This is a genomic window from Bacteroides celer (genome assembly GCF_002632415.2).
Lineage (GTDB): Bacteria > Bacteroidota > Bacteroidia > Bacteroidales > Bacteroidaceae > Bacteroides.
This window is the reverse complement of sequence record NZ_CP178209.1, coordinates 3,633,304-3,748,646: the sequence shown is the minus strand read 5'-3', so window position 1 is coordinate 3,748,646 and position 115,343 is coordinate 3,633,304. Positions and strand designations below refer to the sequence as shown.

Annotated in this window: 93 protein-coding genes, 1 other RNA gene and 3 pseudogenes; 70 read left to right on the top strand and 27 right to left on the bottom strand. The window is 41.3% G+C overall.

Going from position 1 to position 115,343, the window contains the following annotated elements:
* Positions 1-118: 118 nt before the first annotated feature.
* Positions 119-2,383 (top strand): sensor histidine kinase, encoded by a 2,265-nt coding sequence (locus tag CJF29_RS15275; protein WP_099146810.1) that lies wholly within the window; start codon positions 119-121, stop codon positions 2,381-2,383.
* A gap of 31 nt (positions 2,384-2,414) precedes the next feature.
* On the opposite strand, the gene CJF29_RS15270 is transcribed toward CJF29_RS15275, so the two are convergent.
* Entirely contained in the window at positions 2,415-2,822 is a 408-nt protein-coding gene (locus CJF29_RS15270; protein ID WP_004304023.1) for a DUF2721 domain-containing protein, read from the bottom strand.
* A 202-nt stretch (positions 2,823-3,024) separates the two neighbouring features.
* Entirely contained in the window at positions 3,025-4,218 is a 1,194-nt protein-coding gene (gene kbl / locus CJF29_RS15265; RefSeq protein ID WP_008777173.1) for a glycine C-acetyltransferase, read from the bottom strand.
* A 136-nt stretch (positions 4,219-4,354) separates the two neighbouring features.
* Between kbl and CJF29_RS15260 the strand changes: the two genes are divergently transcribed.
* The 5 genes from CJF29_RS15260 to CJF29_RS15240 all read left to right on the top strand — a co-directional run bounded on the left by CJF29_RS15260 (position 4,355) and on the right by CJF29_RS15240 (position 9,623).
* Entirely contained in the window at positions 4,355-5,308 is a 954-nt protein-coding gene (locus CJF29_RS15260) for an NAD-dependent epimerase/dehydratase family protein (RefSeq protein WP_004311497.1), read from the top strand.
* Positions 5,308-6,156: a DUF4348 domain-containing protein gene (locus CJF29_RS15255; protein ID WP_004297036.1), complete on the top strand. Its 849-nt coding sequence runs from the start codon at positions 5,308-5,310 to the stop codon at positions 6,154-6,156. The genes CJF29_RS15260 and CJF29_RS15255 overlap by 1 nt, the downstream gene beginning before the upstream one ends.
* A 47-nt stretch (positions 6,157-6,203) precedes the next feature.
* Positions 6,204-7,196 (top strand): UDP-N-acetylmuramate dehydrogenase, encoded by a 993-nt coding sequence (murB, locus tag CJF29_RS15250; RefSeq protein WP_004297035.1) that lies wholly within the window; start codon positions 6,204-6,206, stop codon positions 7,194-7,196.
* Positions 7,197-7,206: 10 nt separating this feature from the next.
* Positions 7,207-7,965, top strand: coding sequence for an MBL fold metallo-hydrolase (locus tag CJF29_RS15245; RefSeq protein ID WP_004311496.1), 759 nt, complete (start codon positions 7,207-7,209; stop codon positions 7,963-7,965).
* Positions 7,966-8,048: 83 nt separating this feature from the next.
* The gene (locus CJF29_RS15240; protein ID WP_099146811.1) at positions 8,049-9,623 is read left to right on the top strand and encodes a DUF3352 domain-containing protein; all 1,575 of its coding nucleotides are present in this window, start codon (positions 8,049-8,051) and stop codon (positions 9,621-9,623) included.
* A 104-nt stretch (positions 9,624-9,727) separates the two neighbouring features.
* On the opposite strand, the gene CJF29_RS15235 is transcribed toward CJF29_RS15240, so the two are convergent.
* The gene (locus CJF29_RS15235; RefSeq protein WP_009000038.1) at positions 9,728-10,102 is read right to left on the bottom strand and encodes a DUF3127 domain-containing protein; all 375 of its coding nucleotides are present in this window, start codon (positions 10,100-10,102) and stop codon (positions 9,728-9,730) included.
* 153 nt (positions 10,103-10,255) lie between these two features.
* On the opposite strand from CJF29_RS15235, the gene dnaN reads away from it, so the two are divergent.
* The 4 genes from dnaN to recN all read left to right on the top strand — a co-directional run bounded on the left by dnaN (position 10,256) and on the right by recN (position 15,157).
* Positions 10,256-11,380 (top strand): DNA polymerase III subunit beta, encoded by a 1,125-nt coding sequence (gene dnaN / locus CJF29_RS15230; RefSeq protein ID WP_004297029.1) that lies wholly within the window; start codon positions 10,256-10,258, stop codon positions 11,378-11,380.
* Between the two features lie 101 nt (positions 11,381-11,481).
* The gene (locus tag CJF29_RS15225; RefSeq protein WP_004297028.1) at positions 11,482-12,261 is read left to right on the top strand and encodes a 3'-5' exonuclease; all 780 of its coding nucleotides are present in this window, start codon (positions 11,482-11,484) and stop codon (positions 12,259-12,261) included.
* Positions 12,261-13,469 (top strand): bifunctional phosphopantothenoylcysteine decarboxylase/phosphopantothenate--cysteine ligase CoaBC, encoded by a 1,209-nt coding sequence (gene coaBC, locus CJF29_RS15220; RefSeq protein ID WP_004297027.1) that lies wholly within the window; start codon positions 12,261-12,263, stop codon positions 13,467-13,469. Before CJF29_RS15225 ends, coaBC begins: the two co-directional genes overlap by 1 nt.
* Before the next feature lie 26 nt (positions 13,470-13,495).
* Entirely contained in the window at positions 13,496-15,157 is a 1,662-nt protein-coding gene (recN, locus tag CJF29_RS15215; protein WP_099146812.1) for a DNA repair protein RecN, read from the top strand.
* 42 nt (positions 15,158-15,199) lie between these two features.
* Here the strand turns inward: recN and CJF29_RS15210 are convergent, their stop codons facing one another.
* Positions 15,200-16,069, bottom strand: coding sequence for a transposase (locus tag CJF29_RS15210; protein ID WP_154289602.1), 870 nt, complete (start codon positions 16,067-16,069; stop codon positions 15,200-15,202).
* Between the two features lie 207 nt (positions 16,070-16,276).
* On the opposite strand from CJF29_RS15210, the gene rlmB reads away from it, so the two are divergent.
* From rlmB to CJF29_RS15110, 20 genes and pseudogenes are all read left to right on the top strand, one after another.
* Complete coding sequence (rlmB, locus tag CJF29_RS15205) at positions 16,277-17,020, top strand: 23S rRNA (guanosine(2251)-2'-O)-methyltransferase RlmB (protein WP_004297025.1); 744 nt, start codon at positions 16,277-16,279, stop codon at positions 17,018-17,020.
* A 1-nt stretch (position 17,021) separates the two neighbouring features.
* A complete protein-coding gene (locus tag CJF29_RS15200; RefSeq protein ID WP_099147369.1) occupies positions 17,022-18,728 on the top strand; it encodes a serine protease in 1,707 nt (568 codons plus the stop codon).
* Between the two features lie 361 nt (positions 18,729-19,089).
* Entirely contained in the window at positions 19,090-20,034 is a 945-nt protein-coding gene (locus CJF29_RS15195; protein WP_074638464.1) for a tyrosine-type recombinase/integrase, read from the top strand.
* A gap of 357 nt (positions 20,035-20,391) precedes the next feature.
* Positions 20,392-20,988 (top strand): UpxY family transcription antiterminator, encoded by a 597-nt coding sequence (locus tag CJF29_RS15190; RefSeq protein ID WP_004297022.1) that lies wholly within the window; start codon positions 20,392-20,394, stop codon positions 20,986-20,988.
* Positions 20,966-23,380, top strand: a complete 2,415-nt coding sequence (locus CJF29_RS15185) for an SLBB domain-containing protein (protein ID WP_176553178.1) — start codon at positions 20,966-20,968, stop codon at positions 23,378-23,380. Before CJF29_RS15190 ends, CJF29_RS15185 begins: the two co-directional genes overlap by 23 nt.
* Positions 23,381-23,402: 22 nt before the next feature.
* Positions 23,403-24,527: pseudogene (locus tag CJF29_RS15180) on the top strand (chain-length determining protein).
* 20 nt (positions 24,528-24,547) lie between these two features.
* Positions 24,548-25,954 carry an undecaprenyl-phosphate glucose phosphotransferase gene (locus CJF29_RS15175; RefSeq protein WP_099147366.1) on the top strand — a complete coding sequence of 469 codons (1,407 nt, stop codon included), beginning with the start codon at positions 24,548-24,550 and terminating at the stop codon, positions 25,952-25,954.
* A gap of 95 nt (positions 25,955-26,049) precedes the next feature.
* Positions 26,050-26,826, top strand: coding sequence for a glucose-1-phosphate cytidylyltransferase (rfbF, locus tag CJF29_RS15170; protein WP_099147365.1), 777 nt, complete (start codon positions 26,050-26,052; stop codon positions 26,824-26,826).
* A gap of 6 nt (positions 26,827-26,832) precedes the next feature.
* On the top strand, positions 26,833-27,231 hold the full coding sequence (locus CJF29_RS15165; protein ID WP_099147364.1) for a WxcM-like domain-containing protein: 399 nt from the start codon (positions 26,833-26,835) through the stop codon (positions 27,229-27,231).
* The gene (gene rfbG, locus CJF29_RS15160; RefSeq protein WP_099147363.1) at positions 27,228-28,331 is read left to right on the top strand and encodes a CDP-glucose 4,6-dehydratase; all 1,104 of its coding nucleotides are present in this window, start codon (positions 27,228-27,230) and stop codon (positions 28,329-28,331) included. Before CJF29_RS15165 ends, rfbG begins: the two co-directional genes overlap by 4 nt.
* Position 28,332: 1 nt before the next feature.
* Positions 28,333-29,223, top strand: coding sequence for an NAD-dependent epimerase/dehydratase family protein (locus CJF29_RS15155; RefSeq protein WP_099147362.1), 891 nt, complete (start codon positions 28,333-28,335; stop codon positions 29,221-29,223).
* Between the two features lie 9 nt (positions 29,224-29,232).
* Complete coding sequence (locus tag CJF29_RS15150; protein WP_099147361.1) at positions 29,233-30,216, top strand: glycosyltransferase family 2 protein; 984 nt, start codon at positions 29,233-29,235, stop codon at positions 30,214-30,216.
* A gap of 225 nt (positions 30,217-30,441) precedes the next feature.
* Positions 30,442-31,347 (top strand): glycosyltransferase family 2 protein, encoded by a 906-nt coding sequence (locus CJF29_RS15145; protein ID WP_413544497.1) that lies wholly within the window; start codon positions 30,442-30,444, stop codon positions 31,345-31,347.
* The gene (locus CJF29_RS15140; protein ID WP_099147360.1) at positions 31,344-32,348 is read left to right on the top strand and encodes a glycosyltransferase family 10 domain-containing protein; all 1,005 of its coding nucleotides are present in this window, start codon (positions 31,344-31,346) and stop codon (positions 32,346-32,348) included. Before CJF29_RS15145 ends, CJF29_RS15140 begins: the two co-directional genes overlap by 4 nt.
* 213 nt (positions 32,349-32,561) lie before the next feature.
* The gene (locus CJF29_RS15135) at positions 32,562-33,872 is read left to right on the top strand and encodes a lipopolysaccharide biosynthesis protein (RefSeq protein ID WP_176553177.1); all 1,311 of its coding nucleotides are present in this window, start codon (positions 32,562-32,564) and stop codon (positions 33,870-33,872) included.
* A 119-nt stretch (positions 33,873-33,991) separates the two neighbouring features.
* A complete protein-coding gene (locus CJF29_RS15130) occupies positions 33,992-34,876 on the top strand; it encodes a hypothetical protein (protein ID WP_099147358.1) in 885 nt (294 codons plus the stop codon).
* A gap of 3 nt (positions 34,877-34,879) precedes the next feature.
* Positions 34,880-36,112 carry an O-antigen ligase family protein gene (locus tag CJF29_RS15125; RefSeq protein WP_099147357.1) on the top strand — a complete coding sequence of 411 codons (1,233 nt, stop codon included), beginning with the start codon at positions 34,880-34,882 and terminating at the stop codon, positions 36,110-36,112.
* Positions 36,113-36,116: 4 nt separating this feature from the next.
* A complete protein-coding gene (locus tag CJF29_RS15120; protein WP_099147356.1) occupies positions 36,117-36,953 on the top strand; it encodes a glycosyltransferase family 4 protein in 837 nt (278 codons plus the stop codon).
* 711 nt (positions 36,954-37,664) lie between these two features.
* Positions 37,665-38,396 (top strand): WecB/TagA/CpsF family glycosyltransferase, encoded by a 732-nt coding sequence (locus CJF29_RS15115; protein WP_099147355.1) that lies wholly within the window; start codon positions 37,665-37,667, stop codon positions 38,394-38,396.
* Between the two features lie 411 nt (positions 38,397-38,807).
* On the top strand, positions 38,808-39,041 hold the full coding sequence (locus CJF29_RS15110; protein ID WP_004296628.1) for a DUF4248 domain-containing protein: 234 nt from the start codon (positions 38,808-38,810) through the stop codon (positions 39,039-39,041).
* Positions 39,042-39,103: 62 nt separating this feature from the next.
* Here the strand turns inward: CJF29_RS15110 and CJF29_RS15105 are convergent, their stop codons facing one another.
* The 4 genes from CJF29_RS15105 to CJF29_RS15090 form a co-directional block, all read right to left on the bottom strand.
* The gene (locus CJF29_RS15105; protein WP_004303902.1) at positions 39,104-39,547 is read right to left on the bottom strand and encodes an N-acetylmuramoyl-L-alanine amidase; all 444 of its coding nucleotides are present in this window, start codon (positions 39,545-39,547) and stop codon (positions 39,104-39,106) included.
* A 16-nt stretch (positions 39,548-39,563) separates the two neighbouring features.
* Complete coding sequence (locus CJF29_RS15100; protein ID WP_004303901.1) at positions 39,564-39,662, bottom strand: smalltalk protein; 99 nt, start codon at positions 39,660-39,662, stop codon at positions 39,564-39,566.
* Between the two features lie 70 nt (positions 39,663-39,732).
* Complete coding sequence (locus CJF29_RS15095; RefSeq protein WP_004303900.1) at positions 39,733-40,221, bottom strand: HU family DNA-binding protein; 489 nt, start codon at positions 40,219-40,221, stop codon at positions 39,733-39,735.
* A 256-nt stretch (positions 40,222-40,477) separates the two neighbouring features.
* Entirely contained in the window at positions 40,478-42,805 is a 2,328-nt protein-coding gene (locus tag CJF29_RS15090) for a DUF3987 domain-containing protein (protein ID WP_099147354.1), read from the bottom strand.
* Between the two features lie 154 nt (positions 42,806-42,959).
* Here CJF29_RS15090 and CJF29_RS15085 point away from each other — a divergent pair, with 154 nt between their 5' ends.
* From CJF29_RS15085 to CJF29_RS15055, 7 genes are all read left to right on the top strand, one after another.
* Entirely contained in the window at positions 42,960-43,319 is a 360-nt protein-coding gene (locus tag CJF29_RS15085; RefSeq protein ID WP_032843698.1) for a hypothetical protein, read from the top strand.
* 136 nt (positions 43,320-43,455) lie between these two features.
* Positions 43,456-43,962, top strand: coding sequence for a DUF805 domain-containing protein (locus CJF29_RS15080; protein WP_004296635.1), 507 nt, complete (start codon positions 43,456-43,458; stop codon positions 43,960-43,962).
* A 126-nt stretch (positions 43,963-44,088) separates the two neighbouring features.
* Positions 44,089-46,347, top strand: coding sequence for a hypothetical protein (locus CJF29_RS15075; protein ID WP_074638585.1), 2,259 nt, complete (start codon positions 44,089-44,091; stop codon positions 46,345-46,347).
* A 4-nt stretch (positions 46,348-46,351) separates the two neighbouring features.
* Positions 46,352-46,474, top strand: coding sequence for a hypothetical protein (locus CJF29_RS15070; RefSeq protein WP_255299427.1), 123 nt, complete (start codon positions 46,352-46,354; stop codon positions 46,472-46,474).
* A 42-nt stretch (positions 46,475-46,516) separates the two neighbouring features.
* Positions 46,517-46,924, top strand: coding sequence for a sigma-70 family RNA polymerase sigma factor (locus CJF29_RS15065; RefSeq protein ID WP_229092132.1), 408 nt, complete (start codon positions 46,517-46,519; stop codon positions 46,922-46,924).
* A gap of 4 nt (positions 46,925-46,928) precedes the next feature.
* A complete protein-coding gene (locus CJF29_RS15060) occupies positions 46,929-47,996 on the top strand; it encodes a RyR domain-containing protein (RefSeq protein WP_074559006.1) in 1,068 nt (355 codons plus the stop codon).
* A 21-nt stretch (positions 47,997-48,017) separates the two neighbouring features.
* Positions 48,018-48,311 carry a RyR domain-containing protein gene (locus tag CJF29_RS15055; protein WP_074558986.1) on the top strand — a complete coding sequence of 98 codons (294 nt, stop codon included), beginning with the start codon at positions 48,018-48,020 and terminating at the stop codon, positions 48,309-48,311.
* Here the strand turns inward: CJF29_RS15055 and CJF29_RS15050 are convergent.
* Positions 48,286-48,768 (bottom strand): annotated as a pseudogene (locus CJF29_RS15050) (CHAT domain-containing protein); the annotation flags it as partial. The gene CJF29_RS15055 and the pseudogene CJF29_RS15050 overlap by 26 nt on opposite strands.
* Before the next feature lie 73 nt (positions 48,769-48,841).
* Between CJF29_RS15050 and CJF29_RS15045 the strand changes: the two are divergent.
* The 6 genes from CJF29_RS15045 (at position 48,842) to CJF29_RS15020 (ending at position 53,331) form a co-directional block, all read left to right on the top strand.
* A complete protein-coding gene (locus CJF29_RS15045; protein ID WP_099147353.1) occupies positions 48,842-49,216 on the top strand; it encodes a hypothetical protein in 375 nt (124 codons plus the stop codon).
* Positions 49,210-49,539, top strand: coding sequence for an IS66 family insertion sequence element accessory protein TnpB (gene tnpB / locus CJF29_RS15040; protein WP_074560118.1), 330 nt, complete (start codon positions 49,210-49,212; stop codon positions 49,537-49,539). The genes CJF29_RS15045 and tnpB overlap by 7 nt, the downstream gene beginning before the upstream one ends.
* Before the next feature lie 110 nt (positions 49,540-49,649).
* On the top strand, positions 49,650-51,401 hold the full coding sequence (locus CJF29_RS15035; protein ID WP_081353413.1) for an IS66 family transposase: 1,752 nt from the start codon (positions 49,650-49,652) through the stop codon (positions 51,399-51,401).
* Positions 51,401-51,754, top strand: a complete 354-nt coding sequence (locus CJF29_RS15030; RefSeq protein WP_141561043.1) for a hypothetical protein — start codon at positions 51,401-51,403, stop codon at positions 51,752-51,754. Before CJF29_RS15035 ends, CJF29_RS15030 begins: the two co-directional genes overlap by 1 nt.
* A 10-nt stretch (positions 51,755-51,764) precedes the next feature.
* Positions 51,765-53,030, top strand: coding sequence for a group II intron reverse transcriptase/maturase (gene ltrA, locus CJF29_RS15025; protein ID WP_099147667.1), 1,266 nt, complete (start codon positions 51,765-51,767; stop codon positions 53,028-53,030).
* Entirely contained in the window at positions 53,011-53,331 is a 321-nt protein-coding gene (locus tag CJF29_RS15020; RefSeq protein ID WP_255299453.1) for a transposase domain-containing protein, read from the top strand. The genes ltrA and CJF29_RS15020 overlap by 20 nt, the downstream gene beginning before the upstream one ends.
* A gap of 78 nt (positions 53,332-53,409) precedes the next feature.
* Here the strand turns inward: CJF29_RS15020 and CJF29_RS15015 are convergent.
* From CJF29_RS15015 to CJF29_RS15005, 3 genes and pseudogenes are all read right to left on the bottom strand, one after another.
* Positions 53,410-56,223, bottom strand: a pseudogene (locus tag CJF29_RS15015) (tetratricopeptide repeat protein); the annotation flags it as partial.
* A 20-nt stretch (positions 56,224-56,243) separates the two neighbouring features.
* On the bottom strand, positions 56,244-56,912 hold the full coding sequence (locus CJF29_RS15010) for a hypothetical protein (protein WP_099147577.1): 669 nt from the start codon (positions 56,910-56,912) through the stop codon (positions 56,244-56,246).
* A gap of 21 nt (positions 56,913-56,933) precedes the next feature.
* Positions 56,934-58,550: a formylglycine-generating enzyme family protein gene (locus CJF29_RS15005; protein ID WP_099147578.1), complete on the bottom strand. Its 1,617-nt coding sequence runs from the start codon at positions 58,548-58,550 to the stop codon at positions 56,934-56,936.
* A gap of 95 nt (positions 58,551-58,645) precedes the next feature.
* Between CJF29_RS15005 and CJF29_RS15000 the strand changes: the two genes are divergently transcribed.
* Entirely contained in the window at positions 58,646-59,020 is a 375-nt protein-coding gene (locus tag CJF29_RS15000) for a RidA family protein (protein ID WP_074558990.1), read from the top strand.
* On the opposite strand, the gene CJF29_RS14995 is transcribed toward CJF29_RS15000, so the two are convergent.
* A complete protein-coding gene (locus tag CJF29_RS14995) occupies positions 58,988-60,478 on the bottom strand; it encodes a bifunctional folylpolyglutamate synthase/dihydrofolate synthase (RefSeq protein ID WP_074558991.1) in 1,491 nt (496 codons plus the stop codon). The two genes, CJF29_RS15000 and CJF29_RS14995, sit on opposite strands and share 33 nt — an antisense overlap.
* Before the next feature lie 131 nt (positions 60,479-60,609).
* On the opposite strand from CJF29_RS14995, the gene CJF29_RS14990 reads away from it, so the two are divergent.
* Complete coding sequence (locus CJF29_RS14990; RefSeq protein ID WP_074558992.1) at positions 60,610-61,935, top strand: PhoH family protein; 1,326 nt, start codon at positions 60,610-60,612, stop codon at positions 61,933-61,935.
* 113 nt (positions 61,936-62,048) lie between these two features.
* Here the strand turns inward: CJF29_RS14990 and CJF29_RS14985 are convergent, their stop codons facing one another.
* From CJF29_RS14985 to CJF29_RS14970, 4 genes are all read right to left on the bottom strand, one after another.
* Entirely contained in the window at positions 62,049-63,026 is a 978-nt protein-coding gene (locus CJF29_RS14985; protein ID WP_074558993.1) for a dihydroorotate dehydrogenase-like protein, read from the bottom strand.
* A gap of 26 nt (positions 63,027-63,052) precedes the next feature.
* Complete coding sequence (locus tag CJF29_RS14980; RefSeq protein WP_074558994.1) at positions 63,053-63,721, bottom strand: YggS family pyridoxal phosphate-dependent enzyme; 669 nt, start codon at positions 63,719-63,721, stop codon at positions 63,053-63,055.
* A 6-nt stretch (positions 63,722-63,727) separates the two neighbouring features.
* Complete coding sequence (locus CJF29_RS14975; protein ID WP_004296648.1) at positions 63,728-64,207, bottom strand: DUF4494 domain-containing protein; 480 nt, start codon at positions 64,205-64,207, stop codon at positions 63,728-63,730.
* A gap of 83 nt (positions 64,208-64,290) precedes the next feature.
* Positions 64,291-64,854, bottom strand: a complete 564-nt coding sequence (locus tag CJF29_RS14970; RefSeq protein WP_004296649.1) for an HdeD family acid-resistance protein — start codon at positions 64,852-64,854, stop codon at positions 64,291-64,293.
* 137 nt (positions 64,855-64,991) lie between these two features.
* Between CJF29_RS14970 and tpx the strand changes: the two genes are divergently transcribed.
* Complete coding sequence (gene tpx, locus CJF29_RS14965) at positions 64,992-65,492, top strand: thiol peroxidase (protein WP_074559007.1); 501 nt, start codon at positions 64,992-64,994, stop codon at positions 65,490-65,492.
* Between the two features lie 31 nt (positions 65,493-65,523).
* Here the strand turns inward: tpx and CJF29_RS14960 are convergent, their stop codons facing one another.
* The gene (locus CJF29_RS14960; protein ID WP_004310694.1) at positions 65,524-66,498 is read right to left on the bottom strand and encodes an IS982 family transposase; all 975 of its coding nucleotides are present in this window, start codon (positions 66,496-66,498) and stop codon (positions 65,524-65,526) included.
* Between the two features lie 211 nt (positions 66,499-66,709).
* On the opposite strand from CJF29_RS14960, the gene CJF29_RS14955 reads away from it, so the two are divergent.
* A complete protein-coding gene (locus CJF29_RS14955) occupies positions 66,710-67,594 on the top strand; it encodes a DUF3078 domain-containing protein (protein WP_099147585.1) in 885 nt (294 codons plus the stop codon).
* Between the two features lie 104 nt (positions 67,595-67,698).
* Here CJF29_RS14955 and CJF29_RS14950 read toward each other — a convergent pair whose 3' ends face one another.
* The 4 genes from CJF29_RS14950 to CJF29_RS14935 form a co-directional block, all read right to left on the bottom strand.
* Positions 67,699-68,343, bottom strand: coding sequence for a DedA family protein (locus CJF29_RS14950; RefSeq protein WP_074558997.1), 645 nt, complete (start codon positions 68,341-68,343; stop codon positions 67,699-67,701).
* A gap of 30 nt (positions 68,344-68,373) precedes the next feature.
* Positions 68,374-69,825, bottom strand: a complete 1,452-nt coding sequence (locus CJF29_RS14945; RefSeq protein ID WP_074638587.1) for a tetratricopeptide repeat protein — start codon at positions 69,823-69,825, stop codon at positions 68,374-68,376.
* A 101-nt stretch (positions 69,826-69,926) separates the two neighbouring features.
* Positions 69,927-71,666, bottom strand: a complete 1,740-nt coding sequence (locus tag CJF29_RS14940; protein WP_074638588.1) for a glutamine--tRNA ligase/YqeY domain fusion protein — start codon at positions 71,664-71,666, stop codon at positions 69,927-69,929.
* Between the two features lie 48 nt (positions 71,667-71,714).
* Positions 71,715-72,527 carry a PstS family phosphate ABC transporter substrate-binding protein gene (locus tag CJF29_RS14935; RefSeq protein ID WP_099147584.1) on the bottom strand — a complete coding sequence of 271 codons (813 nt, stop codon included), beginning with the start codon at positions 72,525-72,527 and terminating at the stop codon, positions 71,715-71,717.
* Positions 72,528-72,704: 177 nt separating this feature from the next.
* Here CJF29_RS14935 and pstC point away from each other — a divergent pair, with 177 nt between their 5' ends.
* The 6 genes from pstC to CJF29_RS14905 all read left to right on the top strand — a co-directional run bounded on the left by pstC (position 72,705) and on the right by CJF29_RS14905 (position 77,969).
* Positions 72,705-73,901, top strand: a complete 1,197-nt coding sequence (pstC, locus tag CJF29_RS14930) for a phosphate ABC transporter permease subunit PstC (RefSeq protein ID WP_099147583.1) — start codon at positions 72,705-72,707, stop codon at positions 73,899-73,901.
* A 1-nt stretch (position 73,902) separates the two neighbouring features.
* Positions 73,903-74,778, top strand: a complete 876-nt coding sequence (gene pstA, locus CJF29_RS14925) for a phosphate ABC transporter permease PstA (protein WP_074638591.1) — start codon at positions 73,903-73,905, stop codon at positions 74,776-74,778.
* An 8-nt stretch (positions 74,779-74,786) separates the two neighbouring features.
* Positions 74,787-75,545, top strand: a complete 759-nt coding sequence (gene pstB / locus CJF29_RS14920; protein WP_099147582.1) for a phosphate ABC transporter ATP-binding protein PstB — start codon at positions 74,787-74,789, stop codon at positions 75,543-75,545.
* Positions 75,546-75,688: 143 nt separating this feature from the next.
* Complete coding sequence (gene phoU / locus CJF29_RS14915) at positions 75,689-76,378, top strand: phosphate signaling complex protein PhoU (protein WP_004296659.1); 690 nt, start codon at positions 75,689-75,691, stop codon at positions 76,376-76,378.
* Between the two features lie 410 nt (positions 76,379-76,788).
* On the top strand, positions 76,789-77,391 hold the full coding sequence (locus CJF29_RS14910; RefSeq protein ID WP_004303876.1) for a riboflavin synthase: 603 nt from the start codon (positions 76,789-76,791) through the stop codon (positions 77,389-77,391).
* 32 nt (positions 77,392-77,423) lie between these two features.
* Positions 77,424-77,969 carry a nitroreductase family protein gene (locus tag CJF29_RS14905; RefSeq protein WP_099147586.1) on the top strand — a complete coding sequence of 182 codons (546 nt, stop codon included), beginning with the start codon at positions 77,424-77,426 and terminating at the stop codon, positions 77,967-77,969.
* Positions 77,970-78,355: 386 nt separating this feature from the next.
* Here CJF29_RS14905 and CJF29_RS14900 read toward each other — a convergent pair whose 3' ends face one another.
* The 5 genes from CJF29_RS14900 to rnpB all read right to left on the bottom strand — a co-directional run bounded on the left by CJF29_RS14900 (position 78,356) and on the right by rnpB (position 85,776).
* Positions 78,356-79,504 carry an IS91 family transposase gene (locus CJF29_RS14900; RefSeq protein WP_413544494.1) on the bottom strand — a complete coding sequence of 383 codons (1,149 nt, stop codon included), beginning with the start codon at positions 79,502-79,504 and terminating at the stop codon, positions 78,356-78,358.
* Positions 79,501-80,403, bottom strand: coding sequence for a tyrosine-type recombinase/integrase (locus CJF29_RS14895; protein WP_413544496.1), 903 nt, complete (start codon positions 80,401-80,403; stop codon positions 79,501-79,503). Before CJF29_RS14895 ends, CJF29_RS14900 begins: the two co-directional genes overlap by 4 nt.
* A gap of 215 nt (positions 80,404-80,618) precedes the next feature.
* Positions 80,619-83,903, bottom strand: coding sequence for a S41 family peptidase (locus tag CJF29_RS14890; protein WP_099147405.1), 3,285 nt, complete (start codon positions 83,901-83,903; stop codon positions 80,619-80,621).
* 54 nt (positions 83,904-83,957) lie between these two features.
* Positions 83,958-85,277: a YihY/virulence factor BrkB family protein gene (locus tag CJF29_RS14885; protein WP_099147404.1), complete on the bottom strand. Its 1,320-nt coding sequence runs from the start codon at positions 85,275-85,277 to the stop codon at positions 83,958-83,960.
* Positions 85,278-85,389: 112 nt separating this feature from the next.
* An RNA gene (gene rnpB, locus CJF29_RS14880) (RNase P RNA component class A) lies at positions 85,390-85,776 on the bottom strand.
* Positions 85,777-85,874: 98 nt separating this feature from the next.
* Here rnpB and CJF29_RS14875 point away from each other — a divergent pair.
* From CJF29_RS14875 to CJF29_RS14795, 17 genes are all read left to right on the top strand, one after another.
* Positions 85,875-86,855, top strand: coding sequence for an NlpC/P60 family protein (locus CJF29_RS14875; protein WP_004303867.1), 981 nt, complete (start codon positions 85,875-85,877; stop codon positions 86,853-86,855).
* A gap of 4 nt (positions 86,856-86,859) precedes the next feature.
* Complete coding sequence (locus tag CJF29_RS14870; protein WP_074560320.1) at positions 86,860-88,011, top strand: dipeptide epimerase; 1,152 nt, start codon at positions 86,860-86,862, stop codon at positions 88,009-88,011.
* Between the two features lie 219 nt (positions 88,012-88,230).
* Positions 88,231-89,766: a trypsin-like peptidase domain-containing protein gene (locus CJF29_RS14865; protein WP_099147403.1), complete on the top strand. Its 1,536-nt coding sequence runs from the start codon at positions 88,231-88,233 to the stop codon at positions 89,764-89,766.
* 183 nt (positions 89,767-89,949) lie between these two features.
* Entirely contained in the window at positions 89,950-90,810 is an 861-nt protein-coding gene (locus CJF29_RS14860) for an RNA polymerase sigma factor RpoD/SigA (RefSeq protein ID WP_002561589.1), read from the top strand.
* A 134-nt stretch (positions 90,811-90,944) separates the two neighbouring features.
* Entirely contained in the window at positions 90,945-91,568 is a 624-nt protein-coding gene (locus CJF29_RS14855) for a murein L,D-transpeptidase catalytic domain-containing protein (protein WP_099147402.1), read from the top strand.
* Positions 91,569-91,645: 77 nt separating this feature from the next.
* Positions 91,646-92,047, top strand: a complete 402-nt coding sequence (locus CJF29_RS14850; RefSeq protein WP_004296669.1) for a hypothetical protein — start codon at positions 91,646-91,648, stop codon at positions 92,045-92,047.
* A gap of 90 nt (positions 92,048-92,137) precedes the next feature.
* Positions 92,138-93,331: a clostripain-related cysteine peptidase gene (locus CJF29_RS14845; RefSeq protein ID WP_004310275.1), complete on the top strand. Its 1,194-nt coding sequence runs from the start codon at positions 92,138-92,140 to the stop codon at positions 93,329-93,331.
* Between the two features lie 57 nt (positions 93,332-93,388).
* Entirely contained in the window at positions 93,389-93,934 is a 546-nt protein-coding gene (locus tag CJF29_RS14840; protein WP_004296671.1) for an RNA polymerase sigma factor, read from the top strand.
* A gap of 62 nt (positions 93,935-93,996) precedes the next feature.
* Positions 93,997-95,169, top strand: coding sequence for a FecR family protein (locus CJF29_RS14835; RefSeq protein ID WP_004310276.1), 1,173 nt, complete (start codon positions 93,997-93,999; stop codon positions 95,167-95,169).
* Between the two features lie 148 nt (positions 95,170-95,317).
* Entirely contained in the window at positions 95,318-98,743 is a 3,426-nt protein-coding gene (locus CJF29_RS14830; protein ID WP_008025355.1) for a TonB-dependent receptor, read from the top strand.
* Between the two features lie 5 nt (positions 98,744-98,748).
* Positions 98,749-100,506, top strand: a complete 1,758-nt coding sequence (locus CJF29_RS14825) for a RagB/SusD family nutrient uptake outer membrane protein (protein WP_022199540.1) — start codon at positions 98,749-98,751, stop codon at positions 100,504-100,506.
* A 29-nt stretch (positions 100,507-100,535) separates the two neighbouring features.
* A complete protein-coding gene (locus CJF29_RS14820; RefSeq protein ID WP_099147406.1) occupies positions 100,536-103,364 on the top strand; it encodes a SusC/RagA family TonB-linked outer membrane protein in 2,829 nt (942 codons plus the stop codon).
* Positions 103,365-103,390: 26 nt separating this feature from the next.
* The gene (locus tag CJF29_RS14815; RefSeq protein ID WP_008025349.1) at positions 103,391-106,054 is read left to right on the top strand and encodes a RagB/SusD family nutrient uptake outer membrane protein; all 2,664 of its coding nucleotides are present in this window, start codon (positions 103,391-103,393) and stop codon (positions 106,052-106,054) included.
* A 19-nt stretch (positions 106,055-106,073) separates the two neighbouring features.
* Positions 106,074-109,223: a glycoside hydrolase family 3 N-terminal domain-containing protein gene (locus CJF29_RS14810; protein ID WP_008025347.1), complete on the top strand. Its 3,150-nt coding sequence runs from the start codon at positions 106,074-106,076 to the stop codon at positions 109,221-109,223.
* A 16-nt stretch (positions 109,224-109,239) separates the two neighbouring features.
* Positions 109,240-110,421 carry a metallophosphoesterase gene (locus tag CJF29_RS14805; RefSeq protein WP_004296678.1) on the top strand — a complete coding sequence of 394 codons (1,182 nt, stop codon included), beginning with the start codon at positions 109,240-109,242 and terminating at the stop codon, positions 110,419-110,421.
* Between the two features lie 57 nt (positions 110,422-110,478).
* Positions 110,479-112,539: a SusF/SusE family outer membrane protein gene (locus CJF29_RS14800; protein WP_255299431.1), complete on the top strand. Its 2,061-nt coding sequence runs from the start codon at positions 110,479-110,481 to the stop codon at positions 112,537-112,539.
* 631 nt (positions 112,540-113,170) lie between these two features.
* Positions 113,171-114,322, top strand: a complete 1,152-nt coding sequence (locus CJF29_RS14795; protein ID WP_099147672.1) for an ISAs1 family transposase — start codon at positions 113,171-113,173, stop codon at positions 114,320-114,322.
* Positions 114,323-115,343 lie beyond the last annotated feature (1,021 nt).

Genomic DNA, 115,343 nt, shown 5'->3' with positions numbered 1-115,343 from the left:
AGAAGCTGCCTGAATTCCAGTTCGGGCAGCTTCTTTTTTTTCACTTATTTGGCTTATGTTCGAAAATAAACTACCTTTGTATTACGAGTCAGAGAGAAATTAATCCCGGTTATTATAAATGAATGGTTTGAACAGAGGAATTATAAGATTGCTCCTTTTATCTTTATTGCTCCTTTTAGGGGTGAGTAGTTGTTCTCAAAAAGAGGAACGACGTATTTTAGTTGTCCACTCTTATGAGGAAACTTATGCAGCTTATCCGGAATTTAACCGGATGATAGCGGAGCAATTTGAAAAAGAGAAAATTGATGCTGATATTCGTACCGTTTATTTAGACTGTGAATCTTATTGGGAGGAACCGGAACTGGAACGGATGCGCTTTCTGGTTGATTCCGTTTCGAGAGACTGGCGGCCGGAAGTGATTCTGGTGAATGAAGACCAGGCCACTTATTCATTGATGAAATGTGGAATTCAGTTGGCGAAAGAAGTGCCTGTGGTTTTTGGTGGTGTCAATTATCCGAATTGGGGATTGTTGAAACATCATCCCAACGTGACAGGTTTTCATGACAAGATAGCCTTTAATGAGAATATCAGTGTGGCAAAAGAGCTCTTCGGTGAGCACGTCCGTTTGTTTACCATGCTCGACACTACCTATATCGACAAACAAATCAGAAGAGATGCAAAGGAGCAGTTTAAAGGATATAAAGTGACCGGATTCATAGATAATCCTGAACTTTCTCCGGAAGAACAGATACGTTTGGTGCAGGAAGAAGGTTATACCCGCTTCATGGCTATTCCTTTGCGTAATGCCAGAAATCATTCGGATGCCACTTTTATGTGGGTTTTAAACAGGAGCTACCGCGACCAATGTTATATTCAGTTGAAACGTGATTACACCACTATTAATATTGGAAGCATCTGCGGTAGTCCCAGTCTGACAGCCATTAATGAAGCCTTTGGGTTTGGTGAGAAGTTGTTGGGTGGATACATCACTTCGCTACCTATTCAGGTAGAAGAAGAAGTGAAAACTGCCGTTCGCATATTACATGGTACAAGCCCCTCGGATATACCCATTGTTGAAAGTCGGAAAGAGTATGTCGTAGACTGGAATACAATGAAACAAATTGGATTGGGCAAGGAAAGTATTCCTGCAAAATATAGCATTATTAATATTCCGTTCAGAGACAAGTATCCATTTCTTTGGGGAACTTTAGTCGCTTCACTAATTCTTTTCCTGACATTTCTTTTTGCTTCGCTTTGGTGGTTATACCTTCGGGAACAGACGAGAAAAAAACAGGCGCTTATAGCATTGGCTGATGAAAAAGAAACATTGTCATTAGCTATTGAGGGTGGAATGACGTATGCTTGGAGATTGGATAACGGTTGTTTTGTTTTTGAAGATGCATTCTGGTCGTCGCAAGGGCTGAATCCTAGACAACTTTCGTTTAAGGAATTCATGAGCTTTATTCATCCCGATCATTGGGAAGGAGTAAAGTTCAACTGGCAAAATCTGAAAACAGCCCAAGAGAAAGTAGTATGGGAGCTTTGTAACTTCGACGGTAAAGGATATCAGTGGTGGGAGTTCCGTTATACTACTAAACAGCTACCGGGTGGCGAATATAAAACAGCAGGTTTGCTGCTCAACATACAAGATATAAAGGATCGTGAAGAGGAACTGGAAGCTGCGCGCTTGCTCGCTGAAAAGGCAGAATTGAAACAATCCTTCCTGGCAAATATGAGCCATGAGATACGTACTCCGCTTAATTCGATTGTTGGTTTTGCCAATATTCTGGCATTGGAAGATGGGTTGAGTTCCGTAGAACGCGAAGAATACATCGGTACCATTAACAAGAACAGCGAGTTGCTGCTCAAACTGATTAACGATATTCTGGAGCTTTCCCGTATCGAATCAGGCTATATGTCTTTCTCATTCAAGAAATGTAGGGTGAGAGAGCTGATTGATGACATTTATATGACTCACCAGGTATTGATTGCTCCACGTCTGGAATTCCTGAAAGAAGTGGATAATATACCTTTGGAGATTAATGTGGATAGAGAGCGTTTGATACAAGTTCTAACAAACTTCTTGAATAACGCCAGTAAGTTTACGGAAACCGGGTATATCAAATTAGGGTATATTTATCTGCCGGATGAAGGTAACGTGCGGATTTATGTAGAAGATACCGGAAAGGGTATTCCACGCGAAGAACAACGGATGATTTTCAGCCGTTTCTACAAACAGAACGAATTTTCACAGGGAGCAGGATTGGGGCTTTCTATTTGTCAGGTAATTATAGAAAAACTGGGTGGAAGGATTGAACTCAAATCCGAAGTAGGCAAGGGAAGTCGCTTTACGGTCATCCTTCCTTGCCGGGTAGTGTCTTGATAAAACTTAATAGGAGGGATTGTCAACCGTGTTATTTTTTGTTTTTCCCTTTCTCCATCGTTCCCAAGTAAATCTCCAGTGAACGGGTGGAAATCTGTATTTCGCGGAAAGATACGCCTAGAGAGGCTATCAACAGAATCAGTGCCAGTCCGAATACGTAAGCAGAAAATAATTGCAGTCCGATATAAATAAGAAACATACTGACTACGCAAAGAAAAAGACTTGCAATACCCAGTCCTTGCATTGTACGGGTCAGGTTCAACCGTTTCCGTAAATTCTCGATTTGAGCTTCAGTGATATCCGAAGGGTTCTCCACGTAGCGGTCACGCAGTTGGCGCACAAGTTGGGCATACGATAAGAAACGGTTGGTGTAAGCCAACAAAATCAATGAAACTGCCGAGAAAAGTAGGGCAGGAGTAGTGAGGGTCAGTTCTTCCATAATCTATTTTTTGTAGTCAAGTAGCGGTTCAAAATTCATTTTATAAAAGAGAATTTAGGTGCAGATTACATAGATTTCACGTATTATACGTTTTTTAGAATGAAGCTTGTTATAAAGCAACTGTGTAAGATACGTGAAATCTGTGTGATCCGTGTAATCCGCGCCTAAAATATAGATTCCGCAAGGAAACCTTGCTTCGGAGTTATTCCGCTTTCAATACGTTGAGTTCTTTACCTACCTTGATAAAGGCAGCGATACACTTGTCAAGATGTGCTTTTTCGTGTCCTGCAGAAATCTGTACACGGATGCGGGCCTGATCTTTCGGCACTACCGGATAGTAGAAACCTGTCACATAGATTCCTTCTTCCTGCATGCGTGCAGCGTAAATCTGGGATAACTTCGCATCATACAGCATAACAGCACAGATAGCACTTTGTGTCGGTTTAATATCAAATCCGGCAGCCGTCATCTTATCGCGGAAGTAGTTTACATTTTCAACCAACTTGTCATGCAGTGCATTGCTCTCTTTCAGCATCTTGAAAACTTCAAGACTTGCACCGATGATACCCGGAGCCAATGAGTTGGAGAACAAATACGGGCGACTACGTTGACGGAGCAAATCGATAATCTCTTTACGACCGGTGGTAAATCCTCCCAGTGCACCGCCGAAAGCCTTACCCAACGTTCCGGTATAAATATCTACACGTCCGTGAGTCTTATACAACTCGCTTACGCCATGACCAGTGGTACCTACCACACCGGCAGAGTGGGATTCATCCACCATTACCAACGCATCGTATTTCTCGGCAAGATCACAAATCTGATCCATCGGAGCTACGTTGCCATCCATTGAGAACACACCGTCCGTAACAACAATACGGAAACGTTGTGCCTGCGCTTCTTGCAGACATCTTTCCAAGTCTTTCATGTCAGCATTGGCATAACGGTAACGTTTTGCTTTGCAAAGACGTACCCCGTCAATGATAGAAGCATGGTTTAGCGAGTCCGAGATAATGGCATCCTCTTCAGAGAAAAGTGGTTCGAATACACCGCCGTTAGCGTCAAAGCAGGCAGCATACAGAATCGTGTCTTCAGTCTGGAAATAGTCCGAGATGGCAGCTTCCAGTTCTTTGTGTATATCTTGTGTTCCACAAATGAAACGGACGGAAGACATTCCGTATCCACGGTTGTTCATCATTTCCTGCGAAGCCTTGATTAATCGGGGATGATTGGACAATCCTAGATAGTTGTTTGCGCAGAAGTTTAATACTTCCTTACCTTTTACAGTGATGGCAGCTTGCTGCGCACTTTCAATCAGTCGTTCTTCTTTATAAAGTCCGGCTTCCTTGATTTCAGCCAATGTTTGGCGGAGATATTCTTGCATTTTACCGTACATAGTGTTTGGGTGATTAAGTTATATTGCAAAGGACACAATTTTTCTTGGAATAACAATGTCTTTTTGATTAAAATCTGAAAAAAAAGTGCTTACTTTGCGCACTATTTAAGCTTGATATTCTAAGTCAGAAGAAAAAATGGAACACATTTTGATTATTGGAGCTACCGGACAGATAGGGTCGGAGCTAACGATGGAGCTACGTAAACGTTACGGAAATGCAAATGTAGTAGCTGGTTATATTCCGGGTGCAGAACCTAAAGGGGAATTAAAGGAGTCGGGACCGTCGGCTATTGCTGATGTAACGGACGGCGAGGCGATTGCATCTGTAGTAAAAGAGTATCATATCGATACGATTTATAACTTGGCTGCTCTGTTGTCTGTAGTTGCCGAGTCGAAACCCAAGCTGGCTTGGAAAATAGGCATCGATGGATTGTGGAATGTGCTGGAAGTGGCACGTGAACAAGGGTGCGCGGTGTTTACTCCGAGTTCTATCGGTTCGTTTGGCGCTAGTACGCCTCACACGAAAACACCGCAGGACACCATTCAACGTCCCCGTACCATGTATGGAGTCACTAAAGTAACGACAGAGTTGTTGAGTGATTACTATTTTAATAAATACGGTGTCGATACCCGTGCTGTCCGTTTTCCGGGCATTATTTCGAATGTGACCCCTCCGGGAGGAGGTACGACCGATTATGCTGTCGATATTTACTACTCGGCAGTGAAAGGAGAAAAGTTTGTGTGCCCCATTAAGCAAGGCACTTTAATGGATATGATGTACATGCCGGATGCGCTGAATGCAGCAATCACACTGATGGAAGCCGATCCGGCAAGATTGATACATCGCAATGCTTTCAATATCGCTTCCATGAGTTTCGATCCGGAAACGATATATCAAGCTATCAAGAAGCATGTGCCGCAGTTTGAGATGATTTATGATATAGATCCTTTGAAGCAGCGCATAGCCGATAGCTGGCCCGATAGTCTGGATGATACTTGTGCTCGTGAAGAGTGGGGATGGAAGCCGGCCTACAATTTGGAAAGCATGACGGTGGATATGCTTGAAAAGTTAAGAGAGAAACTGAAATAATGAAAAAACTAATTGCAGGGGTCATACTGCTCGGTATATTGAGCTCTTGTGGAAACAAGAAAACAAATATTGACCCCTTCGCATCTATTACTAAAGAGGTGGATTCAGTCCGGCAGATAGCCGATTCTAGCCACCATGATAAATCGCCGGAAGATCCGCAGCCTATACAGGCGGATGAATCTTTCGATGATTTTATTTACAATTTTGCTTCCGATGATGTGTTACAGCGTCAGCGTGTGAAATTTCCATTGCCCTACTACAATGGAGATAAGAAGTCAAACATCGAGGAACGCAACTGGAAGCATGACGACTTGTTTACCAAGCAGCATTATTATACACTGCTGTTTGATAGAGAAGAAGACATGGATCTAGTAGGAGATACCTCCCTCACTTCTGTGCAGGTAGAGTGGATGTTCGTGAAAACACGAATGGTGAAAAGATACTATTTTGAACGTATCAAAGGTGCATGGATACTGGAGGCAATCAACCTGCGGCCCATTGAACAAAGTGATAATGAAAACTTTGTTGAGTTTTTCGGACATTTTGCAACGGATAGTCTTTTTCAGAGTCAGCGTGTGCGGGAGCCGTTGGCTTTTGTAACCAGTGATCCGGACGATGATTTCTCCATTTTGGAGACAACCCTCGATCTTAATCAGTGGTTCGCCTTCAAACCGGTACTTCCTGTCGACCGCCTTTCTAATATTAATTACGGACAGCGGAATGACGATGATTCGCCCACGAAAATCCTGGCGTTGAAAGGTATCGGAAATGGTTTTTCCAATATCCTTTATTTCCGCCGGAAAGCCGGAGAATGGGAATTGTATAAGTTTGAAGATACAAGTATCTGATACAGGTTAAGATGCACTATAACAGTATAACTTATAACTAAAAATATATGTATTCTCTTTTGCCCTACAATACATTCGGCATCGATGTCAGTGCCGCTCGTTTTTTAGAATATTCTTCGGTTGAAGAACTGAAGAAGCTGATTGTGCAAGGTGCCATTGTGACACCTTTTTTGCATATTGGTGGCGGCAGTAACCTGCTGTTTACCAAAGATTACGACGGGTTGATACTCCATTCCCGCATTGAAGGAATCGAAGTGACGGAGGAAGATGAACACTCTGTGTCGGTACGAGTGGGAGCGGGAGTAGTATGGGATGACTTCGTTGCATATTGCGTAGAACATGGATGGTATGGAACGGAGAACCTGTCGCTCATCCCCGGTGAGGTCGGAGCGAGCGCGGTACAGAACATCGGAGCTTATGGCGTTGAAGTGAAAGATCTGATAACAGCTGTGGAAACGGTGAACATTCAAGCTGAAGAACGCGTTTATTCGGTGGAAGAGTGTGGATATACCTACCGCAACAGTATCTTTAAACGCCCGGAAAACAAGTCGGCTTTTGTCACCTATGTCCGTTTCCGACTTAGTAAAAAAGAACATTATACGTTAGATTATGGAACCATTCGTCAGGAGCTTGAAAAATATCCGGCATTGACGCTTTCTGTTGTACGGAAAGTGATAATTGATATTCGTGAGAGCAAGTTGCCCGACCCGAAGGTAATGGGAAATGCCGGCAGCTTCTTTATGAATCCCATTGTGCCGAAAGAAAAACTGGAAGCCCTGCAGCAGGAATATCCCCGGATACCTTACTATGAGCTGGCAGAAGATCGGGTGAAAATTCCGGCAGGATGGATGATCGACCAATGCGGCTGGAAAGGTAAGGCCTTAGGTCCGGCTGCCGTACATGATAAACAAGCGCTGGTGTTAGTGAATCTTGGTGGAGCAAAAGGTAGCGATATTCTTGCGCTTTCAGATGCAGTCCGAGCCTCTGTTCATGAGAAGTTCGGCATTGATATCCACCCGGAAGTTAACTTAATAAATTGAGAAGTAACAAGTGAAAGTAAGAATCATTGGAAGTGGAACATCGACGGGAGTACCCCAAATCGGCTGTACATGTCCGGTTTGTACTTCTACCGATCCGAAAGATAACCGATTGCGTGCATCTGCTATTGTTGAGACAGATGATGCGCGAATTTTGATAGATTGCGGTCCGGATTTCCGGACACAGGTATTGCGTCTTCCTTTTGAGAAGATAGATGGTGTGCTCATTACGCATGAACATTATGACCATGTGGGTGGGTTGGACGATTTGCGTCCGTTTTGCCGGTTTGGTTCAGTGCCTATTTATGCGGAAAATTATGTGGCACAAGGCTTGCGCTTGCGTATGCCCTATTGTTTTGTTGACCATCGTTATCCGGGAGTTCCCGACATTCCTTTGCAGGAAATCTCGGTGGGACAGGCTTTTTCAGTTAACCACACGGAGGTGCTTCCTTTACGTGTGATGCATGGCCGATTGCCTATTCTGGGATATCGTATCGGGCAATTAGGTTATATCACTGATATGCTGACCATGCCCGAAGAATCCTATGAACAATTGGCGGGAATAGATGTTTTGGTAGTGAATGCACTTCGGATTGCCACGCATCCTACTCATCAGAATTTGGAAGAAGCATTGGCAGTGGCGCAGCGCATTCAGGCAAAGAAGACGTACTTTATACACATGAGTCATGATATGGGCTTGCATGCGGAGGTTGAAAAGAGCCTTCCGGAAAATATTCACCTGGCATTCGACGGATTGGATATCTATCTTTGATTATCGGTGAAATTTTTAGCAAAAGTTTTGTTTTCTTTGTAGAAATTATTATTTTTGCACCTAGCCGATAAACAGCGAATATTATGAAACTTCGTACGATAGTGAAAATAGCGATCACGTCTTCTGTTGTACTTTTGTGCTCAGGTTTCGCATTGTACTCTTTTTTTAGACTGTCGGCGGCCGAAGGGCAGAAAGATTTTGATCTTTATGAACTGGTTCCATCCACCACTTCAGCCGTATTTGTTACCGATGATGTGCTCGAGTTTGTAGCGGAGGTCGATGATCTGACTTGTAGTAAAAATCAGCAATATCTTTATGTATCCAAACTTTTTTCTTATCTGAAACAAAGCCTTTATGCCCTCTCGGAAGATACTCCCCATGGCTTGAGTCGGCAAATGAATCAGATGCTGATTAGTTTCCACGAACCGGATAACGAACGGAACCAGGTACTTTATTGCAGATTGGGAAATGGGGATAAGGAATTGGTGAACAGGTTTGTGCGTAAATATATATCTTCGCTTTATCCACCGAAAACGTTTGTTTACAAAGGAGAGGAAATAATCATTTACCCGATGGCAGATGGTGATTTTCTAGCCTGCTATCTGACGTCTGATTTTATGGCGTTAAGTTTTCAGAAAAAACTGATTGAAAACGTTATTGATGCATATAAGAGTGACAAATCATTGGCGGATGATCCGACCTTTACAGGAGTGCGTGCTCCGAAAAAAAGTGTAGCGGCCGCCACAATCTATACCCGTATGAAAGGGATGATGGGATGGACGGAATTTGACATGAAGATGAAAGATGATTTTATCTATTTCTCCGGCATTACTCATGATGCAGATACTTGCTTTGCATTTATAAAACAACTTCGCCAGCAGCAATCAGTCAAAGGCTTCCCGGGTGAAGCACTGCCCTCCACTGCTTTCTATTTTAGCAGACAGGGGATTACGGACTGGGCGTCTTTACTTTCTTATGGAAATGCGCAGGAGCAGAACGGGGCAGTCCGCACGAGTGAAGTGCAGAATAGAGATAAGGAATTTTCCCGCTATCTGATGGAAAATGCCGGGCAAGACCTGGTTGCCTGTCTCTTCCAGCGTGAAGATACGTTGCAGGATGCAGCGGCAGTCTTGAGCCTGTCTGTGGCAGATGTGACGGAAGCTGAAAGGATGCTTCGTGCCTTTGTCAATACTGCTCCGGCAGATGAAGGAAGAAAAACTCCCCGTATTACTTTTTGTTATACTGTAAATAAGGCATACTTGGTCTATCGGTTGCCTCAAACAACATTGTTTAAACAACTGACCAGTTTTGTTGAACCGACTTTGGATGTGTATGCAGCATTTTATGGCGGACGTTTGTTACTCGCTCCGGATGAGGATAGCCTGTCGCATTATATTCGCCAACTGGATAAAGGGGAAGTGCTTAATGGGGCAATGGCTTATCAGACGGGTATGGATCACCTGTCTGATTCATATCATTTTATGCTGATGGCGGATTTCGATCACGTGTTCCGGCAATCGGAAAATCACGTCCGTTTCGTACCGGATTTCTTCCTGCGCAATGCAGACTTTTTCCGTAATTTTACACTCTTTGTCCAGTTTGCCTGTACCGATGGAGTAGTATATCCCAATATTGTTTTGAAATATAAATCAGAATAAAAATCGTGGTTTATATACAATCATTCTATAAAAAAAACTCCCGACAGAATTAAATTCTATCGGGAGTTTTTTTATGCTTATTCGTTCGACGAATGACTTTCGGTTTAGAATGGCAGATCGTCTTTTGCGTCGCCCGGAGTAAATTCCGGCATTGCCGACGGAGCTGCGGGAGGAACGGAACCGCCTGTAGCCATTGGGGCACCTGCGCTGACACGTTCTACTTTCCATGCACGGATTCTGTTGAACCAGCGGTCTTGCCATTGGTTAGAATCGATGTCGAATGAAACAGTCAGTTCTTCGCCCATTTGAATGTTGAACTGATCTATTTTATCTGCCCCAAATACTTCGAAGCACATTTTGCGTGGATATTGGTCGTGACTTTCGATAACAAACTCTTGCGCTTTCCACTCGTTGCCGGTAGCTTTTGAAACTCCTCCTTTGGGCTGGAGGATAGCGATGATTTTTCCTGTAAATTCCATTGCGATAATTTTAAATTCTGGGGCGAAGTTACAATTTTTTAGTAATATCCCTCACACAATGCCTGTTTTTTTCTTTTGTTTTATTGGGCAGCCCAAATCTTTTTTCGTAACTTTGTGCGATAGAACATTTAAAACTTAAATACACGAAAATATATGAAATTTATCGTTTCAAGTACTGCTCTTTCCAGCCATTTACAGGCCATCAGCCGTGTGATTAATTCAAAAAATGCGCTGCCAATTCTCGATTGTTTCCTCTTCGAATTGGAAGACGGAACATTGTCTGTGACTGTATCCGACAGTGAAACAACGATGGTGACTACCGTAGAAGTGAATGAAAGCGATACGAACGGGCGTTTTGCCGTAGTAGCGAAAACATTGCTTGATGCACTGAAAGAAATCCCGGAACAACCACTTACATTTGAAATCAATCCGGATAATTATGAAATAACAGTGCAGTACCAGAACGGAAAATACAGCCTGATGGGGCAGAATGCGGATGAATTCCCGCAATCGGCTACACTGGGTGATAATGCAGTCCGTGTAGAAATGGAGGCAAGTGTACTTCTGGGAGGTATCAACCGTTCGGTGTTTGCTACTGCCGATGACGAACTTCGTCCGGTGATGAACGGTATTTATTTCGATATTACCACAGAAGACATCACAATGGTTGCTTCAGACGGTCATAAACTGGTACGTTGCAAGACATTGGCAGCCAAAGGTAACGAGCGTGCAGCCTTTATCCTTCCAAAGAAACCGGCTACTTTGCTTAAGAATCTTTTGCCGAAAGAACAAGGCACAGTGACGATCGAATTCGATGAACGCAATGCTGTATTCATGCTCGAAAGCTACCGGATGGTTTGCCGCCTGATTGAAGGACGTTACCCGAACTACAACTCGGTAATTCCGCAGAACAACCCGCACAAAGTGACCGTAGACCGTCAACAGTTGGTAGGAGCTTTGCGTCGTGTGTCTATTTTCTCGTCGCAGGCAAGCAGTTTGATTAAACTCCGTATGCAGGAAAACCAGATTGTGATTTCCGCACAAGATATTGACTTCTCTACTTCTGCCGAAGAAACACAAGTTTGCCAGTATGCAGGTGCAGCAATGAGCATCGGTTTCAAATCGACATTCCTCATCGATATCCTGAACAATATTTCAGCAGACGAAGTAGTCATCGAACTCGCAGATCCTTCACGTGCCGGAGTAATCATCCCGGTAGAGCAGGAAGAAAACGAAGACCTGCTGATGCTGCTGATGCCGATGATGCTAAATGATTAATAGTAATCACCGCAAAATAACACAGAGTTCTACAGAGCAATAAATACATAAAACACTCTGTGGAACTCTGTGTTACTCTGTGGTGGAAAAAATAATTAGAAATGAAATTAAACCTGAAAAATCCCATTGTTTTTTTTGATTTAGAAACAACTGGAACCAATATCAACACAGACCGAATTGTTGAAATCTGCTATCTGAAAGTATATCCGAATGGAAATGAAGAAGCAAAAACATTACGTATCAACCCTGAAATGCATATCCCGGAAGCATCTTCTGCTATACATGGTATTTATGATGCCGATGTAGTCGATTGCCCTACTTTCAAAGAAGTGGCGAAGAACATAGCCAGGGACATTGAAGGTTGCGATTTGGCAGGATTTAATTCCAATCGTTTTGATATTCCTGTCCTTGCCGAAGAGTTCCTTCGCGCCGGAGTGGACATTGATATGACGAAACGCAAATTTGTAGACGTGCAGGTGATCTTCCACAAAATGGAACAACGCACCCTGTCTGCTGCGTACAAATTCTATTGCGACAAAAATCTGGAAGATGCACACACTGCCGAAGCAGATACACGGGCCACTTACGAAGTGCTGAAAGCACAACTCGACCGTTACTCCGATCTTCAGAATGATATTGCGTTCCTGGCAGATTATTCAAGTTTCAGCAAGAATGTAGACTTTGCCGGACGCATGGTGTACGATGATAATGGGGTGGAAGTGTTCAACTTCGGAAAATATAAAGGAATGTCTGTAGCCGAGGTTTTGAAGAAAGATCCCGGATATTACAGTTGGATTTTGAATAGTGATTTCACGTTGAACACTAAGGCGGCATTGACAAAAATCCGTTTGCGTGAAATGAGTAATTTGATTACAAAATAATGCTAAAAGGAAAAAAAATAATTCTTGGAATTACCGGCAGTATTGCCGCGTACAAGGCGTGCTATATCATTCGCGGACTGATAAAACAGGGAGCGGAAGTGCAAGTCGTAATTACTCCGGCGGGAAAAGAATTTATTACTCCCATCACTCTTTCGGCTTTGACCAGCAAACCGGTCATCAGTGAGTTTTTTGCCCAGCGTGACGGAACGTGGAATAGCCACGTCGATCTCGGATTGTGGGCGGATGCTGTATTGATTGCACCTGCCACTGCCTCTACTATCGGTAAAATGGCCAATGGAATAGCCGACAATATGCTCATAACAACTTATCTTTCGGCAAAAGCTCCCGTGTTTGTTGCTCCGGCAATGGATCTCGATATGTTTGCCCATCCTGCCACCCAGAAAAATCTGGATATCCTGCGTTCTTACGGTAATCACATTATCGAGCCGGGAACAGGAGAATTAGCCAGCCACTTGGTAGGAAAGGGACGTATGGAAGAGCCGGAAAACATCATCCGGGTATTGGATGAATTCTTCGCTTCGAGTGATGAACTATCCGGAAAGAAAGTGATGATTACAGCTGGACCTACTTACGAAAAAATTGACCCGGTGCGTTTCATAGGCAATTATTCTTCCGGAAAGATGGGATTTGCGTTGGCAGAAGAATGTGCCCGTCGCGGAGCGCAGGTGACATTGATAACAGGTCCTGTGCAGCTCAAAACGAAACATTCCCGTATCCGGCGTGTAGATGTGGAATCAGCAGAAGAAATGTATGCGGCTTCACAGATCTATTTTCCAGATGCTGATGCAGGTATTCTTTGTGCGGCAGTAGCCGACTACCGTCCGGAAACAGTGGCCGACAAGAAGATTAAGCGGGAGAAAGAAGAGGAACTAACCCTCCATCTTCAGGCAACACAAGACATCGCTGCCAATTTAGGAGCACTGAAAGGGAAAAATCAGTTATTGGTTGGCTTTGCCCTCGAAACCAATAATGAGCAGCAGAATGCCGAAGGAAAGCTCGAACGCAAAAACTTCGACTTTATTGTGCTCAATTCGTTGAATGATGCTGGAGCCGGTTTTCGTCATGATACTAATAAAATAAGTATCATCGACAGGAAAGGTCGTACAGACTATCCTCTGAAGCCGAAGACGGAAGTAGCCCAAGACATCATCGACCGTCTGGTAGCCACCCTGTCTCCCGGTTTTTAATTTTTAATCTTTAATTAAAATAGAAGGTGTTACGTTCACTATACATTCAGAATTACGCATTGATAGAAAAACTGGATATCAGTTTTGAAACAGGCTTTTCCGTTATAACAGGTGAAACGGGAGCCGGAAAATCAATTATTCTGGGAGCTATCGGACTCCTGTTAGGACAGCGTGCCGATGTGAAAGCGATTCGCCACGGAGCTTCCAAATGTATCATAGAGGCACGTTTCGATATATCTGCCTATGGTATGCGTCCGTTTTTCGAAGAAAACGAGTTGGAATATGATGAAGAGTGCATTTTGCGTCGTGAAGTGCAGTCTTCCGGTAAGAGCCGGGCATTCATCAACGATACTCCTGCTTCGTTGGCACAAGTGAAAGAGCTGGGCGAACAGCTGATAGATGTACATTCGCAACATCAGAATCTGCTGCTTAATAAAGAAGGATTTCAGTTGAATGTGCTTGATATTCTGGCGCATAATGACGCTGCATTGGCGAAATATCATCTGTGTTATAACGAATGGAAACAGACAGATCGCGAACTCGCTGAATTAGTGTCACTGGCAGAGAACAGTCGCTCCGATGAAGATTATATCCGCTTCCAACTCGAACAGCTCGAAGAAGCCTGTTTGGTGGAAGGCGAACAGGAAGAACTGGAGCAGGAAGCTGAAACATTAAGTCATGCAGAAGAGATAAAAGCCGGACTTTACCGGGTGGAGCAGTCGTTTGCTTCGGATGAAGGTGGCTTGCTTTCTTATCTGAAAGACAGTCTGAATACACTGAATAATCTGCAAAGAGTATATCAGCCGGCCAAGGAACTTACCGAACGTATGGAGAGCGCTTATATCGAACTGAAAGATATTTCGCACGAAGTCTCTTTACAAAGTGACTCCGTTGAATTCAATCCAGTCCGTCTGGACGAAGTGAATGAACGGTTGAATCTGATTTATTCCTTACAGCAGAAACATCGGGTACAAACCCTTGATGAATTGATAGCGCTAACGGATGAATACCGCAGCAAATTGTCGGACATCACTTCCTATGATGAGCGTATCGCCGAACTGACTGCTCGCAAAGAGGAACAATATAAACAAGTGAAACAACAGGCAGAAGTGCTGACCAAAGCCCGTACGAAAGCTGCTCGTGAAGTAGAAAAACAGCTGGCTGCCCGGTTGATTCCATTAGGAATGCCGAATGTTCGTTTCCAGATAGAAATGGGACTGAAGAAAGAGCCGGGATTGCAAGGAGAAGATACAGTCAACTTCCTGTTTTCCGCCAATAAGAACGGCACCTTGCAGAATATCTCTTCTGTAGCTTCAGGAGGTGAAATCGCCCGTGTCATGCTTTCTATCAAGGCGATGATTGCCGGAGCCGTCAAGCTGCCGACTATCGTATTTGATGAAATAGATACCGGAGTCTCCGGTGAAATAGCCGACCGTATGGCGGACATGATGCAGGAGATGGGCGACCGCAACCGTCAGGTAATCAGTATCACCCACCTGCCGCAGATTGCTGCCCGTGGGCGTGCTCATTATAAGGTATACAAGAAAGATAGCGATACGGAAACCAACAGCCATATCCGCCGTCTCACTGACGAAGAACGGGTAGAGGAAATAGCTCACATGCTTAGTGGTGCCACTCTGACCGAAGCTGCCCTTAGCAATGCCAAATCCCTGCTTGCCCGTAACTGATAAATAGTGAATAGTAAATAATGCGAATCAGTATTTGATTCCTTAGTTAAAAATTAGAGTAATTAATGCGATGGCAATTTTTCCCATCGTATGTACCAGAAGTCCAGATGTAGATCTGACCTTCATCGCTCTTTGAATATTTGTTTTTTCATTCAACCAGTTGAATAATGCTTCAATGGGTTGTCTGACTTTTGAGACTGCCGTTGAAAACAAGTCTCTTGCCGCTTTCTCCCTTTTTGTTATTTCAGGTGATTCTCCTTTGATAGCTTTTACAGGAGTAAATAGCTCGAGTTTTTTGCATTCTTTCGTCTCTTTATAGAATGGTATATCCGAATATATTTTATCGGCATATATTTCTCTATTGTTCAGATTTCCCACACATTCTCTTTTGAATACAGTGGAGTCATTTTCATCAGCAGCGGAAAGTATGAGCATTTCAGGAAAAGGTATAGTTCCTTTTCTACGGAAAGCCACTGCATGGAGTTTTATTCCGAAATAATACATGTTCTTTGTCGAACAATATCCTTTGGAAGTAATCTCAGTGGCGACCTTTCCTACTTTGTTCTTTCCTGCGCAAGTAATGATAGGCATCGAGTCAACTAATGATTTCATACTGTCACAATCTTGAGGTTTGAATGAATGGATTAACTGCCTGACCAGTTCGCTGATTGCTTCCGGCATCAAATTCAATCTATAATTGAATGTTTGGTAAGAAGGCAAGTCAGGGAACCATGAAAGCAGGTATTCCTTGGTAAAGGTATGTATGTCTTTGATTTTAAAGTATTGTTGATAAGCTCCACAGAACAGATATACAGTAAGCAGTTCCTGATCGGTAAAGATTGGATGATTGTTATTACTGAACCTCTGGCAGTAGAACTTGAGTGAAGACTCGTAAACATCGCAGATATACATATATATTTTTATAAGTTTTAATTCTTTCTCCTTGGGAATCATAATTAGAACAATGAGTGGTTTTATTCTTCTAATATACTGATTTTCAAGGAGATTAGAAAATTAATTTATGAGATAATTAACTGAATAATAACATTTTAACAAGCGAAAAGGCTGATGTTTATCAACTGCTGATTCGCATAAATAGTAAAATAGTAAATCAACCAGATGTTAGATAAAAGTGAAATGATTTTCGGCGTTCGTGCCGTGATAGAAGCCCTTCAGGCTGGAAAAGAGATAGATAAGATCCTCGTGAAGAAAGATATTCAAAGTGATCTTTCCAAGGAGCTTTTTGCAGCTTTGAAAGGTACGTTGATACCTGTTCAGCGTGTTCCGGTAGAGCGTATCAACCGTATTACCCGGAAAAATCATCAAGGAGTGATCGCCTTCATTTCTTCTGTGACTTATCAGAAAGCGGAGGATCTTGTTCCTTTCTTGTTTGAGCAAGGAAAAAATCCGTTTTTTGTTATGCTCGACGGAGTGACCGATGTACGCAATTTCGGGGCGATTGCACGTACCTGCGAATGTGCGGCTGTCGATGCCGTGATTATTCCTGTCCGGGGTAGTGCGTCGGTCAATGCTGACGCCGTGAAAACATCGGCAGGAGCGCTACATACTCTTCCGGTATGCCGTGAACAGAACCTCCGTTCGACTCTGCAATATCTGAAAGATAGTGGTTTCCGCATTGTGGCTGCTACCGAAAAAGGAGATTATGACTATACCAAGGCCGATTATACAGGTCCCCTCTGCATCATAATGGGAGCTGAGGATACAGGAGTTTCTTATGAAAACCTTGCCCTCTGTGATGAATGGGTGAAAATTCCGATGCTGGGCACTATCGAATCCCTGAATGTCTCTGTAGCTGCCGGTATCCTGATTTACGAAGCTGTGAAACAAAGAAACAATGACTGATATGAAGAAGATTTTAATTCTACCTTTGCTGCTTTTCTTCCTGGTACAAGGAAGCATGGCACAAACCCCAAAATGGGTAGAGAAGGCAAAACGTGCAGTCTTCTCAATAGTGACTTATGACAAGAATGATAAAATGCTGAATACGGGAAACGGATTCTTTGTGTCCGAAGACGGATTGGCTTTATCAGATTATACTCTTTTTAAAGGAGCTGAACGTGCGGTAGTGATTACTTCCGAAGGCAAGCAGATGCCGGTCAGCCTGATACTTGGAGCGAATGACATGTATGATGTCATTAAGTTTCGTGTGGCTATCACCGAGAAGAAAGTGCCTGCGCTGGTCGTTGCTAAAACAGCCCCGGCGACAGGGGCCGATGCGTGGATGCTTCCTTATTCTACACAAAAAAGTATCGCTTGCGTTACTGGTAAGGTGAAAGATGTTTCCAAAGTAGCCGGAGCATACCATTATTATACATTGAGCATGCATATGAAAGATAAGATGGTGAGCTGTCCGGTGATGAATGCGGAAGGTCAGGTATTTGGTATTGCGCAGAAATCATCCGGTATCGATACGGTGACTACTTGTTATGCGGCGGGAGCAGCTTTTGCCATGTCGCAGAAAATCAGTGCTCTTTCTTTGGGAGACGCTGCCTTGAAAAGCATTGGTATCCGGAAAGGTTTACCCGAAACGGAAGATCAGGCATTAGTGTATCTGTTCATGGCCTCTTCGAGCCTCTCGGGCGAGGACTATGAAAAGCTGTTGGATGACTTCATTCGCCAGTTCCCTGCCAATGCAGATGGTTATCTCCGTCGTGCCAATTATTATGCATCTAAAGGTAAAGACGATCAGACCTGGTATGATAAAGCCGTTGCCGACTTTAATCAGGCTCTGAAAGTAGCCCAGAAGAAAGATGATGTATATTATAATATAGGTAAGCTAATGTATGCTTATCAATTATCGAAGCCGGAGAAAACTTATAAAGACTGGACGTATGACACCGCTTTGAAGAATGTCCGTCAGGCAATCGCTATTGATCCGCTGCCAATTTACATTCAAATGGAAGGCGATATACTGTTTGCCCAACAAGACTATGCCGGTGCTTTGGCTGCTTATGAAAAGGTAAATACCAGCAATATTGCTTCTCCGGCCACTTTCTTTAGTGCTGCCAAGACGAAAGAACTGCTGAAAGGGGATCCGAAAGAAGTGGTAGCCTTAATGGATAGCTGTATTGCCCGTTGCCCGCAACCGATTACGGCCGACTTTGCTCCATATTTGTTGGAACGTGCGCAGATGAATATGAATGCCGATCAGGCGCGAAATGCAATGCTCGATTATGATGCTTACCATACGGCAGTCAAGGGAGAAGTGAACGACGTGTTCTATTATTATCGCGAACAGGCAGCTTTGAAAGCACGTCAGTTTCAACGCGCTTTAGACGATATTGCCAAGGCCATCGAGATGAATCCGACAGACCTCACCTACCAGGCAGAGCATGCAGTTGTAAACCTCCGTGTAGGACGGTATGAAGAAGCCATTCAGATTTTAAATAATATATTGAAGACTGATCCTAAATATGGTGAGGCTTACCGTTTATTGGGACTTTGCCAGATACAGCTGAAGAAGACAGATGAAGCTTGCGGCAACTTTAAGAAAGCGAAAGAATTGGGTGATCCGAATGCAGATGAATTGATAACCAAATACTGCAAGTAAAAAGATCATCTTCTTGAAGATAAAAAATGAATCCCTGCCAATTTTCGAGTTGGCAGGGATTCCTCGTTTTGGGGGACGTTGTATAAAAAACTCTCTCTCTTTTTTTTATTTTTCCCCACTTCACTTGTTAAGTTCAGGTTGTAGGTTTTAATGATATATGGTTTGATTTCCCTTTTTCCCCTCTTTTATAAGTTAAATGCATGGTTATTGAAAATACTGCATGGCTTCACTTATTTTTTTTAGAAATAATTCGAATTTCTATCTAAAACAGTAAGTAAATTTAAAATCGTGGTTCATTTTATCTATAATCTTACTATATTCCGCACGTTTTTAATAACACGTATGAGATAAGTTATAATTTATGGAAAAAAATCGATTTACTATTTGTGCAAACAATTACATCGACTGTTTGCGACAAGAGGGCCGTTATTCTACGGCCCATGTGTATAAACACGCTATTCGTTCTTTTTCGCAGTTTTGTGGAACTCAATCCATCACGTTTAGTAAGATAAACCGTGAAACTCTAAAGAGGTATAGCAACTATCTGATGGCTTCCCGTTTGAAGCCCAATACGATTTCTACGTATATGCGTATGTTGCGTAGTATCTACAATCGTGGTGTCGATATGCATCAGGCTCCTTATGTACATGGTTTGTTCCGGGATGTTTTTACCGGGGTGGACACACGTCAGAAGAAAGCTATCCCGATCAGCGAACTTCACATGCTATTAAACAAAGATCCTCAATCGGAAAAGCTTCGCCGGACGCAGGCCATTGCCAATCTGTTATTTCAGTTTTGTGGAATGCCTTTTTCTGATTTAGCCCATTTGGAAAAGTCCAATCTGGAGCGGGGGCTTTTGAAGTACAATCGTACCAAGACCGGTACTCCTATGAGTATAGAAGTGCTGGAGTCAGCGCAGAATGCAATTGGGGGATTGTACAATAAATCTGACGCCCGGAGTTCTGGCTATCCTGATTATCTTTTCCGGATATTAAGCGGAGCGTACAAGCGGAATGAAGAAGGAGCCTATCGTGAGTATCAGTCAGCTTTGAGACGTTTTAATAATGAGTTGAAAAGCCTGTCCAGAAAATTAAGGCTACATTCGCCCGTTACGTCGTATACGCTTCGTCATTCTTGGGCTACGACTGCTAAGTACAGAGGTGTACCTATCGAAATGATTAGCGAATCACTAGGACACAAATCTATTAAAACAACACAGATATATTTAAAGGGTTTCGAATTGGAAGAAAGAACAAAAGTAAATAAATTGAATTATTCTTACGCTTGTAATTTTAAAATGCTCTGATTAATATTATTAAAGCATTATGGATTAGGGACTTAATGCTGATGTTACTTCTTAGGTAACGGAATTATATTCGCTACAAAGATAGGTAAAAATATTAATAGCAAACAAACAATAAACTTCTTTTTTTCCTTTTTCTCTAAAATATGCAACATAAATCTATCTGAATATGAAGGATAACATCTTCATGCTCAAAGGCTTTTTATTACCTAAATTCAAGAATGTTTTATATTGAATGTTAGGTGCCCGCTTTTATATTCCCTCATAATCGATTTTTTTCTTTTTTTCACAGCGATGTGTATTCTATATGTGTGTTGTCCGTTACCTAAGAAGTAACGGATGAACATGGGGTAAAAAAATATGATTTTAACGAAACCGAAATCAGTAAATGCCGGGCCTAGTAGTGGGACAGGGGAAGGCGTAGCACACTCAAAACGCTGGTATGTAGCACTCGTTCGAATGCATCACGAGAAAAAAGTTGCCGAGCGTTTGTCTAAGATGGGAATTGATTCTTTTGTTCCCGTTCAACAACAAATTCATCAATGGAGTGACCGTCGTAAGATGGTTGATACAGTCTTACTCCCAATGATGGTTTTTGTACATGTCAATCCAAAAGAACGTATGGAAGTCCTTTCATTTTCTACGGTCAGCCGTTATATGGTGATGCGTGGAGAGAGCACTCCTGCCGTTATTCCTGACGAGCAGATGGCCCGTTTCCGTTTCATGCTCGATTATTCCGAAGAAGCAGTCTGTATGAATGATACTCCACTAGCGCGTGGTGAGAAAGTTCGTGTCATAAAAGGTCCTTTGAGTGGACTTGTTGGCGAACTTGTGACTGTAGGCGGGAAGAGTAAGATTGCCGTTCGTTTAAATATGCTTGGCTGTGCTTGTGTAGATATGCCAATCGGTTATGTAGAATCCACAAAAATCACCAATGACAACACGAAGAAAATTTAACGTATTTCTATTCATTCTGTTGCTGGGAGTTTTTTCTCCTTTAATGGCTCAAAACATGAGCGACTCCCAAGTTCTTGAATATGTAAAGGATGGCATCCGCCAGGGTAAAGAACAGAAACAACTAGCCTCTGAACTGGCACGTAGAGGTGTGACCAAAGAACAGGCAACTCGTGTGAAGCAACTGTATGAACAACAAAACAATGTCAATGCTTCCAATGCAACGGGTACCGACATCAATGAATCACGCCTTCGTGAGGAAATGAAAGAAAACACTTCCGATATGCTGGAAGACCATCCGAGCACTCAAGACCTCGCACGTGGGAACCAGGTTTTCGGACGAAATATCTTCAACACCCGTAACCTGACTTTTGAACCCAGCGTCAACATCGCCACTCCTTTAAATTATCGTCTTGGTCCCGGTGATGAAGTGATTATCGACATCTGGGGAGCCAGCCAGAACACTATCCGCCAACATATTTCTCCTGACGGCACGATCAACATTCAGAAAATTGGTCCTGTCAACCTGAACGGACTAACTATTGCTGAAGCCAATGACTATCTCAAAAAGACATTAAACAAGATATATAATGGTCTTAATAATACGAATGACCCCACTTCTGACATCCGTCTGACTTTGGGCAGCATACGTACTATCCAGATCAATGTAATGGGTGAGGTTGTCCAACCGGGCACTTACTCCCTCTCTTCTTTTGCCACAGTCTTCCATGCACTTTACCGTGCGGGTGGAGTCAGTGACATAGGAAGCCTTCGCAATGTACAGCTGGTACGTAACGGCAAAAATATCGCCACGATCGACGTCTACCAATTTATCATGAAAGGAAACATTCAGGATGACATTCGTCTTCAGGAAGGCGATGTAGTAATAGTCCCTGCCTATGACGTATTGGTTAAGATTGACGGAAAAGTGAAACGTCCCATGCGTTTCGAAATGAAAAAGGATGAGAGTCTATCCACTCTTATCAGCTATGCCGGTGGCTTTGAAGCCGACGCCTACACCCGTTCCTTGCGTGTCGTACGCCAGAACGGGCAGGAATATGAAGTAAACACAGTCAAAGACCTTGACTATAGTGTCTATAAAATGCGAAATGGTGATGTTGTGACCGCTGAAGCCATCCTCAACCGCTTCATCAACAAACTTGAAATCCGTGGAGCCGTTTATCGTCCCGGCATCTACCAGTTGAATGGAAAACTGAATACTGTCCGTGAACTGGTAAACGAAGCTCAAGGCCTGACCGGTGATGCCTTCTTGAACCGTGCCGTTCTCTATCGTCAGCGTGAAGACCTGACTACCGAAGTTGTTCCAGTAGACATCAAAGCCATCATGGACGGTACTTCCCAAAACATCATCCTGATGAAAAACGACATCCTTTATATTCCTAGTATTCATGACCTGGAAGACAGAGGCAACGTCGTAATCCACGGTGAAGTAGCCAAACCTGATTCTTATCCTTATGCGGATAACATGACCCTTGAAGACTTGATCATTCAGGCAGGTGGCTTACGTGAAGCCGCTTCTGTAGTTCGTGTAGATGTATCCCGTAGAATTAAGAATCCTCGTAGTACAGTAGATAACGATACTATCGGCCAGATATATACATTCTCCCTAAAAGAAGGTTTTATTGTAGATGGAACTCCCGGCTTTGTCCTTCAACCTTACGATGAAGTTTATGTACGTCGCAGTCCGGGGTATCAAGCTCAACAGAATGTAGTTGTTGAAGGTGAAATTCTGTTTGGAGGCTCTTATGCTATGACCAGTCGTGAAGAACGTCTTTCGGACTTAATCAATAAAGCTGGAGGTGCAACGAATTATGCCTACTTACGTGGTGCCAAATTGACCCGTGTGGCCAATGCAAGTGAAAAGAAACGCATGGGTGATGTGGTCCGCTTGATGAGTCGACAGTTGGGTGAAGCTATGATGGACTCTTTGGGTGTTCGTGTGGAAGATACCTTTAGTGTTGGTATTGACTTGGAGAAAGCATTAGCTAACCCTGGAAGTACAGCAGATATTGTCTTGCGTGAGGGTGATGTGATTTCTATTCCGAAAAATAATAATACAGTAACGATCAATGGTGCCGTAATGGTTCCGAATACAGTTTCATATATAGAGGGTGAGAATATAGATTATTACCTGAATCAAGCTGGTGGTTATTCTGAAAATGCAAAGAAGAGTAAGAAATTTATCGTATACATGAATGGTCAGGTGACTAAGGTGAAAGGTAGTGGTAAGAAACAGATCGAACCGGGATGTGAGATAATTGTGCCTAGTAAAGCTAAGAAGAAAACTAATATAGGTAATATCTTAGGTTATGCTACTACCTTCAGTACTTTAGGAATGATGGTTGCTTCGATTGCTAATCTGATAAAAAAATAAAGAATAATAGTTTTATATGACTATGATAGAAGGAGAATCTGAAAAAGAAGTAAAACAAGGGAAAAATAATCATCTGGGTGATGAAATTGAAATCGATTTAATGGATATTCTTCGTAAGATTATTGCTATTCGTAAGACAATTTATAAAGCAGTTGGTATTGGATTAGTGATAGGAATTATAATAGCTTTAAGTATCCCAAAACAATACACAGTCAAAGTCACCCTTTCTCCGGAGATGGGTGCTTCTAAAGAAGGTGGTTTATCTGGTTTGGTTGCTTCTTTCTTAGGAAGTGGTGTTACTATGGGAGATGGAACCGATGCTTTGAATGCCTCTTTGTCTCCAGATATTGTATCTTCTACTCCTTTTTTATTAGAACTCTCTACAATGAGGATACCTGTATCTAAAGATGAAAGCATGGCTTTGAACACTTATTTAGATGAAGAATCTTCCCCTTGGTGGAGTTATGTAATTGGATTTCCAAGTATGGTACTTGGCGGAGTTAAGTCATTATTTACTGAAGAAGATGAATCAATATCTTTCGGTAAAGCGAATCAGGGTACAATTGAATTATCTAAGATGGAGTCTATGAAGATTGAAATTCTAAAGAAAATGATAACTGCTTCTGTAGATAAGAAAACATCTATGACTTCCGTTGCTGTAACTTTGCAAAATCCTAGGGTAGCCGCAGTGGTTGCCGATTCTGTCGTAAAGAAATTGCAGGAATACATCATAGACTATCGTACTTTCAAAGCAAAAGAGGATTGTCTCTATCTGGAGAAATTGTTTAAAGAACGTCAGCAAGAATATTATGTTGCGCAGAAGAAATATGCCGATTATATGGATTCTCATGATAATATCATATTGCAAAGTGTTCGTGCAGAATAAGAGCGATTACAGAATGACATGAGTCTTGCTTACCAAGTATATAGTCAGGTTGCCAGTCAACTTCAGGTTGCTAGAGCCAAAGTTCAGGAAGAGAAGCCTGTATTTGCTGTAGTAGAACCTGCAGTGGTTCCATTGAATCCTTCAGGAACCAGTAAAAAGATATATATATTGGCATTTATCTTTCTATCTGTTTGTATTGTCATATTTTGGAAGTTATTCGGAGAAAATATTCTGAATAAGTTCAAAGAAATACAGGCTTAAAATCAATAGATAAGGTAATAATGGCATCAACTAACCAGATAAATAAAGTCGTAGAACTTATTGTGGTTTTCGGAGATCTGATTATTCTGAACTTCAGTTTGTTCCTGTTACTTCTCTTTTGGGAAAAAGCGTTTGTGTATTCGCCTTTTTCTGGTACTGCTTCTTTGATGATGACTTCTTTAAGTCTTTGTTATTTGGCGTGTTCTGCTTCCCGTGGGAAGGCTTGGAACAGCAGAGAAATTCGTGCGGATCAGCTTGTATTGCGTGTGTTGAAGAATATTATGATGTTTTCTGTTTTTTGGGCATGTATCATGGCTTTTAGCGGAATCTCTATTGTTTCTCCTTTATTTTTTGTCTTCTATTTTTTTATTCTCTTTGTTGTTTTAAGCATCTATCGTATCATTATTCGTCGTTCACTGATTGGTTATTGTGCTAAGGGCAATCATAAACGCCATGCAGTATTTATCGGTGGAGGTAATAATATGCAGATGTTATACGAAGAAATGGATAGTTCTCTGGCATCTATCTATGAGGTTGTCGGTTATTTTGATATTAAATCTAATGATATTCTTTCATCTCAATGTCCATATTTGGGTAATCCTGACGGTTTTGCCGATTTTATGTCTGGACAAACGGGGATAAAGCATGTATTTTGTTCTTTGTCAATGGAACAGGGACGTTACAATGTTTCTATTATAAATTACTGTGAGAATCATTTGCTTTATTTTCATGGTGTTCCTAATGTTTGTAAAGGTTTTCCTCGGCGTATCTGGCATAGTATGGTTGGCAATATGCCGATTTTAAATTTACGGTATGAACCTCTTAGTAAAATGGAAAATCGTGTATTAAAACGGGTGTTCGATATTGTTTTATCCGGCATTTTTTTAGTCACTATTTTTCCAGTTGTTTATCTTATCGTGGGAAGTATTATTAAACTAACGTCTCCCGGTCCTATATTCTTTACACAAATGCGAACCGGATTAAATGGTCGGGAATTCAAGTGTTATAAATTTCGTTCTATGAAGGTCAATGAAGAAGCAGATAAGAAACAGGCAACAGTTGATGATCCCCGGAAAACTCGTTTTGGAGATTTTCTCCGGCGTTCTAATATTGATGAACTTCCGCAGCTTATAAATGTCTTTAAAGGTGATATGTCAATAGTCGGTCCTCGTCCTCATATGTTGGCTCATACAGAGACATATGCTCGGTTGATTGATAAGTATATGGTACGCCACTTTATTAAACCCGGTGTAACTGGTTGGGCGCAGACACATGGTTTCCGTGGTGAAACTAAAGAATTGTCACAGATGGAAGGACGTGTAAAAGCTGATGTTTGGTATATGGAACATTGGACAATATTGCTTGATTTATATATCATTTATAAGACTGTGGCAAATGTGATTGTGGGGGAGAAGAATGCGTATTAAATTGGATAAAAGCTTCAACTAATGACAATTGAAATAGAATTACTTAATTCAAAATTGTAGTAATGTAAAAATAAGTAACATTTATTTATATATATATGAAAGTTGTTCTTCTTGCTGGAGGGTTCGGTACACGTATTTCAGAAGAATCTCAATTCAAGCCCAAGCCTATGATTGAGATTGGTGGTAAGCCTATTTTATGGCATATTATGAAAGAATATGCCTACTATGGATTTACTGAGTTTATAATTTGTGCTGGTTATCGCCAGCAGTACATAAAAGAATGGTTTGCCAACTATTTTCTTCATAATAGTGATATTACATTTGACTATACAGAGAAAAAAAATGAAATAACTATTCATGAGAATCACTGTGAATCATGGAAAGTAACGGTGGTTGATACGGGTCTTAATATCATGACAGGTGGGCGTATTAAACGGATTCAAAAATATATTGGAAATGAACCATTCTTTATGACTTATGGAGATGGTGTTTGTGATGTAGATATTCAAAAATTATTGGAGTTTCATAAAAAACATGGGAAAATAGCAAGTTTAACTTCAGTTTTTTTGAAACAGGAGAAGGGGGTACTCAATATAGGTGGTAATAATGCAGTAAAAGCTTTTCGTGAGAAAGAAATCTCTGATGGAGCTTCTATTAATGCTGGGTACATGGTACTAAACTCGAAAATCTTTGATTATATCGAAAACGATTCTACAGTGTTTGAACGTGAATCTCTTGTTAAACTTGCGGAAGAAGGTGAATTAATGTCTTATCGCCACAAAGGTTTTTGGCAGTGTATGGATAATAAACGTGAAATGGAAATGCTTGAGGAACTTCTCGCTTTAGGGAAGGCTCCTTGGAAAAAATGGTAAAATAGGATGCTACAAGATAGAATAAAGATTATTCCTCGTCACTTTGTTGAGGATGAAAGAGGGTGGTTTTTGAAAGTGATTACTGGCACGGAAGAAAACATACCTTCTCATACAGGAGAAGTTTATCTCACTATGGGGACGAAAGGGCAAGCGAAAGGTGGACACTATCATCCAAAGGCGATAGAATGGTTTACTGTTATTGAAGGTAAAGCCATGCTGAAGCTTGAAGATGTCGAGACACATGAAAAGATGGAAGTAGTGATGTCTCTTGAAAATCCTATTTCGGTATTTGTTCCTAATAATGTGGCACATATATTTGAAAATCTAAGTGATAGCAATTTTATAGTGTTGGCTTACACTGATCTTGCTTATAACCCTTCCGATACTATTATTTATCAATTATGATCGATATATTTAAGAATTTCTATAAAGGTAAACGAGTCCTTGTAACAGGGCATACTGGATTCAAAGGGGCATGGTTGAGCATTTGGTTGCATGAACTAGGAGCTGAAGTTATTGGTATAGCCCTAGATCCATTTTCTGAACGGGATAATTATGTCTTATCCGGAATCGGAAAGAAGATTAAAGCTGATTTGCGTGGAGATATTCGGGATAGAGAATTGATGAAAGAAGTCTTTGCTAAATATCAGCCAGAGATAGTTTTTCATTTGGCTGCTCAACCACTTGTTCGTCTCTCTTACGATATTCCAGTAGAGACCTATGAAGTAAATGTCATGGGTACTATTCATATAATGGAAGCTATTCGTGCCACTAAGAGTGTGAAAGTGGAAATAATGGTTACAACTGACAAGTGTTACGACAATAATGAGCAGAAAGAGGGTTATGTTGAAACCAGTCCGTTTGGGGGATACGATCCATATAGTTCTTCAAAGGGTGCATGTGAGGTGGCTATCCAGTCCTGGAGACGCTCATTCTTCAATCAAGCAGATTATGGCAAGAAACACACTGTGTCCATCGCTTCTGTTCGTGCAGGTAACGTGATTGGTGGTGGGGATTGGGCAAAAGACCGTATCATTCCTGACTGCATTCGTGCATTGGAGGCAAATAATATAATAGACATTCGTTCTCCTAAAGCAGTTCGTCCTTGGGAGCATGTGCTTGAACCACTTTCTGGTTATATGATGCTTGCCCAAAAGATGTGGGAACATCCGACTGAATATAATGAGGGATGGAATTTTGGTCCCGATTCAGAGTCTGTTTGCACTGTATGGGAAGTTGCTACTGAAATAGTAAAAAAATACTATGGCGGTGAGGTTTCATTTGGACTTATAGCTAATAAACTACGTGACCTTTCAGATCCCAATGCCCTTCATGAAGCTAAGCTTCTTATGCTCAATATCAATAAGGCAAAGATTCGTCTTGAATGGAAGCCTCGCATGGACATGCAGCAGTGTATAGAACTTGTCGTGGATTGGTATAAGCGATATAAGAATGAGGATGTCTATGCATTGTGCATAGAGGAAATTAATAAATTTATAGGATAATATGAAAATATCTATATTAGGAACAAATGGCTTTCTCTCTACTGCCATAGCTCGATACAGCAATCTGCAAGGATGGGATATGGACATGTATGGACTTGATGAACCTGTTGGCCATAAGTACGACAATTTCTATAAGGTGAATTTGATGGATACTGACCTCAATTATAACAGATTGTTAACGAGTGACATTATTATCTATGCCATTGGTGCAGGCATTCAATCAAACTTAAATGAAGACTATAATCTTATATATACCCTCAATGTAACGGTTCCTGTTGCTATTTGTAACAAACTGAAGGAATTGGACTATGAAGGTCGATTTGTGACTTTTGGCAGTGTATTTGAGATGGGTGAGACGTGCGATGAGAGATACTTCACAGAAGAAGATCTTCTCTCATCTATATGTGTTGCACCGAATGATTACACTGTCAGCAAGCGTATGTTGAGCAGTTTCGTTGCTTCATACAAGCACAACTTCACACATTGGCATTTCTATATCCCGACTATTTATGGTGAAGGCGAAAACCCGAAGCGTCTGATTCCTTACACTATATATTCAATACGTAATGGTGAGAAACTGTCTTTTACGGCAGGAGACCAAACGAGACAATATATCTATGTGAGTGAAGTTCCACGCGTGATCGGTCTTGCCGTGGAGAAGAATCTCCCATCTGGAGTATATAATATTGAGGGTAAGGAAACTGTAACTGTTAGAGAAATTGTATCAAAGATTCACTGTTCTATGGGTAAAAAAATACCATCTGATTGCTTTGGAATTGTACAACGTAATGATGCCACCATGAAATATTTGGCTCTTAATGGCAAGAAACTCCGTGAAGCTATAGGTTTTGAGGCAAATATCAGTATTGTTGATGTAATTGATAAATATTAAGTTTGAAACATGTATGATAAACTAATTTCAATAGTACTTCCTACGTTTAATAGGAAAGAATACTTAAAATTGACTCTAGACTGTTTTCTTGATCAAGTAAATCGTAACGCGAATGATATTAGTTTCTGTGTATGTAATAATGCTTCAACGGATGGAACTGACTCCTTTTTGGAGAAATATAACCTTAAAAATAAAAATGTCGGTTTTGTTAATTTTGCAGAACATGTTGATGTCGGATATAGTATATCCAGAGCAAATGATTTAGCAAATGGCAAGTATATTTTGATGTGGGGAGATGATGACATTCCTGCCCCTTATCTATTAGATGTTTTATTAAAGATAGTAAAAGAGTATTCAGATATGGGATTAGTTCATTATAATCGATTGGTCGGTTATGATGATAATATTGATTGTATTAATAAACTATTGGTAAATGATAGAAATACCAGTTGTTCGATTGAATTCTTTAATACAATCAATGATTTTTTAGTAGAACATGCCCTTGATATAACTTTTCTATCTTCATTTATATTTAAGAATGATCTTTGGAAACGTAATCGAGGAAAGGTAATAACTTCTTCTCATTTTGGTTACGAGTTTTTGGGTAAAATATTACATGGTTTTATGTTTGATAAAATATGCTATATACCATACCCTCTATGTATTCAACGAAAACCTTATAATCGTCCATGGATGAGTAGATCTCCCTATTATCGATTTATTGGGATACCTAATATGTATGCGGATTTTGAGAAGTGGGGATTGATAAAATCAGCGCGAGAGCTTTGGAGTTCTCAGGGGAATAGAAATAGAGAGTTTTTCTCTATCATGTCTCAAACATCTATATTTAAAAGTGAATATCGTCCTATATACAAAGATATGTTGAAAAGTCAATCTACTATTAGTAGAAAGCTATGGACGCTAATATTTATATTTTTATTTCCTGGTTGGATATATAAGTTTGTCCGAAAACGAGTGTTTAGTAATTCTTAAATTAACAGCTGTAAGCGTTTAATTCCGACGTCTTCTCATTTCACCAATTAATGAAGGCCTATTTAACTGTTTATATAAAAGGATGTACCAATTAAAAAATGATGCTTACTATGTTTAAGGAAATAATTAGCAATATTTGCTTGTATTAAGTGTGTAAATATTTGATAATGAGTGAACTGTGAATAGGTAACGTACAGATTGGACGTATGTTGAATTAATAAAATAATGATTGGAATGAGTAAAGATGTTTGCGTGTATATTCTAACACACAATAGACCAAATGAGGTGTTACGATCTTTAAATTCAGTTAGACGACAAAATTTTCCAAATTTGAAGATAGTTATATCAGATAATTCGGATAATGAAGATACATTAAGTCTGTTGAAAAATATCATAAATAATGATGCCAGGATAAGCTATATCAGAAGGGGAGAGGAATGTTCATCAGGTTTAGTTGCTCATTTTAATTATATATTAGCAACTAATACTAGTGAATATTTTATGTTATTTCATGATGATGATGAGATGTTACCTAATATGGTAAATGCATTATATGAATATTTATTCACTCATGATGAAATCAGTGCAGTAGGGTGTAGTGGATATTTGAATATTAATGGGAAGAATACAAAGAAGAAAATGTTTGTTTCCAAAAATATAAAAAAAATGGAAAATAGCGGAAGTGTTGTAAGACAATATGCTATTGGTAATATCGCTCCTTTCCCTTCTTTTATGTATAGAAGATCAAAAATTATTGGGGCTAAAATGGATTGGCTCAAAGGAGGAAAATATTGTGATTGCTCCTTTATTTCTGCTATTGCAAATAAAGGAGGAGTAGTATACCTACCTCAATGTTATATGTATTATTTTATATCTCCAAGTCAAGATAGTCAACATCATGAGTTTATTCAATACTTGTCTTTAATTAAATTTTTTTCAACTCAAGTAGAAGATCAAAGCTTGTTATTAGACATGCGAATTTTTAATATTTATAATTATTTGCGTGATTTACAATTGAAGACTGGGGATGTCCCATATAAAAAGAAGGCACTCTTTCTATTTTATAAATACTCTTTATTCAATTATTTTCCTAAATATATTTTGCGTTTGTTGAAGTTTTACACAAAATGATAAAGGTTTATATTCCTGCTCCTTTTAATATTCCATTACAAAGACAATTCCCAAATCCTGCTAAAACTGTATGGGGGAATTGCGAATTTGTTTTCTCCGAAGTAGATGACTATGACTATATTGTCGTAATTGATAGCTTAAAAGAAGAAATTGAAACGACTCTTTCTAAAACTCAAAGAATAATTTTTCTAGGAGAGCCTCCTTATGTGAAAAAATATAATAGTAAATTTTTGAAGCAGTTTGGAAGAGTGTATGGTTGTCACCAAAAGAAAGTAGCTGATGGTTCAATGGAACTATCTATTCCATTATTACCATGGATGGTTGGATGTCATTTGCGTGAAAATACACATCAGTGTAGTAGTAACGAATATTTAACCTATCTTGATTTTCAGAAAAATGATAACTTGAATTCTCGTTTAAATAAAATTTGCTTGATAACTTCCGATAAGACATTTACAAAAGGACATCGAGATAGGGTGCGTTTTGTGGAACGGGTTTTAAAAGAGTATCCAGATTTGGTGGATGTATATGGAAATGGGTATCAATCAATATCTGATAAATGGAATGTTCTTTCACGTTATAAATATTCTATTGTAATAGAAAATTGTTCTTATCCTAATTATTGGACGGAGAAATTAGCAGACTGTTTCTTAGCTGGATGTTATCCTATTTATTTTGGATGCACAAATATAAATGAATATTTTTCAGATGACTCAATGGATACTATTGATATAAACAATTTTGAAGTAGCTATTCATCAACTAAAAACAGCTCTTTTGTCTTCAAAATATGAAGATTCTGTAAATTCAATCATTGAGTCAAGAAATTTAGTTCTGAATAAATATAATATGTTTTGTATTATATCAAATATAGTAGAGAGTATAGAACAATATTCTTTTTGTAAAAAAGAATATTGTAATGAGATAATTTCTCCTATGCAGTATTCGATAAAAGATAAAATCATTCAGATAATAGCTTGGCAATTTAATATTGTGCTATAAGTTGATTAGTAATAGAAAGTTATTGTGTTTTTTTTATAGCTTGAAGTCCTACTGTTGTGTAAAATATAGTTGTAGATTTTATGTGTGAATACACTGATTACGGGAATCTATTTTGAGTTTTATTGAATTAATTAAGATTATTCAAATCTTTTTTAATGTAAAAAGGTAGGTGAATTTAGCAATTTGCGTTCGAATAGGATGCTTGCATATTTTATGTATAGTAGATATAATATTTTGTTTAAAGGTGTCTCTTGGGTAGTGGCATCTTCCATTATTGGTAGTGTTTTACAGTTTTTGCTTATTTTTGTCTTGTTGAATTTTTATAGGCAAGAGGAATATGGACTTTGGGCAAGTGTAACATCTATTGCTGCTGTTATTGTAACAGGCGATTTTGGTGTTGTTAATGTTCTGAGAAATATAATAAGTCGAGAAATCCTGAATGGCTCCAAAGGTCTCGCCACTTCTAAACAGTATTTCTACTCAGCTTTGATTTTTTTTATGTGTTTGGCCATCTTTTTGTCGATTATTTTATTATCAATATCAAGTTATATTCCATTTGAACATTTATTTAAAACGGATAATGAGTATTTAAGGCAACAAGGAAGATCAATATTTTTAATAATACAGTTTATTTTTCTTTTTAACATACCATTTGGTATGGGAATCCCTTTGTTTTTTTCGTTTGGGGAGTCAAAACTTTATTCTATAGTGAATTCGGTGAAGTCAATAGTTGCATTTATGATGGTTTTATGTTTGTCTATTAATAAAATTCATATTACATATGTTGCTGTTGCTTATTTTACATCTAATTTATTGATTTCATTATTGGGTACACTTTACTTTGTTTATAAGCGAAGATGGTTTACTTATTCTTTTAATTGGAGGGATTGTTATCATAAGATAAGAGAAATGTTAACTATAGGTGTTAAATTTTTGAGTGTACAGCTTTTTAGTAGCTTTCTACAAAATGTATTAACAATTTATGCAGGCTCTATGGTAGGTTTGGGGGTAGCAGCTAATATAAATGTTGTGCAGAAAATTTTTTCATTTTTTGGTGGTATATATCAGAGTGCATTTAATCCATTATGGAGTGAACTTGCTTCTGCTTTTCAAAAGCATAATTATGATTGGTGTTGGAGCTTGTTGAAAAAGTCTGTATGTATAACAATTACTTTCTTTTCTTTTGTTGTAATTCTAGTTTCTATTTTAGGAGATTTCTTTATGGAATTTATTGCTGGGAATGAGTTTAAGTCAAATGTGGCTATGTTTGTGTTAGTCGGAATTTTGTTTTCAATAAGAATTGTTTTTGATAATGTTTCATTATTACAAAATGCAACCAATAAGTTGAATGCAATTGTTTATGGATATTCTATTATGTTTGTTTATGTTCTTATAGTAATACCGTGGGTCGTTCAACAGTATGGGATTGAATTAATGATATTAAATCTAATATTTATGTGGGGATTATTTATTGTTTGGGTGTATTGGGATTTAAGGAAAATAATCAATAATAGAGGAATATAGAAGATGTTCGCTAAATGAAGATTGTAATATGTAGATATTTATAGTTTTGTTGGGCGGTTAATCTATACTAAATATTTATGTGTTTTTATAGGAAAATATTAAACTAAAGTGATTCTTTTATGAGTAAAATTATTCTATGCTGCCCATTTTATAATGAAAATTTAGTGGCAGATATAAATATCGCAGAGGCAAGTAAGTGGGTTGATGAAATTCATATAACTGAATTTGATAAATCATTCAAATATACAAGTCATGACTACGTGTTTCAAAATGATTGTGAGAAAGTTCATTATCATCAAATGGATGCTTTAAAGTTATATAAAAAGCCACGTAAATATATTCCTCATTTTTTTATTCATCCAATTAGTCGGTGGATGAATAAGATGGTAAGGGATACAGCTTGGTATAATGATGGTGTATCTCGTAATTATTCGCTTTGGAATAGTAGCTATAAGGATGATGATATACTAATTTTATCTGATATGGATGAGATAATAGATAGTAAATATGCTGATGAGATAATTGATGCGGTTAATCATTATGGGGTAATCACTATTAAAATACATTTCACGATGTTTTATTTTAATTTGTTTTGTTCCAATTGGAGTGGTCCTGCTCATTATTCCTATCGAATTTTTATAGTAAAAGGAAAATATTTAAGAGAGAACTTTTATAATGATTCTGATTATCTAAGAAAAATGGGAGAACAGTCTAAACTATTAAATAAGGTGAAGTGCTTGGAAGGGATAAAGGGATATCATCATTCATGGTTAGGAGATGAGGCCTTTGTTGTGAATAAGTTGAAATCTTATGCGCATACTTTAGACTGTCATTCAAAAGATATTATTAATAATCAAGGTGAAATTGATATTGATGTCATAAAAAATAATATGAGATTAGGTAAATCTATTTTTTCAAATATCTCATTGAATGTGAATAATAAAATAGAATTACTACCTTCTGTTGAAAAGTTGAAAAAAGATGCTCCTGAGTTTTTTTTATAGCATATGTTGGTTCTTAAATTAAAAAAAGTATTTCCCTTTCTATTGCTATCTTTCCCTGTAGTCATTGATATAATTAATGGCTATCTGAGAGGTACGGATGGTACCAGTGAGAGTTTTATAGGTATTCTTTATCGTGGAATAATTATTCTATTTTCAGCTATCTATCTATTTCGTACTAAATATTCCAATTATATTAAAACTTTAATTCTATCAAGTATTGCTTTATTAATATATCATATTCTTATAGGTGCTTATTCCAATGGTGTTTTCATGGCGCTAGTGAAAATAATGAACTTCTATTTTGTTTTAAGTATCATACTCAAAAATCGTTATTTTAATGATCGTGAGATCGTTGTAAAGGCTGCGATTTTATATGGGGTATTGGCAGCCATTATTTTAGTTTATTGTTTTATAACAGGTGCGGGCTATGCTGCTTATACAGAAAACACTTTTGGTACAAAAGGTTTTTTTGTAGCAATGAATGATGTTGGATTAACTATACTTTTGCTAAATATTTTAGCATGCTATTCATTCCAAAAAACGGGAAATGTATTTTACTTTGTTGCATTAATATTGATGTCTATTGGCTCTTGCTTAGTGGGTAGCATAACTTGCTATTTTGGAACCGCTTTTATACTACTTTTTTTTGCTTTAAGTATCTTACTTGTTAAATTTGAGGATTATAAAAGCTCTTATAAAATAAAACTGATAACTTTATTTGGGGTCTTAGTTATATCAAATTATGCACTAGTTAATGTCATATCGGTTATTCAAGAAGATTCTTACCTCTCAAGGAAATATGAAGATATTGGTGCAATCTTTTTGGAGGCTTCAGGGAGAAGATATTTGATAGATGCATCGATTAAAACGATTACTAACTTTAATGTTTTTGATTGGTGCTTTGGTAGAGGAAATTTTTATTTAATGGAAAACCAACACCAGCTATATTTGGGAGAACCGAAAGCTGCTGAAGTTGATCCTTTAGATTTAATAGGTCAATTTGGACTCCTTTTTTCTATCCCCGTTTTACTACTTCCTATAAAAAAGTTGATTGCATGTATACGGAATTTTATTAAGTGCCATAATATACTAGATTATTGGTTCATAATAGCTTTTCTTTGTTTTATAGGGCATGCCTTTTATGGTGGGCATGCGTATACGAGCCCTTTAGTTCTTTCGTATTTAGCTGTTTTTATTTATGTATTAGATAGCAGAGATGTGAATAAATATATTTAATTCTATGAATATTCTTTTTTTTGTAGAAAGCGGACTTGGTAATTCGGCTTTATTAATAGATCAATTAATTGCATTGCACAAACAACATAAGAAAGTATGTGCTATATTAAGTACAAAGGAACAGGAGCCTGGTTTGATTGAGAAAATTAATTCTTTATTGATTCCTAATTATATATTACCAGGTTTAGTAGAACATCAATCTTTTAAGAAGAATGCAATTCAACTTAAACAGATTATTGAAGAGCAATCTATAGACGTTGTACACATTCAAACAAATTGGGAACTGGCACTTATTATGTATGTGAAGTATGTTTTATGTGTGCGTAGAAAGTTTAAAATGATATATACGATCCATGCATATAGGAATAATGAGAGATTTAAATCCTGTATAGCTCGATTTCTCTTGACTTTTCTCTTAACATTTTTTGTGGATAAAGTTATATGCATGTGTACATCATTGAAAAATAGTTTTCATTGGTTGTCTTATAAAATTTCAATAATACCTTTAGGAATTGATGAGAATTTCTTTGTGGGTTCTTATCAACCGTTACTTATAGATAGTTTGAGATTAATATATCCGGCCCAATTTCGGATAGGGAAAAATCAGGATACAGTAATAAGAGCATTTGCAGAATACCGAAACATTACTCATGATATGAAGTCTATATTGATTTTACCTGGAAGTGGTGAACTATTACAAAAGATGAAAAATTTATGTAAGGATTTAGATTGCGATCAACAGGTCTTATTCCCTGGATATTGTTCAAAAAAGGAGATACTAACATATTATAGAAAGAGTAACACGGCTGTTATTGCAAGCAGTAGTGAAACGTTCGGGTAATGTATTGCAGAACCATTTGTCTTAGGGCTTAATATTATAACGACGAGGGTAGGTGTTGTTTTAGATATTATTCAAAATAAAGACGGTGGCTTTTATTTTAAAACACAAAAGGAGTTAACGTCAATATTGCTTGAGTTATCCAAAAAAACTATACTAATTCAGAAAAATGGCGAAAGAAACTTTCGAATGCGAGATAAGTTTAGATGGTCCATTATAACTAAAGAATATTTGAAGATCATAAACCAAATGATAGTGGTAGATAATGAAAAATAGAGTTTTTCTTCCTATGCACGACCATAGTAGGAAGATGTATCCTCAAAAGTAAACTTATAGATTCTTCTTTTGACTGTTATTATATAAATCTAGCAACAGCTGGTGATTTGTCTGATATAGGCAGGTTAGTATGAATATGTTCCTAAAATATATATGTTTATAAGCTACCTATTATCTCAACAGATGAAGGAGGAATACTAGATCTTGTGAGAATGGAGTGATCTGATTTGTGAAAAGAAAATTTTTGTTTCATTAGCTGATATTGCATAGTTAAATTATTAGATGATGTGGAATTAAGAACTACATTGGGAGATACAGGTTATAAAAAATCTATAGTGAATTTACTCGACAGTGCTTTGAGCATTGAATGGTCGAAATTTTGTCTCAGAATCTTTCTCATATATAATTAATATTATAGAGATAAAACTGCAATATACAATGTTCTTGAATTTGAAAAACTTACCTTTGGTAGAAAACCGTCAAGGGTTAACCTTTTTGCCATCTGGTAAACTGCTGATTAATACTATCAATGCTCATTCTTATAACACCGCACAGCAAGACTTGCTCTTTGCCAAAGCCTTGCGACAAGGTGATGTATTAATTCCAGATGGTGCAAGTATTGTCAAAGCTTGTCGTTGGTTAAATGCGAAATCTAAGCCGAAAGAACGCATTACTGGTTGGGATTTATTCATGTTTGAGATGGAAAAACTAAACCATAGCGGTGGAAAGTGTTTTTTTATGGGTAGTAGTGAAAAGGTATTATCAATGATAAAGCAACGGAGTAAAGGGGATTTTCCTAATATTGAAGTAGAAACTTATTCTCCTCCTTATAAATCAGAATTTAATGAAGAGGAAAATAATGCAATTATAACTGCTATCAATAAAGCTAACCCTGATTTGCTATGGATAGGTATGACTGCTCCAAAACAAGAGAAATGGATATATACTCATTGGAACAAATTACAGATTCATTGCCATTGTGGTACGATTGGTGCTGTTTTTGTTTTTTATGCCGGAACAGTAAAACGTGCTCCTATGTGGTGGCAGCGGAACTCGCTGGAGTGGTGTTATCGGTTATTGAAAGAACCACGTAGAATGTGGAAAAGATATATCATAGGCAACTTGTTATTTATGTGGAATATGTGTAAAGAGTGTAAACATTCATTGTAAAATGAATAACTCTAATGATTATTACATCAGTGTGTTATTGGAATTTCATAGAAGTTTTTACAGAGCTAGTTGTGTTAATAATTAGATGTTTGTATATAAAATAAAATGTTGAGATGTAATAAACACGTGAGTGTTTCGTATGTGAGATGAAAAAAATGTAGGTCCCTAGCTTCATGCTGTAAAGGCATGATTCTCCTACATTGTGGATTGGAAATCGTACGACGGTACATTTCTGATCTACGCCCTGACATCGGAGGTTAAAGCCGATGTGAATTTCCCACTATATCAACCGTCTGTGAAGATCGTTGATATTTTTTACTCTCATTATACTGGATAATAATATCAGTTTTCTTTGTTTATATGTTGAAATATTTGTAACTTTATAGCATAGAAAACAGTAATAAAGAAACGATGGAACATTCAGACTTTGTAGTGAAATGTTATAATAAACAAGAGTTAGCCCAGATGTATTTTCCTGATTTGACGATTCGTGCTTCAGTCAATAAACTCCGGAGGTGGATGCGGAGATGCAAGCCGCTGATGAATGAGATACTATCTACTGACTTTCATCCGAAGACAAAGGCATTTTCTGTGAGAGAAGTACGGCTTATTACCTATTACTTGGGAAAGCCGGGAGAACTATAAATGATATAAACATAAAAAAGAACTACGGGAGACTGCACTTTCGCGAGCTCCCGTAGTTCTTTTTATATATTCATATACTCTTTTCGACTGTCAAAACAGGGACAAGCCTTATGAATCGAAGCACTAAGTTGATAATGTCCCAGGATTTGCGCATCCGGATATTGATGTTTGAGAATCGTCAACAAGTCAAGTAGCGCGAAGCGCTGCGCCTGTGTTCTCGTATCCGTCGGACGACCTTCTTCATCCAACCCACCTTCATAGCAAATTCCAATACTATGCCGGTTGAAACCTCGCACATGCGCACCGGGCTCCGATACCGGGCGACAATGGTGAAGTTCTCCATTACGGGTGATGTAAAAATGATACCCTATATCCTTGAAACCTCGTTGCAGGTGACATTGTCGAAGCTGCTCTACGGTGAAGGAAACATTGCAGCGCGTCGCGCTGCAATGAATCACCAACAACTTAATCTCACGTGGGAGATAGTTTTCTTCTGAATTTTCCATATCGGTCAGCAGGAGATTAATGTCCCACGCAGGACGTTACACCGATAGCCGAAATGATCGAAGTCGCGATAGTTACGATAAACTGGAGAATGTTTTTCCAAAGTTGCTTTTTCATATAAATTTGAATTAAAGAATAAATACTACTGATACATTATGAACTCAAGAACCAGTCAACAACCGGTTGATTATGCTGCCGGGTCCGGAGCTTCCCCGCTGCCGGAACCTCCCTGATTATCATCACCGCCATCATCAGGAAGCGGATCTTTATCCAAATCAGTGGAAGAATCACTCTTATATAGTGTATAATCCAACGTCTTACACAACTTGCGGAGATCACTACCCGGATAAAAGAGCACTTTGCCCTTATCAATGCACGATGCCTTGAATTCCTTTGCCGTATCGGTAGGAGTACCGGTCTTGATACTCATACGGAAATTACCCAGGTCACCCATCTGGACGATATTTCCTTCCTCCAGTACATTGACGATTTCGAGCAAAAACTCACCGATACAACCTTCCAGTTCCCCTTTGGAATAAGAAGAGCGTTCAGTGATACGTTTACAAACTTCCTTGACCGTCACTTTACGACCGCTACGCGCCACTGCATAAAATTTCGGAGTTTCACTAGGTTTCAACAGGTTCTTACGAGCCATGAGAGTGTAATTCTGTGCCATAACTTTTAATTTTAAATCATTAATTTTTAATTGTCTAATTGCCTTGTAATCGATTACATGACAAAAGTACTACATCGGGAAAGCGGCATGACGCATAATGACGCACACAGGCGCACAGATAAAAAGAAAAAACATCGGGAGATTTGTATCGAAATTTCCCAATGTTTGATTTCAATCATTGAGATGTTTTTTTCAAATCTCCCGATGTTTTTCCGGACCCTTCAAAAGGACAAAAGGACAAAAAGGACAGATGTGACTATTGCTCATCCATCTTGGTATAAGAACCATGAGATATCTTATTGATCTTTACTCCATTAAGCGATTTTAGCAGACGTGTTACCTTACGATGGTTGAAATCGTATTTTGCGCCAATCTGAATCGCTTCGTCTGTCGTGAAACTGTCGGGCAACTCTTGAACGAAATTACGAATAGTGTCTGGATTCTTCAGTGGACGGACCGAAGGAGACGGCATGGATGAGTGCAACAGCCGGCTATGTTCGTAACAACATAGAACGATTTGAAGAGAACGCTCAAAATCAGCGTCCGTGCAATAAATCTCGGGAGAAAGATCGGTTGCCTCAAATTGCCGGATACGGGTCTGGATCATACTGATACGCATCACCAGAAAAGCATAGCGTTTCACTACAGCTTGGAGGTCATCGTTGCCTTCCAATGCCACCTCGGACAGCATACGTGAGAAAATCTCATTCAGACGGTTCCATTGCAGGCGGTTGAAATGAAAAAGAACCGGATGAGCCAGACAGAAGTGATATAATTCGGAGACACGATGCGCAATCGGTTTGAAAGAATCTTCCAGTGAGACGCAGTCGTCGCCCATTTCTTTCCAGTGCGGAGCTTCGCGGAAAGTGTAAATCAGGGTGCGGCTGGGCAATCCGTTTTCGTAGCTGCTCAATAGGCCGTCTATTTGTCCGGGAGTACCCGTCAGCAGTAAAGCCAATTTAGGATGGCGTATATAGATCGGAATGAGGCCGTTGGCTTTGTAGGAAGAATCTATATTTTCGTGCTCAAAAGCCTTGCGGAGCATATCGTCGAAATTGCCACAATCCAGATGATTGGCTGTGGATAGCGTTTGTGCCTCCGTGTCGAAAATGATGCTTCCCTGTGGACCGTTGTCCTGCATCTGCATTTGCATGCGGGTATAGCTGGTAGTAGCAGGAATGAATAGCATTTTGAAAGGAGGTCGTTGCGGTTCTTCGGAGCATGCTTCTCCTTTCTTTTTCTGTTTTTGATATTCTGATTGCCAGTTATTATGTACAGTTTGGTAGTTTTTCATCATAGATTCACTGGTAGACAGGATTTCTGAATGTATTTCTTCCAACAGGTATCGTCCGGTTTGGGCGATGCTTTTACCACTGGCGGCAGGCGAAAGTATGACACTGAATATATGCGTGGAGTATTTTTTATGATTATAAATTCCGAAAGTCTGCGGAAGTGCTGCGCTCAAGGCCGTGAGATCGGAAAGGAGAGCGACATCTTGTTCGCGTTCGCTTCCGTCTTCAATGATACAGTCATTTAATAGGTCGGGAAGATTATTGTACAAACTGCGGGGAAATAAAGGAGTTCCTTTTCGGAATTCTTCTCCCAGCCAATAGGCTTCGTCGTCGGTATCGGAATTTTCTGCAGTACTATATTGTCTTTTTGTCCTTATGTCCTTTTGAAAAGAAGGGGCGCTGGCCGGAGAGGAAGCGGGTGCATGTTCATTAACTTGTTTATATCCAGACGATAAAACCTTTGTTAGTTCTTCGGGACGAAAATCCGTGTGCTCGAAAAATACAGTAAGTTCGCGTAATATGCTTTTCTGGGGATAGTGTCGGCGGCAGGCTTCGCAGGCAAGTTTGAAGACGTTGGAATGGCGCTGACCGGCTGTTAGCGGATGAAAGAAAATATAGGACGAAATAAATTGGGCGATTCCTTCTTCAGACACGTTTTCTGGAGTATTATCCTGAAGGGGAAAGGGAGGAAGCACTTCATTCTCAGAGAAAGTGTTTGTTTCTTCTTTTATAAGTGGCTCCAACACAAATGCCTGATAGAGCGCCGCAACATATCCGTTGGGGGAATAACTGAAATAACACATGCGACTTTCGTCCTTGCATGCCGGGTCACTCTCCAATCCCAGCAGTTGATTGTAGTAGCGGCTCACTAGTTGCTGCCCTTCACGATGGCGGTTTTCGATACCTTCTACATAGGCGAAAACTTTCACTCCGTCGGTAGGGCTTTCTATTGCCGCTACTGTGTGGGGATCTGCCGCACAACGTTGGATGACTTGAAGACGATCTTTTACATGATCGTAATCAAGTCCGACAATATGGCTGGGGAGAAGAAAGTTTTTGATAGCGTGCGCTCCGTCGAATGTGCCTGCCGGAGTGAAGCAGGGGAGTTGGTTTTTCAGCTTCTGTGCTGCGGCATGGTCTCCTTCTGCATGGTACCGCCGAATAGCGTTTATGATGGAGGCATAGATCGGATGAATGCACATAATAATGACTTCAAGGAAAGACATGACTTGGGGCTTTTTTGAATACACATTTTCGTAAACCGAGACTTTGATTTCTTCTAAGACTTTCATATAAAATTGTTTTTTGTAAGATTGAGCTACCTGACTATCAGATAACGTGAACAAAGGTCGAGATATTAAGAATAAGGTTGCTTCCCTATGTGGATAGCACTTGATAAAGCAAATAAAAAACTGAAAAATTATAAATTATTAATCATAGAATGACATGGCAAAAGAAAAACAGGAACCTTATGAGTTCTTAAGCAATTTGGTATTGGCTTTAATGGATATGGATCGTATTTTCAGTAACAGTTTTTTCATAAGCGAATTCGCTATCTCTCCTAAAACATTAGGGGAGATAAGGCGGGGAGAGGATATGTGCATTTATCAGTATGTACGGGTGATTCGGTGTATGACGAAATATCTTCATTTGATTATTCAGATGGATATGTTGCTGAAGGAGTTGCGAATTGTACTATCTTCCCATTGTGATTTGGTGGTTGCTACGGTTCCGCACCGTTCTTACGGAACTTGTCAGCCGAAAGAGTGGGTGGTAGTAATACATTGGGATGGAGTGAAATTGTGATTTCTACAGAAAATAGGGCATTTTTCAATCTTTTTGCCCGATTTCTTTCTTTATTTAATTTTTTTTATATCTTTGCTTTCATATTGAGAAACACGGATAAAAACTCACTTATTTATTCATATAAATTTAATAAATTATGTTCAAAGCTCCTTTCTCTTTTGACGGGCGTATTCGTAGAATTGAATATTTCCTGTCGGGTATTATCGGTGGTATAGTTTCCAGTATTGCATGGGCGCTAGGTGTAGGTACATTTGTTTTGGGTGCTGCCAGCGGATCGGCCGGAGGATCAGTATTTGGTTTATTGATCGGTCTTGCTGCTATGATTGCTTCCATCTGGTTCTCTTTGGCACAGGGTGTGAAACGTCTGCACGACTTAAACAAATCCGGTTGGCTGATTTTGTTGTGCTGTGTGCCTATCATTGGTTGGATTTTTGCATTGTATATGTTGTTTGCAGATGGTACGGTAGGTCCTAATCCTTACGGAGCAGATCCGAAAAACCGTATGCCATATCAGGCACAGCCTGCTTCTGTAAATGTGACTGTAAACGTTTCAAGAGAAGAGGTGAAAGTTGACAAGCCGGTGGAGGATGCTCCCGCACCTGCAGAAGCTCCAGCGGAGGAGAATAAAGAAAAAGCTGAATAATCTTATTAAAGAAGAAATAAGAAAGCCTCTTGCAAAATTCGTTTTGCAGGAGGTTTTTTGTTACTAATCTGTTTGTTATTCAATATTTTGTATAAATTTGTAGAATAAATAATCAATCTATCGAATATGTATATGTTAAGCACAGTAATCTCTCAAACTGGTGAATGCAATGCACAGCACGCGACAGACCCTTGTTTTTTAAATCAATGGGGATATTCTACCCTTTTGTTAATCATTATCGGGATAGGTTTAGTATACCTGCTTTTTAAGAAACGGAAATTCTTAGTGGATAACCTGAAATGGATTGCAGGTACGGTATTTATTGCAGGTTTCCTGATATATTGGTATGCTTTTAATGAGGGAGGGAGTGACAGTAATTCGATAGCGTTGGCGTTTAGGTCTGCTCTGTCTTCTATGGAAATGTTCGCTTCGCATTCCGATCTTTTGGAGGTTCCTGAAGATCTGCATCATGATCCTTTCTACATGACGATATTTTCTGTGATACATTTCCTGGCCGTTATAGTGAGTGCGGTTTTTATCATCAAACTGTTAGGATTCAGATTTATCTCATGGGTGCGGTTATGTATGGCGAATCTTTCAAGAAAGAAGAAATGCCGGCTGTTTATTTTCTGGGGTGTCAATGATAATGCGATATTGCTGGCTAACAGTATAAGAAAAAAAGCGGCAGAGCCAAAGGGGAAGAATGAAGAAGGATGGGAGAATTGTAAGTTCATTTTCGTGAGGTTGCTTTCTGCTAATGAAAGCAGTTCTCATGGCCGGTTCACATTCAGTCATTTCTTTAATTCGTCTCATGACGGAACTGAAAAATTTATAGAAAAGATAGAAGAGCTTGACGGCATACTGGTTAACTCTAAATTTGAAATCACAGGCCGGGTTATAGATAAAGTCAAATCGGAATTTGATTTATACAAATATCTCGGATTGAGGAGATTGGGAAACCTAATCAAGAAGTACCCGCAGGCAACTTTCTATTTCTTGTCTCCCAATGAAGAACTGAATCTGGAGGCGGTGTCTGTTTTTAAGGAAATAGCGAAATGTAAAGAAGACAGAGTCCATAATCAGGTTCAGATTTATTGCCATGCGCGTAAGAACAACCAGAACCAGAAGTTGGAAATATGTGATGGGTTGAAACATCAGATTCATATCATCGACTCGTCTAATCTTGCTGTATTGCAATTAAAAAAGAATGTGAGGAATCACCCCGTGAATTTTGTAGATGTCAATACATCGAAGGCTTGTGTAAAGAAACCTTTTACGTCGATGATTATTGGCTTTGGAGAAACAGGACGTGATGCATTTCGTTTTCTATATGAGTTTGGGGCATTGATCGATGTAAATGGCAATAGGAACCCTCAAAAAATATATGTGGTTGATGAACATATGGATGAATTGAAAGGTGATTTTTTAATGAAAGCACCTGCCTTGAAGGAGAGGAAAAATGAGTTGGAATGGTGTGAAGAAATGTCTATCCATTCCGAACGTTTTTGGGAAAAGCTCTCTGAAATCATTCATGATCTAAACTATATTGTAATTGCTATAGGAAATGATAATGAAGGGATGGCATTGGCGATTGATCTCTACGAATATGCCTATCGATATAGAAAGGATTGTTTCAATGATTTTAGGATTTATCTGCGTGTCAATGGAAGTTGCAACACCATTCAGCTGAAGCAAATAAAAGAGTATTTTAATATTTATGGCAATACCCGGGATGTAATCATAACTTTTGGAGCGCAGGAAGAAATATTCTCGTACGATGTGGTATCGACAGATGTGCTTGAAGTATTGGCAAAGGAATTTTATTATGCATATCAGAAAATTATGATTGACGCAATGCCTGAAACGAATGAGAAGGAAATTGAAGAGAAGAAGAAAGCGAAGGAAAGCCTGAAGCAAACAGCGGAAGAAGAATGGAATGCGCGTAGAGAGGCATTGCAGGACAAGCATAGCTTGAATGCACAAATTAAATTGGCTTATCAGGAAGAGCAGGATAGGGCTAATGTATGGCATATCGATACCAAAAAGTTTTTAGCTGGGGCCATGGGAGAGGATGGCAAAGATAATAAGGAAAGATTGAAAGAGATGGTTGAGCTGACGCAGCGTGATGCCCATACATTGAACTATTCTAAGGTTTGTGACGTTGTTTCCAGTACATTATTTGATAATTTGAGTAAGTGCGAACATTTGCGTTGGAATGCATGTATGGAACTGCAAGGATTTGTAACGTGTGACGGAGATAAAGACTTTCAGCAGAAGAAGCATAAATGCATCGTCGATAATGATATTTTAAGAAGTAAATATCCGGAAACCATCCCTTATGACCAGTGTGTGGTTGAGCTAAGTTTTAGATTGAAAAAGAACTAACTATATGACAGATCAGGAAATAGTCGACGGATTAATCAATCGGGATGAAAAAATCACCGATTGGTTTTTCAACATAAAATATCGTCCGTTGTTTATCAATGTAATTAAGCTGATATTTGATTACTAGGTTGATTACGATGAATGTATCAGCGAACTCTACTATCATCTAATGAAGAATGATGCTGCCGTTCTTCGTAATTTTGAGGGACGTAGCACCATTGGAACATGGATTAAGATTGTGGCAATTCGTTTTTTCTGTTCCCGGAAAAAACGTGAACAGATGATAGAAGACGAGAGTAAAGAGCCTCTTTATGAGCAGAATCATGAAGAAGAAATAGACGACTCTGAATCGAAAATAGCCGCAAAGATTGATTTGGAACGTTTGTTCGATCTGATGTCGAATAAGCGGTATGTGATGGTCATCAGGGAATTAGTACTCAAAGAGGTCGAACCTGAATTTTTAGCATTATCTATGGGAATAACTGTTGCTAATCTGTACAATATTAAAAAGCGTGCGCTGGCAGCATTGGCTCACTTAGCTATGAATGATAAGAAGAAGTATGAAAACAAAAGATAAAAATATGATAACCGAAGAATTGTTGGCTGCTTTTGAAGAAGGTAAGACGAATGCTGAAGAAACAGCTTTGGTACTTGAATATCTGGCGACTGATGAAAGTTTGCAAGAGGAATTTATCTTGTCTCAACAGTTGGATGCCATGATGGGAGCTGATGATGAAGAAACGGACTTCCTGCCAATGGCGCGGATGGCAGCCAAATCGGAAGGTAATCTTTGTGATTTCCAGTGTGAACAGTTTATTTTGAAACGTAGAAAGATTGAATATAATTCGGACGAACTCTCGGAGGAGGCCAGGAATAACAGTTGGTTGAGGGAGAGGGGAACTCCTTTGCATAGTGTAGGCTGCCTGCTCGAACAACGCGGATTGATTGTGATGCGCAGTTATGGTTCCAGTATTGACAGTGTCATACGTGCCCTCAAGGCCGGACATGATGCGATTGTTGTGGTAAATAGTTGCCGGTTGCCGGAAAATAGCGAGGAGGAAATTGCTTATCATGCAGCAGTAGTGCTTGACGTAAATGAAGAGGAAGTGACGCTTTATGATCCTGCAACAGGAGAGGAAAGTACGGCCTATCCCAAGGATCACTTTATTGCGGCATGGAATGATGCAAAAGCATATCTTGCGAGGGTGAAAGTGCCTGATCTGGATTATAATCCGCGGCCCATTGATCTGGAAGATGTTGAATTGAGCACTGATTTGATTGAATTGCGTGAAGCCATTGCTGAAAATGTGCATGAAGTCTGGGCCGACCAGCGTCAGGAAGAGGGATGGACTTATGGACCGCAGAGGGATGACGAGAAGAAAGAGACTCCGGACATGGTGCCTTATTCCATGCTTCCTTATTCGGAAAAAGAATATGATCGACGTATGGCGTTTGATACGATCAAGCTGATGAAAAAGCTGGGGTATAGTATTATCAAACAGGGCGATACGGCTCTTCATAATGAGCTGATGAGAAAATTGAAGAATGAAGGCGATGCCAAAGTCTGTGAATGTGGTGCATCTATTTTTATGGACCAAATATATTGTAGTCATTGTGGCAAAAAAATAGATTGGAAATTGTTCCGTTAACATATAAATAATGATTTGTAGATGAAAAAGTATATTCCCAATCCGGTGGATACAGGACATATCCAACTCCCGAAGGAGTTGGAATACCTGGTAGAAGAAATGGCTAAGAATGTTCATGAAGTCTGGTCGAAAACCAGAATAGAACAAGGTTGGACGTATGGAAAAAAGCGGGATGATGTGCTGAAGCAGCATCCGTGCCTGGTTCCGTATGAAGAATTATCTGAAGAAGAAAAGGTGTACGACAGAAATTCTTCGGTGGAAACCTTGAAACTGATTATGAAACTAGGGTTCAAGATCTCGAAGGATGAGGAATAGGCGCTCTGCCTGCATCCAACAAGATAAATGGTGCCCAATATTTACTGTCTGCATATCCGTTCTCACGAAGGTACTGTTGTGCTTTGATAAGAGCCTGTCGTTCGGATAACCCTGAAATGATGTTCTCATAGAATTTAGTCATGAGAAGCATGGAGGCCTGGTCGTCAACAGCTGAAAGTGTCATGAGGATGGTTTGTACTCCTGCATTCTTGAAGCCTCGTTGAAGACCGAAAAGACCATCCGCACCAAGAGTACCTTGACCGGTGTTGCAGGCAGAAAGGACAACCATACGACAACCGCGGAGGTTTAGTACACTGATCTCATCTGCACGGAGCAGTCCGTCGTTATTCTCTTCCGTGGCATTGGCGCCGGACATAATCAGGAAGCAATGCTTCATCGCATCATCGGCTTCACGTCGCTTCAATTCTTTATAGTCTCCGTGAGTAGCTATGTGTAAGCACTCACTGTATGGCTCTTGTCCCAACCTCTAATCTCTTTTACCTTTGTGTCGAACTTAAAAATCGACAACAATGAATATGAGTGAATTTTACAGTGAGTTTCTATTCCGTTATCAAACGGATGCTGCGCCTCGGCATATTTCTATCAATGCGTATTGTATCTCTGAGGGTATTGAATATCGTAACTTCATCAAATGGTATCGTGAGAATAAGAAACGTCTTCGTGAATCAGAAATGGACGAGATTCGTTTAAGTCCTCTTACCATTACCGGTGTTCCCAGACCTGAACATTCTTCTGCTGAAGCTGTCACTTCGATCCCTGTTTGTGAGCAGGCTAATGTGGTTTCTTTCCATCTGAAGTTAAGCAATGGTATTGAGATAAATAAAGAGAATACTAACCTTGAGGGTCTTGCACGTCTTCTTCAAAGTTTGAGTACGTTATGTTAGGATTAAAATCTCACATGAATTTCTACCTGTGCCATGGTTCGGTAGATATGCGTAAAGGTATTGTTAGCCTTTCAGAGTTGGTTCGTCGTACAATGAATGCTTCTCCTGAGAATGGTGATGTTTTTATTTTCCTTGGTAAAGATCGCCGTAATTTGAAGATCCTTCGTCATGAATCTAATGGTTATGTTCTTTATTGGAAAAAATTGGATCGTGAGCGTTTTCTCCTTCCGGTGTTCAACACCGATACTGATCGTTATGAGATTAGTTGGGATAAGCTCGTTGTCCTGCTCCAAGGCACTGTCCGTAAAGAACTTCTCGTATAGTAGTACGGGGTTGTGAAATATCAGATTGTATAGATACAACTATTTGTATATCAATTAATTAATCAGCAAAAAGGCTTGTGTATTCCAGCTTTATTTAGTATCTTTGAAGTATGCAAGAGCAAGATACTATTAACATATTAATCTCCCAAATACTGTCGAAAGATGACGAACTAGTTTGTCTTCGTCAAGACAACGCTCGCATTCGTGAAGAACAGCGTGAGGGTAATCGGCAGATTTTAGAAAAGTTGGATAAAACCCTTGATGAACTTAAAAGTATGCGTAGAGATAACAAACATCTTGCTAACCAGCTTTCCAAAGCTCTGGAAGATAAAGTTCAGGCTGAGAAGCAGTCTGAACTTCTTTCCAGTGCTTTGGAGGAGTTGAAAAATCTCCGCGCTTCTGAGCTCTTTGAGCTAGAAAAACAAAAACGTCAGTTATACGGTCGTAAGTCTGAGAAATCTTCTACCTTGCTCCAAAGTACCGATAAAGACCTGAAAAATGATAAGGATGATTTTGATGGGAGTAAACCTACTAGTAATGAATCATCCACTACTGTAGCATCTGATATGAATATTGACCTGTCTTCCTCCGCTCGTTCTACTTCCAAGCCTTGTCGTTCGGATTATAGCAAGCGCTCTACTCGTGTGGATAACGTGGTTATGCACTATTGCGATGAAAGTAGCATTCCTTCGGATGCTCGTAAGATTGATATTCGTCATTGGATTCTTTATAAGCTAGATTGGAGTGTGACCAAACATGTTTTTGAGTTGTTACGCGTGATAGATCAGGAAGGTACTATTTCTAATTACTACGAACCGACTGATACCGATGATTCTCTACGTCCTTTTGACAATGTCCTTCCGGGTTATCATGTGGATTTGGATATGATTGCTCAGATTCTGGTGGACAAGTATCAATATAGCATGTCTCTTGAACGTGTGGTCGATCGCTTTAAAGATGTAGATGCTGAATTTTCTCCTTCTACTGTATTGAACTGGGTACACAGACATATTCAGGAATTGGATAAACTGGATGCTCCTCTGCGTAGTGTTCTGCTGAGTGAGGGTAGTTTCTTGTTTTGTGATGAAACGACCGAATTGGTCAAGGTCTTGAATAAAGTCACCGGCAAGTTTGAGTATCGCAAGAAATATATTTGGGGTATCAAGAATCCGGGATTGAAGGTTGCTTATTACTTGTATGATCGAGGTAGTCGTAGTATGGAAGTCGCTCAGCAATTTTTCAAGAACTTCTTCGGTAGCATTACTACCGATGGTTATAATGTCTACAAGTTGTTTGACCGGCATCGAAAAGGAGTCACCCGGTATGGTTGTATGGCTCATGTGAGGCGTAAATTTGTGGATGCCTTGCACACGGATTCCCGTTCGGCCAAAGTGATTCAACTTATCTCGGAACTTTATTGGGTAGAATCGGATTGCCGGATTCATTTTCTTTCAGAGTCGGAACGTGCTTCAGAGAGGCAGCAGCGATCTATACCTATTTTATCTGAGCTGTGGCAACTTCTTAAACCGGTGTTTGATGAAACGAAAGATTTTGCAGCTACTCTTTTTATCAAAGCAGTTCGTTATGCGGTTAACGAATGGGAAGCTGTGTGTCGTTACGTGAACAATGGCCAGGCTGAGATTGATAACAACACCGCCGGTGTGTCACGAGGGCATTATAACATGATGCTATTGGCTGGTATCATGGAAATTTTGTCTGCAACTATCAAAGAGATGAGGGTAGGTCCCTCGCAATCGGTTTACAGGAACAGGTTGCAAACCATCACAAGCTGCGTTTTGAGCAATCAAAAAGTGGTGAACGTTGTGTGTAATAAGTCAGAAGATATGGTAAGGTATGTATAATGGAGTTGAATGTAAATGAACCGTTGATGAAGCATCGTTATTGTTATCAGATTACATCAGAAATAGGGCTTCTGCTACGCTCTATGATAAGAAGGGAGGTTACCTGTTTACTGTCCCTTTGGTGTACGGTGTGTAGGCGGCAAGACCATTATATAGGCTCTTTGATGGAACGTGAGAAGCAGATTGAGAATGTCAAGAGAAAATGCCAAAGACGCATGACACGTAAGGCAGAAAGTATCAAAGTCTCAATTTGTGGCGGATTTCTCCGTAGTAGTGTTGAAGTTCTTGTAATGAGAAGGGAGCGAAGGGGGAAACGTATTCAGCGGACTGTATTGTGCAACTTGATAAACTAAGGAGGACACAATGCAAGAAGCAAAACCATTTCAAATAGACAAAAGAATAATCTTTGAATCCTTTAAGAAAGTAAAGTTTAATAGAGGTAGTTCAGGCATTGATGGTATAGAGATGACCACTTATGAGCAAAACCTAGGTTCCAACCTTTATCGTCTATGGAATCGCATGAGCTCCGGCAGTTATATGCCTAAAGCAGTAAAACTTGTAGAAATACCGAAATCAAATGGTGGTAAAAGACCTTTAGGGATTCCCACTATTGAAGACCGTATTGCACAAATGGCTGTTGTTAATGTAATTGAGCCTCTCATCGAACCCTGTTTTCATGAAGATTCATTTGGTTATCGTCCGCATCGCTCTGCTCATGATGCCATAGCCAAGGCAGAAAGACGGTGTTGGAAGTATGCATGGGTTTTAGATATAGATATATCCAAATTCTTTGATACAATCGACCATGGCTTATTAATGAAAGCGGTGGAGAAGCATATCAATATAAAATGGATACTTCTCTATATAAAACGTTGGTTGACTGTCCCTTATCAGAGAAGTGATGGAGAAATTGTAAAGAGGGACATGGGAGTACCGCAGGGTTCAGTCATAGGTCCAATTTTAGCAAACCTGTTCCTACACTATACCTTTGATAAATGGATGTCTTATAAATATCCTCACATACCTTTTGAGAGATATGCTGATGATTGTGTTTGTCATTGCAGTACATTGGCTCAAGCTGAATACATAAAGGAAAGGCTTGGAGAACGCTTTACTGAATGTAAATTGAAATTTAATGAGGAAAAGACAAAAATAGTATTCTGTAAAATGAGCAGTCGTTCATCAAAGCACTATCATTGTACTTCTTTTGATTATTTAGGCTTTACTTTTAGATCAAGAGCAGCAAAAGATAAACGCAACAACGTCTTATTCACAAGTTATTTGCCTGCTATAAGCAAGAAATCGGTAAGCAGAATACATGAAACAATAAAATCATGGAATCTCAAACGTCTCCATAATCGAAGTCTACGATTTGTGGCAGCATATATTAATGATGTCGTAAGAGGATGGATAAACTATTATGAGAAATTTGGTAAAACAGAATTTTGGAAAGTTATGTGCCATCTGAATCGCTCTATTGCTTATTGGGCAAAGACGAAATATAAAAGACTTCGTCGTCGAGGTGTCATATCTGCTCATTATTGGTTAGCCTATATAGCTCAGAAAGAACCCAATCTGTTTTATCATTGGCAAGTAGGATATGTACCCTATGCACGTCAAAAGAAATGATTTGAATGCGAAGAGCCGTATGAAGGGAGACTTTCACGTACGGTTCCGAGAGAGGCTGAGGGTGAAATTCCCTTGGTCTACTCGACAACGGTTGATGAAGCCTATTTGTCTGGGGAGAAAGAATTATTTGTTCTGCGGTTCGGAACAAGCTGCTAAAAATACGTCTTTGATTTACTCAATTATAGAAAGCTGCAAGATGAACGGGCTCCGTCCTGTTAAATATATTGCGGATGTTTTACGAAAATTAATATCCGGTGATACGGATTATGTGGCACTTCTGCCAATGAATATTGCAAAGTAACTTAATTATTAATCAAAAATACAACTCAATGTGGGCTACAATACCTTTGTGGGTATTATAGCCGTACAATGAGTGCTTACTAGCTATGTGAATTAACGAAACAGCTTTGCCGTCGAGTGCCCGGAACTGCTTTTCCGTTCCGTTTTCACCTACGAATAGATTGGTTTTAATCTTCTTTTTTTTCAACAGGGAATTTACGTTATTTACTTCATTGAGCGTATATGGTAACTCATGATACCCATTCTGTCCGTTACGGAATTTCCCGGAGTTATGATCTGTAGAAACAATATTGCGGACTTTGGTTGAAGCCATTTCGTAGTCCAATCCTCCGAAAAGTGCGGCTGATGAGTAGTTCTGCGAAGCTCTGTCGAGTGCGATTTCTTTTGTTGACGATAAACGATAGACGGCTTTCCGGAATGCTAACGGCAGGTTACCCGCTCCATACGGAAGATATTCTACAGGCAACTGGTGAAGTATCCCGTCAGGTGAAAAATAAATGGTATCCGCTTTGCTGATATATTCATCCAGCGCTTTCCAGAAATGTGCCCCGTTTTCGGTTGCGGTGAAAGCCGTAGGCGATTGCATCTCTTTCAATAGCAATTTCTGACTCATTAACTTGATTGCGGTGGGAGACGCGTCGCCCGGACGAAGTACGAAAGCGGCCAGATGTTTGTCCGGAGCTAGTAATTCATCGTCTATGAGAGCAAATTCTATGGCGATGGAGTTTCCATGCAGATGCTTTTGTACGTCTTGCCATTTGACGGAAAGATAACGGGTATAGTCGCCGAAATCAGTAGACTTTCGCATCAGGTTCAGTTGCAACTGTTCATACTCCTCTTTCTGGCGGATGATATTTTTCTGTGCTTCCGTCTGATTGGTTGCATTCGGGAGTTCACTTTGCATGGATAAAATTTGTTCCGCCATAAGGGCAGCCTTGTTGTATTGGTCGAGCAGAGACTTATCTCCCGAAGCGCGGATCAGAGACTCCAGTTCAATAGACGAATTAAGCATAATACCTTTCGAAAACAATAATGCATCGTAACCTAACCGGGCAAAACGTTGTTTTTGTTCAGGCGTACCTGTTGCGGCGATATTGGCTGCACGGAGGGGAATACTGTCCAGTGAGGAACGGATATCCTTCCAGAATGCCAGGCGTTCATCGGCTTTCGAGAGACGGAAAAGATTACGCAGTGCGGTTGTTTCGCCGGAGAGGAAAGGTTCCATATAGGCTAATGCCTTGTCGGTCTGTCCTTGGGTATAATAGATATCGGCGATAGTCCCTAATGCGGAGACATACATCAACCCGTCTTCTCCCCATTGCAGGCGATAAGCATCCAGTTGTTCAAGACTCTCTTTTAATAGCCTGTTTAAAACCGCCATTCGCTGACGTTCCGCATCCTGTTCTGTCTGTCTGGCGGCTGTCTCATTGCCCATCATGGTGTGGCAACGATTCAGACTGCTAAGTGCATCCTGATATTTTACATCACTACCGGGAAGAACTTTGTAAATGTCCGCAGCCTGTTGGTAGTTTGCTGCCGATTCTGCATATTGTTTCTGTCGGTATAAGATACTTCCTCTGGAACGGAGAATTTCCCCCATCTTATCTGACTTATCACCCGTCGGAAGCTGTTTTTCGGCTTTTGCAAGTATTTCGAGGGCTTTTCCATACTCCTTGGTAAATCCATAATTACGGCATAATGCAATGGAGGTGTCTACATATTTGTCCAGTCTGTCCGGCAACATCTGTGCATAAACCGACAGTGCCTGGTTGAGCATACGATTGGAGGCCTCATACTTGGCAGCAATGCTATAATTGAGTCCGCCCAGATAAGACTCCAATGCAAATTTAGCCTGTTCGGCAGGATTGTTGCGAAGGATGTCTGCTGCCAGTTCGTAGTATTCGCCGGCGGATGCGTGATCTTGTATTCCGGAGAGAAATTGCGCATAGTAGTGGCGTACCTTAAAAACGATCTCCTTATGGGTATTCACATCGCATTTCTTTAAAGCATCCAGAAAATGTGCCCTTGCCTTGTCGTTGTCACCTATACTGGCAAAATACTGGGCGCGCTCGGTCAGGCAACCGGGCTCGTCGCAAGGCTTTTCCAGTTCTTTTTTATTGTGAGCTTCTGCCAATTTCATATATTCCAATACTTTCGGCTGATTGTTCAATTCCAGATAGATGGACGATATCCAATTGAGAAGTTGCTCGTATTCTTTTGAATCGTCAGGAAAGATGTTGAAGGCCTGTTCATAATAAGTTACCCCTACGTCTTTACGTTCCGACAGGTAGTACAACGAACCTATCTGCTGGAGTTGACGGGCTACTGAAAGGGACTTTTCGCCATACCTCTTTTTACTGATGGCTATTTCTTCTTCTACGATGGCACTTGCTTTATCCATTTCTCCTAAAGCTATGTAGCAGCGGGCGAGATTGAGATGAAACATAGATGCCTGTTCGGGACGAGGCTGAATGCGACTGCACAGTTCCCATGTCTTGCTGTGAATTTCTGTTGCTTTATGATAGTCTTTTGCAACAGTCAGGTAGTAGAGTCCTGTGTTGTTCAGGGAGGAAATATATTTGATATCTGTTTCACCCAGTATGGTCTTGCGCATATCTGCTGCCATTTGTGTATAGGTTAGTCCTTCGGGACGCTCCAGATTCAGATAACAGCGGCCTAAAATGTGCAGGCAGGTAGCACGTTCCGCACTCTGTGTCTTTCCCGTTTTGACATATAATTCGTCCGCTTGTTTCAGTTGGGTAATGGCGGTTGTGTAATCTTGTTTACTTTCTAGTTTTTGAGCTTCTTCAACCAGTAGGTCGGCTTGGCTTGCAGTCTGTGAATAGGCTGTCAGACACAGACAGGCTAATAGAGATAGAATGAATTGTCGCATATAATAGAGATTTTAGTGGATTAAAATAAGATCAAGGCAAAGCTCCCGTCTCTCTTGCTTCTATTGGTGATCGAGACGATGATTTTATACCGCTCGTCCGAGCTAACCTTTTCTTTTCGGAAAGGAAGCCCTTTCCGGACGCTGTCATTACATTTGTATTCCCGTTCACTTTTCGATTGATAACCGATTGTCTTTATTTTCCAACTGAAAGAACGGTTCACCTCTGCCACACAGCCTATCTGCGAGGTTCCCGAACAGCTCGGAATCTCGAAAGTACAGGTCTGGCCGGCAGCCACCATTTTGGTATCTAATCTTACTTTGTTGGCGGAATCCTTATCACCTCTCATCCTCGCTTCTGCTGCATACTTGTCCGCGATTTCATAGATTGTTTCATTATCAACGCAGGCTTGAATAAATTCGTAATCAAAGACCAGATGTCCTTTCAGGCTCAAGACATCGCCCTGAGTTTGTTTGACGGTTAATGGGATAGGGGCTGCATCACGCAGCGTTTTGCTTACTGCCAGCAGTTGTTCGCCACTGGCAAAGCCGCCGTCCAATGCTTCACATGCTTTCTTACAGGCGTCGAACACCGTTTCAAAGGGTGTCGTTGTCTGTGCATTGGCACTCATTTGCCCTCCGATGGAAAAAAACAGGAGGATGAATACTCTGAAAATAGTTTTCCTGCTCATTTTTATTCTGCATTCATAGTGTTATTGAATAGGATTAAGTACCACACGAAATCCGATATGTGGTTCTGATGTATCGTAAGTCTGTACGCTACGATGGCGAATGTCCATATCACGTTCGTTGGCCAGGTAGCTGCCTCCTCTCACTATCTTTTTATGGTGTCCGGGATTCTCTGCCGGACCTTGGGGATCTGTGACCCGTGTATTTTCATACCGGCTCATCCAGTCTGTACACCATTCAGCGGCGTTGCCTGACATGTCGTATAAATCGAATCCGTTTTCGCGTTTCTCGCCAACGGGATGCAGGCGTTCATTGGCATTGGAGGCATAGTAGGCTACATCACGAATGTTGTCTGAACCGGCATAAGGATAGCTTTCGCCTCCGGCGGCTGCATACTCCCATTGCGCCTCCGTAGGGAGGGAAAAAGGTAAACCTGTGAGCTTGTTCAGTTTCTTGGTGAAGGCCTCTGCATCATTCCACGTTATATGTGTCATAGGCAGCATGCCTTCTTCCGTAACAATGGAGTCATTCATAATGGCATACCACAACGAACGTGTTACTTCGTATTTACACATATAATAATCGGAACTTAATACAACGGTGTGCTGCGGTGAGTCATATCCTTTTCCCATAGTTTTCCCCATGATGAATTCTTTGTTTTTGGCCGGAATCAGCAGCATATTATTCATCATGTCCACCAGGGAGCGGAGCTGGGGCAGTGTGATCGTAGGATTCCATTTTACGTCTACCCATTCTTTCTCTCTGTCTTTTATATCCCTGTTTCCGGTGTTGTTTACGGAAGCGCGTCCGTCATTCCGGAGTGCATTGAATTCATGCAGGATGGAGTCGCATGTAGATTTCAAAGAACTGTCCGGGTGTTTCTTTATGAAACTACTATAATCGTCATAAGTGCGGCAATCCTTGAATTCCAGTTTTTGTTCTGCCGTTCTTTGGATGGAAGTATAAGTTTTGCTTCCTGCTACTATTAATGATAGAGCAATGAAAGTCATCACAAGCCATTTGGCAGATACATAAGAAGGCTTTGACAACATTTGCTTCAGGAGGTCACCTTTTATATCTTTGAATCGGGCTACCCGTGAGTTGCTGTAAAATACAGCTTGAAAGTCTTTCAATCCACTAATGTCCGGGGGGAGTTGCAGGGTAGCGAAATCATAGCTTTCACTTTCCTGCGGAGCAATCGGAATGATATTTATCTGTTTGGGGGTTCTACTTTGGCGACGTAACGCACGGCCTAATTCTATCCGGACAAAATCGATTTCTCCGGTACGGCTGATCTGCTTAATTTCTGTTTCAAACTCTTCATAGGTCAAGGACGCCATCCGTTCGTAGAAAGCCACTTCTTCCATGTCCCATGTTGCTTTTTCGCCTGTCTCGACCGCTTCTTCATTGAGCGGGCGGATCGTTGTAAACGTCTCCGGCACCATAAACATAATGAAGTCTTTGCACTCATCAATGCGGCGAATCAACTCAACATCAAACCGACCGTTTAAATTGTCTTTGTCAAAGCTCACCCTTTTGCGGAATCCGGATTCTTCCAGCATCAGTTGTAGCATTTCAGGCTTGTCGCCCGAACATTTCTTACGGTAACTAATGAATATGTCGTAATTATGCTTGCTCATCAGCTGCTAAGATAATAAAAAGAAACAGATTTGTCAATCTTAATCGAAATTTATTTTTATCTTTGAAATTCGGTAAACAGAAAAAAGAAATATATATGAAAAAAGTAATTTGCAGTGAGAAAGCTCCGGGGGCTATCGGCCCTTATAGTCAGGCGATAGAAGCCAATGGTATGGTATTTGTGTCCGGTCAGTTGCCTATTGATGCCGCTACGGGACAGATGGCTGAAGGGATAGAAGGACAGGCTCGCCAGTCGTTGGAGAATATCAAATACATTCTTGAAGAAGCAGGATTGACAATGGGAAACATTGCCAAAACCACTGTCTTTCTTCAGGATATGTCCCTGTTTGCAGGGATGAACGGTGTGTATGCCACGTATTTTGACGGAGCCTTTCCGGCACGTTCGGCGGTTGCCGTAAAAGCTCTGCCAAAGGATGCGTTAGTAGAGATTGAGTGTATCGCGGTTCGCTAACAAATCTGCGACAATGAAACTGCTGCCTCCTACAAAGATCAGATCTTTGGGGGGGCAGTTCTTTTTTGCCGCCTGTACAGCTTCTACAACAGTGGGGTAGGTGGTACCTTTCAATCCGGCTTCTTCTGCCAATGCCAGTAGTTCATTTTCCGGAAGCGCGCGTTTAACGCTTGCTTTGGTAAAATAATAGGTGGCATATTTCGGCAATGCTCGCAGAACCCCCCGGATGTCTTTGTCATTGACCATGCCGAATACAATATGGATCTCCTGATCGAAGGTTTTGTGAATGGCATTGAGCTGTACATGGATATATTCGATTCCATCAACATTATGTCCCGTGTCACAGATAATATCCGGATAGCTGTGTACTTTCTGCCAACGCCCCATCAGACCGGTGAGCTGACATACGTTTGCAAGACCTGTGCGATAGTCCTGGGATCTGATGTTGTAGTTCAGACGGGTCAGTGTCGCAAGGGCTTTTAGGATGGTAAACATATTTTCGAATTGGTAAGCTCCGCTCAACTCTGTGAAAAGTCCGAAAGGAAACATCTCATTGTGGATTTTGATAGCATCTTTTCTTTTGTCGAGTATCTGGTCTAGCGTACGTAGACTGTCTGACAGGTCTAACATGAGTAATGCTTGCCGCATCTGGTTTGCCTCTTCTTCTGATTGTTCGTCCATTGCTTCGATCATTTCGTGCATGCTCTGAATTGTGTTGTCCATCATCGGTCTTATTTCTTGCAATTTCGAATAAGGAACTATTTCCATGTCCCAGTACCGGGCATTTTCACGGGCATATTCGATAGGCGCATTCTTTTCTTTAGCTTTCATGGTAAATACACGTTTCACTGCCCCTTGGGCTCTGCCGATAACGACCGGAACTCCTTCTTTGATAATTCCGGCTTTCTCTTTGGCAATCTTCGTCAGCGTGTCACCCAGATATTGGGTGTGGTCGAGGCCTATGTTGGTGATAACACACAAATCCGGATGGATGATATTCGTACAGTCCAATCTTCCGCCCATGCCTACTTCGATAACTGCTACATCTACTTTCTGGTCGGCAAAATAACGGAATGCCATAGCGGTGGTCAGTTCGAAGAATGAAGGGTGCAGCGGCTCGAAGAAAGAGCGATGCTCTTCTACGAAATTGACTACATACTCTTCCGGTATCATCTCACCGTTGATACGGATACGTTCGCGGAAGTCGATTAAATGAGGGGAGGTGAATAGTCCTACCCGGTAACCGGCGCACTGCAATACGGCTGCGATGGTATGTGAACAGGATCCTTTTCCATTGGTTCCGGCGATATGTATCGTCTTGAATTGTTGATGAGGATGCCCAAAATGTTCGTCCAATTTGTGTGTGGTCTCTAAACCCGGCTTATATGCTTTGCCTCCTATTTGTTGAAACATTGGCGCACTCTCATATAAGTACTTTAAAGTGTTCTGATAGTCCATGTTTTATAATATTTAACGTCGGGCAATCTTTATTGCCCGCTAATTTGTTTATCTTTAGAACCGTCAATCTGACTATAAATGGGGGATTGGCGAATGAGATTGCAAATATCAACATTTAAATCTAAGAAATCATGGGAACTAAGAAAAATTTTGTGCTAGACACAAATGTTATTCTTCACGACTACAATTGCTTGAAGAATTTTCAGGAAAATGATATTTACCTCCCTCTTGTTGTACTCGAAGAACTGGATAAGTTCAAAAAAGGAAACGAGCAGATAAATTTCAATGCTCGTGAGTTCGTGCGCGAATTGGATGTGCTGACAAGCGATGAGCTTTTCTCCGACGGAGTGAAGCTTGGCGAAGGATTGGGACGTCTGTTTGTCGTGACAAGCAATGTGCCGGCTGCCAAAGTGTGGGAATCGTTTCCTATAAAGAAACCCGATCATTTGATTTTGGCGGCAACCGAATACCTGACCGACAAGTATCCGAAAATGAAATCTATCTTAGTGACCAAAGATGTGAATCTGCGCATGAAAGCCCGTTCAATCGGTCTGCTTTGCGAAGATTATATTACGGATAAGGTGGTAAATGTAGATGTGTTCGAGAAATCTAATGAGATTTTTGAAAATGTAGATCCGGCATTGATCGACCGTATTTATTCTTCAAAGGAAGGCATTGACTTGAGTGAATTTGACTTTAAGGATTTGATTCATCCCAATGAATGTTTTGTATTGAAGAGTGACCGGAATAGTGTATTGGCACGCTACAATCCTTTTACCCATTCTATTATCCGTGTGATGAAGGGTAAGAATTATGGAATCGAACCACGGAATGCGGAACAGAGTTTTGCTTTTGAGATTCTGAATGACCCGGAAATCAAACTGGTGGCTCTGACTGGAAAAGCAGGAACGGGGAAGACATTGCTGGCTTTGGCTGCTGCTTTGGGCAAACTGACGGATTACAAACAGATTTTGCTGGCACGTCCTGTTGTGGCGCTTTCCAATAAGGATATCGGTTTCCTTCCGGGAGACGCGCAGGAGAAAGTGGCTCCTTATATGCAGCCGTTATTTGATAACCTGAACGTGATAAAACGTCAGTTTGCTGCAAACTCTACCGAAGTGAAGCGCATAGAAGATATGCAGAAAAGCGAGCAGCTGGTGATTGAAGCTCTGGCATTTATCCGTGGTCGTAGTTTGAGCGAAATGTATTGCATCATCGACGAAGCGCAGAATCTGACTCCGAATGAAATAAAGACAATCATCACCCGTGCAGGTGAAGGTACGAAGATGGTATTTACGGGAGATATCCAACAGATTGATCAACCTTATCTGGATAGTCAGTCCAATGGTCTGGTATACATGATTGATCGTATGAAAGACCAGAATATCTTTGCACACGTCAATTTGCTGAAAGGTGAACGAAGTGAATTGAGTGAGTTGGCAAGTAACTTGCTGTAATGATGAAAAAATAAATTTGGCACGGATTACACGGATTTCACGGTTTCTCCAATTATCTTAAACCGCGTAATCCGTGTAATCCGTGCCTGATTTTTACTTCTTGCTTTTCTTTATTATTCTTTCTTTCCGAAATATTTCAGGAACTGTGTACGTTCGAATGTATTAACACCCTGAACATCCTTAATATTCAGTTTGCCTTTGAATTGAGCTATATTTTTGAATCCTTTGCGTTCCATCCATGCAGAGAGGAAGCGGTTGGCTTCTCCGATGAATGCATTTGTATTCAGATAGACTGCACTGCAAACTTCTACGGCTGAAGCACCGGCAAGGATAGCTTTCACTACTGATTCTGCGTTGGCAACACCACCGGAAGCTGCATAGTCGATTTTGTCTACTACTGCAGACGCAATTCCGATCCAACGGAGCGGAGTGGCAAGGTCGGAAGCATTGCTGAATACTTCTCCTGAAATATGCTCCATCTTTTCGATGTTGATGTCCGGTTGATAGAAACGGTTGAAGAGAACAACTGCTGCTGCACCGTTGGCATACAACTGATCGATTAATGCCACAGGATTTGTCAGGTTATCACCCAGTTTCATGATTACAGGTATCTTGACTGTTTTTTTGATGTGGCGGAGAATATCAATGTGGCGTTGTTCGAATGAACCGTATGTATATTGCACTTCCGATTGCAGGGCAAGGATATTGATTTCCAATGCATCGGCACCGGCCTCTTCAATCATCTTTGCAAAGTCAATCCATTCGGAATCAGTGTAGCAGTTGATGCTGGCAATGATAGGAATGGGGCATACCTTCTTGCTTTCTTTTATTAAAGTCAGGTATTCGGATAGCTTGTGTTCACGGATGTATTCTTCCAGATAGTCACTGGCTTCCGGATAGAAAGCCGGATCTTTCAGTTGGTCTGCTTCCAGCATGATTTGTTCCTCAAACAGTGATTTCAGAACAATTGCACCGGCACCATCTTCTGCCAATTTTTTGTTTTTGCCGGCACTGTTGGTCAGCCCCGAGCTACTAATGATGATAGGGTTTCTAAGGGAAAGCCCTGCGAAAGTAGTTTTTAAATCGGTCATAGCAATATGTTTTTTTTAACACTTAATCAGTAAATTCGTTCTCCGAAAATCTTGCTTCCTACTCGTACCAGCGTACTTCCTGCGGCAATGGCTTCGTGGTAGTCATGTGACATTCCCATTGATAGCTCACAGAAAGTATCGGAGTGGATGAACCAAGTTGTTTTTATCTCGTTAAAGAGCCCATTTAGTAAACAAAATTCCCGATTGATTTGTTCAATACAATCGGTGTTGCTGGCCATCCCCATTAATCCGCAGATGCGTACATGAGTCAGCTCTTTCCATTCTCCGGCATTCAACATCTCCTTGCATTCTTCGGGACTGAAACCAAATTTGGTTTCTTCCTGCGCAACGTGAATCTGCAACAGGCAGTTCACTGTACGTCCCGCTTTGACAGCTTGTTTGTTGACTTCGACCAGCAGTTTATAACTATCAATTCCATGAATCATCGCTACGTATGGTATCATGTATTTGATTTTGTTCGTCTGCAGGTGTCCGATGAAATGCCATTCAATGTCTTTGGGCAAACTTTCGTATTTAGCTGTCATTTCCTGCACTTTGCTTTCTCCAAAAATACGCTGTCCCGCCTGATATGCTTCTTCTATCGCTTCATTGGGATGGAATTTTGAGACAGCAACCAGCCGGACTCCTTGCGGGAGTTCGGCCAGCACTTGCTTTAAATTGTCAGCAATACTCATTGTTACTTATGCTTTTGACGGATCAAACTCCGGTTTGTCATTCGGTTCGGCGCTGTAAGGATATACATCCATGAGCGGAGTTTCGGATACCATACCGATCTGATAATCAGCCATGGTTCCTTTCATTCCTTCATCCAGCTTCTTGACTGCGTCACGCAAGTCGGCAGCTTGTACCAATACTTGAGTGGAAGTCTTTTTTTCAGCACCGCTTTTTTCATCCAGAGTGATGAAAATAAGTTTGCATTTGAACCAGCGGTCGGCACTTTCTTCGTCGCTGGGGAAAAGTTCGCTATAGTTGGCACGTTTAATATCCGAAACGGTAAATTCTCCGGAGATAAACGGAGTCATTTCTTCAATAATCCGTGCTTCTGCTTCTGTAAAACTGAGTGCGTCAACAAGATAAGGTTCAGTTACTTTCTTCTGCATTCCGTTTTCCATTACTTTTTCATAACGGATCTTGCACTCAAACCATGTATGCATTGCCATAATTTTCTTCCTTTTTAATTAATTGATTGATGTAAATTGCCTACAAAGATAAACAAAATCCCAAAGTAAGTGCCGAAAGCTTTTTATTTTCTTTTATGTAGATTCTTTAGTTCAAATGAAAGCATGACACGGAAAAGTCCGATGATGAGGAAAGCAAAAGAAATCATATACACTGCGTAGAGCGCTCCTATGGCGGGTTGCCATAATATTAAAAGAGAGCACAGGATGGCAAGAATACCGAAAGCCATGTACCAGCCCCAGTCGCGGGTTCCGTAACGTTTCAGGTCGATGGAATAGCCAGTGGAGGAGAAGCCGCGGAACATAAGCCAGAAGGCGATAATGAAAGGAATAACTTCCATACTGACCATCGGATAGGCAATCAGGTAAATACCCAGAACGAGGTCGATCAGTCCTCCTACGATATACCATCCCCAGCTCGGGACGCCTTTCCGGTTGCTAAGAGCGAAGATGATTTCCAGAATACCGCTTATCAGCATCGATACACTGAAAATGATACTTAGAGCTACATAGGTGCTTACGGGTGAGAACATGAGCCAAAGGGCTACAATGATATACACGATTCCCAAAAGAAGAGAAGTCCACCAATTTTTTACTGAATGTTGAATCTCATTGAATACAGTTTCCATACATTTTATATTTTAAATTGAACACTAAAGTGATTTCGTTGGTGAATAACAAATTGAATTTAGAAAAGGTTTTCCGTGAACATATTTGGGGGAATAGTTGTTTCCTATATAAAGTGAATTTTAAATATACATGCATTATGGCAACAACAAATTTCAAAGGACAACCGGTGAAACTGATCGGTGAATTTATACAAGTAGGTAAGGTAGCTCCTGACTTCGAGCTGGTAAAAACAGATTTATCTTCTTTCTCTCTGAAAGATTTAAATGGTAAAAATGTGATTTTAAATATTTTCCCCAGTCTGGATACCAGCGTATGTGCAACTTCTGTACGTAAGTTTAATAAGATGGCTGCCGGACTGAAAGATACGGTAGTATTGGCTATTTCTAAGGATCTTCCTTTTGCACACGGCCGTTTCTGTACGACAGAAGGTATTGAAAATGTAATTCCATTGTCTGATTTCCGTTTCTCTGATTTCGACGAAAGTTACGGAGTGCGTATGGCAGATGGACCGTTAGCAGGACTTTTGGCTCGTGCCGTAGTTGTGATTGGCAAAGATGGCAAGATTGCATATACGGAACTTGTTCCTGAAATCACTCAGGAGCCTGATTATGACAAAGCCTTAGCTGCGATACAATAATAAAGTATTAAGTATAAACCCGTTGGCGGAATTAAATAAGCGCATATTTAAGTCTGCCAATAGGTTTGTTGTTAATGTGGTTTATATATTGAAGGATTGTAAATGCACTTATTTTCCCGAGTATTCTGGTAAACAATCCTACTGTATCTTTAGCATAATTTCTCACTATCATGAACTGATCGCATAGTTGTGAGAAATCCGTTTCGATTCTTTTCCTGGCTTTAGCAAATGGGATGAATGTAGGACTCCAGTCCTTTTGGTTCAGTCTATATGGAACTTCAAGTCTTATATTTGCAGTCTCAAACAAATCCAGTTGCACATTCTTACTAATATATCCTCTATCTCCGAAAATGCTGCAGTCATGATATTCATATCTGATATTTTTAAGATAATTGATATCGTGAACACTTGCTTTTGTCAGGTCAAAGGAATGGATAACTCCACTTAAACCGCAAATAGCGTGTAATTTATATCCATAGTAATAATTCTTCTGAGAGGCACAATATCCGAATGATGGAGCTTTACTATAATCGTTTCTGCCCATTTTACAACGTTTCCCTCTAGCTACCCGGCATACCTCTATAGGTTTTGAATCAATACAGAAATATTCTTCACCACCATCTATCTTCTCAGCTATTCTTTTACGGATAGTGTCGCATAAGGTTGATGTAGTTTTACGCCTGTCATTATACTGGCGTCTTGAAATCAGATTGGGCATTTTATCCTTATACTCAGAAAGTCTAATGAAAAGATTACTTTCACTATCTATACCCATGGCTTCGGATGTAAGGTTCAAAGCTATAACTTCTATATCTGAAAACTTGGGAACAACACCTGGACGAGGAATATTTCCCTTCTCATTTATGAGGTTATCGCCAAATTGCTTGCAAATCTTAAGAATTTTACTGAATATTGTATATAAGTTGTGCATATATTGATGATATATTAAAGGTTTGACCATCTCTAATATACTATAAATCAATAATATGCACAACTTTTTAAACATCAATATATTATCTTTTTAATTCCGCCAACGGGTGTATAAAGTATTAAGTATTAACCGCGGCAAATCAGCGGCTACGACTAATACTTAATACTTAACACCTAATACTTATTTAAACTTTTTGACCTAATGGGAACTGGTAAAAAGGCTTGGTAAACTGCCATAGCTCCGTTCTTGTTAGGTTGTGTTTTTTCTACACTAAACCTCAACTATCATGAACAAAATGAAAACTCTATTCATCGCCCTGTTATGTATGGGCGCTGGAACTTTATCGGCCCAAACTGCCGATAGTACACAAACTTCTCCCTGGACAAAAGAAGGATTTGCCGGACTGAAACTAACGCAAGTGAGCCTCACTAATTGGGCTGCCGGAGGTGATAACTCTGTTGCCTTTGACTTGCAGGGCACTTATCAGATTAACTATAAGAAAGGAAAACATCTGTGGAATAACCGTATTGAACTGGCTTATGGATTAAATAAGACTGGTGATGACGGAACCCGGAAAGCGAATGATAAAATTTATTTGAATACGAATTATGGCTATTCTATTGCCAAAAACTGGTATGCCAGTGCGTTCGCCACTTTCCAGACACAGTTTTCTCCGGGATATGATTACTCTGTTAATAAAGACATTGCTATCTCCGAATTTATGGCTTCTGCCTATTTGACTACCGGTTTGGGCTTTACTTATGATCCGGGTAAGATATTTACCGTTGTATTGTCTCCGGCTGCGTGGCGCGGAACATTTGTACTCAATGACCGTCTCTCTGACGAAGGAGCTTATGGAGTTGATCCGGGCAAACATCTATTATCCAGCTTCGGTGCTAACTTGAAAGGAGAAGCCAAATATGAATTCTTAAAGAATATGACAGTATATTCACGTTTGGATCTATATTCTGATTATCTGCATAAGCCGCTGAACATAGATGTGAACTGGGAAGTACAAATAAATATGATTATCAATAAATGGTTCTCAACCACACTTACTACTAACCTGATGTATGACGATGATGTGAAAATCGTGCAAAAGGATGGTACAAAAGGTGCTCGTGTGCAATTTAAAGAGATATTGGGAGTAGGAGTCCAGTTTAATTTCTAAGTACCAAGTATTAGGTATTAAGTATTACCATGGCTGTTTGATTAATTGTGTAAACAACAATTAGAGCAAAATACCAGCTACGGTTAATACCTAATACTTAATACTTATTTTTTCTTTTTCAGCCCTTTATAAGCCAGAAAACCGATTACCATTACCACCACTGCTATAATGACATAGCCAATTTCGTGACTGTATTCGGTTGCCATTACATAGACATCATTAGTCGTTTTGAGGTCTGTAAAACGGTAAATCAGGTATCCGAGCAAAGCTAATATACTGTTCCATATAGCAGCGCCGAGAGTTGTATAAAGCAGGAAAGAACCTATTTTCATGCCGGCTAATCCTGCGGGAATACTGATAAGTTGGCGTACAGCCGGAATGAGGCGGCCAAAGAAAGTGGAAGCTGCACCGTGCTTTCTGAAATATTCTTCCGCATGATGTATTTTTTCTTCATCAATAAGGCACATGTGCCCTAAACGACTGTTAGCAAATTTATAAATGATAGGGCGACCCAGCCAACGGGCGAGGTAATAATTTACTAATGCACCGATATCGGCTCCTATGGTTGCAAATAGGATGACGAGAAAGATATTCATACTGTCGTCAGCCATTGCTTTCCATGCGGCAGGTGGCACTATGGCTTCCGAGGGGAAGGGAATAAAAGAGCTTTCGATAGCCATAAAAATGGTGACTACCCAATAGTTCAAGTTTTCTAATACCCATTTAAGAAGTTCTGCTACTGATTCCATGTTTTTTGAGGATAGAATTTATAAATTGATTTATTTTTTTCCTTTCGTTTTTTTCTTATTCTCTTTTTTCATGCGTTCCCATACTTCTTTGAGAGTTCTTTCGTCTTCTTCTCTATGTTCGGGACTGTTCAACAGATCCAGAATCATGTCTTCTTCCAATGGATGCTCGCATTCCTTATTATATTTAAAGAAGTTGTCGATTTCGCCGTGCATAAGGCAAAGAACACTCAATTTCTCCGTCACGTCTTCGTATTTCGGATTCATCTGGTATGCTTTCTCAAAGTATTCTTTCGCTTCGAACAGATAGTCACTTTCCGAATAAGCAGAGGCAATCATATACCACATTTCTATGTTAGGGTTCGTCTCTATCGCTTTTTCGAAAGAGATGGCAGCTTCGTCTTCCAGTTCCTCTGCGAGGTATAGTTTCCCCTCTGTCAGATAAATCAATCCCTCATTCGGGTTTATCTCTTTGGCTTTTTCGCATAACTCATGCGCTTCTTCATACCTTGCCAGATGTGACAGGGCGAAAGCTTTGCTGGTATAAGTGTCTATCAATAAAATAGACTGTTTGTCTCCGTTTTCTTCAAAACGTGCGATTACTTTGTCGTAATAGTCATCGGCTTTCTGCCATTCTTCTTTATTGCCGTAGGATATTCCCATAAACATATAACCCAGTTCGGGGGGAATGGATTTGAACTCAATCGCCTTTTGGTAATTCTCGATGGCTTCATCCGAATTGTTCAGATAGAAGAAACAATGTGCCTTGTAGGCGTAAGCTTCTCCGTACTGATCGTCGGCTGCCAATGCAAAATCACAGGCTTCGATGGCTTTGTCTATTTGTTCCTGAACAAAGTAACATTTCACCAGCCCCATCCAGTAGGACGGGTTGAACGGGGATTTGTCAATGAGTTTGTTGTAATAGGTGATGGCCGGTTCTACCTGATGGGTCGATGCCAGATAATCGGCTGTGAGAGCCATATATTCTTCATCTTCGGCATAGCGGGATTTCCCTTTGTCGAGCCATTCTTTGGCTGCTTCCGGATATCCCATGTCCAGATAGAGAAAGACAACATCAATGATTGTTTCCAGTTCATCGGCATCCGCTATTGTGCTTAACAGCCATTGGGCTTCTTCCAGTTTTCCTCCATTCAGCAATAGTTCGGCTTTCAGCAGTTTCACTTCGGAGTCAAATTCTTCGGTAATTGAATCTGCCACTTTCTTTGCTTTTTGTAGCTTTTGGGTGTCCAGGTAAAGATAGGCTTGTTCTATAAGCAAATCTGTATTTCCCGGATGTATTTTAAGCCCGTAAGTGATTGCTTCTTGTGCTTCTTTGAATTTTCGTTCGGAGGCATACCAGTCAGCGATGTCAGCCAATTGGTCAGCATCCAGATAAAGTTGTCGGTTTTCTGCTTTTGCTTCTTCGTAGTTTGTGATTAGTGTGACTAGTTCCTTTTTTGCTGATGGTGAATTTTTCCTACCCATTTTATTTTAGATTTTTAATTGCTAAGATGGGGCTGTTGCAAAAGTTTTGATGATGATCCTTTTGACACAGCCCCATTGTAAAGTTAAGCTTGAAAGCTTAGTTATTTATTAATCTTCCCCCATGTGTCTTTCAACCCTACTGTGCGGTTGAAGATTAGTTTTTCCGGGGTTGATTCTTTATCGATATTAAAGTAACCGATCCGTTGGAACTGCAGGTAGGAGAGTGGAGGCAGGGTAGCTGCGAACTTCTCTATGTAGCAGTTGGGCAGAATTTTCAATGAGTCCGGATTAATGATTTCCTTCATGGCTTCCAGTGCTTCACAATTTTTTGCTTCGCGGATGGCAGCCAGTTCGTCGCGTGGATTTTCCACTTTCCACAGGCGGTCGTACAAACGTACTTCTGCTTGCAGGCAGTGGTTACAGCTTACCCAGTGGAGCGTACCTTTCACCTTGCGGTTAGCATCCGGCATACCACTGCGGGTATTTGCGTCATATTCGCAATATACTTCTGTGATTACACCGTTTTCGTCTTTCTTGCAACCGGTACATTTCACGATATAAGCATTTTTGAGACGTACTTCCTGTCCCGGTGTCATGCGGAAATATTTCTTGGGAGCATCTTCCATGAAGTCTTCGCGTTCCATCCACAACTCGCGGCTGAACTCGATCAGGTGACTTCCTGCTTCCGGATCTTCCGGATTGTTGATTGCTTCCAGTTCCTCAACCTGTCCTTCCGGATAGTTGGTGATAATCAGTTTTACCGGGTTGATAACGGCAGATATACGGGTAGCACGGCTGTTCAAATCATCCCGGACAGAGCTTTCCAACAGGGCGATGTCGTTCAGGGCATCGTAAGTGGTATAACCGATTTTATCGATAAACTTATGAATGGACTCCGGTGAATAACCGCGACGGCGGAAACCGCAGATAGTCGGCATACGGGGGTCGTCCCATCCGTTTACCAATCCTTCTTTCACCAGTGTGAGCAGGTTACGTTTGCTCATCAGGGTATAGCTTAGATTCAGTTTGTTGAATTCAGTCTGACGGGGACGGTTGTCGTTCAGGTCTTTTCCTTCTTTCAACCAATCGATGAAGAGGTCGTAAAGCGGACGGTGTACCACAAATTCAAGTGTACACAGAGAATGAGTCACTCCTTCGAAGAAGTCACTCTGTCCGTGGGCGAAGTCATACATCGGATAAGCTTTCCAGGTAGTACCCGTACGGTGGTGCGGGTGTTTCACTACACGGTAAATAATCGGATCGCGGAAGTGCATATTCGGATTAGCCATGTCAATCTTTGCACGAAGCACCATGGCGCCTTCTTCGATCTCGCCGCTATTCATTTTCTTAAAAAGTTCGAGGCTCTCTTCGATAGGACGGTTCCGGTAAGGGCTTTCCACACCCGGTTGGGTAGGAGTACCTTTCTGCTGTGCGATCAGTTCGGAACTTTGTTCGTCGATATATGCTTTTCCCTCCTGTATCAGGCGGATCGCGAAATCCCATAATTGCTGGAAGTAGTCAGAAGCATAATATTCATTTCCCCACTGGTAGCCTAACCATTGGATATCTTCTTTGATAGCTTCTACATATTCCACATCTTCCTTGGTAGGGTTTGTGTCGTCGAAACGAAGGTTACATACACCGCCGTGTTTTTCTGCGATGCCGAAATCAAGGCAAATAGCTTTGGCATGGCCGATGTGAAGGTAGCCGTTGGGCTCGGGCGGGAAACGCGTCTGCACTTTTCCACCATTTTTACCTTCTTTCAAGTCTTTCTCTACTGCCTGTTCAATAAAGTTCAAGCTTTTCTTTTCGCCTGCTTCTTCGTTTTTAATATCTGTCATAACGGTTAATGTTATCTGTATTTAGGCTACAAAAGTAGGACATTTTTTTTATTTAACCGGAATATAACCGCTCTTTTTTATAATGTCTTGTCCGTCGGATGAAAGAATAAACTGAATCAGGGGACTAACTTGTTCCTTATTTTTTACATTATAATAGTAGTAAAGCGGGCGGACGATAGGGTAGGTCTTGTTGGTGGCATTCTCTACCGTAGGGGTGGCGTAGTGGCTTCCGTCATAAGATACGGAAAGCGTTTTGACACGGGGAGATACGTAGGCAAGTCCGACATATCCGATAGCTCCTTGGGTCTGGCTGACAGACTGGATAATGGCGCCCGTTGCCGGCATGGAAAGGCTGCTTGCCATGTAGTTTTTATTTTTCAATACGCTCTCTTTGAAAAATTCGTAAGTACCGGACGATGTTTCACGCGAGTAGACTACTATTTTTCGGTTGTCTCCGCCTACCTGTTTCCAGTTGGTTATCTTCCCCCGGAAAATATCCTCCAGTTGTTGGCGGGTCAGCTGTTTCACCGGATTAGAGGGATGCACCACCACGGCGAGGGCGTCGTAGGCAACAATCACTTCGTTTACTTCTTCTCCTGCCGCTTTAATTTTCATCTTCTCGCTGAACTTGATCGGGCGGGAGGCCATCGCAATGTCCGTTGTATGATCCATTAAGGCGGAGATACCCACACCGGTTCCGCCACCGGTTACTGTGACACGGGCATCCGGATGCTGGTTCATAAACCGCTCTGCTGTCTGTTGTGCGACAGGTAGTACCGTGTCGCTACCTTTTATACGTTGCGCGTTGGCACCGAGCGAGAGTAAGGAAAGGGCGATTAATAAGTTTCTTCTCACTTTCATATTTCTTCTTTTTATTGACTTTGCAAATTAAGCAATCGGATATTACATTTCCATTTCATCCGGAATGGAAATATTGCTTGTAACACAAATGTAATACGATTGAAACATTTCCTTCAAACATTAGTCACACCTCCTTAATAAAGAGACGCTTTCTTTGCATCAGAAATCATAGTAGGTATGAAAAAGGTATTTGAAAGGATTGTGGAAGGAATGTTGACTTGTAGCGGTTTCGTGACAAGTATTACTATTCTGCTGATTGTACTCTTCCTTTTCACGGAAGCTTTCGGGCTGTTCAAGAGCAAGGTGATTGAAGAGGGATATGTGTTGGCGCTGAATAAGAGCAACAAAGTTAGTGTGTTGAGCCCTGCACAGATAAAAAATGTTTTTGATGAGGAGATTACAAACTGGAAGGAACTCGGTGGGGAAGATCTCCCTATCCGGGTTTTTCGTTTGGAGGATATAACGCAGTATTATACGGAAGAGGAGCTGGGACCTGCTTATGAATATGCAGGCGACAAGATTACGGAACTGGTAGAGAAAACACCGGGTATCGTAGCTTTTGTTCCGCAGAAGTTTATTGTTCATCCGGACGCGGTGCATTTCATAGAGGATAACACCATTTCCGTGAAAGATGTATTTGCGGGTGCCGAATGGTTTCCTACGGCCACTCCGGCAGCTCAATTCGGCTTCCTGCCGTTGATTACCGGTACGTTGTGGGTGAGTCTGTTCGCCATTCTTTTTGCTTTGCCGTTCGGGCTTTCGGTTTCTATCTATATGTCTGAAGTGGCAAACCCGAAAATGCGGAACTGGCTGAAACCGATTATCGAACTGTTGAGCGGTATTCCTTCCGTGGTCTATGGCTTTTTCGGGTTGATTGTCATCGTTCCGTTGATTCAGAAGTTGTTTAATCTTCCGGTGGGAGAGAGCGGCCTGGCAGGGAGTATCGTACTGGCCATTATGGCATTGCCTACCATCATAACGGTGACGGAAGATGCGATGCGTAACTGTCCGCGTGCAATGCGGGAAGCGAGTCTGGCGTTGGGGGCTTCTCAATGGCAGACTATATATAAGGTCGTAATTCCTTATTCTATTTCGGGTATTACATCCGGCGTGGTACTTGGCATCGGACGTGCTATCGGGGAGACGATGGCGGTATTGATGGTGACCGGTAATGCGGCTGTGATTCCGACAACCATTCTTGAGCCTTTACGTACCATTCCGGCTACGATTGCCGCCGAACTGGGAGAGGCTCCTGCAGGTGGTCCGCACTATCAGACATTGTTCCTGTTGGGTGTCGTACTGTTCTTCATTACATTGATTATCAACTTTAGTGTGGAATATATTTCTTCTAAAGGATTAAAGCGTAGTAAATAAGATGGAAATACGGAGTAATAATAAAGCTAAACACCGTTCGCAGAAACTTGCTTTCGGAATTTTCCGGTTGTTGAGTCTTTGCATTGTATTGATATTGTTTGCGATTCTGGGATTTATCATCTATAAGGGAATCGGTACTATCAGTTGGGATTTCATCACTTCGGCTCCTACGGACGGAATGACGGGTGGCGGTATCTGGCCGGCTATTGTAGGTACCTTCTATCTGATGGTGGGAAGTGCGCTGTTTGCATTTCCGATAGGGGTGATGAGTGGTATTTATATGAATGAGTATGCGCCGAAAGGCAGGTTGGTACGCTTTATCCGGGTGATGACCAATAACTTGAGCGGTATTCCTTCCATCGTATTCGGATTGTTCGGTATGGCGCTGTTTGTCAATTATATGGGGTTCGGTGATAGTATTCTGGCAGGCTCTTTGACATTAGGTTTGCTTTGCGTACCTTTGGTTATCCGGACAACGGAGGAAGCCTTGAAAGCCATTCCTGACAGTATGCGTGAAGGTAGCCGGGCATTGGGAGCGACGAAGTTGCAGACGATAGGACGCGTCATTCTGCCGATGGGTATGCCGAACATTATAACAGGGTTGATTCTCGCATTGGGACGTGTTTCGGGAGAGACGGCGCCGATTCTGTTTACTTGTGCCGCATACTTCCTGCCGCAACTGCCTACCGGCATTCTGGATCAGTGTATGGCCTTGCCTTATCATTTGTATGTGATTTCCACCAGTGGAACGGATATGGAGGCACAACTGCCGCTGGCTTATGGCACGGCATTGGTATTGATTATGATGATCCTGTTGGTGAATCTGCTGGCTAATGCCTTGAGAAAGTATTTTGAGAAAAGAGTAAAAACGAACTAAATTAGTATATGGATACAGTGAAAATTGATACGCGTGATGTGAACTTCTGGTATGGGGACTTTCATGCATTGAAGGGCATCAGCATGCAGATTGAGGAAAAATCGGTTGTTGCTTTTATCGGACCGTCCGGTTGCGGTAAGTCTACTTTCCTCCGGCTTTTCAACCGGATGAATGATTTGATTCCTGCTACCCGTCTGGAGGGAGAAATCTGTATCGACGGACATAATATCTATGCGAAAGGCGTGGAAGTGGACGAACTCCGCAAGAATGTGGGAATGGTGTTCCAACGTCCCAATCCTTTCCCGAAAAGCATATTCGAGAATGTGGCTTACGGACTTCGTGTGAACGGAATAAAAGATAATGCTTTCATCCGCCAGCGTGTAGAGGAAACGTTGAAAGGAGCGGCTCTTTGGGAGGAGGTGAAAGATAAGTTGAAGGAATCGGCTTATGCACTGTCCGGCGGACAGCAGCAGCGTCTTTGTATTGCCCGTGCGATGGCTGTCTCTCCTTCGGTATTGCTGATGGATGAACCTGCCTCTGCGCTCGATCCTATTTCTACGGCGAAAGTGGAGGAGTTGATTCATGAACTGAAGAAGGATTATACGATTGTAATCGTTACGCATAATATGCAGCAGGCAGCCCGTGTCAGTGATAAGACGGCGTTTTTCTATATGGGAGAAATGGTGGAATTCGATCAGACGAAAAAGATATTCACCAATCCGGAGAAGGAGGCTACCCAGAATTACATAACGGGACGCTTCGGGTAATGAATTAGGCACGGATTACACGGATTTCACGGTTTTTAGAAATATGCTTGTTTAAAGCAACAGCGTCATCCGTGTAATCCGTGCCTAAAATTTATCTCTGAAATCTAATTAGCAGAATATTAATCATTTATATATAATAGACTATGGTAAAGTTTATAGAATCGGAACTCATCCTATTGAAGAAGGAAATTGATGAAATGTGGACCTTGGTGTACAATCAGCTTGACCGTGCCGGAGAGGCTGTGTTGACCCTTGACAAGGAGCTGGCTCAACAGGTGATGGTTCGCGAGCGCAGGGTGAATGCTTTTGAATTGAAGATAGATAGTGATGTGGAAGATATTATCGCATTGTATAATCCGGTGGCGATTGATCTTCGTTTTGTGTTGGCTATGTTGAAAATCAATACGAACTTGGAACGTTTAGGTGACTTTGCGGAAGGGATCGCCCGTTTTGTACTTCGTTGCAAAGAACCGGTATTAGATGCGGAACTGTTGTCTCGTCTTCGCCTGGCAGAAATGCAGGCAGAGGTGTTGTCGATGCTGGAACTGGCGAAACGTGCCTTGAATGAAGAGAGTAATGATTTGGCGGCAGGAGTGTTTGCCAAGGATAATTTGCTGGATGAAATCAATGCGGATGCAACAGGGATTCTTTCAGACTATATTATCGAACATCCGGAAGCTGTACATACTTGCGTAGATTTAGTCAGTGTGTTCCGTAAACTGGAACGCTCGGGAGATCATATTACCAACATTGCCGAGGAGATTGTTTTCTTCATTGATGCCAAAGTGTTAAAACATCGTGGAAAAACGGATGAAAATTACCCGGAAAAGTAAATTTCTGCCGATTTTTAAACAGAAATTAGGGCTCCTTAAAAAATTATCTTATATTTGTCTCCTGTAACGGACAAGTTACAGGAGTTTTTGCTTCAAATGATAATAAATCCAAAGAATTTTCAAAAAGATGTTATATGACATGTTTTATAATTTGGATAGTATCGGTAAAACCGCCTATATTTGCACCGTTATCCTGAAAACAATCTTTTTACCTTAAAAAAAAACTAATACCTATTGAAAACTGAAAAATGGGGCTTTGTGAAAAGCCCTATTTTTTTTTGCTCTTATTTTTTAAGCTCCTTTCTAATTCGTATCTTTGACCCTTGCATTAAAAGAGTATTTTCAATCGTAAAATAGTAAATAGTAAATCAAAATAGTAAATAGTAAATCGTAAAATAGTAAATAAAATTATGTTTTCTGGAATCGTAGAAGAATATGCTACTTTGGTAGCACTGGTGAAAGACCAGGAGAATATACACTTTACATTTAAGTGTTCGTTTGTGAATGAGTTGAAAATTGACCAGAGTATTTCTCACAATGGTGTATGCCTGACGGTGGTGACTCTGACGGATGATACGTATACGGTGACTGCCATGAAAGAAACGTTGGAGCGTTCTAACCTCGGTTTGTTGAAAGTGGGGGATAAGGTGAACGTTGAACGTAGCATGATGATGAACGGACGGCTGGATGGACATATCGTTCAGGGGCATGTGGACCAGACTGCCACTTGTATTGATATTAAGGATGCGGAAGGCAGTTGGTATTTTACATTCCGGTATGCGTTTGACAAGGAGATGGCGAAACGCGGATATATCACTGTGGATAAGGGTTCGGTGACTGTGAACGGCGTTAGCCTGACGGTATGTAATCCGACGGATGATACTTTCCAGGTGGCTATCATTCCTTATACTTACGAGCATACGAACTTCCATACATTTGAGATTGGCAGTGTGGTAAATATCGAATTTGATATTATCGGCAAGTATATCAGCCGGATGATTCAATATAAATAAGGAAATATAAATAAGTGACCGGAGGATTGGAAATGGCATATACTGATTTTCTTCAATTGGTGCAGGCTCGTCAAAGTGACCGTTCGTATGATAAGGAACGTCCGGTGGAGCCGGAAAAGTTGGAACGGGTGCTTGAAGCTGCACGTTTGGCGCCTTCGGCCTGCAACGCACAACCTTGGAGGTTTGTGGTCATCACAGACAAGGAACTGGCTCAAAAAGCCGGGAAAGCTGCTGCTGGCTTGGGAATGAATAAGTTTGCCAAAGATGCTCCCGTGCATATTCTGGTTGTAGAAGAATCTGCTAATATCACTTCCCTGCTTGGTGGAAAGGTTAAAGGCAAGCATTTCCCGTTGATCGACATTGGAATAGCGGCTGCTCATATTTCTCTGGCTGCTGAAGCCGAAGGATTGGGCTCTTGTATTCTGGGTTGGTTCGATGAAAAAGAGATGAAACAACTTGCCGGTATTCCTGCTTCGAAACGTTTATTGCTGGATATTGTCATTGGCTATCCGGCAAAGGAAAAACGTAAGAAGATGAGGAAGCCGAAAGAAAAGGTGATTTCATACAATCGTTATTGATTGAAAAATAATTATATTCTTAGGCTTTTAGGATAAGCATATAACAGAAAGCATTGTTGGTTTAAAAGGAACGAAATAGGGCTTCGTGTGCCCCTTAGGGCGTAATGGAACGAAATAGGGCTTCGTGTGCCCCTTAGGGCATATGGAGCCTTTGTTGTACGTTTTCTATTTTTTATGGGGGTTACTTCTGTATCTGTATTTTTTTCAGCAGTTTCCTAATGTCCTGTGCTTGCTTTTATACTTGTTTTTTCAGCCTTTCTTGATTCCAATCTCCCTTTTTTCCTCCTTTTTCTTTCTATCCGGTGTTTTTACCGTGTTTTCCGTTATGTATATCCACAGAGCCTCTCTCCCAGGACTTCATTCTTCCTGTGAATATATTTTCTTCTTCAAAAAGTACCGTTCAGCGGTTTGGAACTTCCTCTTCCGGGTGGCGACCTGGCTGGTCTGAAAACTTCAATTGTAATCATCTGCGCCCCTCCGCAATGCTTGCATAAGTTATATTCCCTCCATTTGTCTTGGCAGAGTTCTTTCCACTTGGCTCTTTTCCTTTTAAGTGGTGCCGGTGGTACTTTCATCCTTATCTGTATGCTTGTCAACTTCCTTCTGTTGCATGCTGCCAGGAATCCGTAATGCCTGATACGTACAAATCCTGCCGGCAATATATGCCTACTGAACCTGTGTACGAACTCTTCTCCCGTGAGTGTCATCATCTTATGTTTTCCCCCATCCCTGTAATCCTTATAGTCAAACATGACGGCTGTATCTGTAATTCCCTTAATCCTGGCATTACTGATGGCTGCCCTGTGTGAGTAACGCCCTAAGTATTCTATGACCCTTTCCACGCCTTTGAACGGTGCTTTGCTATATACCACCCATTCTTTTTCAAACAGCTTCTTTCTTGTTGCCTGGGGTACTTTCACATGTTTGCTCCACTCTTGCATGAACTTGGCTCTGAACACCCTGCCCATGGCCCTGACCGGGAATAGAAAAGGACTGTCCTGATTTGCCCCTGAGATCTTCCTCCATTCCCCCTTGTCATCTATCCCTCCTTCGGGCACTACACAGTGCAGGTGGGGGTGGTAGTGCAGGTTACTTCCCCATGTATGCAGGATGGCTACCATTCCCGCCTGGGCGCCTTTATTGGCAGCGAAGGCTGCGAGTGTCTTCCAGGCAGCGGCAAACAGGCATGAATAGGTGTGTCTCATATTACCCAGTGCCAGTGAATGCAAGTCGGCCGGCAAGGTAAATACCACATGGAAGTATTTCACGGGCAACATATCCTCTTTGCGTGCCTGTATCCATACCTCACGTTCGGCTCCCTGGCATTTGGGACAATGCCGGTCCCGGCAGCTGTTGTAACTAACACGTACGACTCCACACTGGGGACAGGCATCCACATGCCCTTCCAAAGCGGAGGTACGGCACTGTTCCAGGCGTGAGAGGACCTGGAGAACCCTGCCGCAGGGATGATGTTGGCTGATAAAGGATGATTTGAAGCGGGAAATAATCTGACCGACCTCAAACTCCGTCCTCATGGCTGCGTATTGTTATATCCCACTCCCTCAAGACGGTCCAGTGGACTGAAGGCGTAACCTCCGGCAGGAAGATTGACAAGGTGAAGATAAACCAGGGTTGTCTTTATATCGGCATGTCCCAGAAGGTCACGGATGCGAAGTATATTTTCGCCCATCTCCAGCAGGTGCGTGGCGTAACTGTGACGAAGGGTATGAAGCGTGCAGGGTTTAAGGATGCAGGACGAATGAACCGCTTGTTTAAAAAGATAGCGGATCTCGGAATCTTCGATTTGTCCGCCGAAACAATTGTTGAAAAGATATACCGCGGGTCTGTACTGGATGAAATACTCCCTGAGAAGAAGCAACAGGTTGCCGGAAAGGGGGACGTACCTGTCTTTTCTACCTTTGCCCTGGCGGATGAAAACCTGCATGCGCTTGCTGTCAATATCACAAATTCGCATATTGACCAGCTCACGTAAACGCAGCCCGCAGGAATAAATCAGAGCCAGCAGGGCTTGACTGCGGATACTCCCGCAGTGACGCAAAAGGCTGCTCACTTCCGACTGTGAAAGAACAACCGGAAGCTTCTTCGTACTACGGATACGGGGAAGAGAAAAATTAAGTTCACTAAGATGCATTGTCTTGCGATAACAGCGAAGACTGTAAACGGTGTGCTTGAAATAGCTCAAACCCGGTGAAGGAGTGCGAGAGAGCAACATGCTGAAATAATCGCGGCAATCATCTTCGCTTAAGTGTTCAGGAAGTTTTTTGAAGTGAAAGCTGATAGCAGCCAACTTATGGCCATAACTTTTTATACTACCAGGAGAATACTGCTCAATAAGAAGTTGTTTGGAAAATTTTTCGTAACTTTGACCAAACCCCGAGATGGAGTCACTGGCACGCTGAATAAAATTTGCCATAGTGGAGAATGTTTATTGGTTGAACATTGGAAATATCACCACTAAAATCAGCAAAAAAAAAGGAATCCCGCATACAGATAGCAAACTTTAGCTATTACGTATGCGGGATTTAGTACAACGACCTGTTTCTTTAAAACCAATAATGGCTTTTCTAAGGTGTTGATAATTAACTTATTATTGATGCCGCCGGAAAAGCGGCATCAATAATGCAGTATTTATTTCTTTTTTGACAAATCTTTTAATAGGTAGTCTACTGCTGCTTTCAGTTGCGCGTCTTCTCCTTTCAGGCTGGCTGCCGGTTCGTTATAGACTAGAATATCAGGTTGCAAGGTCTGATTTTCGAGATAGTTGCCTTGCATATCCATGCAACCTACCTGTGGGATACCGAATACAATAGACGGATCTATCTGGCGCTCCCACCACACGGCTGTCATCGTTCCTGCCACCGGGGCGCCTATCAGTTTACCAATGCCTAGAGTCTTATATACGTAAGGAGTGCCATGTGCATTGCTGTAATTGTCTTCACAAGTTAGCATGCATGAGGCTTTCAGCCATTTGTTGAATGGATCGCTGCCGATATATTGTCCGCGTGGCACGAAACGTTGATATTCCTTTCCGCTAAGTAAGGTGACCACATCATCGTGCAGCCATCCACCACCATTATGGCGGGTATCTACCACTACGGCTTCTTTATTGCGATAACGACCGAGCAATTCGGAATAGATCTTGCGGAAGCTGGGGCTGTCCATACCTTTAATATGTACATAAGCAATGCGTCCGCCGGAAAGCTCTTCAACTTTCTTGGCGCAACGCTCTACCCAACGTTTGTAAAGCAGCTCGCTTTGAGTGCCATAGCTGATGGCCTTTACAGTTTCTTCAAAACGTTTTTTAGTGGAAGGATCGTATACGGTAAGTACTACTTTGCGTCCGACTTTGCCTTCAAATAACGGGAAGTAATCAGCACCGGCTTCAATCGTTGTGCCGTCTACTTTTTCAATGATGCAACCTGCCTTCACTTCTGTCTTTTTCTGGGTGAAAGGACTTTGCTTCATGATTTCCTTGATCTTTAACCCGGCACCGTTGTATGACTCATCGTAAAAGACTCCCAGAGTAGCGGTAGGCATTGCGCTGCCTCCTGCTGCAAACCGGGCTCCGGTATGGGAGCCGTTCAGTTCGCCGAGCAATTCACTCAACATTTCTGTGAAGTCATAATTGTTACTGATGTGGGGCAAGAAGCGTTCGTATGCTTTTTTATATCCTTTCCAGTCTACTCCATGCAGGTCGGCAATATAGAATTTGTCATTTACTTGCTGGCAAACGTGGTCGAAGATGTATGCACGTTCATCATAAGGGCGGTAATCGAAGAATGCTTCAAATTCTATCGGTGTAATTTTGCTACCGGCAATCTCTATTTTCTTCAATCGGCCGCCTGTGCACATAAAGATATTCTTTCCTTCTTTATCCGGTATGAGTGAGCCGCCGCCAACTCCTTTCAATAATATTTTAGTCGTATTTTCTTTCAGTTTATGCTCCCAAAGGTCGTAGTCTCCTTCAAAAGCTGCCAGGTAATAAAGAATATCACCCTTCGGACTCATGACAGCGTCACCCAGGCGGGAAGAATTTACAGTTAGACGGACGATGCGGTCAAAACGATTCTCCAAATCGAATGTAAGAGGTTTCACTTCCGTACTGTCTTTTTTCGCATTCTCATTCTGGTTCGTTTTCTTCTTACTGTCTTTAGTGTCTTCTTTCTTCTCTGCCTTTTCTTTCTTGGCTTTTTCTTTTTCTGCTTTCTCTGCCTTTTCCGCTTCTTCAAGTAAGGCAATATCTTCTTTGCTCATCAGGAAGCGGTTGTAGGCATCGACGTCGAAAAACATAATATAGGTGTCGTCTTCACTTCCCCAGCTACCATGGCTACGGTATCCGGCACGGTCACTGTTCCATATCATTGCTTTTCCACCCAACACCCATTTGGCGTTGCTGTCGCTGTATCCGCTTTCGGTAAGATTGACCATTTCGCCTTTTCCGTCGGCTTTCAGCAAAACGACGTCTTTATTGTTCCAGCCTCCTATGCCGATGAAGTCTGATAGAATCCATTTGCTGTCAGGGCTCCATTGGAACCATTGGTCACCGTCGGCATAAGAATATTGATATTTGGCATCCATCACTGTGCGTACAGCCTTGCTTTTCAGATTGATGACACGGATAGCGGTACGGTTTTCGAGGAAAGCAACCTCTTTACCGTCAGGACTGAATTGTGGTTGGAAAGAAGCCACTTTGGAGTTTGTCAAACGTTCTTCTTTCAATTCTGTGGCATAGGTGAATTGTTTCTCCTCTTTGCGTACGATGGTGGAAGTGTAAAGCTGCCACAATCCATCGCGTTCTGAAGAATAGACGAGTGTGCGTCCGTCGGGTGCGAAACTGATGTTACGTTCCTGATCGGGTGTGTTGGTGATTTGTTTGGTTGTTTTGTAGTCAATAGAGGTTACGTAGACATCACCGCGCATAATGAATGCAACTTCTTTTCCTTTGGGAGACACAGCGATATCGGTAGCTCCGTTGGATTTGATTTGGCGGATAATATCTTTGTCATTCTTGTCTGCCAGGATACTAATGTTCACCTTTTGGGGTTGTTTGCCCGCAACAAGTGTATAAATCTCACCGTCATAACCATAACAAAGCGTGCCTGTAGTTGAAATGCTTAGAAAGCGTACGGGATGTTTGGTATGGAAAGTGATTTGTCGGGAAGTAGTGGCTCCGGGAGTACGTTGGAATATATTGAAGGAACCTTTCTCTTCACTTAGATAATAGAATGATTGACCATCAGGACTCCATACCGGTTCGCGGTCTTCACCTCCGAAAGTTGTTTGTTTTTGATAAATAGGGGCTTTTCCGGGAGTGTATGTCCAGATGTCACGGGCAATAGGGGATACCTGATGTTTACGCCAATAGTCTTCGTATCCTTTCTTGTCTTGATAGAGCATCACTCCCTCCTTATTGATAGAGATGCATTCCATTGGCATGGATGAGAACATAGCGGGGCGTCCTCCCGTCACGGGCACTTCGTATACTTGCTGGAACTGACCGGAAGGAAATCCGGCATCTTCGGCAGAGGGAGCAATGTTGGCTGTGAATAAAATGTGTTTGCTATCTTTGTAGGCAACGGGTTTCTCACTGCCCGAATGAGTGGTCAGTCGCTGGGGCGTTCCTCCTTCACTGGATACGACGAAAACGTCGAGACTTCCCATTCGGTCCGATGCAAAGGTAATCTGTTTGCTGTCGGGACTCCACACCGGTTCCGTATCAAAAGCCGGATTGGTAGTGATTTGTGTGGTACGTCCGCCGGTTGACGGTACCGTGTAGATGTCTCCTTTGTAGGTGAATACAATGGTGGTTCCGTCTGGCGAAAGAGCGCAGTGGCGCATCCATAAAGGAGATTCTTGTGCAATGCTTGTCCCTGCTAGACAGATGACAAATGCACTTAGCAGTAGCTTTTTCATTTTTTCTAATCTAATTGTGTTAAGTTCTTTTTCGCGATTTAAGTTTTGGCCTTCCTACAAATCCTTCAGTAATACTTTACTTGCTTTTTTATAGTATTCTTCTCTGGATTCGGTCAGCACCTTCCATTCGTCGTTGAATTCTTCGTCTTTGTCAATTTTGAAATTCTCGGAGCCGTATGTGTCCAAACGGTCTAGCAGGACAGCCACATTCAATTGATTGATATCCATTGAAGGCTGGTAACCGATTTCTTCACTTTTTTCGTCGGTAACCACCTCGTGAATCAATTCTATTTCCTGTAACTGATAAAGTACCTGGTTTGTCAGCCGGATAGGAATCTGGTGTTCTTCCGATATTTCTGCAGCCGTATAGGGCGGTTTGTTCTTTTCGAATCGTTTGGCTATGAGTGACATAATCAGGATGGATATAAAATCCCGGTATCGTCTGCTGATGTTACGGGTGTCCTGGTCAAAGCTGAAGCTGCGGATATTTTGTCCGGCATACGTCAGTTCAGCTCCAAACAAACAGATTGTCCAGGATATCTGCAACCAAAGCAGAAATAGGGGGAGTGCGGCAAAACTACCATAAATGGCATTGTACTTTGACACCCACAACTGGCTGTTGATGTACAGAAACTGAAAAGCCTGATAAGCGGACCCTGCCAGAATACCTGCAATGAGTGCATGCTTGAATTTCACTTTCGTATTCGGCATAAAGATATACAGTCCGGTGAACATCAGCCATGTCAGGACGAAAGGAATAAGCCGTATCATGAATTTCATGACAGGAGCGAGCAGAACGAAATCATCCATCTGCTTGAGAATGGTGCTCATAAACAGAGAAAGTCCTCCGGATACCACGATCAGAATCGGCATCAGCAGGAACATGGAGAAATAGTCCGTAATCTTGCGATACATGGATCGTGCTTTTTTCACTTCCCAGATACGGTTGAAGGTGATTTCAATATTACTGACCAGATTGATAACCGTCCATAACAACATTACCAAACCAACTCCAATGAAAATACCTCCTTTGGTCTGTGAAAGATAGGAATTGACAAATGAGAGAATGGCCTCCGTTGTTTCTATATTCCCTCCGAAGCCGTTGCGGAACTGATGTTCCATCAGGTTGTCAAATCCGAAACCGCGTGCTACGGCAAACAGAATGGCAAGTATCGGTACAATGGCAAGCAATGTGCTATATGTCAGTGCAGAAGCCTTATTGGCCATTTGGTCTTTGGTAAACCGGTTGATGCAAAGATAGACGGTCTTTATAATATTGTAGAGTGAGAACTTGGTCCGGGTCACTTCGTCTTCCGTAATGCGCCAGATGTCATACGTAAGAAACTTCCATATATCGGTGATTTTCTTCTTCATGGTTCTTCGCTGATTACTAATTGCAAGCAACTAATTACTGATTACAACAGCCTTGCTCGAACAGTCGATCCTCATCCATTAGTCATTTGTAATTAAATGGATAATTAAAAGAAAAAGCAGTCAGCCTATAAGCCGAGTTCTGTACCCCATATAATTTCCGATTATTAATCTTTAATTATATCAGGTGCCTGTCATTTATCTGAGTGGCGTGTCACCACGACACTTTAGCGGTCTACCCTCCGACATGGAGCGAGCAACTCTCATAACGCCGGTTTACATGACCTTACAACTCCTAAGACGTACAGCCCGCATGTCGCCATGCGACTGGTGGGCTCTTACCCCACCTTCTCACCCTTACCTCTCCCCGAAAGGAGCGGCGGTTATTTTCTTCTACGTTACTCTACCCTCGCGGACAGCTTTCTGTTAGGAAGTAGGATGCTCTATGTTGCCCGGACTTTCCTCCTGCACGAAACATGCACGCGACAGACCGGCCAACTGCTTTAGGCTGCAAAAATACGTCATTTATTTTGTTTTAGCCAAAGAAAGTATCACAAATAGAAATAATTTCTAACTTTGCTATCATTAAAATGGATTTTAATGAAGAAGAATATCCTCCTTTTCTATTGTTTCCTGGCGATGATGGCAGCTAGCCTGAAAGCACAGGAAATACGTCCCATGCCTGCCGATTCGGCTTATGGGGTAGTACATATTTCAGTTTGCAATTTGCGCGAGGAAGGCAAATTTACTTCCGGCATGAGTACGCAGGCATTGTTGGGAATGCCGGTCAAGGTGCTTCAGTATAACGGCTGGTACGAGATACAAACACCGGATGATTATACCGGATGGGTGCACCGGATGGTGATTACCCCCATGTCGAAAGAACGGTATGATGAATGGAATCGGGCAGAAAAGATAGTGGTTACCTCGCACTACGGATTTGCGTATGAGAAACCGGATGAGAGTTCCCAACCCGTATCCGATGTTGTTGCGGGCAATCGTTTGAAGTGGGAGGGGAGCAAAGGACATTTCTATCAAGTGTCTTATCCCGACGGACGGAAAGCATATCTTTCGAAATCCATTTCCCAACCGGAAGCGGAATGGCGAGCTTCACTGAAACAAGATGTTGAAAGTATCATTGAAACAGCTTACTCGATGATGGGAATTCCTTATCTATGGGCAGGAACCTCTTCCAAGGGAGTGGATTGTAGCGGACTGGTACGGACCGTACTTTTTATGCATGACATTATTATCCCGAGAGATGCCTCTCAACAGGCCTATGTGGGCGAACATATCGATATTGCTCCTGACTTCTCTAATGTCAAACGGGGAGATCTGGTGTTTTTCGGCCGGAAAGCGACTGCGGAACGTAAAGAAGGTATTTCTCACGTCGGCATTTACCTCGGAAACAAGCAGTTTATCCACGCATTGGGAGATGTGCACGTCAGCAGCATGAATCCTGCGGATCAAAACTATGATGAATTCAACACGAAGCGTTTACTTTTTGCTGTCCGTTTCTTACCTTATATAAATAAGGAGAAAGGAATGAATACCACAAATAAGAACCCCTTTTATCAATAAAAGAATGCAGAACAGGAGAGATTTTTTGAAAACGGCAGCTTTGGCTGCTTTCGGTTCGGGGTTAGTAGCTCATCAGGCACTAGCCGGAGAATCGTTGCTTTCTACCATTCATATAAATAAGCTCGGTTTGGGAGGGAAGATGAAAATGACTTTTTTCCCTTATGAGTTGAAGTTGAGGCACGTGTTTACAGTTGCCACTTATTCGCGTACAACAACTCCCGATGTGCAGGTAGAAATAGAATATGAAGGCGTGACGGGATATGGAGAAGCCTCTATGCCTCCTTATTTGGGAGAAACAGTAGAGTCTGTGATGAATTTCCTTGGGAAAGTGAATCTGGAACAGTTTAGTGATCCTTTTCAGTTAGATGACATTTTGTCATACGTTGACAGCCTCTCGCCAAAGGATACGGCAGCGAAAGCTGCGGTAGATATCGCCCTTCATGATCTGGTAGGGAAACTATTGGGCGTTCCCTGGTATAAGATATGGGGATTGAACAAAGAAAAGACACCTTCCACTACCTTTACGATAGGCATTGATACGCCGGATGTAGTGCGGGCGAAAACAAAAGAGTGTGCCGATCAGTTTAATATATTAAAGGTGAAACTGGGACGGGACAATGATAAGGAGATGATTGAAACCATTCGTTCGGTAACAGACCTTCCGATAGCGATAGATGCCAATCAAGGATGGACAGACCGCCAATATGCGCTCGATATGATTCATTGGCTGAAAGAAAAAGGCGTTGTGATGATAGAACAGCCCATGCCTAAGGAGAAGCTAGAGGATATTGCCTGGATAACGCAACAGAGCCCGCTACCGATATTTGCGGATGAATCCTTGCAGCGTTTAGGAGATGTAGCCGCTTTGAAAGGCGCTTTCACGGGAATCAATATAAAGCTGATGAAGTGTACCGGTATGCGTGAAGCATGGAAGATGGTGACATTGGCACATGCACTCGGCATGCGTGTCATGGTGGGCTGTATGACAGAGACTTCCTGTGCTATTTCTGCAGCTTCACAGTTCTCGCCATTAGTGGATTTTGCCGACCTGGATGGCAACCTGCTTATCTCTAATGATCGCTTTAAAGGGGTGGAAGTGGTGAAAGGAAAGATCACCCTGAATGACTTACCCGGAATCGGTGTCATGAAAATCTGACTTTACTGAATGAATGTCAGAGTGTTAAAGCCATCTGACATACAACGAATGTAAATTTGTCAGGTGTTGTCGTTAACCGCTGTTAAGCTCCAAATATTCTCTGTTAAAAGTGGACAAAAAAGAGTGACAAGTAGAATAAGTGAACGATATTTGTTATTATTTTAACGTCGTAAAAGTTAAAACAATGTCGAATATTAACATTTTAAAGAATTATAAATCATGAAACAAACAACAAAGAACATTCTGGGAGTAGGAGCAATCGTTCTTCTTAGCTCAGGAGTTGCAGGATTGACAACTTACAAATTGTTGCAATCTAACGAAGCTGCCAAAGAGACATCTTTCAATGAGATGTTCAAGCAGAATCCCAATGTAAAATTGGCCGCTTTTGATGCTGTGAACGCCCAACCTGTTGATTTGACCCAGGCTGCGGAGAATTCGCTTCATGCTGTCGTACATATAAGGTCTACTCAAGAAGCTAAGACAAGAACTGTTCAGCAAGCGCCGGACATTTTCGATTTCTTTTTTGGTGATGGACGCGGACAGCAACGTCAGGTACAGTCTCAACCTCGTGTAGGTTTTGGTTCGGGAGTAATCATCTCGAAGGATGGATATATCGTAACGAACAACCACGTGATTGAAGGTGCGGATGAAATCAGTGTGAAACTGAATGATAACCGTGAATTTAAAGGACGCGTGATTGGCACTGACCCCAGCACCGACCTTGCGCTGGTGAAAATAGAGGGTGATGATTTCCCGACTATTCCGGTTGGAGACTCCGAAGCGTTGAAAGTAGGAGAGTGGGTATTGGCAGTAGGTAACCCGTTCAATTTGAACTCTACTGTAACTGCCGGTATCGTAAGTGCAAAAGCCCGTTCTCTGGGAGTATATAATGGTGGTATAGAATCATTCATCCAGACGGATGCTGCCATCAACCAGGGTAACAGCGGTGGTGCACTGGTAAATGCCAAAGGTGAATTGGTTGGTATCAATTCAGTGCTTTCTTCTCCGACAGGTGCTTATGCAGGATATGGTTTTGCTATCCCGACCAGCATTATGACGAAAGTAATTGCCGACTTGAAACAATATGGAACAGTACAACGTGCATTGCTCGGTATTCGTGGTGGCTCTATCGGTAGCAGTTTGATGGACGACCGTCAACCGATTGACAAATCCGGTAAGACACTGGCAGATAAAGCTAAAGAACTGGGTGTTGTAGAAGGAGTATGGGTTTCTGAAATCGTAGAGAATGGTTCTGCTGCAGGAGCTGATATCAAAGTCGATGACGTAATTATCGGTGTGGATAATAAGAAAGTATCCAATATGGCTGACTTGCAGGAAGCACTTGCTAAACATCGTCCGGGTGATAAGGTGAAAGTGAAACTGATGCGCGATAAGAAGGAAAAGACCGTTGAAGTAACGTTGAAGAACGAGCAAGGTACTACCAAGATTGTGAAAGATGCAGGCATGGAAATCCTGGGAGCTGCTTTCAAAGAGTTGCCGGATGACGTGAAGAAGCAATTGAATCTGGGCTACGGTCTGCAAGTGACAGGAGTTTCCTCCGGTAAGATATCAGATGCAGGAGTTCGTAAAGGCTTCATTATCCTGAAAGCTAATGACCAGCCGATGCGCAAAGTCAGCGATCTGGAAGAAGTGATGAAAGCTGCTGTTAAGTCTCCGAACCAGGTATTATTCCTGACCGGTGTGTTCCCATCAGGTAAACGCGGATATTTCGCTGTCGATCTGACTCAAGAGTAATATATAAAATAAGGTAAGAAGATTGCAGGATAAGCTAATGAAATAGAAAAAGGATGCCGCCAATCAACTTGTCGGCATCTCTTTTTGTTTTATTAGATGAAAAATATAGTGTAAAAGTTACTTAATTTTGTATGTTAACAAATTATTTGTCGTAACTTTGCACTCCAAATCTGTTTTTAAAGAATGAGACAACTAAAGATTACCAAAAGTATCACTAACAGAGAGAGCGCTTCTCTTGATAAGTATTTGCAGGAAATCGGCCGTGAAGACCTGATTACTGTCGAGGAAGAAGTGGAACTCGCTCAACGCATTCGTAAGGGTGACCGTGTAGCATTGGAAAAATTGACACGTGCCAATCTTCGTTTCGTCGTATCTGTGGCTAAACAGTACCAGAACCAAGGTTTGAGTTTGCCTGACTTGATTAATGAAGGCAATTTAGGACTGATTAAGGCTGCCGAGAAATTTGATGAAACACGTGGATTTAAGTTCATTAGCTACGCTGTATGGTGGATTCGCCAGTCTATTCTGCAAGCATTGGCAGAGCAGTCGCGTATTGTTCGTCTCCCGTTGAATCAGGTAGGTTCGCTGAATAAGATCAGCAAAGCCTTCTCGAAGTTTGAACAGGAAAACGAGCGGCGTCCGTCTCCCGAGGAGTTGGCAGACGAACTGGAAATTCCGGTTGATAAAATCTCTGATACGCTGAAGGTATCCGGCCGTCATATTTCGGTGGATGCGCCTTTTGTGGAAGGGGAGGATAACAGCCTGTTGGATGTGTTGGTTAACGATGATTCGCCAATGGCGGACCGCTCTCTGGTTAATGAGTCTCTTGCGAGGGAAATTGATAGAGCTCTTTCTACGTTAACCGATAGAGAAAAAGAAATCATTCAGATGTTTTTCGGTATCGGACAGCAAGAAATGACATTGGAAGAAATCGGCGATAAATTTGGCCTCACACGTGAGCGCGTTCGTCAGATTAAAGAAAAAGCAATTAGAAGACTTAGACAAAGTAATCGTAGTAAATTGCTCAAATCTTACTTGGGATAAGTAAGGAATATCAGTTTCTGAAAGAAAAAAGAATTTGAGTCGCATAAGTCGCACTTTTCATATAGAAGAATGTACTTATGCGACTTTTTACATAAGCCCCATTCTATAATTCAATCTTATACTATGCGAGTTTTATGAAAAAGTCAGTTTTAATATCATTGGTTCTTATTGTTTTGGGAGCAGGGATGGTGGCGTATGCAAAATGTGCGGCATCCTCTTCTGATTCGGTGCCTGTTAAAGTAGAGCAGCGTTTGCGGGAAAAAGCACAGGCAGGAAAGGCTTATTGTGATAAGAACGGATATAATACGAATTATTGCTTTCTGGTAGATTTCAGTATTCATTCTGGTAAAAGGCGTTTCTTTGTATGGGATTTCAAAGGAGATTCCGTGAAGTATGCCAGTCTCTGTGCGCATGGATACGGGAAAAACAGTACGCTGTCCAAGCCTGTATTCAGTAATGTGGAAGGTAGTTATTGCTCTTCTTTAGGAAAATATAAAGTAGGGATACGGTCGTATAGTAAGTGGGGGATTAATGTTCATTATAAATTGCATGGATTGGAAGTGACGAATAACAATGCTTTTAAACGGTATATCGTGTTACATTCTTATACTCCGATGCCGGAAATGGAGGTGTATCCTTTGCATCTTCCATTAGGAATCAGTCAAGGGTGTCCTGTGATATCTGATGAGGTGATGAGGAAGGTTGACAGGTTGCTCAAGGCAGAAAAGAAACCTGTATTGTTATGGATTTATGATTAAGAAATACTATTTATTTGAGATAAATCGAGGTAGTCTCTTCTTTTTTGTTACCTTTGCGAAGTTAAAAATTATATGATATGAAATACGTAAAAATACTATTTGCAATTGCACTTGTGTTTACCATGTGCTCCGCTTTTTCCTTGAAAAAAGACCACTCTAAACCGGTTTATGCTTTTGGAATTTCTGCCTCATTTACGGATACAGTAGTCTATTTCACGGACATTCAGATACTAGATAGTGCGAAGGTTAGCAAGGAAGGCTTCTTGTCTCACCGTGAGTTGTATAGTTATCAGTTGAAGAATTATCTGGAGGATAACCAGTTGCAACAGAATAGTACATGTATGATTTACTTCTCGGAAAACAAGAAGAAATTAGAAAAAGAAGCAACGAAGATTCTGAATAAATACAAGAAAAATAATAGAATGACGGTGTCGCGGATTGATTCTGATAAATTCCACTTTACGAAACCGGAAGAATAATAAGCAATAGTTAAATTGTTAATATAATAAGAGATGCAGCTTTGCATCTCTTATTTTTTTATCTTTGCCTCGTAATAAACTTGAAATCTAATGAAAAAGATAAAAATATTCTCCTTGTTTGTGTGTTTGGCTATGCTGGTAATCGCTTGTCATAATGACGATGATGAAAGAGGAGTCCAGATGCGTACAGTTCTTGTTTATATAGCAGGTGACAATTCTCTTCGCAGCTTTGCCACAGAGGATTTGGCGGAAATGACAGAGGGAATGCAGTCTGTAGATGATAACTCTTATAACCTACTCGTATACATTGATACCGGATCAAGTCCTAAACTAATTCGATTGAAGAAGGATAAAAAGAAGAATGTCGTACAGGAGGAGCTAATCGCTACGTATGAAGGACGAAACTCTGTAGATGTCTCTAAGATGAAGGAGGTTATCAACACGGCATTTTCTGAATATCCGGCACAGAGTTATGGGTTGGTTTTGTGGTCTCATGGAGAAGGATGGTTGGCAAAATCGCAGAATAAAACCCGTTGGTGGGGACAGGATGGTGGTTCAAATTACATGGATATTTCCGAGTTAAAAGATGTTCTGCGTAATGCGCCTCATTTGAGTTTTCTTCTTTTCGATGCATGCTTTATGCAATCTGTTGAGGTGGTCTATGAATTGAAGGAACATGCGGATTACATAATAGGCTCTCCGACAGAGATACCCGCACCGGGTGCTCCATATCAGAAAGTAGTTCCGGCTATGTTTGCCAATAATGCATCGGCTACGGACATAGCAAAGGCATATTTTGAATTTTATGCAGATGAAAATCTTTATACTGGCAAATTGCCATATAATTGGGGCTTAGGTGATCCCTGGACGGCAGGAGTCTCTGTTTCTGTAGTGAACACTTCCATGTTGGAACAACTGGCTAAAAGCAGTAGTGAGATTATTCTGAAATATATTAAGGGCAGACAAGCGATAGCCACATCGGGCATACTCTGTTATGATTGTCGGTCCAGTAAGTATTATTATGATTTTGATGGATTAATACGTTCTTTAGGTAGTGAGACTAGCGAATATGAGGCTTGGAAAGCTGCTTATGATGCTGCTGTGGTTTATTGGAAGACTACTCCTAATAATTACTCCAGTTATGGCGGTAGTTTCTCGATGAATGGCTCTGCAGGACTTTCTACTTATATATTTCGTCAGTCGTATGAAGAGGAGATAAATCCTTTTTATCGTCAGTCGATACAATGGTACTCCGCTGCCGGATGGGATGAGACAGGCTGGTGATAATTACCATTTCAATATTCTTTAGAAGATAGGATTCTAACTTTTTGTGAAGATAGTGTGAAGAATAAGCAATCCTTATATAAGTGGTTATATGAGACGTATGAGAACGATTTGTTTTCATACGGCATTGCTTTTGGCATTAGTAAAGAACTTTTAGAAGATGCCATTCACGATGTTTTTTTGCATTTATATGAGCGTGAGCACAAACTTTGGGAAAGTCAGAATATGAAGTTCTATCTGTTGAACTGTTTGAAGAACCGGATTCGGACCATTAAGAAAAAAGAAATGAATACCGAATTTCTGGAAGAAGGTTCTGATAACTATAGTTTCCTTATTGAAGTGAACGGCTTTGAACTCATAGATGAAGAAAAAGAAAGAGCCGCTATGCAAAAACAGCTGAAAAAGATGCTGGATAGCCTTACAGACCGGCAACGGGAGGCTGTATATCTTCGTTATACCCAAGGACTTAGCTATGAGGAAATCGGGAAATTGATGGGAATACAACCTAAAGCAGCACAGAAATTAGTGTATCGGGCTATCGAACAAATGCGTAAAATTCAGCCTCAAATTATTTATTTTTTCCTTTTCGGTTATTTTCTTTAATTTTCGTGGGGGTATTTTTGTTCTTTGCGTGTTTTTAAAGTGAAACCGTAAAAAGAACGAGTATGCATTCAGATCGAATACCCGAATCGACAAAACAATGGCTACAAAATGAAGACTTCATATTGTGGTGTCTGGCTCCTACCCAGGAATCGGAAGAATGGTGGGTTAATTATCAAAAAGAGCATCCCGAAGATCAAGCATCCCTACAGGAGGCCCGCAAAATCATATTATCTGCCCGGCTGAATCCGGTTCAGCGCTTACCCGAAGAATCAGAAAGATTGTGGGCACGTATAGAGACAAGCATGGAGCGTCGTGATAAGAGACATCGTTTTATCTTATTTACCCGTTATGCTGCCGCCTGTGTACTAATATTAGGTATTGTTTCTTTCTGGTTGATTCATTCTTTTCAGACGTCCGGAACTGCTGATGATCTGCTTGTCAATGTGAAAGCAGATACTCTGTATCAGAAAGTAATGCTGATAAGAGATGATGCGGAAGCGATTCAGATAGAGAATAATGCCGTCATTACTTATGATAGCAATATTACTATTCAATCCGATGGTAAGGAAACAGAGATAATCAAAGAGGGAGCGGTTCAACCCGGAAAACAAAATACACTGATAGTTCCTTATGGTAGCCATTCATCCATTGTATTGGCAGACGGATCGAAAGTATGGATTAATTCCGGAAGTAAATTACGTTTCCCTTCCTCTTTTGGTCCGGGCGAACGCAGGATAAAAGTAGAAGGAGAGATTTATATAGAAGTTGCCAAAGATACTTCCCGGCCTTTTTATGTAGAGACACCCCAACTGACAGTTAATGTATTGGGAACAAAGTTTAATGTGTCTGCCTATGCTGATGATGCATTGCAATCCGTGGTGTTGGTAGAAGGAAAAGTAAATGTAAAAGCAAACTCCAATGAAGATTTTGTCCTTTTGCCTAATCAGCGTTTTAAGTTGAGTGATGGGATATCCGGCATCGACGAAGTTAATGCTTACGATTATATTTCATGGAAAGATGGCGTACTTCAGTTCCGGGGTGAGACAATGAAAGATATTATCCAACGGCTAAGTCGCTACTATAATGTATCTATCACATGTACGCCGGAAGTTGCGCAAAAGTGTACAATGGGAAAACTTATCTTATTTGATGATATAGAACAAGTCATGAAAACCTTCTCGTTGCTGTACGATGTCCAGTGTACAATTGAAGCGGGAAGTATAAAAATCGAGTAATAACCCTAAAAATTTAATGCCTATGAATAAACCACAGAAATGAAGCCTTTGTAAAAAAGAAGTTCGGAAGAGAGGCAACTCTTCCGAACCCGTGAGATTTAAATTTTTCAATTACTTATGAAAAACCTAAAAATTGATACGCAAAAATATGGAAAATTCCTATTACAATCATGCAAATAGGGCATATTTTCTTTGTAAATCATATCTGTTTGTGAAATTTTTTGTTATTTTTCTATTTATAGCGAATGTAACTCTCGCTAATGGAAATGGAACGAGCGAACTCTATGATATAAAGAAAGGGACTCTACTGGAATATTTTAAAGATATAGAGAAAGAAACAGGCTACGTTTTCATCTATTCGAAAGATATCCGACCTAGTTTAAATCAAGTTGTCAGTGTAGATCTATCCAGGAAGAAGACAATCACAGAAAAATTGTCAGCCTTGTTTGAAAAGACAAATCTGGTATATGAAATAAATGGAAAACAGATTGTTGTAAAGAGAAAAACGGCAGTGAAAAAGAATCTTTCTTCACAGCCACAGGAGCCTCGGAGAATAACCGGTACTATTACCGATACAAAAGGAGAACCGATTATCGGTGCCAATATCAAGGAAGTCGGTACATTTAACGGCATAATTTCCGATATAAACGGGCGCTTTGCCTTATCTGTAAATCCGAATGCAGTTTTGGAAATCAGTTATATCGGTTATGTCACGACGACAGTACCTGTAAAAGACAATAAAGTGCTTTCTATTGAAATAAAAGAAGCCGAGCAAAGTCTGGAGGAAGTCGTTGTTGTCGGCTACGGAAAGCAGAAGAAAGAAAGTGTGACAGCATCTATCGCTTCTATTTCGAGGAAAGAACTGGTACAGACACAACAATCCAATATTAGTAACATGCTGGTAGGACGAATGCCGGGATTGATTGCTTTTCAAAGAAGTGGTGCTCCCGGCGAAGACGCTTCCAGTCTGTTAATCAGAGGTGTCAGTACATTTACAGACAACACGGCTCCTTTAATAATGATCGATGGCATCGAACGAACTAATTTTGACGGCATAGATCCGAATGAAGTTGAATCATTGAATATACTTAAAGATGCTTCGGCAACAGCGATCTATGGAGTAAAGGGAGCTAACGGCGTAGTATTAATTACTACCCGTAAAGGGGAAAGAGGGCGTCCCCGGTTGAGCTATTCGGGTAATTTTGCTTTGCAGCAATCTACCCAGCTCCCCAGTTATCTGAATAGTGCGGATTATGCAACTTTATACAATGAAGCTTTAGAAAATGACTCCCGGGTTTCGGGTTCTACCTACCAACCGAAATTCACGGATAAAGATATTGAATTGTACAGAAATGGCTTTGATCCGATTTTGCATCCGAACACTAACTGGATAGACGATTTTCTTAGAAAGTTTTCTACCCGCACTCAACATAACATCAACCTTTCGGGTGGTACAGAACGTGTGAAATACTTTATATCGGGAAGTTATTTCGATCAGACCGGTATCTATAAACATACCAAGATAGATTCGGATCATGATGTAAATCCCCGTAACACCCGTTATAACTTCAGAACTAATTTCGATTTTCAGATAACGCGGGACTTTTCGGCAACTGTTCAAATGGCCGCCCAGATAGGCAGAGTGATTACTCCGGGCTCCGGTAACAGTGGAATCTGGCAAGCTATTTCTTTTGCCAATCCCTTGAGCTCTCCGGGATTGGTGGACAATAAAATTGTCCGCATACAGGATGGATTGGGAAGCGTCAATCCCTGGCAAACCTTATTAAGCAACGGTTATCAGAAAGATAATAGAAATAACATCAATACAACATTACGTCTGAATTATGATTTATCATCTTTGCTGACCAAAGGTTTGTCCGTACACGGGAGTATCGCGTATGATAGCTATTATTACAGCCGTAAGAAATATTCGAAAACCTTTCCTTATTATCTTGCGCGCCGTGATGCGGAAGATCCGGATTACATCTATCTGATCCCCCAATCAGAAGAGAGTATCTGGTCTGTAAGTACCGGATGGGATAAGAACCGGAAAGTATATATGGAGTTTGGAATTGATTATAATAGAACTTTCGGGCTTCATAAAACGACAGCACTTATTCTGTATAATCAGAGTAAATACTATTCCCCCTCCCTTCAATATTATGTACCTAATGCTTATCAGGGATTGGTAGGACGATTGACCTATGAATATGCCTCCCGTTATTTGGCAGAATTCAATATGGGATACAACGGAACCGAGAATTTTGCCAAAGGCAAACGGTTCGGATTTTTTCCTGCTGTTTCATTAGGTTGGGTCATCAGTGAAGAAAAGTTTTTTCCGAAAAACAATATCGTTAAATATCTAAAGGTGAGAGGGTCCTACGGAGAGGTAGGAAACGATCAGATAGGTGGTGATCGATTTTTGTATCTGCCGTCTTCTTATGGAGCAGCGAGCGATTCGGGTGTGAACAAGTATAATTTCGGTTTGGCTTCCAATCCGTATACTTCACTGATGATTGTTGAAAATAAAATCGGTAATCCTGATTTGACTTGGGAAAAGGCGAAAAAGATGAATGTCGGTGTAGATATTAATCTGTTCAATAATTGTCTGACTGCTTCATTTGATATATTCAAAGAAAAACGAAATAACATATTAGCCAACAGATCAACATCCCCCATGATTATAGGTGCTAATCTTCCTGCATATAATTTTGGAGAAATGGAAAATCGCGGTTGGGAAATGGACCTTAATTTTAGACATCATATACAAGATTTCCATTATTGGGCACGCTTCAATTATTCATTTGCGAGGAATGAAATCATCTACATGGATGAAGTGCAGAAGAGATATGATTATCAGATGACTACCGGAAGAAGAAAGAATCAGTTTTTCGGACTGATCTTTGACGGATACTATAACTCGTGGGAAGAAATCAATGCATTAGACCGTCCTAAAAGTTCATGGAGCGGGAATCAGTTGCAACCGGGAGACGTCAAGTATGTAGACGTCAATCAGGATGGAGTGATTGATGATTACGACATGGTTCCGATAGGATACACCCCCGTACCGGAGATTATTTACGGTTTCTCATTCGGAGCGCAATATAAAGGATTTGATTTCTCCATCTTATTTCAGGGAGCCGACAATGTATCCATTAAATATTTCGGACGGTCGATGTGGCCTTTCGCGAAAGGAGAAGAGAGTGCGAAATCTCTGATAAAAGAACGTTGGACACAGGAACGGTATGAGGCAGGAGAAAAGATCACCTTTCCCCGTTTGTCTCTGAATCCCAACGGAGAAACCGATCACAACTATCGTCCTTCTACTCTTTGGATACGGGATGCCAGTTATTTGCGATTGAAAAACCTCGAAGTAGGATATACATTTACCGGAGGTTTTGTCAAACGGCTTAACCTGAATAGTGTAAGATTATATTTCAACGGTTCCAATTTATTCACGTGGACAGATGTGGTAGATCTGGACCCGGAAGCACCTTCGAGAAGTGGAAATGTTGAAATCAATACATATCCGTTGCAGAAAGTATATAATATTGGTCTTAATATAAATTTTTGATAATCATGAAAAGAATAACATATATATGTGCAATACTTCTGTCGTCTGTATTGATGTTTTCGTGTAGTGACTATCTGGAAGCTCCGCCCTCTGTCGATTTGGATGAAGACGGTGTCTTTGCCGACAGGACTTTGACAGAACAATACATAACAGGCATCTATGCAGAAGGTATGCCGCTGGGGTTCTCGATGGGAAGTAGCGGGATCGACCGTAAATTGTGTGCAACCTCAACCCTGGCAGGAGCGTGTGATGAAGCCGAACAAGGTGCAAACTGGGGGAAGGGCAATGCCTCGTGGAACGTGGACAATCATAACAACAGCAGCATAGACTGGGATGAAGACCCCCGTCACAACACCCGTTGGCAGACATTACGAAAATGCAATATCGTGCTTGAACGTATTGACGAAGTGCCCGATGATCCGGGAGACGTTGATTTTAAGACACGTTCCAGAGGCGAAGCCTATTTTATGCGGGCTTTGGTCTTCTGGGAAGGAGTATATAGATATGGTGGACTGCCTATAATACACCGTAGAATAAATCCGTCGGAAGATGGTAAACTACCCCGTAATACATTTTCCGATTGTGTAGACTCCATTCTTGTCGATTGTGACCGGGCTGCCTCCATATTACCGGATTATTATACGAATTCGATATTGGTAGGACGGGCAAACAGGATAGCCGCCTTAGCCCTCAAATCCAGAGTACTCCTGTATGCGGCGAGTCCTTTGTTCAATACCGACGATCCGTACCTTCCTTTAAGTGGAAATAATGACCTGATAGGATATGGAAACTATAGTAAAGAACGCTGGAATGAAGCTGCTAAAGCAGCCAAGGCAGCCATTACCGCTGTTGAATCTTCTGGCTATTATGACTTGTACGATGAGGGAACACCTGAAACAAATTACGAACATGTGTGGACTGCTCCCGATAACAAAGAAATAATTCTGGCCAACAAAAAATATCGGAATTTCACAACAAGCAGTCATCCCATAACAAGCAATATACCGGCATGGGCGGGAAGTAGTTGGAGCGACGGCGGTCTTTTTACAACCTTCAATTTCGTGCGTTTCTATGAGAAAAAAGACGGGAACCAACAAACATGGAATATGGATGGTGGCGATGATCTGCTTGAAAAGTACGACGAACTGGACCCTCGTTTTGCGCAAACCATTGCAGCACATGGAGCTAACTGGAATACAGAGATTGGAATTCTTAATTTTCTGCCCGGTGGAGCTCACAATGTAGCCAATGATAAAACGAAACACCTGGTTCGCAAATGGGTACCTCGCGTACTAAGAGCAACGGCTCCGCGCAACTCCACTAATATGGACTGGATTGTCTTCCGGGTAGCCGAACTCTATCTGAATTATGCAGAAGCTTTGAATGAATATTATGAAACTCCCCCGAAAGAAGCATTCGATGCAGTCCTGAAAGTTCGTGAACGCTCCGGAATGCCGGGCTTTCCTTCCACTTTGAATAAAGAGCAGTTCAGGGAGAAACTGCGAAGAGAACGAGCCGTGGAACTGGCTTATGAAGATCATCGTTTCTGGGATATAAGACGTTGGCTGATAGCCGATGATGAAGGTGTTATGAAAGGTGCCATGTATGGATTGCAGCTCTCCGCTGTTACAGGAGCACCGGGTAAAGTACATTACAAACCTTATGTCTTTGAAAACAGATTATGGAGTGACCGTTCTTATTTACATCCTATCAAGCAGACCGAAATAGATAAAGGGTATATGCTTCAGAATCCGGGATGGTAAATATGTTCAATCAACTAAAAATAAAAGGTATGACAATAATAAACAGTATATACAAAGGGAAGCGTTATGCTATACTTTTGACTACTATTCTCACTTTTTATGCTCCCGTTTTGTTTGCTCAACACATAGCCGACTCTGCACTTGTAGAAGTCGCCTATGGGCAACAACCGGAATGGAGGCGAACAAGTGCCATTTCTTCCATACGTGGGGAAGATTTGCTGAAAACTACTTCCGCAAGCTTGGGAAATAGTCTGCAAGGACAGCTTCCCGGACTAACATTGTTGCAACAAAGCGGAGAGCCCGGCTATGATTTCTCTATCGCGAATCTCTACCTCCGGGGACGTACTTCCTATGCAAGCGGACAAAAAATGCTGGTATATGTCGACGGTTTCGAAGCCCCGATTGAAAGTCTGTCCACTGCGGAAATCGAGTCTGTAACATTATTGAAAGACGCTTCGGCTCTGGCTTTATATGGTATGCGTGGTGCAAATGGTGTTTTATTGGTGACAACCAAGAAAGGATGCGTTTCCGCTCCGCAAGTCAGTATCCGTTTACAAACGGGAATACAACAACCGTTGGGCGTTCCCGATCCTATCAATGCGTATGATTATGCCACCTTATACAATCAGGCGCGTGTGAATGACGGATTGCCTCGTTTATACACTCCAGAGGAATTGAATGCCTATCAGAACAACACCGATCCTTACTTTTACCCCAATGTAAACTGGAAAAAGGCCATTTTGAATAATACAGCTCCTTTGAGTATGGCTGATTTAAGTTTTAAAGGAGGAGGAGATGTGGTGCAATACTATGTAATGATGAATCTTTTGCAGAACATCGGTTTCTACAAAGACACCGATAAAAAACGCCGGGAAAACTCGAATGCCTATTATGCGAGCTTTAATTTCAGGTCTAATTTGAATATCCAGATAAGCAAACACCTGTCTACCGGACTCAATTTTAGCGGGAGTGTAGGTAATCGCTCTATTCCCGGAGGCAGCAGTTCTGCCAACGGACTTTTGGGAGCGATATGGAGAACAGCTCCGAATGCATTTCCGGTGTACAACCCCGACGGATCGTATGGAGGAAATGCCGCTTTTACCAACCCGGTCGGTAATATCGTCAGCAGAGGGCTTTATAAAGAAAACAGCCGGACTTTCCAACTGATTTTTATGCCTAAATACGACCTGGAGAAACTGACAAAGGGATTAAGTGTCAGTGCCGGTATTGCCTACAACAACTATATGGCGGATTCATCTATAAAGAATCAGAATTATGCCCGTTATTCTCTTTCCAAAGGAGCAGGGGGAGAGGTGCTATATACACCCTACGGCGCTGATTCTCCTTTGGAATCCGATGAAGGATTCCGTACTGACTGGAGCCGTCTGAACTTTAAGGCACAGTTGGATTATGATCGCGTTTTCAAGCAACATCAACTCACTGCCAGCATCTTTTTCCTGTCTGATTTATATCAGAAATATGGAAGTCGTGATGACATTAAATACTTGAATTATGCAGGGCGGGTAACTTACTCTTATAATCAAAAATACATAGGAGAATTTGCAGCTTCATATACAGGTTGTGATGATTATGCTCCTGGAAAAAGATATGGATTCTTTCCCGCTTTCTCCGCCGGATGGATACTGTCGAAAGAAAACTTCATGAAAAATATCAACTGCGTTGAATATTTGAAACTAAGAGCATCTATCGGACTGGTTGGAAACAATCAGAATGAGAACGGACGTTATCTGTTCGACCAGACTTATAGCAGTAACGGCTCCTATTTTTTAGGTACAGGGTCGTCATCAACAGGCGGGTTTCGGGCAGATATGATTGCCAATCCCGATATTAGTTGGGAGAAGGAACGTGTATTCAATATCGGATTGGATGCAGTTTTACTGAAAGGGCTGTCGGTAGAATTCGATTATTTCCATAAAGAAAGATATGATATCCTGTCACAGCCGTATTCCACTATTCCCGGATTTGTTGGAGCCTCTTATGGCGACATATTGCCTTATATGAATGTAGGTAAAGTAAAGAATCAAGGTTTCGAGGGTACGATCAGGTACGAAAGCAGTCTTAAAAACAACTTCAACTATTACGTTGAAACATCGGCGTGGTATGCAAAGAATGAAATTGTCGATATGGCGGAAGAAGTGAAACTCTACGATTATCAATATCGTAAAGGACGTTCCGTGAATACTCCTTTTGTACTTGTTGCTGACGGACTGTATCAGGAGAGTGATTTCGATTCGAATGGAAGTCTGAAGTCACATTTACCGGTACCGCAGTTTGGAGAAGTAAACCCCGGTGATATAAAATATATCGATAAAAATGGTGATGGAGTAGTCGATTCCAATGACTCCTATCCTGTGGGATATTCTAATATTCCGGAGTGGAATTATGCTTTGAAAATAGGCTTTGAATGGAAAGGGATAGACGTTGAGGCTTTATTTCATGGCGTTGCCAATAGAGACATCTATTTGAGCGGGCCGTTGGCTTATTCCTTTACCGACAATGGCTCTGCTTCAAAACTGGCTCTCGACAGCTGGACACCGGAGAATCCCAATGCTTCTTATCCCCGTTTGTCTACCCGGACATTTGAAAACAATTACCGGATATCTACATATTGGAAAAGAAACGGAAACTACTTCAGAATGAAGAATATCCGGATTGGATATACCTTCCCCCAGTCAATAGCAAGAGCGATAAAATTGTCCAGATTGTATGTGTATGCTAATGCGAGCAATCTTTTCACCGTGAGTCATCTTGACGGATTGGCCGACCCGGAAAGCAGTTCTTTGATTACATATCCGTTGACACGTTCCTACAACCTGGGAATAAAAATTGATTTTTAATAGGTAAGAACAAAAATATAATAATTATGAAATACCCAATAGGTTTATCTATCATATTGAATGCTCTTGCTGCTATCAGCATATTGTCCGGATGCAGTGATTATCTGGACAGAGAGTATGATTCGTTTATCGACAACGAGATGACCTTTACTTCCTATGAACGTACAAGCAAATTTCTAGTCAATGCTTATCGGTATCTGCCTGATGGTTTCAACCGTATCGGTTCCGAAGCTATGTTGGATGCCGCTACCGATGATGCCGAACATGCTAATGCCTCCTGCAACATCCAGCACTTCAACACCGGAGCCTGGAATTCAAGGTCCAATCCGGATGATTTGTGGAATAAGTATTACGCAGGAATTCGCATAGCGAATGAATTTATAGAAAATGTAGACAGAGTGAATCTGGATAAATACAGACTCGATCCGGATAATCAGAATGAATATCAGAACCGTCTGAATGACTTGAAAACATGGAAATATGAGGCCCGTTTTTTAAGAGCGTTTTTCCATTTCGAGCTGGTGAAACGTTTCGGACCTGTACCTGTGATTACTTCTACACTATCCGTCAATGCGGATTATTCGGAGACTCCACGCCCGTCTATGGACGATTGCATCTCATTCATCTCCAGCGAATGTGATAAGGTAGCCGAAGTGCTCGATTTAACTCCGGGACGAGGAATCGATTCGGATTTGGGACGTGCAACGAAGGGAGCCGCATTGGCTTTGAAAAGCAGAGTTTTATTGTATGCGGCCAGTCCCTTGTATCTGGACTGGCAGAATTTTTCGGAAAGCGATCTTCCTTCCGATATGGAGAAATGGAAAGCTGCGGCACAGGCTGCGAAAGACGTAATTGATCTGGGCATATATTCGTTGTATGGCAGTTATGCCACTTTATTCAAGAATAACTTTCAGAATTCCGAGTTTATTCTGATGCGTCGTTATGGAAACAATTCCGACTTTGAAAAATACAACTTTCCTGTCAGTTATGGTGGGGTAGGCGGCATCAATCCTTCGTTGAATCTGGTAGACTCTTATGAAATGAAAGATGGCAGCTATTTTAGTTGGGAGAATGAGGAAAATGCCGTTCGTCCGCAATTCTACCGGGATGACAGGTTGAATGCTACCATTCTGCTGAATGATTCCGTTTGGAAAAGCACGGCGGTAGAGAATTGGGACGGTGGAAAAGACGGTCTGGGCGTTACCAATGCAACCAAAACCGGATTCTATCTGAAAAAATACCTCAATGAAGATGTGAATATCCAAACCGGCGGAGGAAGTCAGGGACATATCTGGCCGTTGTTTCGTTTAGCGGAGATTTACCTGAATTATGCGGAAGCCTTGAACGAATACGATCCCGAAAATGCGGATATAGCAGAATACGTCAATCGAGTGCGCAGCCGTGCCGGACAACCGAATCTGCCTTCCGGATTGACGCAGGACGAAATGCGTGAGCGTATCCGGCGTGAACGTCGTGTCGAACTGGCATTTGAGGAGCATCGTTCGTGGGATGTAAGACGGTGGAAGATTGCGCAAGAAACACTCGGAGGAGATTTGCTAGGTCTTGAAATCACCCGTAAGAATCAGGCTCGAAGAGCTGTTACCCGGAATTCCGTAATACCGGCTAACGAAGTTCCGGAAGGATGGCATTATTACGATGGAGACGAATTCAATGATTTGGTCATAAACAACTCATATTGGGGACAGTATGGAAGCGACACTCCGGTAGGAAACTCCCAGTATGGACAACCCACCGGAAATATCCAGACTTATCGTAAAAAACAGATTACGATTGAGAAAGGGAGTGGCGGATTGAGCTTTGCCCGGATAACAGCCACCAAGGACGACAATCCACCGGCTCCGACATTAAGCACTGCCAGTACGAGAGAAGGATGGTGGTCGGGAGCTTTGTCCAGCCGGGATACCGACAAATATGGTTATCAGGGGAAATATTACCCTCTGCATTCCCGCATTGAGATTCGTGCAAAAATACCTTATATATATGGTATATGGATGGGACCGTGGTGTCGTCATTATGCAGGAGCCAGTGTTGCGGAACTTGACATCGAAGAGTTTTTCGTCAAGGAATTTGAGAATACGGCTTCACCCCGCCGGCTTAGCCAGGCTTTACATTTGCATGATAATAAAACAGGCAATCTGGGAATCAACGTGAATGGGTACGGACGACATACAGTGCTTGATTTTGATCCGGGAGCAGACTTCCATACGTATGGCGTTCAGGTAGATCCGGACCCGGTTTCTCCGGATAAGCATGCTATCATCAGCTACCTGTTGGATGGTAAAGTAACCAATACATTCAAGACGATTGACTATGATGACAGATATAATACATTTATAACCAAAGCAATAGCGGAGGGAAGAGAAAAGCGAACCTGGGACATTGCGATAACCGGACAAATCGGAGGAAAGAATGAAAATGGTATCGGCTATCCCGAAGACAGGAATGCCAATTTGAGAAACGTTTCGATGGATGTAGATTGGGTACGTGTATTTACCCGGGATGAAACAGAACCAGAGATTCCTGAAAAGCCGGAATATCCCGTCGAGAAGTTTGATTATTCCCGTGCTGTGGTAGAAAAGAGAGTGTTTGATTCTAAAATGTATTGGTATCCCATACCTGAAAGTGAGATTCTGCAGTTGAAGAACTGGAAACAGAATCCGGGTTGGTAAATCATTAAAAAGAAATATCATGTTGAAAATAAAGATTCTAATAATCATATTTTGCTGTATCGGGGTGGTGAAAGCCCAAACCGTTATTCCTCCTTCATCAGAAACCCCTCCCGGATGGATTTATTACGATGGAGACGAGTTTAACGGAGATGTGATTGACTCCCGGTATTGGGGAATATATGGTTCCCAAAAAGTGGGGCGACCCACCTATAATCAGGAAAATAAAGCCATGCTTCAGACATACCGTCCGGAGCAGGTCTTTATCGAAACCCTTCCTACAGGAGAGAAGATTTGTCGAATTCACTCATTCAAAAGTAAAGATGCGCCCAGTCCCGTTCATCCCAGTGTGAAGAGCAAGACCGGATGGTGGTCGGGAGCGCTGTCCAGCAGAGATTCCGATACGGAGAAATATTATCCTCTTTTCTGCCGCATAGAGATCAAAGCCAAAGTCCCATATCTATATGGGCTTTGGAATGCACTTTGGTTGAGGCATTATAAAGGAGCTGGAGTAGCCGAAATAGATATACTGGAGTTTTTTACCAAAGCTTTCGGGGAAAATCCTTATCCGGCCAAAGCGAATCAAACCTTGCATTTGTTCAATTCGGAAACGCAAAAGTTGGGAATCAATCTACCCAAAGGTCAGATACGATATACTGAAATCGGAGACGATAAGCCGGGAGATAATTTCCATGTATATGCGGTTCAGATAGATCCCGATCCTGTTGATAACAATCATGCCATCATTACGTTTCTGATAGATAATAAAGTCAATTACCAGATACATACCCGTACACAGTTGGGGGATGCATATACTGATTTTATCACTAAGGCTCGTAAAGAGAATCGGCTGGACAGAGTTTGGGATATTGCTATCACCGGGCAGGTAGGAGCATTTGACAAGTTGGATGTCGGCTATCCTGCGGAGGAATTGCAGCAATTTGATTTCGATATTGATTGGATAAGAGTTTATGTTCGCGATCCGCATACCCGGATCGTCGGAAATAGTAAACTACCTCATACTCCGGAAGCGGATTCATTTGTTAAAGATTTGCTCTCACGGATGACTGTGGAAGAGAAGATCGGCCAGTTATCCCAATACGTAGGCCGTACCCTTCTAACCGGTCCTGAATCAGAATATTTGAGCGATTCATTGATAGCACGCGGACTTGTAGGTTCTGTTTTGAATATATCCGGTGCAAAGACATTGCGTGATTTGCAGGAAAAGAATATGCGTCATTCCCGGATAAAGATACCGATTCTTTTTGGGATGGACGTGATTCATGGATATAAGACAATCTTTCCAACTCCTTTGGCGGAATCGTGTAGTTGGGATTTAGCAGCGATCGAACGAGCTGCCAAGATTGCTGCGATTGAATCCTCGGCAGCCGGACTACATTGGACGTTCGCTCCTATGGTCGACATCGCAAGAGACGCCCGTTGGGGCAGGGTAGTGGAAGGAGCAGGAGAAGACACCTACCTGGGAAGTGAAATAGCCAAAGCAAGAGTGAATGGTTTTCAGTGGAATCTTTGGGAGAATAATTCAGTATTGGCATGTGCAAAGCATTGGGTAGCTTACGGACTTCCCCAGGCGGGAAGAGATTATGCTCCGGTGGATATGTCGGAACGGACTTTGTTTGATACTTATCTACCTCCTTTTAAGGCTTGCATTGATGCGGGAGTACTTACTTTTATGAGTGCTTTCAATGATATAAATGGTATTCCTGCGTCCGCACATCCGTTCCTGCTCAAAGACTTATTGAGAGGGCAATGGAATTTCAATGGTTTTGTGGTAAGCGATTGGGAAGCAGTGAAGCAGCTGGTGGCGCAGGGAGTGGCGGAAGACGATAAAGACGCTACCCGTCTGGCTTTCAATTCCGGCATCGACATGGATATGACAGATGGGCTCTATAATAAATACATGAAAGAACTGATAGAAGCCGGTAAAATCAGTATGGAAGATGTCGACAATTCCGTCAGTCGGATTCTGCATATCAAATATGCTTTGGGACTGTTTGTTGATCCATATAAATTCTGTAATGAAGAATACGAATCGCAGACAATCATGAAAAAAGAATTTCTGGATGCAGCACTGGACATGGCTCATAAATCGGCTGTCCTGCTGAAGAATGACAATCATACATTACCGCTGGCAAAAAATGTCCGTTCCATTGCCGTGGTAGGTCCGCTGGCCGATAATCAGACCGAACTGCTGGGCTCGTGGAGAGCAAGAGGGGAAGATCGCCATGTGACGACTGTATTGCAGGGCATAAAGAACAAAATCGGCGGTAACAAAACGAAAGTTGGATATGCCCGTGGTTGCGATTTTGACGGAGAAGATAAGTCAGGATTCAAAGAAGCAGTGAAATTGGCTTCCAAAAGTGATATGGTGATTGCCGTTGTCGGTGAAAAAGCTTTGATGAGTGGCGAATCGAGAAGCCGTGCCCAACTGGATTTGCCGGGTGTGCAGGAAGAATTGATAAAAGAACTGGTTGCCACAGGGAAACCCGTTGTCGTCGTATTGATGAATGGGCGTCCGCTGTCTATCGAATGGGTGGACAAGAACGTATCGGCCATTCTCGAAACCTGGTTTTTAGGTACTTCTGCAGGAACCGCTATTGCTGATATACTGTTCGGTGATTATAATCCTTCCGGAAGATTGACCATTTCTTTTCCACGGGTAGAGGGACAAGTACCGGTTTACTATAACTATAAGAAATCCGGACGTCCGGGAGATATGCCCCATTCCTCAACCACCCGGCATATCGATGTTCCGAATGCTCCGCTCTATCCTTTTGGTTACGGTTTGAGTTATACCACATTCAGTTATTCAGTTCCGCAGAGCACCCAAAAAGAATATACGCGACAGGAGACCATCTCCGTTTCGGTGACAGTAACCAATACCGGAGACAGAGATGGCGAAGAGACTGTGCAACTGTATGTGAATGATAAAGTTGCTTCTGTTGTGCGTCCGGTAAAGGAGTTGAAGGCATTCAAGAAAATATTCCTGAAAGCGGGGGAGTCAAAGACCGTTCAGTTTGACATTTCTCCTTTAGCTTTAGGCTTTTATGATGCTGCCATGAACTATGTGGTAGAACCCGGTGAATTTGAAATTATGACCGGCTGCAACAGTAATGATTTACAAACCATATCGGTCAAACTAATAAATTAGAAGGAGGAACCGTTCTATGAGAAATTGGATAATTGTATTTTTTGTCATCTTTGCCGCTCGGCTTTCTGCACATGACGGTGACAGTATAAAGATCACACACGGTCCTTACCTGTGTGATATGAGTACCGACGGCGTGACAGTGGTATGGACTACAAACAAACCTGCTCTTTCGTGGGTGGAAGTGGCGCCTGCCGGTGAAGATCATTTCTATGGGAAGGAACGTCCGCGATATTACGATACGGAGTCCGGACGTAAGCGGGCCAATGATACAATCCACCGTGTACGCATCAAACATTTGGAACCCGGCAGGGAATACAGATACCGGATTTTTTCGAGAGAAGTTGTCTCCTGGCCTTCGAGTGACTGGGTAACTTATGGATTGATTGCTGCTTCAAATGTATACAAGCAAGAACCTTTCAGATTCAGAACTTTCGACGACCGGAAGAAAGAAATTTCCTTTCTGGTATTAAATGATATTCACGGGCGGAGTGACTATATGAAGTCTCTGTGTCGGGAAGTAGATTTCAAATCTCTTGATTTCGTTTTGCTTAATGGAGATATGTCGTCATGGGTAGAGGGGCAGGAGCAGATATGTAAAGATTATATTGATGCTTGTGTCGAATTGTTTGCTTCCGAAGTGCCTATTGTTTTCAATCGGGGAAACCATGAAACACGTGGAGTTTATTCCGATGCGTTGATAAAGTATTTTCCTACGTCTACCGGAACTTTTTATTATCGTTTCAACATAGGTAAGGTTTGTTTTCTTGTTCTTGATTCCGGTGAAGATAAGCCGGATTCGGATTTGGAGTATGCCGGTATTGCCGACTATGACAATTACCGAGAAGAAGAAACCCTATGGTTGCGGAGTGTGGTGGAAGAAAACGATTTTAAGCAATCATCCCTTCGGATCGCATTCCTGCACATCCCGCCGACGATAGGCAACTGGCATGGAAACTATCATTTGCAGCAAACCTTGTTGCCCGTTTTAAATACGGCTGGAATTGATCTGATGTTATCCGGACACACTCATAAATATTATTTCCGTGAATCAGAACCCGATAAAGCCAACTTTCCCATCCTTGTCAATGATAATAACAGCTATCTGCTTTGTAAGATAAAAGATGGAAAAATGGTGATTGATGTGGTAGGAGCGAATGGAAAAGACAAGAAGCAACATCAGTTTGATGTGAAATTTTAATCAAATACCATTAGATTCCAATAGTATAGTTATTTATAATTTAATGTAATCATGAAGATGAAAACTATAATAAAATTATTATTTGTATTTTCGTTGCCATTTATTTTCTGTCGTTGTGCCGACGACGGGATACACTATGAACGGGAAATCAATGTTCCCGAAGGTATCTATCTGACGGGGAGTGCGTCCCAATTCTCGGTAGAGGCAATCAATGGTAAAATGAATGTGATAAAAGAGGGCACTTTGGTCGCATTGAACACATGGCTGACATCCAGCGGAGATTTTTATATCTCTTTAGTCGGACCGGATGGGCAACCAGTTTATTATGGGCAGGGAGCGCTTTTGCAAAACGACAACAGTGAGGTGTCAACTTATTCTTTGGCTCCTGGAACCGGCGGTTTCAGAGTAATGGAAGATGGATTGTATCAGCTAATTGTGAATCCTTTATTGAAACAGGTTAATATTGTTCCATTCAATTTCCGTTTGACGAGTAAATTCGAACTGACAGAAGACGGTGAAAACAAACTCTTTCTTCAAAAACCGTCTTACGACCATATTAACCATGTGGCTACCTGGGTGTCCAGTGGCGAGTTAGAAGTGATATTACCGGCAGAGTTTTCGTTTAATTATACCGATAATACATCTTTTGATGTGAAGGAAACAGATACGGAGAAATATACATTCTCTTCTATGTACACCGGAACGGGAGGAAGTATAAAAATGAATGTTTTAACTGAAGAATATGCCGAACTAACCAACCAGTCGCAAGTGCAGCTCAATCTTAAAAACAAAGGTGAGTATAAAGTAACGCTTCAATATGAAGTCTTGACAGGAAAATTCTTTGCGAAGATGACGGGCAATGAGATCATAGAACCCGAACCGGAGGGGTATCCGGAGAAACTATATATGATTGGAGATGAATTTGGAAACTGGAATTGGAATTCGACAAATGTGGTAGAGATGGCCCCTGTGGGACAGCTTGGCAATGGTGCATTCTGGACTATCAAGTATTTCAATGCTGGTCAGGGAATTAAATGGGCATTGGAAAAATCTGATGCGGAAAGTTTTGCCTCTTTGGGTACAAATGTCAATTATGTTGTAGGCAGTAACGGAAGAGCGACGGTAGAAACAAGCGGCCTGTATTTGGTATATGTAGATATGACCCGTAATCTTATAGCTTTTGAGAAACCTGCCGTTTATGGAATAGGTGAGTGTTTTGACGGACAGGAAGTATCGTTCGATCTTTCCGGGCAGAATTTCTCTGCTGTCACTACAACACAAGGCAATCTTCAGATGTATGCAACTTCCGACTATAACAATAGAGACTGGAACACTATGGAATTCAACATCTATAATGGACAAATCTATTATCGTGGTGTAGGTGCTGCACTGGAACCGGTTCCTGTTGCTTCTAATATACCAATAGAACTTGATTTCTCTCAAGATAGAGGTAAAATAGCTGTGACTTTTGCCTCTCCAAGTGATGTTCCCTCAACAGCGAAGGCTATTTATATGGTTGGCGATGAATTTGGAAACATGAATTGGGGCTCGGATGGGGTTATCTCATTAGATAAGGTTTGGAACAGTGCCGACCGATGGATACATATTAATTATTTCAATGCCGGAACTAAACTTCGTTTCTCTACATCCAAGATATTTGGTGATGGAGAGTTTACCGGACTGACTAATAATGTAGGCTTCGAAATCTCTGACGAAGGACTGGTGGTTATCCCCCAAAGTGGTACTTATATCATTTTCGTTGATTTAGGTTCGAAGACCATCTCCATCCAAAAGCCTGTAATCTATGGGTATGGAACGGCAGCCGGAGGAAACAACGAAAAGATCTTGCCTTTTACGGAAAGTAGCGACGGGAAAACATTCTCTGTTACTTTACCTAATGGAGGACGTTTCAGAATACATCCTTATATTCCTGCTTTTGATAATCTTAATCCTTCATTTGGTGCTTGGAAACGCGAATATGCTGTTAATCCGGAGACTCTTGAAATCTATTTGCGTAAAGAGGGCATGGATGAACCGAACAAAGATTATGTATGGGCTGCCAACACTATAATAACTCTTGATTTCAGGGCAGCGAAAGGAACGATAGTAGTTCCTTAGCCCGGTCTGCTCCAAGAAAAATTGTAGCTGATTATATTTTTATATCACTTTTACCCTCACACCCTCACACCTTCGTTCAATCCCTTTATTCATCGTGGTTGCAAGGTGTGAGGGAACGTGTGGCAGTAGGGTGAGGGTAAAAAGTTACCCTCACCCTATTTAATTTTAGTTTTACTTTTAATTTGTTGATTTATAGTGAAATACACTTCTGTTTGGATGTAAATAACTAATCTCATATCTCACTATTTTGATCCTTTTTCTATCATATAAATGCCGAAAGTGTGTCATTAGTATCTGCTTTTGAAGTACCGTCTCTTATTCTATATTCTTTCATCAATTATAGGTTAATACCTAATGATCTTTCTGTAAACTCTTAATGCTTCTTATGGGCTCACTATAGTAGATAGACTTGTTTACAGTAGTGAGCTTGTTTGCCTACATTTGATAGCTTATTTGTTCACATTGGTGAGCCCTTACTAATCACTAAGCGAGACAGGGCAGACGCATTATATTTTTTACTATCCTACTCCTGTTTTCATTCTATTTATATAATTGATTATTAACTTATTAATTCTTTCTTATTTCGACTATTTTCCTTATCTTTATAAGATATTATAAAACATAAACTAACATGAAAATAGGGATAATTGACCTTTGTAAACAAATAGAAGATCCTAGAATGAACCGTAAAAAAGTCCATAAAATGGAAACCATCGTCTATATATCCATTGCTGCTGTAATTTGTGGTGCCCAATCCTGGAATGAGATTGAGGAATTTGGCAATGCCAAAATTGCTTTTTTCAAAAGTCGCATACCTAATCTGGAGTTCATCCCCAGCCATGATACTTTTAATAGATTCTTTAGCATCATAAAGCCCGAATATTTTGAATTGATCTTCCGTAATTGGGTCAAACAAGTCTGTCAGGAGGTGAAAGGGGTTATAGCTATAGATGGCAAACTTATGCGTGGTCCAAGTAAATGTGACGGAGAACATACGACGGGAAAGGAAGGATTCAAATTATGGATGGTTTCCGCATGGTCCGCTGCCAATGGAATTTCTTTAGGACAAGTGAAGGTGGATGATAAAAGTAATGAAATTACCGCTATTCCATTGTTACTAAACTCTTTGGATCTCAATGATTGCATTGTCACAATTGACGCGATGGGCTGCCAGACAGATATAACACGGACCATCATTGAGCGTGACGCAAATTATATTATAGCTATAAAGGATAACAAGAAGAAAAACTATCAACTGGCCAAACAGATCATTGAAGATTATCAGGATAAAGACGAAATAATCAATAGAGTCACCAGGCATGTGTCCCAAAATACCGGACATGGAAGGATAGAGACAAGAACTTGTACTGTAGTTAGTTATGGACCTATAATGGAAAAAATGTTTAAAAAGAAACTTGTGGGACTGAAGTCTGTTGTTGGGATAAAATCGGAAAGAACAATAGTGGCAACAGGAGAATATACACAAGAGGTAAGATACTATGTAACTTCAATGGATAATACCAAACCGGACGAAATTTCCTCTGCCATCAGACAGCATTGGTCTATTGAAAATAATCTGCATTGGCAACTGGATGTTACCTTTCGAGAAGACTATAGTAAAAAGGTCAAAAATGCAGCCAGAAACTTTTCCGCAGCAACAAAAATGGCACTTACTATCCTGAAGAAGGATAAAACAACTAAAGGAAGTATGAATCTAAAAAGGCTAAAAGCTGGGTGGGATGAAAAATATTTATCAAAACTTTTACAGGATAATGATTTTTAATGCGTCTGCCCTGTGGTAGGAAGAAATAACAATGATTAGGGAAAAACATAAAGGTATAAGGTGAATAACATACAGGAAAGCAGTAAATAGCAAGAAGTTGCTTAATAAAACCGAAGAAGGAAAGGGGTAATCGTAAATCCGGCAAAAGTCCGGAAAAACTACAATTATACTGTATGAGAAATGAGTAAAATGTATAGATGGAGTATGAGAATAAGATGAGAAATGGCTTAAACCCTATGAGAAATGCTTGATTTTACGGACTAAATCATAGAAAAGCTATGAGAAATGCCCTTTTGTGTTTTATTTCTCATAGTATTATCTGTTTGATTTACAGCTGATTATTATGTATGTTATGAGAACATGAGAAATGAAAAAGAAAAATCCTTTTCAGTAAAGTGAAGATTCTACGTATCATTCTCATACAAGTATCATGTTAATGAATCAAACTAAGGAATGGAATTTACTATAAAACCACTATCCTTATATCTATCTTTCTTTCCTCTTATTTTTATGAACTGATTCTTTAATTGCTCCCTAATGCAAACTGATTCCCGGCACACCTACGCGCCCGCGTGTGATATAATAATGTGTATCCCTCTCGTCATTTCCGCACACAATTTCCCCATACTTAAAAAATATGTTCTACAACATCGTTATGCATCAGCACTTTAGCAAATGTATTCAAAAATAATTAGAAAAAATAGTTTGATATATTTGGAGTGTATACGAAAAGGGCGTACTTTTGCACCCGCTTTCCAAGAGAAGAAAGCCTTGACAAATTGACTTAGTGAAAAGCGGAATCCCACTTAAAGAAAAGAACAAAAAACTTCCGAAAAAGTTTGGATTATAATAAATAAAGTTCTTATCTTTGCAGTCCGATTCGCAAAGAAAATTGGCAAGAGTTATTCTTTCATACATTCTTTCCCTTTCGCATAGAGAGCCAGAGAAATCGAGTAAAAAGAAAAACTAAAAAAAACTTCCGAAAAAGTTTGGTAGTTAAAAATAAAGCCCTTACCTTTGC

What these genes read in the sequence shown, in the direction of transcription:
- CJF29_RS15275 (WP_099146810.1), top strand. Translation starts at nt 119, where the DNA reads ATGAATGGTTTGAACAGAGGAATTATAAGATTGCTCCTTTTATCTTTA.
- CJF29_RS15270 (WP_004304023.1), bottom strand. Translation starts at nt 2,822, where the DNA reads ATGGAAGAACTGACCCTCACTACTCCTGCCCTACTTTTCTCGGCAGTT.
- kbl (WP_008777173.1), bottom strand. Translation starts at nt 4,218, where the DNA reads ATGTACGGTAAAATGCAAGAATATCTCCGCCAAACATTGGCTGAAATC.
- CJF29_RS15260 (WP_004311497.1), top strand. Translation starts at nt 4,355, where the DNA reads ATGGAACACATTTTGATTATTGGAGCTACCGGACAGATAGGGTCGGAG.
- CJF29_RS15255 (WP_004297036.1), top strand. Translation starts at nt 5,308, where the DNA reads ATGAAAAAACTAATTGCAGGGGTCATACTGCTCGGTATATTGAGCTCT.
- murB (WP_004297035.1), top strand. Translation starts at nt 6,204, where the DNA reads ATGTATTCTCTTTTGCCCTACAATACATTCGGCATCGATGTCAGTGCC.
- CJF29_RS15240 (WP_099146811.1), top strand. Translation starts at nt 8,049, where the DNA reads ATGAAACTTCGTACGATAGTGAAAATAGCGATCACGTCTTCTGTTGTA.
- CJF29_RS15235 (WP_009000038.1), bottom strand. Translation starts at nt 10,102, where the DNA reads ATGGAATTTACAGGAAAAATCATCGCTATCCTCCAGCCCAAAGGAGGA.
- dnaN (WP_004297029.1), top strand. Translation starts at nt 10,256, where the DNA reads ATGAAATTTATCGTTTCAAGTACTGCTCTTTCCAGCCATTTACAGGCC.
- CJF29_RS15225 (WP_004297028.1), top strand. Translation starts at nt 11,482, where the DNA reads ATGAAATTAAACCTGAAAAATCCCATTGTTTTTTTTGATTTAGAAACA.
- coaBC (WP_004297027.1), top strand. Translation starts at nt 12,261, where the DNA reads ATGCTAAAAGGAAAAAAAATAATTCTTGGAATTACCGGCAGTATTGCC.
- CJF29_RS15210 (WP_154289602.1), bottom strand. Translation starts at nt 16,069, where the DNA reads ATGTATATCTGCGATGTTTACGAGTCTTCACTCAAGTTCTACTGCCAG.
- rlmB (WP_004297025.1), top strand. Translation starts at nt 16,277, where the DNA reads ATGTTAGATAAAAGTGAAATGATTTTCGGCGTTCGTGCCGTGATAGAA.
- CJF29_RS15200 (WP_099147369.1), top strand. Translation starts at nt 17,022, where the DNA reads ATGAAGAAGATTTTAATTCTACCTTTGCTGCTTTTCTTCCTGGTACAA.
- CJF29_RS15195 (WP_074638464.1), top strand. Translation starts at nt 19,090, where the DNA reads ATGGAAAAAAATCGATTTACTATTTGTGCAAACAATTACATCGACTGT.
- CJF29_RS15190 (WP_004297022.1), top strand. Translation starts at nt 20,392, where the DNA reads ATGATTTTAACGAAACCGAAATCAGTAAATGCCGGGCCTAGTAGTGGG.
- CJF29_RS15185 (WP_176553178.1), top strand. Translation starts at nt 20,966, where the DNA reads ATGACAACACGAAGAAAATTTAACGTATTTCTATTCATTCTGTTGCTG.
- CJF29_RS15175 (WP_099147366.1), top strand. Translation starts at nt 24,548, where the DNA reads ATGGCATCAACTAACCAGATAAATAAAGTCGTAGAACTTATTGTGGTT.
- rfbF (WP_099147365.1), top strand. Translation starts at nt 26,050, where the DNA reads ATGAAAGTTGTTCTTCTTGCTGGAGGGTTCGGTACACGTATTTCAGAA.
- CJF29_RS15165 (WP_099147364.1), top strand. Translation starts at nt 26,833, where the DNA reads ATGCTACAAGATAGAATAAAGATTATTCCTCGTCACTTTGTTGAGGAT.
- rfbG (WP_099147363.1), top strand. Translation starts at nt 27,228, where the DNA reads ATGATCGATATATTTAAGAATTTCTATAAAGGTAAACGAGTCCTTGTA.
- CJF29_RS15155 (WP_099147362.1), top strand. Translation starts at nt 28,333, where the DNA reads ATGAAAATATCTATATTAGGAACAAATGGCTTTCTCTCTACTGCCATA.
- CJF29_RS15150 (WP_099147361.1), top strand. Translation starts at nt 29,233, where the DNA reads ATGTATGATAAACTAATTTCAATAGTACTTCCTACGTTTAATAGGAAA.
- CJF29_RS15145 (WP_413544497.1), top strand. Translation starts at nt 30,442, where the DNA reads ATGATTGGAATGAGTAAAGATGTTTGCGTGTATATTCTAACACACAAT.
- CJF29_RS15140 (WP_099147360.1), top strand. Translation starts at nt 31,344, where the DNA reads ATGATAAAGGTTTATATTCCTGCTCCTTTTAATATTCCATTACAAAGA.
- CJF29_RS15135 (WP_176553177.1), top strand. Translation starts at nt 32,562, where the DNA reads ATGTATAGTAGATATAATATTTTGTTTAAAGGTGTCTCTTGGGTAGTG.
- CJF29_RS15130 (WP_099147358.1), top strand. Translation starts at nt 33,992, where the DNA reads ATGAGTAAAATTATTCTATGCTGCCCATTTTATAATGAAAATTTAGTG.
- CJF29_RS15125 (WP_099147357.1), top strand. Translation starts at nt 34,880, where the DNA reads ATGTTGGTTCTTAAATTAAAAAAAGTATTTCCCTTTCTATTGCTATCT.
- CJF29_RS15120 (WP_099147356.1), top strand. Translation starts at nt 36,117, where the DNA reads ATGAATATTCTTTTTTTTGTAGAAAGCGGACTTGGTAATTCGGCTTTA.
- CJF29_RS15115 (WP_099147355.1), top strand. Translation starts at nt 37,665, where the DNA reads ATGTTCTTGAATTTGAAAAACTTACCTTTGGTAGAAAACCGTCAAGGG.
- CJF29_RS15110 (WP_004296628.1), top strand. Translation starts at nt 38,808, where the DNA reads ATGGAACATTCAGACTTTGTAGTGAAATGTTATAATAAACAAGAGTTA.
- CJF29_RS15105 (WP_004303902.1), bottom strand. Translation starts at nt 39,547, where the DNA reads ATGGAAAATTCAGAAGAAAACTATCTCCCACGTGAGATTAAGTTGTTG.
- CJF29_RS15100 (WP_004303901.1), bottom strand. Translation starts at nt 39,662, where the DNA reads ATGAAAAAGCAACTTTGGAAAAACATTCTCCAGTTTATCGTAACTATC.
- CJF29_RS15095 (WP_004303900.1), bottom strand. Translation starts at nt 40,221, where the DNA reads ATGGCACAGAATTACACTCTCATGGCTCGTAAGAACCTGTTGAAACCT.
- CJF29_RS15090 (WP_099147354.1), bottom strand. Translation starts at nt 42,805, where the DNA reads ATGAAAGTCTTAGAAGAAATCAAAGTCTCGGTTTACGAAAATGTGTAT.
- CJF29_RS15085 (WP_032843698.1), top strand. Translation starts at nt 42,960, where the DNA reads ATGGCAAAAGAAAAACAGGAACCTTATGAGTTCTTAAGCAATTTGGTA.
- CJF29_RS15080 (WP_004296635.1), top strand. Translation starts at nt 43,456, where the DNA reads ATGTTCAAAGCTCCTTTCTCTTTTGACGGGCGTATTCGTAGAATTGAA.
- CJF29_RS15075 (WP_074638585.1), top strand. Translation starts at nt 44,089, where the DNA reads ATGTATATGTTAAGCACAGTAATCTCTCAAACTGGTGAATGCAATGCA.
- CJF29_RS15070 (WP_255299427.1), top strand. Translation starts at nt 46,352, where the DNA reads ATGACAGATCAGGAAATAGTCGACGGATTAATCAATCGGGATGAAAAA.
- CJF29_RS15065 (WP_229092132.1), top strand. Translation starts at nt 46,517, where the DNA reads ATGAAGAATGATGCTGCCGTTCTTCGTAATTTTGAGGGACGTAGCACC.
- CJF29_RS15060 (WP_074559006.1), top strand. Translation starts at nt 46,929, where the DNA reads ATGATAACCGAAGAATTGTTGGCTGCTTTTGAAGAAGGTAAGACGAAT.
- CJF29_RS15055 (WP_074558986.1), top strand. Translation starts at nt 48,018, where the DNA reads ATGAAAAAGTATATTCCCAATCCGGTGGATACAGGACATATCCAACTC.
- CJF29_RS15045 (WP_099147353.1), top strand. Translation starts at nt 48,842, where the DNA reads ATGAATATGAGTGAATTTTACAGTGAGTTTCTATTCCGTTATCAAACG.
- tnpB (WP_074560118.1), top strand. Translation starts at nt 49,210, where the DNA reads ATGTTAGGATTAAAATCTCACATGAATTTCTACCTGTGCCATGGTTCG.
- CJF29_RS15035 (WP_081353413.1), top strand. Translation starts at nt 49,650, where the DNA reads ATGCAAGAGCAAGATACTATTAACATATTAATCTCCCAAATACTGTCG.
- CJF29_RS15030 (WP_141561043.1), top strand. Translation starts at nt 51,401, where the DNA reads ATGGAGTTGAATGTAAATGAACCGTTGATGAAGCATCGTTATTGTTAT.
- ltrA (WP_099147667.1), top strand. Translation starts at nt 51,765, where the DNA reads ATGCAAGAAGCAAAACCATTTCAAATAGACAAAAGAATAATCTTTGAA.
- CJF29_RS15020 (WP_255299453.1), top strand. Translation starts at nt 53,011, where the DNA reads ATGCACGTCAAAAGAAATGATTTGAATGCGAAGAGCCGTATGAAGGGA.
- CJF29_RS15010 (WP_099147577.1), bottom strand. Translation starts at nt 56,912, where the DNA reads ATGAGCAGGAAAACTATTTTCAGAGTATTCATCCTCCTGTTTTTTTCC.
- CJF29_RS15005 (WP_099147578.1), bottom strand. Translation starts at nt 58,550, where the DNA reads ATGAGCAAGCATAATTACGACATATTCATTAGTTACCGTAAGAAATGT.
- CJF29_RS15000 (WP_074558990.1), top strand. Translation starts at nt 58,646, where the DNA reads ATGAAAAAAGTAATTTGCAGTGAGAAAGCTCCGGGGGCTATCGGCCCT.
- CJF29_RS14995 (WP_074558991.1), bottom strand. Translation starts at nt 60,478, where the DNA reads ATGGACTATCAGAACACTTTAAAGTACTTATATGAGAGTGCGCCAATG.
- CJF29_RS14990 (WP_074558992.1), top strand. Translation starts at nt 60,610, where the DNA reads ATGGGAACTAAGAAAAATTTTGTGCTAGACACAAATGTTATTCTTCAC.
- CJF29_RS14985 (WP_074558993.1), bottom strand. Translation starts at nt 63,026, where the DNA reads ATGACCGATTTAAAAACTACTTTCGCAGGGCTTTCCCTTAGAAACCCT.
- CJF29_RS14980 (WP_074558994.1), bottom strand. Translation starts at nt 63,721, where the DNA reads ATGAGTATTGCTGACAATTTAAAGCAAGTGCTGGCCGAACTCCCGCAA.
- CJF29_RS14975 (WP_004296648.1), bottom strand. Translation starts at nt 64,207, where the DNA reads ATGGCAATGCATACATGGTTTGAGTGCAAGATCCGTTATGAAAAAGTA.
- CJF29_RS14970 (WP_004296649.1), bottom strand. Translation starts at nt 64,854, where the DNA reads ATGGAAACTGTATTCAATGAGATTCAACATTCAGTAAAAAATTGGTGG.
- tpx (WP_074559007.1), top strand. Translation starts at nt 64,992, where the DNA reads ATGGCAACAACAAATTTCAAAGGACAACCGGTGAAACTGATCGGTGAA.
- CJF29_RS14960 (WP_004310694.1), bottom strand. Translation starts at nt 66,498, where the DNA reads ATGTTTAAAAAGTTGTGCATATTATTGATTTATAGTATATTAGAGATG.
- CJF29_RS14955 (WP_099147585.1), top strand. Translation starts at nt 66,710, where the DNA reads ATGAACAAAATGAAAACTCTATTCATCGCCCTGTTATGTATGGGCGCT.
- CJF29_RS14950 (WP_074558997.1), bottom strand. Translation starts at nt 68,343, where the DNA reads ATGGAATCAGTAGCAGAACTTCTTAAATGGGTATTAGAAAACTTGAAC.
- CJF29_RS14945 (WP_074638587.1), bottom strand. Translation starts at nt 69,825, where the DNA reads ATGGGTAGGAAAAATTCACCATCAGCAAAAAAGGAACTAGTCACACTA.
- CJF29_RS14940 (WP_074638588.1), bottom strand. Translation starts at nt 71,666, where the DNA reads ATGACAGATATTAAAAACGAAGAAGCAGGCGAAAAGAAAAGCTTGAAC.
- CJF29_RS14935 (WP_099147584.1), bottom strand. Translation starts at nt 72,527, where the DNA reads ATGAAAGTGAGAAGAAACTTATTAATCGCCCTTTCCTTACTCTCGCTC.
- pstC (WP_099147583.1), top strand. Translation starts at nt 72,705, where the DNA reads ATGAAAAAGGTATTTGAAAGGATTGTGGAAGGAATGTTGACTTGTAGC.
- pstA (WP_074638591.1), top strand. Translation starts at nt 73,903, where the DNA reads ATGGAAATACGGAGTAATAATAAAGCTAAACACCGTTCGCAGAAACTT.
- pstB (WP_099147582.1), top strand. Translation starts at nt 74,787, where the DNA reads ATGGATACAGTGAAAATTGATACGCGTGATGTGAACTTCTGGTATGGG.
- phoU (WP_004296659.1), top strand. Translation starts at nt 75,689, where the DNA reads ATGGTAAAGTTTATAGAATCGGAACTCATCCTATTGAAGAAGGAAATT.
- CJF29_RS14910 (WP_004303876.1), top strand. Translation starts at nt 76,789, where the DNA reads ATGTTTTCTGGAATCGTAGAAGAATATGCTACTTTGGTAGCACTGGTG.
- CJF29_RS14905 (WP_099147586.1), top strand. Translation starts at nt 77,424, where the DNA reads ATGGCATATACTGATTTTCTTCAATTGGTGCAGGCTCGTCAAAGTGAC.
- CJF29_RS14900 (WP_413544494.1), bottom strand. Translation starts at nt 79,504, where the DNA reads ATGAGGACGGAGTTTGAGGTCGGTCAGATTATTTCCCGCTTCAAATCA.
- CJF29_RS14895 (WP_413544496.1), bottom strand. Translation starts at nt 80,403, where the DNA reads ATGGCAAATTTTATTCAGCGTGCCAGTGACTCCATCTCGGGGTTTGGT.
- CJF29_RS14890 (WP_099147405.1), bottom strand. Translation starts at nt 83,903, where the DNA reads ATGAAAAAGCTACTGCTAAGTGCATTTGTCATCTGTCTAGCAGGGACA.
- CJF29_RS14885 (WP_099147404.1), bottom strand. Translation starts at nt 85,277, where the DNA reads ATGAAGAAGAAAATCACCGATATATGGAAGTTTCTTACGTATGACATC.
- CJF29_RS14875 (WP_004303867.1), top strand. Translation starts at nt 85,875, where the DNA reads ATGAAGAAGAATATCCTCCTTTTCTATTGTTTCCTGGCGATGATGGCA.
- CJF29_RS14870 (WP_074560320.1), top strand. Translation starts at nt 86,860, where the DNA reads ATGCAGAACAGGAGAGATTTTTTGAAAACGGCAGCTTTGGCTGCTTTC.
- CJF29_RS14865 (WP_099147403.1), top strand. Translation starts at nt 88,231, where the DNA reads ATGAAACAAACAACAAAGAACATTCTGGGAGTAGGAGCAATCGTTCTT.
- CJF29_RS14860 (WP_002561589.1), top strand. Translation starts at nt 89,950, where the DNA reads ATGAGACAACTAAAGATTACCAAAAGTATCACTAACAGAGAGAGCGCT.
- CJF29_RS14855 (WP_099147402.1), top strand. Translation starts at nt 90,945, where the DNA reads ATGAAAAAGTCAGTTTTAATATCATTGGTTCTTATTGTTTTGGGAGCA.
- CJF29_RS14850 (WP_004296669.1), top strand. Translation starts at nt 91,646, where the DNA reads ATGAAATACGTAAAAATACTATTTGCAATTGCACTTGTGTTTACCATG.
- CJF29_RS14845 (WP_004310275.1), top strand. Translation starts at nt 92,138, where the DNA reads ATGAAAAAGATAAAAATATTCTCCTTGTTTGTGTGTTTGGCTATGCTG.
- CJF29_RS14835 (WP_004310276.1), top strand. Translation starts at nt 93,997, where the DNA reads ATGCATTCAGATCGAATACCCGAATCGACAAAACAATGGCTACAAAAT.
- CJF29_RS14830 (WP_008025355.1), top strand. Translation starts at nt 95,318, where the DNA reads ATGGAAAATTCCTATTACAATCATGCAAATAGGGCATATTTTCTTTGT.
- CJF29_RS14825 (WP_022199540.1), top strand. Translation starts at nt 98,749, where the DNA reads ATGAAAAGAATAACATATATATGTGCAATACTTCTGTCGTCTGTATTG.
- CJF29_RS14820 (WP_099147406.1), top strand. Translation starts at nt 100,536, where the DNA reads ATGACAATAATAAACAGTATATACAAAGGGAAGCGTTATGCTATACTT.
- CJF29_RS14815 (WP_008025349.1), top strand. Translation starts at nt 103,391, where the DNA reads ATGAAATACCCAATAGGTTTATCTATCATATTGAATGCTCTTGCTGCT.
- CJF29_RS14810 (WP_008025347.1), top strand. Translation starts at nt 106,074, where the DNA reads ATGTTGAAAATAAAGATTCTAATAATCATATTTTGCTGTATCGGGGTG.
- CJF29_RS14805 (WP_004296678.1), top strand. Translation starts at nt 109,240, where the DNA reads ATGAGAAATTGGATAATTGTATTTTTTGTCATCTTTGCCGCTCGGCTT.
- CJF29_RS14800 (WP_255299431.1), top strand. Translation starts at nt 110,479, where the DNA reads ATGAAAACTATAATAAAATTATTATTTGTATTTTCGTTGCCATTTATT.
- CJF29_RS14795 (WP_099147672.1), top strand. Translation starts at nt 113,171, where the DNA reads ATGAAAATAGGGATAATTGACCTTTGTAAACAAATAGAAGATCCTAGA.